Consider the following 115,343-nt stretch of genomic DNA (forward strand, 5'->3'; position numbering starts at 1 on the left):
TGCGTGCGATTTCTCGTAAAGTGGATGGGAAAATAGGATTAATATTTTGTTTTTTGACATAAAATGGTTTGATGCTTTTTTTAAATAAAAACAGTTCATATTATTGATATACACTATTGTACGTGCTTTTGTAAGTCAATTTAAAGGTATGAAATATTGGTTAATTCTAATGCTGTAAATCAATTCAAAACGATTTATTGTTTTGACAAATAGTAAATTCAGTCCAAATAAAAGGTTAGGTTTATTTCTATTGGGTTTAATTAAAATGTATTTTGAGTTGTAATAATTCAGTCAAAACGGGGATGAAATTACAATTACTGATACATTATAAGAGTTCTAATTTTTGAATAAAGTGATTAGTAATTTTTTATTTCCCACTAACCATAGGATATCATTTTTTTTTAAAATCATACTCGACTCAGGGTTTAGTATTCTTTTTCCATTTCTTTCAATTCCTACAATCAACCCATGTGTTTTTTCACGTAATTGGGAATCTCGGATATTTTTACCAATAAACTCTTCATCTTTAAGTTCTAATTGTTTTAAAATAATATCGGTATCAGTAACTTTTTCTGGAATTTCAATTTCATTTTGATGCAAATAGGATTTAAAATCCTTGACTTGGTTGTCTGTTCCTATGACACAAATTTCATCTCCTGGAAATAAACGTTCGTTTTTATTGGGGATGTTAATCATTATTTCACCGCGTCTGATGAAGGCAATATTAATGCCTAAAAGTTCTCGAATGCGTAATTCCTCTAATGTTTTTCCTGCAATATTTGAAGTTTTGGCAATATCAAAATTAGTCATGTGTCCGTCCCAAGGGGTTAAATCACTTCGGCTTCTAATTGCCTTTTTGATTTCTCGTGCATTTAAATTTTTCAGAAAGTGATCTTCTATTTTATGATATTGTGCATTTAATTTTTTTGGAAAAACAAAATAGATAACAACAGCTGCTATTAAAGCTATAAAGGCGATTACTGGAGAGAAAAAGATATTTAATAAAAAGCCAATATAAAATAGGGTTAAAACCATTCGTAATAAAATCATCATAATGATGGGCCCACGATATTTACGTTCCTCTCTTAAAAGGGCTACTTCTTTTACAGCAACACGCCGTATGGATAGAGCCCATAAAAAAGGGGATAGTATTACTAAAGTAATTAATGCCCCAAATATGTTTGTAAATTGGGATCCTTCCACTAAAGGTAAAATATATTTAGAGGAAAGTAAAATGACAGCCACTATAATTACAGAATGGATAATTACTTGTGTTAGAAAAGCGCGTACGACTATTTGCCAGTTGCTTACCAGTTTTATAGATTGTGCATTGGCACTGTAGCGCTCAATTTTTTTAATCCATTTTCGGGGTAATTTTTTTTCTAGATATACTGAAAAAGGAGTAGAAAATTTCACCATAAAAGGTGTGGTAAAAGTTGTCACTGCTGAAACGGCCACTACTATAGGATATAGAAAATCACTGGTTACATTTAATGTCATCCCTAATGTAGCAATGATAAAGGAGAATTCCCCAATTTGCGATAAACTCATTCCGGTTTGTACCGATTGCTTCAATGGTTGTCCTGAAAGTAAAGCCCCAATGGTTGAACTTATAGATTGTCCTATAATTACGACGAATGTTAAAATGGCAACAGGAAACGCATATTCATATAACGTATCTAGATTAATTAGCATGCCAACGGATACAAAAAAAACGGCTCCAAAAAGGTCTTTTACAGGTTTAACTAAATGTTCGATATGTTCTGCCTGGGTAGTTTCTGCAATGATGGAACCCATGATAAAAGCACCTAAAGCAGGAGAAAAACCAACATTGGCAGCAAGTATGACCATCATTAAGCATAATGCGAGTGAAATGATCAACAGCATTTCGTCTGTTAAGATACTTTTTGCTTTTTTAAGTAAAGTAGGAATGAAAAAGATGCCTCCAACAAACCAAATAGTCAAGAAAAAAATGAGTTTAAAAACGGATAATAACAATTCACTTCCTGAAAACTGTTGGCTCACTGCTATTGTAGAAAGCAAAACCATCATTAAAATGGCTATGATATCTTGAACGATAAGAGAACCGATAACTATTCCAGCAAATTTTTGAGTTTTAACTCCCAGTTCATCAAACGTTTTTAGTATTATAGTAGTGGAGGAAATAGAAAGGATCACTCCTAAAAAAATAGAGTCCATAGGTTTCCAACCAATCCAATTGCCTACTAAATACCCTATAGAAACCATCGTAATAATTTGTGTTACAGCAGTTATCGATGCGGTTCCGCCTACTTTCATCAGTTTTTTAAAGCTGAATTCCAGTCCCAAACTAAACAATAAAAATATTACTCCAATTTCTGCCCAAACTTCTACACTTTTTAGATCTGTTACAGAGGGGAAAAAATCAAAATGGTTTCCAGCTAAAAATCCTGCGATCAGATAACCTAAAACAAGTGGCTGTTTTATTTTTTTAAATAATAAAACGGCAACTGCAGCTGTCATCAGAATTAATCCTAAATCACTAATTAAAGGTTGTAAGTGGTGTGATGCATTTGCTACTGTTTCTACTGTATCCATGGGAGTTTACTTATACTATACTATTTTTAGGTATCTCGGTAAGATATAAAAAAACTTTAATTTACAATGTGTAATTTTTGTAAAACACTATTTTTATGATTTTTTTAGCAATAAAAAACCCGTTGAAAAGAATTTTTATCTCCTTTACAACGGGATCTTATACTTTTTAATAATTTCTTAAAATTTATATTCCCAAAAAATTACTAGGAGTTATTTGCATTAATTCAGCTTTAATGGCATCCGAAACTTCAAGTGTTGCTATAAAACCGTGAATCGCTTTTTTATCAATAGCTTCATTGGTTCTGGTCAATCCTTTTAATGCTTCATACGGATTAGGATATCCTTCACGACGCAAAATTGTTTGAATTGCCTCGGCAACTACAGCCCAGTTTTTTTCTAAATCTTCGTGGAATTTTGGCTCATTCAATAACAATTTGTTCAAGCCTTTCAAAGTAGCTTCAAAAGCGATTAACGTATGTCCTATTGGTACACCAATATTTCTCAAAACGGTACTGTCCGTTAAATCACGTTGCAATCTAGACAAAGGTAATTTAGCTGATAAATGTTCGAAAATCGCATTGGCCATTCCTAAATTTCCTTCTGAATTTTCAAAATCAATAGGATTAACTTTGTGTGGCATAGCTGAAGAACCTATTTCTCCCGCTTTGATTTTTTGCTTAAAATATTCCATCGAAACATACGTCCAAATGTCTCGGTCCAAATCAATGATGATTGTATTTATTCTTTTCAACGCATCAAAAAATGCAGCAAAATGATCGTAATGTTCAATTTGAGTAGTAGGGAAGGAGTGGTGTAAACCAAGGTTGTCCTCCACAAATTTCCCTCCAAATTTTCTCCAGTCAATTTGAGGATACGCCACATGATGCGCATTGTAATTTCCAGTTGCTCCGCCAAATTTAGCTGCAAAAGGAATATTAAACAACAAACGCATTTGTTCTTCCAGACGTTCTACAAAAACACCAATTTCTTTACCCAAACGAGTAGGTGAAGCCGGTTGTCCGTGGGTACGGGCAAGCATTGGAATATCGCGCCATTCGACACTTAAATCTTTTAATTTTGATGTCAAAGTGATCAAGGAAGGCATGTATACTTTCTCGAAAGCTTCTTTTGTCGAAAGCGGAATCGCCGTGTTATTAATATCTTGAGATGTTAATCCAAAGTGAATAAACTCTTTATATTGGGATAAGCCTAGTTTTTCAAAAGCATCTTTGATGAAATATTCTACCGCTTTTACGTCGTGGTTGGTTACTTTCTCCGTCTCTTTGATCCAAAGGGCATCTTCAGTAGAGAAGTTTTTATAAATATTACGTAAACTGTCGAATACATCTGGGTTTACGGTTGCAAGTTGAGGCAAAGGTACTTCGCACAAAGCAATGAAATATTCAATTTCAACCAATACACGGTATTTGATTAAGGCTTCTTCAGAGAAAAATGGAGCCAGCGAAATAGTCTTGTTTCTATATCTTCCATCAATAGGAGAAATAGCATTCAATTCGTTTAAAGTAGTCATTGTTTTGTTGTTTGTTCGAAAGGCGCAAATATAACCCTTTCGTGACAAAATAGAAAACGAATGGTTTTTAAATAAAGCCGATTAGCTTCTTTTTTAGTATTTTCATTCCTTCTGATGCCACTTCAGGAATCACATCTAATGGATTTCGGAGATTTGGAATTTTTATGGGTTTTGGATCAATATAAAAAATAGGTGTTTCGCGGGCTGTAAAATCGATTAATCCGGCTGCAGGATACACTTGCAAAGATGTCCCAATCACCGCAAAATAATCTGCACCTTCACTAATTCTAATGGCTTGATCAAGTGCTGGAACTTCCTCGCCAAACCAAACAATATGTGGACGCAATTGATTTTTATTTTCATCGCAATCGCCAAAATTCAAATCGTCCTGCCAATCCAGAATGTAATTTGGGTTTTTGGTACTTCTTACTTTCAACAATTCGCCGTGCAAATGCAACACATTCGTGCTTCCGGCGCGTTCGTGTAAATCATCTACATTTTGTGTGATGATGAAAACATCAAATTCATTTTCTAATTCAGCCAGAATTTGGTGGCCTAAATTAGGGTGTACTTCCTTGAGTTGTTTTCGTCTTTGATTATAAAAATCCAGCACCAAAGCCGGGTTTTTATGCCAACCTTCTGGAGTGGCCACATCCAGCACATTATGCCCTTCCCAAAGTCCGTCGCTATCCCGAAAGGTTTTGATGCCACTTTCGGCACTAATCCCCGCTCCTGTCAAAACCACTAATTTCTTTTTCATTTTATATCAATTTGGGCGTGACCACAAGGGTCGGGCTTTCAGCTTTATCTTTTTGGCTAAAAAGCCCAAAAAGGATACCGCCTCTATCCCTCACGCAAATTCCGCAATCATTTATAATTCAGCTTTTATGGAACAATCCCAAAAGCAGCTGTCAGAATCTACTTTTGAAGCTATAAAGCTAGTCTTTTTTACTATTTTTGCATAAATAAATATTCTAATGGTCGACATTGATTACCTTAATTTTCTTGAAAATATCCTAACGGATAACCGCAAAGAAAAATTCCTGAAAATATTAGAAAACAGAACCAATCATTTTACCATTGCTGTAGAAGATATTTTTCAAATGCACAATACCAGTGCAGTGATGCGAAGCTGCGAGATTTTTGGAATTCAGGAGTTGAACGTTATCGAGCAACGCTACGGAAAAAGTATCGACAAGGAAATTGCCATGGGCGCCCAAAAATGGGTCGATATCAATACCTTCGACAGCATTACAAACTGTGTGGACGCGTTAAAAAGTAAAGGATATCAAATAATCGCTACCACGCCACATGAGAATGATTGTTTGATGGAAGATTTTGACATTTCGAAACCCAGCGCTTTATTTTTTGGAACAGAAAGAGACGGATTATCAGAAGAAATTTTGAAGCGCTCCGATGGTTTTCTAAAAATTCCCATGGTGGGTTTTACAGAGAGTTTAAACATTTCAGTCTCAGCTGCAATTATCATTCAAAACCTGACGAATCGATTGCGCAATTCAAATATTGATTGGCATTTATCCGAAAATGAAATTTTAGAAAAGCGATTGGCTTGGGCCAAAAATTCAATAAAAGACATTAAGCGAATTGAAGAACGGTATTTTGAGGAGCATTAAAACGTTGTTTCACTTTCTAGTTGTATGTCTTTTATATTGTTCGGATTCATTTTATAGCGATAGACGCCGTTATTTCCAATGACAAATAAAGCGAATCAAGGGTTAAAATATTAAGTTTATAAAGGCAGCTGCTATCTTGCCAAGCAGCTGCACTAATAATCCTTTTGCGGATCTAACTTTGCATGCTCTTTGAATATTTGTGTTTTTAATCAACTAATTAAAAAGAGATTCTATAGACTGTCTGATTCTAGACCTTCGCTAGCGCGAGCGTCCCGCTCGTGCCCACAATCTAAATCAATTCAAATCAATTTCTAAAATCGTTTGGTCGTTATTTCCATAATTCCTAGCACTACTATATTTCCAATAGATCCCCGCTAGCGCGTGCGTCCCGCTCGTGCCCACAATCTAAATCAATTCAAATCAATTTCTAAAATCGTTTGATCGTTATTTCCATAATTTCTAGCACTACTATATTTCCAATCTATCGGATCGGTTACAAAACCAGATTCTACAGGGTTTTGATGAATATAGGTAAGCTTTTGTTCAAAAACTTTTAACGACCAAATCTCAATGGGATGATTATCCTGTTGCCAAAATTGTCTATGCTTTACATTGCTATTCTTTTTTCTTGCTCGTTCCATAATCCAAAGCATCCATTCTCTTCGACTTTCTTGAGTGTTTTCTTCAATTGTTTTGAGCAATTTTTTTGATGTAAAACCTTTGAAGTCACGCATCAATCCTGATGGGTCTCCATTTTCGGAACGAAATATTAAATGCACATGACTAGGCATAATACAATAGCCGTAAATCTCCATTCCCTTTTTCTTTCGACAAAAGTCCAATGACTCAATAATATTACAAAAATATGCGTCTCTAGTAAATACATCAATCCAATTTACAGTTGCGAAGCTCACAAAATAAGCTCCCGTTTTCTCTCCAAATTTATATTTTGTGCTCATTTAGTTTATATTGTGTTTACTTTGTGGGCACGAGCGAGACGCTCGCGCTAGCGGGGTGAGAGGCGCACTCCGTCAGTTTTTGGCGGAGCCGTCTACTCGATTATGCCTTCGCCCTTCATTTTCTGTTCTATTTAGCTGTTCTATTTAGCTGTTTTATTTCTCGATTTTTTTCTCCAATCCCAAGGTGTTATTTGGTTTGGTTCGCTCCAAATTCCGATTAAGTTATTTCTAGCGTTTATTTCTAATTCTGCATATTCTTGATTGTCAGAATATTTTTTGAAATGCCAAGCCAAACCATTATTTACTAATTCCTTATTCACGTTTACACCATTTGTTAGGATAATCTCTGCTATCAACCTTTTATATCTATCGTATTTGTTTTTATGGTTTAATTGAACGAATTGTCCAAAACATAAATCAGAAGCGAATTGTTTCGCTTTTTTACCAAAAGGCTGTTTCTTTTCGGGACAGTCAATATGTTTTAATCTAACAACTTGTTCTTTACCGTCAATTAAAACCACAAAAGTATCTCCGTCTTTTATACCAATTACTTTATAGCTATTGGATTCAATATTAGGTTCAGTATTTTTTTCTGTTTCTTTTACAATTGTTACTTCTTTGTAACGTTCATATTCTTTGCTTTCGGGATGTTTACAGCCGAAAAAACAAAACAATAATGCAATAAAAAAAACTTTAATCATTTGAAAATTATTTCAGCATTTACATTATCTATTTCAATGCTACCAAACCTCTCTAAAACGGATTGACCTAATAAAAGAGGTGCATTTACATTGTCAACAACTAAGGCTTCTACATTTTCAAGAATCAAGTCACCAATTCTTACTTCTCGTAAATTTACCTTTGTTCCCTCTGAAATTTTTCCTGTAGCATCTTGAAAATATTCAACATCTAAGATGTCCTGTTTTTGCAAAGTGCCTTGTCTGTATAAAACGGTTGCTTCTGCTGGTGAAATACAAATGCTACTTGCACCAGTGTCAAAAATAAAGCGTAATCTAATGCCATTAATTTCAATCCAAACGAACCGTACACCATTTTGAAGTTCCATTTTCAATACATTTCGATATTCTTGAGAAGTATTGTTTTGAATTTCTGATTGTATTGCATTTACATTAATTTCATCGTTTGAAGACTCATATTCTTTTTTACTTCCTTGATTTCGTTCATACTTTTCCCCTTCTGGGTGTTTGCAACTCAAAAGGATTAAGCAAAAAATAAATATGTTAAGTATATGCTTCATAATTACTTTTTGAAAGTGGGTATGTGCTTTATAGTGTCTTTTGTGAAATAATATAAACCATCTTTTTCTTCAAAACATTGTTTGTTGAGTTCTATAAGTTGTTTAGAATAGATTGCTTCTTGACCAGAATAAATACTACCTATTTCAGTTGGATTTTTATTGAAAATTACTTTTACAACTTCATCCGACTTCATATTGGGTTTTAAATTTTTTGCTACAATTCTAAAATCATTTTCATTTAGTATTGAATTTGATTTTGGGTTCAAATCTACAATTGTTACAATATCGTCAGGTTTTTGTTCTTGTGGAATAGTATCTACTTGCTCTTGACTTTGAATTATTTGAGTTTTATTTTCTGAATTGGATTTAAAAAACAAAAAGTAAACCCACGTAACTATGAGTAAACAAGCCAAAACTAATGTTGCAACCTTAAAAATGTCGATTTTATATGCTTTTTCTTCTATATCTTCTCTTTCTTCTCTTCTACTATGACCATTTTTATGTTCGTTGTTTTGCCTCTGGTTTTCTGTATGTAAATTACTTTTGGGTTTTGGTTTTGCAATTGTAGTAACATAATTAGGTATTATTAAGTCAGGTAAATTATTTTTAAAACTTTTTTTATTTTCATTATGTATGTTTTTAAATTCCTCAAGCTGAGCATTACTGTTTTTTAAATTACCAATTAAATTATTTGTTTCACTAATGAATTTATCATAACACTGATTAATTTTATTAATATCTCCTTCTGCTTCTATAATTCTTTTGTTGTTAGCTTGATGTGTAATATTAGATTGCTCAATTTGAGTTTTTAATTCTTGAATTGCTCTTTTTTTATCTTCACTAATTCTTTGAAGTTCTCCTTCAAATTCTGAAATTGATAATTCTCTTTTGCTTTTTCTTTCTTCAATTAAGTTGTTGATTTCTCTATCAAAATCTCTTTTATCGCCTACATTTTGAATTAATTTATAAATCCCTTTTTGAATTACAAACTTTGCAATTTCTTCATTATTTGTAAAGTAAATAGTATCATAAATATTTAATAAATCATAAGACTTCTTAAAATTTTGTTGTAATGTGTTTTCGTCTATATCTGAAAACACAACTAGTTCTTTATTTGTATTTTTACTAAAAGTTATATTCTCTATATCCTTTAAGTGATAATTAATTTTATTAAAATCTTTCGGTTTACAGTCCTTTACATCAAAATCATCAGAGTGTTTAACTTTTATCGTTTCATCATTTACATTTTTATCAACTAAGTTTTGATGAAATTCTATAAGATTTTTTATAGTTATATTTTCATCTGAAATTTTATCAACATACAAAATACTTGAACCAATAAATGAACCACCCCTCGATGAAGTTGGCTCTTGGGCAAAAGTATATATTGAATATGATAAAATGTCAAATCCATTAACACTCTCCTTTCTTATTGAATATACTTTACTATTCGGTAATATTTTTAATCCCCCTCTTATATCAAATGCTTTTATTCCTTTAATTGGTTTACCTAAGAAAAAAGTTTGTGTAAATCCATTTGGACTTCCAAAAGTACCAAATGCAATTAAATTTATATTTTCCATTAATTTTAAAAACTAAATTTTATTCGTTCCCAAAAAGTACCTTCATAATCCAATGGGTAACGTACTATACTTTCATACAACCATTCTGAAAGTTTTTGTGCTCTATCTAAATTAAGCAATGTAACCCTATTTGTGTCTTCGTTCAACTCTCCTATGGTGTAGAATGTTTTCGTTAAACCATAAGTGTCCATAGCTGTAGATGCCATAGGAAGTCTTTCGCTTATAAAATTTTCTAATTCTGTTGTATCCTCAATATTTGTACTTCCTGATTTATCCCATTTTGATATTACTAGAATTATATTAACTGATTTTAATCTTTTTTCATATCTCTCAAGTTTATTAAGGAAGGTATTAATCAAAATATCGTCTTTATGTGCATTCTCATAGCTTGTAACTATGATAAAAGTTAGCGGTAAGTTAGAGGTTAAATAGGTTTCTATACTGCTATGATAATTACCACCTCGCTTTATTTCATTATGGTTCTCTCCTGATGTTTCTAAAAATGTAAGATTTATAGGGTTTATTTTTTTTGACTTATTGTTAGGTTCAAATACTAAATCCAATCGAGTAACTTTATCTTTTACAGTACTATCTGGCAATATCCCTTTACTTATATTTTCAAAAAAATCATATAGTAATATTTCTGCATCGGCAGTATTAGGAGTGCCTATTTTAGGTCTAATTACACCAGCTTGTGAACGTAAATAATAAAGCATTGTTGCTAAAATAACTGATTTTCCAGACGATGCTGTTCCGAAAAAAAACACAAAATTACTGTCTTTGTTTTTAATTTCTCCTGAATTACCTTTTGAAATAGGAACAAAATTATCATTTATTGAATCGTTTTTTGTTTCAAAAGATAATGGTTTTAATTCGCTATTATCATCAAAAGATAATGGTTTTAATGGTTCGTTTTCTAATTCCATAATTAAATTATTGTTTTACCAGTACGTTTATTTGTAATTACACTTCCATTGTTCATATTTCTTGGGTCAGCAGGCATCAATAAAATGATAATTAATATACCAAAATCAAGCAAAATACAACCCGCCAAAACTACAAAAGCAAACATTCCAAAGTGTTTTATTGCGTGGTCAAAAGCATATCCAATTTTTCCAACTTCTTGAGTATTTGAAAGAGAAGGAGTGAACTGAAATTTGTCATCTCCTAAAATTGTGTGTGCTTTGTTGCCTAATTTATTGTATTCTGTTAATGCTTTATCAATTTGACCTTGCGCCATTTCATCAATTTCATTTTGCGGTAATAACAATAGGCTTTGAATGTCTTTATTCCATTTTAACACAGCATTATTTATGTCCTCTTTTAACTTTTTTTCGTCAGGAGAAAGGTTTTCTATCTTTTGAATAATTTGTTGTTCGTATCTATCAGCCAAATCTGAATAACCTTGAGGTGTGTTGCTAATTGGAGTTAAAGGAGTTAATTTACTTCCTAGTTTTTGTTCAATTCTGCCAAGTATAATATTGGATTGCTGTCCCTTTCCTTGATTTTTTGGGTCAGTAATTTGCATTCTCAAACCATTAATTTCTCCTACAATTTGCTGTCTTGTTTTTTGGTCTGTTATTGAGTAGTTTAATTTTGATTCAACATTTGTTTCAAGTTGACTAAACTTTTCATTAATATCTCTCAATTCAGTTGTATAAATGTCAGTTCTCATAAACCTTGTGTACAAGGCGTTGAAATTTGCAATAAAACAAAAAGCGGCAAAAAAGAAATATATCCAACTCAAACCAGTTGAATAGCCACCTCTTAATTTGACAAGGCGAATTTGCCAAAGTAAAAAGAGCAGAATTAAAGACAGCACTAAAGCTATGACGACTGAACTTCCTCCAAAAATTTGGTCTAAACCTAACCAAGTTTGGTAAAAGCTGACACTAATAAGTAGCACAGCAAGGAATGCCAAAAATAGGTCTGTTGCTGTAAATAATTGTTTCTTCATTTTTCTGTATTTATTTAATAGTTAATTGTTTTGTGGTTTCAAATATCTGAAATTATGTGTCAATATTAACACAAACTCTCTTTTCGTTGCTTGTTGTTTTAAATTCTTGTTTCTCATTAGTCTTTCTTTTTTAGCACGGTCGTCTTTTAGGGTGAGGCATAACTTGTAATAGGTCTGATGAAATGCGACTGATCACCCTAAATTGGATTAATAACCCTCCTAAACGTCAGATTTTATTTATTCTCAAATATATAAAATAATCACTGAAAATACTTATAAAAAGGAATCACTAATTAATTTATTTTCAAAGATATATTCTTTGATTATAGGATCATTACGGGAAACCGTAAACGGAGTTATGTATCGCAAATCCCTAGCCCCGACTGCAGCGGAAAGCCTATGCCGGTTGAAAACCACTTTTTTCTGGTGGTGGCAGAGCGACCAGAGGAAGCTCCTGACAGCACCTAGAAAAAGGGTTTGAAACCAAATAGCTTGCAGCGTAGGGCGGGAATGGCTCCTGAAATTAGATCCTGAAATAAATTCAGGATAAAAAAAATTCCCCAACTACTTTCGTAATTGAGGAATTTAATTTAAGGTATCGAAACGGTTATTAGTTAACGATAACCCATTGTCCTGAAGCGATTAAGCTCTCGGCTTTTTTGTATTTCATTTCCTGCGTTTGTCCGTTGGCCACGTTCTGAATCGTAACAGTATCATTGCGATTAATTTTTGGCATATCTCTCACGATAGTTTCGGTAACTTGACGTTGTTGCGTTTGTCCCGCTTCACGATTTTGTGTTGCTAATTCATCAGAATTCAGCACCTCGTCTTTGCTCAATTGAAAGTCTTCTTTCTGACGTACTTCTTTTGCCTCTTGAATTTGTTGGTTTTCTTGAGCCGGTAAATCACCTTTGAACAAGAACGAAATTACTTCTTTATTTACATTGTCAATCATAGCTCTAAACAAATTGAAAGCCTCGAGTTTGTAAATTAGCAATGGATCTTTTTGTTCGTGAACCGCAAGTTGTACCGATTGTTTCAACTCATCCATTTTGCGCAAGTGTTTCTTCCAAGCTTCATCAACAATAGATAATGTAATATTTTTTTCAAAATCAGCAACAAGTTGAGCTCCCTCAGTTTCGTAGGCTTTTTTCAAATCAGTAACTACATTCAACGATTTGATTCCATCTGTAAATGGAACAACAATACGTTCAAATTGGTTGTTTTTGTCTTCGTAAACATTTTTTATAATAGGAAAAGCTTCTCTGGCGCTTCGTACTGTTTTTTCGGTGTAATATTCTAATGTAGCTTTGTACACTTTACCTGTTAATTCCATTTCGCTGAGTTTTATGAACTCACTTTCAGTAACCGGTGATGTGATAGAGAAATAACGAATTAACTCAAACTCAAAGTTTTTGAAATTGTTAGTCGCTTTGTTTTGATCAATAATTAGTTCGCAGGTGTCATACAGCATGTTGGCAATATCCAATTTCAATCGCTCTCCAAACAAGGCATGACGACGGCGTTTGTACACTACTTCACGTTGCGCATTCATGACATCATCATATTCTAGTAAACGCTTACGAACACCAAAGTTATTTTCTTCTACTTTTTTCTGGGCACGTTCGATCGATTTAGTCATCATGGAATGCTGAATCACTTCGCCTTCCTGCAATCCCATTCGGTCCATTACTTTTGCCACTCTTTCAGAACCAAACAAACGCATGAGGTTGTCTTCAAGAGAAACATAAAACTGAGAACTTCCAGGATCACCCTGACGTCCTGCACGACCACGCAACTGACGGTCTACACGACGCGAATCATGACGTTCTGTTCCTACAATTGCTAATCCACCTGCGGCTTTTACTTCGGCAGATAATTTAATATCGGTACCACGACCCGCCATGTTTGTTGCAATAGTTACCACACCCGGTTTTCCAGCTTCTTCAACAATTTGCGCTTCTTGTTTGTGCATTTTTGCATTCAAGACATTGTGTGCAACACCTCTCATTTTCAACATTCGACTTAACAATTCTGAAATCTCTACTGAAGTTGTGCCAATAAGAACCGGTCTACCTGCTTTAGATAATTCTGAAACGTCTTCGATTACGGCATTGAATTTTTCACGAGTAGTTTTATAAATAAAATCTTCTTTATCTTTTCTGGCCATTGGTCTGTTCGTAGGAATCTCTACCACGTCCAGTTTGTATATTTGCCACAACTCACCTGCTTCAGTAGAGGCTGTTCCTGTCATTCCTCCCAGTTTGTTGTACATTCTGAAGTAATTCTGTAATGTAACTGTTGCAAATGTTTGTGTTGCTGCTTCAATTTTTACATTTTCTTTGGCTTCAATGGCTTGGTGTAAACCGTCAGAATACCGACGACCGTCCATTATACGTCCCGTTTGCTCATCAACAATCATGATTTTGTTGTCCATGATTACATATTCTACATCTTTTTCGAATAAAGCGTAAGCTTTCAAAAGTTGTGTCAGGGTGTGGATGCGCTCACTTTTGATTCCGAAATCTTGAAATAATTTTTCCTTCTCTTCCGCTTCTGCATCTTTATCAAGTTTTCTTTTTTCGATAGCGGCAATTTCGGTTCCAATGTCCGGAAGTACAAAAAAGTCAGAATCAGTATCTCCGGAAAGGAATTGGATACCATTGTCAGACAGTTCTACCTGATTGTTTTTTTCTTCAATAACAAAATACAAAGCCTCATCAATCTTGTGCATTTCTCTTTTGTTATCCTGCATGTATTGATTTTCGGTTTTTTGAAGCAATTGTCTAATTCCTTCTTCACTCAAAAATTTAATCAATGCTTTATTTTTTGGTAATGCTCGGTAGGCTCTTAACAATTGGAATCCACCATCTTTGGTATTTCCTTCTTTTATTAATTTTTTAGCTTCAGATAGGAAGCCGTTTGCCAATTGACGTTGTAAACTAACCAAATTTTCAATTTTTGGTTTCAATTCATTAAACTCATGGCGATCTCCCTGAGGAACTGGACCTGAGATAATTAATGGTGTTCTTGCATCATCAATCAAAACAGAATCGACTTCATCGACAATCGCATAATTGTGTTTTCTTTGCACTAAATCTTCTGGAGAATGTGCCATATTATCTCTCAAGTAGTCAAAACCAAACTCATTATTGGTTCCGTACGTGATATCAGCATCGTATGCTTTTTTTCGTCCTTCTGAGCTTGGCTGATAATTGTCAATACATTCTACTGACATACCATGAAATTCAAATAAAGGTGCTTTCCATGTACTATCTCTTTTTGCCAAATAATCGTTGACAGTCACTAGATGTACTCCGTTTCCTGTCAATGCATTTAAGTAAAGCGGCAAAGTTGCCACTAATGTTTTTCCTTCACCTGTTTGCATTTCAGCTACTTTTCCTTCATGTAAAACCATTCCGCCAATTAATTGTACGTCATAGTGAATCATGTCCCAAGTAATTTCTTTACCCGCAGCACTCCAAGAATTTGCCCAGATCGCAGTGTCTCCATCTAGAGTTATATAGCTTTTTGTTGCCGAAATTTCACGGTCTTTTGCAGTGGCAGTTACAATTACTTGTGTACTGTCTTTGAAACGTCTAGCCGTTTCTTTGACTACAGCAAAAGCTTCCGGAAGAATTTCTAACAATGTTTTTTCCGAAATATCATAAGCCTCTTTTTCCAGCGCATCAATAGCGACGTAAATATCTTCTCGTTTGTCGATATCTTCAATACTTTCAACTTCTACTTTCAGAGCACTAATTTTAGCATCTTTTTCAGAACGGTCTTGTTTTATTTTTTCTTTGAAAAATGCAGTACGCGCTCTAAGCTCATCATTAGATAATGCCATTAGAGGAGTTTCAAAAGTTTTAATTTTGTTAAGATACGGCTGTAAAGCTTTCACATCTTTTTGAGATTTATCCCCAACAAAGACTTTGATAATACTATTTATAAAACTCATAATATGTTTTTATTTCTGTTTGTGTAATTCTGTAAATTTAAACAAAAAAAAAGCCTCTTTAGAGACTTTTTCTTGGTTTACTTTTTAATATTCATCCTCATTCCAAAGATAATCTTCGTCTGTAGGATAATCTGGCCAAATTTCTTCCATTGATTCATATATCTCGCCTTCATCTTCTATAGACTGAAGGTTTTCTACTACTTCTAATGGAGCTCCTGCTCTAATAGCGTAGTCAATAAGTTCGTCTTTGTTAGCAGGCCACGGTGCATCACTTAGATAGGATGCTAATTCTAATGTCCAATACATCTTGTTGTCTGTTTAGTTTTGTGCAAAAATAAATTTTTTACTGAAAAAGACAAGTAAAAAATCATTTATTTTAATAAAAAGTTAAGAACGTTTTTTTTGATTTAAATTTTGCGGTTAAAAAGTTTGCATTTTTTCACTATAAATACAACTGAAAAAGACCTTAAATGCTGCAAATTATTTTCTAGGAATCCATTGAACTTCCGTAGCTTTCAGATCATGAGACAACTTTCGTGCCAACACAAAAAGGTAGTCAGAAAGTCGGTTCAGGTACTTTATTGCGATTTCTGCAACCGGTTCGTTGTGGCTTAAATGAACTGCTAAACGCTCCGCTCTACGGCATACGCAACGTGCTATATGACAATATGACACGGTTGTATGTCCTCCAGGAAGTACGAAATGAGTCATGGGTGGTAATGCTTCTTCCATGCTGTCAATTTCATTTTCCAACAGTTCAATATCTGATTCAATTATTCCGAGTTTTTTCAAACGAAGTTCGCCGTTTTTCAGTACTTCTTTTTCCGGTGGCGTTGCTAATATAGCGCCTACTGTAAACAAACGATCCTGAATCTCGATTAGAATTTCTTTGTAATGGGAATTCATCTCCTGATCTCGGATTAGTCCAATGTGAGAATTCAATTCGTCTACCGTACCATAACTTTCTATTCGTGCATGATCCTTTGGGACTCTGGTTCCGCCAAAAAGTGCCGTGGTTCCTTTATCACCAGTCTTTGTATATACTTTCATCCAAGGTTTGTGTTAATTTGTAATTTGTTTGATGGAAACAAATTTACTGTATTAATTCCACTATTGCCGTAACAAATCGTTCCAGTGAACCTTCACTTAAATTGAAATATAAATCAGGTTCAATGCATTCAATTTCCATTAAATAAAGTTCATTATCAATCAGTATCCCATCTACCCTGGCGTACAGTAAGTTCTCTTGAAAAGTATCAACAACTTTTTGTGCTTTTTCAATCAATTCTGAACTGGGATGTACCAAATTATAGATACCACCAAATAGGGATTGTACTCTAAAATCTCCATCTACCGGCTTTTTGTTAACCGCATGAGAGAATTTTTTATTGAAAAAGATAAATGAAGTTTCACCTAGAGTTTGAATCTCCGGCATAAATTCCTGTAACAGCAAGTCTTTCTCTGCAGCTATGGTCGCATATTTCTGGTTTATTTCTTCACTATCTGATGTTTCAAAAACTTCAGTGAGATACGATCCTGCCGAAAATGCAGGTTTTATGACTGCTTTTTTCCAATGGGAAGGTAGGTGTTCAGCTAGATTCAGAGTGTCTGTTTTGTCAATAAATACGGTTGGTAATATTGTGATTCCTTGCTTTTGCATTTCACGCAAATAAAACTTGTGTATGTTTTGTTTGATTATTTCAATCGGGTTAAGTGTTTTGATACCCAGTTTTTCTATTTGGTGGAGCCAAATATTAAATTCGGTTTCTTTTTCGAAATAATCCCAAGTATTGCGAAAAATTAGGTAATCAAAATCAGCCCAGTTAATGGTTTTGTCACTCCAAATCACCGCTTTGGCGTTAATATTATGTTTGGCTAGTGCAGGAATTATTTTTTGATCTTCAGGATTTAAATCGGGAAGTTTTTGGCAGGTTAGTATGGCGATATTCATTTTAGGTACTAGTTTTTATTTGGGGTTTAAAAGATATTTGTGAGTGGGATTTTTTAGCCCGGATAGAAGCGGTATCCTGTTTCTTTTTTCTTTTTAAAAAAGAAAGAGATACAAGCGTATAGCCGGAAAAAGCTCCTAAAAAAAATTATTTGGTCGTATCGCTTTCAATAATTCCGTCACGCAAACGTATAATTCGATGCGCATACGCGGCAATTTCTTCTTCGTGCGTTACTAAAATAACGGTGTTCCCATTGGTATGGATGTCTCCAAAAAGTTTCATGATTTCAAGAGAGGTTTTGCTGTCTAAATTTCCTGTAGGTTCATCCGCTAAAATGATGGACGGCTTATTGACCAAGGCACGTGCAATTGCCACCCGCTGGCGTTGACCTCCTGAAAGTTGGTTGGGTTGGTGATCCATTCTGTCAGCAAGATTTACTTGTTCTAAAACTTCCGTGGCGCGTTTATTTCTATCAGATTTAGAGAAACCGGCATAAATCATGGGTAAAGCTACATTGTCTAGTGCGGTTGTTCTGGGTAAAAGATTGAAAGTTTGGAAAACAAATCCTATTTCTTTATTGCGAATTTCGGCTAATTCATCATCTTTCATCTGGCTGACATCCTTCCCATTCAGGATGTAACTGCCAGAAGTTGGCGTGTCTAAGCAACCTAATAAATTCATTAAGGTAGATTTTCCGGATCCTGAAGGTCCCATTAATGCTACGTATTCGCCTTTATTTATTTCTAAATCAATGCCTTTGAGAACATATACAATTTCATTTCCAAGCACAAAATCTCGTTTGATATTGGTTATTTTGATTAGCGGGTTTGCCATTAGAATGTATGATTTTTTGACCTTCGACGGTGCGTAGGGTGCTATTAAATTAGATTTTAAAAGTACAAAAGACTTTTGAATTATTAATAAGTAGATGTTTTTTAAATTTGTTACATTTTGAGCTTAGATTTATGCGGTCAGATAATTTTTTATTAATGAAGTACTTGCGTTTATTTCTATTTTCTTGGTAAATGTATTTTTTAATACGTTAAATCATTCTATTAAATTTTATGTTATTATAGTATAAATTTGTATAATTTACACTTTATTGGTATTTATTTCATAATTATTTTAATTATTTATAACATTTTTTGGTTATAATTGATAATATAATAATATTACTTATTTTTGTTAAAAGTATTAATCAAATCAAGAAGTTATGAAAAGTACAAAAATGGTGTTAGGAATAGCGGTAGTCGCTTTAGGATTTGCCTCCTGTAAAGATGAAAAAACAGAGCAAGCGGAGAAAATAGTGGATTCTTATGTGATGTATGTGGATTCATTAGGGAATGTTTCTTCCGAGAATGCTAAAGCAAACTGGCAAGGAATTGAAGCTACGTATCAATTAAAAAGTGGTAATGCAAAGGCAGCATTGGCAAATATGAAAGACAATGCGGAGGCGCAGAAATACCTTGATGAAGCAAATGCTAAATACGAGGCTTTGAAAGCAAAATACGAAGCCGAAATAGAGGCTCAAGATAAAGCCGCCGCTGCTGCAAACCCAAAACAACAAATGAGGAATGCTTTATTTGGTGAAGGGAAAGTGGGTGAGGATATGAGTTTTGTCTGGGTGGATAAAGACAATGTTCTTAGCGTGTACCAGCAATTTGTAGATGCAGTTGAAACGAACAAAGATAAGTATTCTCGTGAAGACTGGGACGAAATCAAATTGATGTATGAAGCATTGGACAGTAGAAAAAATACAGTTGAAAAAGAAGGACTTTCAGTGGATGATAACAGAAAAATTTCGGGTTTAAAATTAAAATTTGCACCAATTTATACGCTAAACAGAATGGGAGCAAAATCTGGAGAAATGAAAAAAGCTAAAGAATAAAAAGTAGTTATTCTATATTGAAAATGGCAGTCAGCAATGGCTGTCACTTTTTTTAGGTTCGAATCACAAAATGTTCTTTTGGTTGTTCTCTCCTAAAAAATACCAATCCCCACTGAAATGTGTCAATTGTTACCGTTACTTTGGGATGGTTTTTTATAATTTCCCAAGCTTGTTCCATTTCTGGCGACCAGTGGATGTCATCGAATATCCAAAGGGTTTCGTTCGTAATGGTAGGAAGTAATACTTCAAAATAGTCTAATGTTGCTTTCTTGGAGTGATTGCCGTCGAAGTAAATTAGGTTATGGGTTTTAGGCTTTAGGCTTTCGGTTTGTAAATAAGTACTGAACTCTGTTATTTCGGAACATATAGTATTGAAATTGAATTTTTTAAATTGCAATTGAGCTTGTCTAGCGGTTTCAGGACAACCTTCTAAAGTGATTATTTGGGCTTTTAAATTCCCTAAAGCTAGGGCAGAAGTCGCCAATCCCAATGAAGTTCCAATTTCTAAAATAGAGTCCGGTTGAAAATAATTGGTGATTCTAAAAAGTAATTCAGCTCGCTTGGGAGAAATCCCTGCTGTTTTGGCAATCTTGGCAATAACTCTGGAATTCGATTTAAACACTTTGGAACCCGCACCAAAATCAGTGACTTCAATGGTATTATTGTTTGCTAAAAGCGAGTTTCTATATTCTCTTAAAATCGTATATTCCGGTTTTGATTTTTTATCATAAAAGCATCTCGTCAATAAAGTAAACACAAATGGCGAATGCACCGCATGCTCATTTTTTGAGTGCCAAAGGAATTGTAAATACGATTTGATTTGAAACAGCATGGAACTTTTTTGTTACACAGAGATTCTCAAAGAGAAAACACGAAGATACACTGAGTTTTTCAATTTTGTGAATCTTTGCGGTTGCTTCGTGCATCTTGGTGAAAGAACATTGTGGGTGCGAAGATAGTAAGATAATAGTCGAAAGTCAAAATACAATTCTATCATCTTTGCGCTTCGACTTCCGACTGTATTGCTTCGAAACATTACGACTTTAAAAAGGCTATATTTGCAGCCTTGGAATTTACACAAGAATAATATCCATTTTTTTTACGATGATGATTGAACAAATAGAACATAAAACTACGATAAGCTCTGAAGAAATTGACCGCTGCATCGCTATTTTAGCACAATTGAATACGGATACGGATCAAATATTTGATATTCCAAAAGAGCAACGCACCGCTTTAATCAAAGCGGCAGGTATGTTTTCCAGACCCGATCGTGACGAGCTTTCCCGGAGAAAAAAAGACGGTAAAGTGGCTGCTAAACGCAAAATGGAAAAACGAGACCGAACCGCCCGTAAGGTAACCGGAATCCGCCATGCGCGTGAAGCAAGTGTTTTTATGGCGCCAAAACTTTTGGCTTACAATGATCTTGTGAACAAAGAACAATTGGAACTGGAAACTCCACGAAACTGTTACGTGTGTAAAACGGAGTTTACTAAAATGCACCATTTTTACGATACAATGTGTACCGATTGTGGCGATTTTAATTATGCCAAACGTTTTCAAACCGCAGATGTAAATGGGCAAGTTGCCGTTATCACTGGTTCTCGTCTAAAAATTGGATATCACATTACATTGATGTTGTTGCGTGGTGGAGCGACCGTTATTGCAACAACTCGCTTTCCGGTGGATTCCGCATTGCGTTTTTCTAAGGAAGACGATTTCATGGATTGGGGACATCGTTTGAAAATTCACGGATTGGATTTGCGACACATTCCAAGTGTAGAGATTTTCTGCAATTTTATAGAGCAAAAATACGATCGTTTGGATATTCTGATTAATAATGCAGCGCAAACGGTGAGGCGTCCTGCGGGATTTTATACGCATCTAATGGAAAATGAGGAGCGTTCTATCGCTTCTTTGCCGCAACAGGCACAAGAATTATTGCTGGATCATACCAATTGTTTGGATGAATTAAAAGTGTTGACAGCAGGGGCTTCCTCCAATCAGAATATGCCGGTGACTTGGCACGGACCAGAACCTGGAATTGGGTTGCGGGCTTCCGCTAAATTGTCTCAAATTCCGTATTCGTTTGATAATGCTTTGGTGGCAAATGAAGTTTTCCCGGAAGGGGAACTTGATGCCGATTTACAGCAAGTCGATTTGAGAAAGACCAACAGCTGGAGATTGCGTTTGGGACAAATAGAAACCACAGAAATGATCGAAGTGCAACTGGTAAATTCCGTGGCGCCTTTTGTATTATGTAACCGCCTTTCGGAAGTGATGAAGAAAGAGAACACCGGAAAAAAGCACATCATTAATGTGTCGGCGATGGAAGGGAAGTTTCATCGCTTTTTCAAAGAAGACCGTCATCCGCATACTAATATGGCCAAAGCCGCTTTGAATATGTTGACACATACTTCCTCTGGAACTTTAGCAAAAGACGGCATTTTTATGAATGCGGTTGATACCGGCTGGGTAACCGACGAAGATCCTGCAGAATTAGCCAAAAGAAAACAGGAAGAAGAGGATTTTCAACCGCCATTAGATATTGTGGATGGAGCAGCACGAGTGATGGATCCGTTGTTTGACGGTATTAATACAGGAAAACATTGGTGCGGGAAGTTTTTGAAAGATTACAATCCGATTCCTTGGTAGAAGCGATAAGTTTATAAAATACAAAACCACAACAGAATTAAATTTGTTGTGGTTTTCTTTATGTGTTAATTTCAGCATTGTTTACTATTCTCGAAGCATTTTTTCGACCTCTTTTTGTAGAATGGGTAAATGGAGGATTACAATTCCCCAAATCACGTCATCCGAAACCGAATCATAACCGTGAATTATTCTATTTCTAACATCTACTATTTTTCGGGAGTTCGAAATAATTATTTCACTATCTTCTTTTAAAATTCGGTTCATTGCTTCACCAATGATTTCAATATTCCTTTCGACAGCTCTTTTTGTTCTTATGTCATTTTCATAGACTTTAAATTCTTTAGATCTGTCAATAAAATAACTTTCAATTTCATTAATGGAACTTAAAATATCATAAAGCCAAGTTTTAATATTATTGTCCATAAATCAGTTGTTTATTTTGATTTATAGTTTTTCTAAAATAAGGATTTTTAATTGCTTTTTCTTCAAGCAAATCAATTTCTCTTTTTAATATCGTTTCTAGTGAAAATTTTAAATCATAATAATTATCTGCATAATCTAAGACATCTAACGGTTGAAATTCAACGATTAAGTCAATGTCACTTTCCGTATTGAATTTTTCAGTTAAAACAGAACCAAATGCATACAATGACTTAACATTATGCGTTTTGCATAATTTTGTTATATCAGCGTTATGGCTTTCTATTGGATTCATGGTGTAAATAGTTTAATTCAAAAATACGTAAAATAATTCATTTACGGGAATTTTGACTATTCGAATTCCTATTTGATTTATTAAATGGTTCAGTGTTGTGGGCGCAAAGTCACAGACATTTGAGTAGCTTAACCAAGAACTATTGTATACTTCGAAGAGCTGAAGACAATATTCCCATCTTTATATAATTCTTAATTTATATTTGGAATCCAAATAAGCGAGACTAAGCATTAATATAATAGAGATTGTAAATGTCAAAAGGTTTAATGAAAATGAAAATTTATTTTGCTTTGAAATTCGGAATATTAAGAATAAAAGAAAAGCAACTACGATTGCTGAAAGCGTGTATAAATTAAAGTTTAGAGCCAGACTAATTCTTCCTTCGTCATTCGGTTGGAACTGATTTGCCCAACCTGCTCCTAATCTCATAACAAAAGGTAAAAATAGAAATGGATAAAGCATTACATTATTATACTTTCTTAAAATAAAGAAAAACGTTATTCCTTGAATGATTGTGAATAGAGGTCCTGATGCACTTGTGATTATTCGTTGAATTTTAGATAACTCAATTGTAGAATCTTTTAAAGAAGCCCCATTAAGAGTAAATCCAGCGTTATATCCCAATAATTTATAGGATATCCAATGAGACATTTCATGGAAAAAGAATGTAATTAAAGTTGCCAAAATTAAAATTCCAATATATTTAGTTGTTTCAATAAAATTTAATTTCATCTTGGCTGTTTTTTTACCAAATGTATTAAATATTCTTACAAAAGATCAATTTTTTGTATTAACATTAATTTTGCTTACTAATTTAAGATCATTTTTTTTACCAAAAAAAAACAAACCCACAACAAAATCAAAATTCTGTTGTGGGTGTAGTCCTAAATAGCACTAATGTTCAGTACTGCAAACCGCGACTGAACACTGAATCCTAATTTTATCCTTCTATCTTCGCACTCAGCTCAAACCAGCGTTCTTCTTTTTCTTCAATTTTATTGATGATGTTTCTCAATTCGTTCGCCTTCTTTTCAATGTCGGTGTCGGCAATTTTCCCGTCTGAGAATAATTGCTCAATAGCTATTTTCTGAAACTCTAAGTCCTTGATTTCTTTCTCGGTTTTCTGGAATTCTTTTTGCTCGTTGAAAGTTAGGTTACCGGTTGGATTGTTTTGTTTCCAGTCTTTCTTATCCGCTTTGTTTTCCTCTTTTTGAGCAACATCAGCACTGTCTTCATAAGCTCTAAAATCAGAATAGTTTCCAGGAAAATCTTCCACTACACCTTGTCCTCTAAAAATGAATAAGTGATCCACAATTTTATCCATAAAATACCTATCATGAGAAACCACTAAAAGACAACCCGGATAATCTAAAAGGAAACTTTCCAAAACATTCAGTGTCACAATATCCAAATCATTCGTAGGCTCATCCAGAATCAAGAAATTTGGATTCTGAATCAAAACCGTACACAAGTACAAACGTTTCAATTCTCCACCACTCAATCTATCCACGAAATCGTATTGTTTTTTAGCATCAAACAAGAAACGCTCTAACAATTGTGAAGCCGAAATCAATTTTCCTTTCATCAACGGAATGAATTCTCCGTATTCTTTAATCACATCAATCACGCGCTGACCCGGTTTTGGGTTGATTCCGCTTTGTGTGTAGTAACCCACTTTTATCGTTTCACCAATCACCACTTTACCGCTATCAAGCGAAACGTTTCCGGTCAATAAATTCAAGAAAGTAGATTTACCAGTTCCGTTTTTCCCAATGATTCCAATGCGTTCGCCACGTTGAAAATCAAAACTGAAATTATCCATAATGACATGATCCTTGAATTTTTTGGAGATTTTGTGAAGCTCGATAATCTTGCTTCCCATACGTTCCATGTTAATTTCAAGCTCTACTTTGTTTTCACGGCGGCGGCTTTGTGCTTTCTCCTTTATGTCATAAAAATCATCTTGACGCGATTTCGATTTGGTTGTTCTCGCTTTTGGCTGACGACGCATCCATTCCAGTTCTTTTACAAAAAGGTTTTGCGCTTTATCCACACTCGAATTTTCTGATGCAATGCGTTCCTCTTTTTTCTCTAAATAATACGAGTAATTTCCTTTGTATTGGTATAATTTTCCGTTATCCAGTTCGATGATTTCGTTACAAACACGCTCCAAGAAGAAACGGTCGTGCGTCACCATAAACAACGTAATATTTTCTTTAGTAAAATAGCTTTCCAGCCATTCAATCATCTCTAAATCCAAGTGGTTGGTAGGCTCATCCAGAATTAATAAATCGGGACGATTGATCAAAATAATAGCTAATGAAAGTCTTTTTTTCTGTCCACCAGAAAGATTTTTTACTTTCAGTTTGAAATCTTCCAACTTCAGTTTGAACAGAATTTGCTTGTATTGTGTTTCAAAGTCCCACGCATTGTGCTGATCCATTCCGTCAAAAGCTTTTTGGTAGGCTTCTTCGTCTTCCGGATTTTCTAATGCTTTTTCATACGCTTCAATCACTTTCAAAGTCTCATTATCCGATGCGAAAATGCTTTCTTCAATCGTCAATTCTTCCTGCAAATTGTTATTTTGCGAAAGGAAGGCCATTTTGATACCTTTTCTGAGTACAACTTGTCCGGTATCTGATTCTTCCAAACCGTTAATGATGCTCATGATAGTCGTTTTTCCAGAGCCATTTTTGGCAATGAAGGCGATTTTTTGGTCTTTACTAATTCCAAAAGAAATGTTTTCAAAAAGTGTTCTTTCTCCAAAAGATTTAGAGATATTTTCGACAGATAAGTAATTCACTTTGTAGGGTATGAGTTATAAATTATAAGAGATGCATGCATTACTAAACATAACTTTTTTGCAAAAGTAATTCATTTATATTAGGTTTCAAGTTTTATCGTTTAAGTAATGTTAAAACTAAACATGATAACCTGTTTTTTAGGAGCGAATGACTTGGTTTTATTTGGAACTAAAGGTCCAGCTTTCATTCTAAATGAAATTCACTGAACACCGATGAAAATATTAACTTGGTGAAGTACTCTTTTAGTCCTTAAAGAAAGAACAAAAAAAAATTTTCCCTTCCTTCGGGGCTAGTGGAGAAACATGTTTTTTTTTAATTTTCAATAAAATGACGTAAATTTGAGTGGTTAAAAATTTGTATCATGAAAACGGAGACTTTAAAAATCAGCATCACGCAAAGAATCTTAAGTATTAACGACAATAAGATTCTTAGTAAAATAGCAAAACTTCTTGATGAAGAAAATATAGTTGGTTATGACGCAGATGGAAACCCAATTTCTGAAAAAGAATATACTAAAGACATTCATGAGGCTTTACATCAATTGAATGAAGGAAAGTTAGAAACCTATTCTAGTGAAGATGTCAGAAAAAAAATTCTAGGTTAATGAGGGTGCTTTGGAGTAAAAAAGCATCAAATGAACTAGAAGCTATTTATAAGTACATAAAAAAAGAAAGTCCTCAAAATGCTATTTTAGTATTTAATGAAATTTATGATTTGGCAAATTCTCTGCCGAATTTTCCTTATAAATTTCCGGTTGAGCCAATAATTAATATCCAAAAAGTTAGATTTGTGGCCATTTGGAGTTTTAAAATTATCTATTCCGTAGAGAAAGAAAGTGTTGTAGTTTTGAGAATTTTCAACACGAAACAAAATCCCAAAAAACTAAAACAATAAGCTTTGCAACTATCTGTCATCATTCTCAATTACAACGTTCGCTATTTTCTGGAGCTCTGTGTTTTAAGCGTTCAAAACGCATTAGAAACCATTGACGGCGAAATTATTGTAATTGATAACAATTCTTCGGATGACAGTTGTGCAATGATGCAAAAGCTTTTTCCTAACGTAAAACTCATTCAAAACAAAGAAAATCTTGGCTTTCCCAAAGGCAATAACATTGGGGTAGCCCAAGCGCAAGGCGAATACATTTGCGTTCTGAATCCCGATACTGTTGTTGCCGAAGATACGTTTATGAAAGTATTGGCTTTCGCCCAAAAACAATCGGATTTAGGAATCGTGGGCTGTAAGCTCATCGATGGAACCGGAAGATTTCTGCCCGAAAGCAAACGTGGCGTTCCGACACCTTGGGTCGCTTTTACCAAAATTACAGGTTTATACAAATTATTTTCTGGAACATTCGGGAAGTATTATGCGCAACATTTAAGTGAAAACCAAACCGGGAAAGTAGCCATTCTTGTGGGTGCTTTTATGGTTATGAAAAGAGATTTGTATCTTGAAGTAGCCGGATTTGATGAAGATTGTTTTATGTATTCTGACGATATTGATTTGTCGTATCGAGTCCTGAAAGAAGGAAAATTCAATTATTATTTCCATGAAACGACCGTAATTCATTACAAAGGAGAAAGCACGGTTAAGGATGAAACGTATATGAAACGGTTTCAGGAAGCGATGAATTTCTTCTACAAAAAGCATTTTAAAAGTGTTTTATTTTTCTCCCTTTTTATGAAAATTGGGATTGTCTTTTTTTCTTTGGCGAAAATGTTTCAAGGGAAACCAGGAATAAAAATCATTCCAAAATCGTATCTTTTGTATTCAGCTAACCAAAAATTAGCAGATAAGCTCCATTTGGTTTTGCAAAAAAAAGTCCTGTTTCACGATTTGAAAACAGAAAAAACAGTAATTTCGTCTTCTGTTAAAAGTAAAATAGGTGCAGAAATTATTTTAGATAACGAATTCATTTCTTTCAAAAAATGTATCGCAATTCTCGAATCTTCAAGGAATAAAGGATTTACCTTTAAAATTATACCAAAAAACGCTAATTTTTTAATAGGAAGTAATAATAGTAATGAGAGAGGTGAGATTATAGAAATAGAGTAAAAAATTACATTTAATGTAATTTATGTTTGAAATATTTAGTAATTTCGCAAACTGAAAATCAATATCACCTTTTAGGTTAACAATATGGCAAGATTTGAATTAAAACTTCCAAAAATGGGAGAAAGCGTTGCAGAAGCAACCATTACAAACTGGTTAAAAGAAGTTGGCGACAAAATTGAAGCGGATGAAGCAGTACTTGAAATTGCTACTGATAAAGTAGACAGTGAAGTACCAAGCGAAGTTTCGGGAATTTTAGTAGAACAACTGTTTGGTAAAGATGATTTAGTTCAGGTAGGGCAAACTATTGCTATTATTGAGACTGAAGATGGAGCGCTTGTGCCAATTGTTAAAGAAGCTGTAGCTCCTGAGGGTATTGCTGAAGTAACAAAAATGGTTAATCCCGAAGCTTCAGGATCCAACGAAAGTGTTGCGACTCCGGTAGATTTGTCTTCCGATTACTCGGAATCTGAAAAATTCTTATCGCCTTTGGTAAAAAATATTGCTAAAGAAGAAGGAGTTTCTGTGGCTGAATTAGCAGCAATTTCGGGAACAGGAAAAGAGGGAAGAGTGACTAAAAATGATATTTTAGAGTATGTAAAAAACAGAACTAGTCAGCCTGCTATTGCAGTTCCGGTGGCAGCAGTTCAAAAATCGGTTGCAGTGCCAGCAGCTCAAAAAGCAGCTCCGTTATCCGTAAGCGGTGGTGATGAAATTATAGAAATGGACAGAATGCGCAAGCTAATTGCGGGATACATGGTCGCTTCGGTACAAACTTCGGCTCACGTACAATCGTTTATCGAAGTCGATGTGACGAATATTGTGAAATGGAGAGAGAAAAATAAAGTTGCTTTCGAAAAAAGAGAAGGGGAGAAGTTGACGTATACGCCAATTTTCATGGAAGCGGTTGCTAAAGCGATAAAAGATTTTCCAGGAATGAATATTTCTGTGGATGGCGATTATATTATCAAGAAGAAAAACATCAACTTAGGAATGGCTGCTTCGTTACCAAACGGAAATTTAATTGTTCCCGTTATTAAAAATGCGGATCAGTTGAATTTAGTAGGAATGGCTAAAGCGGTCAATGATTTAGGAGGTCGTGCAAAAGCTGGAAAACTAAAACCGGACGATACTCAAGGCGGAACCTATACAGTTACTAATGTGGGAACTTTTGGAAGTGTTTTTGGTACGCCAATTTTAAATCAGCCTCAAGTGGGTATTTTAGCCCTTGGAGCAATCCGTAAAATGCCCGCTGTAATTGAAACCCCTGAAGGAGATTTTATCGGGATTCGTCAAAAAATGTTCTTATCACACAGCTATGATCATAGAGTGGTAGATGGAGCTTTAGGCGGTAGTTTTGTAAAAAGAGTCGCTGAATACTTAGAAGCATTTGATGTAAACAGAGATGTTTAAAAGCTAATATTTAGAATAAAAACCCGATTGATTTTTAAAAATCAATCGGGTTTTCTTTTTTTAAGATTTTATGAAACTTTAAACGGTGAACTTTAAATGAAATTAAACCCAAATTTCTATATTTGTAACCACACAAAAATTAAAAATGGAACTCAAACTCAATAAACCAATTTGTTTTTTCGATCTAGAAACCACAGGGATTGATATCGGAAAAGATAGAATTGTAGAAATCTCAGTTTTAAAAGTTTTTCCGAACGGAAATAAAGAAAGTAAAACGTGGTTGGTCAATCCAACAATCCCAATTCCACCTCAAACAACCGCTGTTCATGGCATTACTGATGAAAAAGTGGCCAATGAACCTACTTTTAATGAACTGGCCGCGCAAGTGTATAATATGATTAAAGACAGTGATTTAGCTGGATTTAATTCGGATCGTTTTGATATTCCGTTATTGGCTGAAGAAATGCTACGTGCCGGAGTAGATTTTGATATGAAAGGAAGGGTTTCTGTTGATGTGCAAACCGTTTTTCATAAAATGGAAGAGCGTACATTGAGCGCAGCTCACAAATTTTATTGTGGAAAAACGCTTGAAAATGCACACTCTGCAGCAGCAGATACCATGGCAACTTACGAGATTCTGAAAGCGCAACTGGATCGCTATCCGGAACTTGAAAACGATATGAAATTATTGTCCGAGTTTACAACAAGAAAGAAAATTGCTGATTTCGCAGGAATGATTGCTTTTGATAAGGATGAGGAGGAGATTTTTACTTTTGGAAAACACAAAGGAGTAAAAGTGGGTAAAATTCTGGAAACAGAGCCCGGTTATTTCAGTTGGATTCAAAATGCCGATTTTCCGTTGTACACCAAGAAAGTTTTAACGGCAATTAAACTACGAAAACTGAATAATAAATTAAGTTAATTTTTGAATCTTTCAATCATTAAATTTTTTAATTAATAAAATATGAAAATAATCTGTATCGGTAGGAATTATACCAATCACATAGAGGAATTACAAAACGAGCGGCCCACGGAACCTGTGGTTTTCATGAAACCGGATTCAGCCGTTTTATTAAAACAACATCCGTTTGTAATCCCGGAATTTTCGGAAGAGGTGCACCACGAAATCGAAATTATAGTCAAGATAAGTAAAGTAGGGAAATACATCGAGCCTAAGTTTGCTCATAAATATTATGACGAAATTAGTGTGGGAATCGATTTTACCGCTCGGGATTTACAAGACAAATTAAAAGCAAAAGGGCTGCCTTGGGAAAAAGCCAAAGCATTTGATGGCTCGGCAGTTATAGGTGAATTTGTATCAAAAAATGAATTTAGTTCCGTAGAAAATATTACTTTTGAATTAAAGAAAAATAATGAAACGGTTCAAATGAGTAATTCGAGTTTGATGCTCTGGAAAATTGATGAGCTGATTTCATACGTTTCTCAGTTTTTCACATTAAAAATTGGCGATATCATTTTTACAGGAACCCCGGAAGGAGTGGCAGCGGTAAAGCCGGAGGACGTTTTAGAAGGATTTTTAGAAGGGCAACAACTATTTAGAATACAAGTAAAATAATGGCAATAAACTACAACCTGTCAAAAGTGTACGCACTGTCGGACAACGACCCTGAATTTGTAAATGAAATTCTGACTTTGTTTGTGACTGAAGTTCCGGCAGATCTAGAGCAAATTAAAGAAGGAATAAAAAAGAAAGACCACAAGCATGCCTATGCTTATGCACACAAAATAAAGCCAACCCTGGATTTGATGGGACTTAATGTTGCTTTTGAAGAAATTCTTCAAGTTGAAGCCTGGACAAAGACTGAAGGTAAAAAGAAAGAAATCAAAGAAACGTTTAAGAGTGTAAAAAATCAGGTGAAAGAAGCCATTAAAGAAATTAAAAAAGACTTTGATTTGTAAAATTTGGGCGTGACCACGCTTTCACTTACGTTAAAGCGTGGTCGGGCTATCCGTTGCAAACGAAGTTCACTGAACCCCTATTAAAATAATTGTTTAGGTGAAGTAATCTTCCGAAAAAACGGAAGGATTTTCACTGTTATCCCTCACGCAAAAAAAGGAATCTGCCAATTTACACTTTCCTTTTTTAAATACAGTTTTACAAAATAAGCAGCACCAAAAAAAATGAAAGCAACCATAGTTACCATAGGTGACGAAATTTTAATAGGCCAAATTGTCGATACAAATTCTGGTTTTATAGCCAAATCGTTAGATAAAATTGGTGTTGAAATCAACGAAATGATTTCGATTAGTGATGATAAAAAACACATTTTTGATACGTTTACAGCACTTCAAAACAAAGTCGATTTGGTTATTATAACTGGAGGTCTAGGGCCAACAAAAGATGATATTACCAAGAAAACATTTTGTGATTACTTTGAAGATGAATTAGTTGTTGATCAAAAAGTGTTAGCTCATGTCACGCAACTTATAGAAGGTTTTTATAAGCGAACCATTACGCAAATCAATAAAGATCAGGCGCTGGTTCCTTCGAAATGTACGGTACTTCACAATCAGGTAGGTACGGCACCAGGAATGTGGATGAAAAAGGAAAACACTGTTTTTATTTCGCTTCCTGGAGTTCCTTATGAAATGAAGTATTTAATGGAGCATGAAATCATCCCGAAAGTAGTTCGGGAATATGAGCGCCCTTATATAATTCATAAAACAATTCTGACCTATGGTCAGGGCGAGAGTCTGGTGGCGGAACGAATAGAGGATTGGGAAAATAACCTTCCTGTATTTATTAAGCTGGCTTATTTGCCTGCTCCGGGACGCGTACGATTGCGTCTTTCGGCACGTGGTACAGATAAAAATAAATTAGAGACTGCGCTACTTGAAAATGTAAACTTGCTGGACGCAATTATTCATGATATCATCGTTGGTTATGATGAAGACGAAACGATTGAAGTTGCAGTAGGGAAACTTTTGACCCAACAAAACAAAACCATAGCCACAGCCGAGAGTTGTACAGGGGGTAAAATAGCAACGCTTTTAAGTGCTGTTGCCGGTGCTTCCAATTATTTTGCAGGAAGTGTAGTTTCGTACTCAACCCAAGCTAAAATAGATGTTTTGGGTATTCCGGAAAGTCTGATAAAGGAATATTCCGCAGTCAGTAAGGAGGTAGCTTCTGCAATGGCTTTGAGCATAAAAAAGAGAATGAATACGGATTATGCAATTGCGACAACAGGAAATGCCGGACCAACAAAAGGCGACTCAGATGCAGAAATTGGCACTGTTTTTATTGCAATAGCAACACCAAAGGAAGTAATTGTTGAAGAATTCAATTTTGGTCAACCCCGTGAAAAAGTGATAGATAGAGCGGTAATAAAAAGTTTAGAACTAGTACAGAAAGAAATTTTAAAAAATGTGCAGTAAATATGTTGCTTAATAGGTTTATTTTTCTTTTCTTTGCACCCTGATTTTGAATAACGATAAAAGATAAGTATAATGTCAAGAGTTTGTGACCTTACAGGTAAAAGAGCGATGGTAGGAAATAACGTTTCTCACGCTATGAACAAAACTAAGAGAAAATTTTCTGTAAACTTAGTTAAAAAGCGTTTTTATCTTCCAGAAGAAGATAGATGGATTACTCTACGAGTAGCTGCATCTACGGTAAAAACAATTAATAAAAATGGAATCGCTGCAGTTTTGAAAAAAGCAAAAGCAGAAGGATTTATTAAATAATCCCTTCCAAAATAAAAAAATAGCAAGATGGCAAAGAAAGGTAATAGAATCCAGGTAATTTTAGAATGTACTGAACACAAAACATCAGGTGTTGCAGGGACTTCAAGATACATAACAACAAAGAACAAAAAAAATACTCCAGACAGATTAGAGATTAAAAAATTTAATCCAATCTTGAAAAGAGTAACTGTTCACAAAGAAATTAAATAATAATTAGAGATTTTAATAGAAATCTAGAAATGGTCACATTTAGAGATTTTATTTAAATTTAAATAACATTTGAATCATGGCAAAGAAAACCGTAGCATCGTTACAGACATCTTCTAAGAGATTATCAAAAGCCATCAAAATGGTGAAATCTCCAAAAACAGGTGCATATACATTCGTAGAATCTATTATGACTCCAGAATCAGTTGATGAATTCTTGAAAAAGAAATAATTTACAACAGCAGTATATAGAAAAGCTACTTTCATTCGGAAGTAGCTTTTTTATTTTCTATATTTACCATTAGAAATTGTATTTGTTCTTTGGACTTAAATACTTCATTCTTAATACTATTTACACAATGAGTTTTTTCAAAAGAATATTTTCAGCAGACAAAAAAGACCCGAGCCTAACCGAACAGGCGAAGCAAACATTAGATAAAGGTCTTGAAAAATCAAAAACAAATTTCTTTTCTAAGTTAACCAAAGCGGTTGCCGGAAAGTCAAAAGTGGATGAGGAAGTCCTGGATAATTTAGAAGAAATTCTGGTTGCTTCCGATGTTGGTGTCAATACGACTTTGAAAATCATTGAAAGAATAGAAAGTCGGGTAGCAGCAGATAAATATCTGGGAATTGAAGAACTCAATCTGATCCTCAGAGAAGAAATTGCGGCTTTATTATCAGAGACTAACTCCGGTGAAGCCACTGAGTTTGTAATTCCAACTCAGACTAAGCCGTATGTTTTGATGGTAGTGGGTGTAAATGGAGTTGGTAAAACTACTACTATTGGTAAATTAGCCTTTCAGTTTAAAAAACAAGGATACAACGTTGTGCTGGGCGCAGCTGATACTTTTCGGGCCGCTGCCATTGACCAGTTGCAAATTTGGGCGGATCGAGTAGGGGTTCCTATTGTTCGTCAGGATATGGGAAGTGATCCGGCTTCGGTGGCTTTTGATACCTTGCAATCCGCGGTGGCGCAAAATGCGGATATCGTTATCATTGATACCGCAGGTCGTTTGCATAATAAAATTAATTTAATGAACGAATTGACCAAAGTAAAACGAGTGATGCAAAAAATTGTTGGAGATGCACCACATGATGTACTGTTAGTTTTGGATGGTTCAACGGGTCAGAATGCTTTTGAACAAGCCAAACAATTCACTGCCGCTACTGAGGTTACTTGTTTAGCGGTTACAAAACTTGACGGCACTGCCAAAGGCGGTGTGGTGATAGGAATTTCAGATCAGTTTAAAATTCCTGTAAAATATATTGGTGTTGGAGAAGGAATTGAGGATCTTCAGGTTTTTAATAAATATGAATTTGTAGATTCATTCTTTAAATAAAAGACAATTATGGATTTTTCTTCTTTAAAAAATGTACCACCACTAAACCTTTATTTTGGGAGTATAGTTTCTTTTATAACGGCTAATCTTATTCGAGATATAAGTATCAGTCTGTATTATTTTTTGATACTTATGGGATTGGTTTTCTTTGTTTTAGGGTTTCTTAAACGTTTGAAAACCAAATAGATTTACTGATATAAAACACTAGTTTTCTGCTGTAATATTTCATCAAAATCAGATAAAGCTAAAGTTGGATTGTCAAGGTTTACCACCTCTCCCATTCTGATAACGACCATTTTCTTGCTCGGAATGACATAAATTTTTTGATCGTTTTTGCCTAAGGCCATAAACATGTCGGCAGGAGCTGTTGGTATTAAACTACCGTTGAATTCCAATTGGCGTGATGACCATTGAAATGATTTTCCATAACAATTCGGCCGTTGACAAGAATGATACTAGATTTTGTTACCCAAGTGGCGCCGGTTAGTGGAAGGAAATAGAGTGTATCTGTTGGAGTAGGCGTTGGTTCTGAAGTTTCAGAACTGTAGCTTATGCAAAATATTGTGAGGACGATACGGTAGATTATTTTTTACATTTCGCTCTAATTTAGTTCTAATTACCTTATGGTTAGTAATATATAAAATAGTTTAATGTGTTCTACTTTTTTTGTTTTCTGTGAATTTAATAAGAGTAACTTTGTTGTATGCAATTTAAGTATGGTTACTTCAAAATACCTAGCCCTGATTGAAGCGGAAATCCTTTTTTAGCCGTTTTTTCGGCGGATAAAAAGATTGAAGTGAAAAGCAGGAAATAGCTCCTAAAAATATTAATTATATGAAAAATACATTTAGCTTTCTTTTTATTGCATTCCTTTTTGTGGGATGCCAGCAAGAAATTATACCTGCTGATATTGCCAACATAAACGGCTATTGGGAAATTAAAAAGGTTGTTTTTGATAAGGGGGAAAACAAGGAGTATAAGATGAATGAAGTGTATGATTATTTTGAAGTTGACAAAAAGAATAAAGGGTTTCGAAAGAAAGTCATGCCACAACTAGACGGTACTTTTATGGTGAATGATGCGTATGAAAAGGTTTCAATTCGATTTGCAGATGACAAGGCGTTTGTGGATTATTCAACACCTTATATGAAATGGAGTGAGGAAATAATTGCAGTGTCAGCGGAAGAATTAGTATTACTGAACAAAGAAAAAACAGCATATCATTACAAGAAAGCAACACCAATAAATTTACTGGGCGATGGCAAAGAGACTAAATAATCAAAGTACGATAGGGGATGTTTTGAAACAAATTATCCAAGTAAATAAGCTGCAGCCCGGAATGGATCAAATGGACGTAAAATACGCTTGGAAAAACTTGATGGGTAACGGTGTGAACAGTTATACCAATAATGTAGTTTTGAAAGGAAGTACGTTGTATGTAGAGTTGACCTCGTCCGTTTTACGAGAGGAATTAAGTCGTGGTAAATCAAAAATTGTGGCTATGATTAATGAGGAACTAAGACGAGATGTGGTGAAGGATGTGGTTTTAAGGTAATGATTTTAGATTGTTGATTAACGAATTTAGATTTCAGATTTTTGATATAAAAAAATCCCGTTTCAATTTTGAAACGGGATTTCTATTTTATTATAATTCGTAACTGTCAATTGCGAATGAAAACCGATACTAGAACTGCTCTCTTCCGGCAAAATGGAACGCACCTTCGATAGCTGCATTTTCATCGCTATCAGAACCGTGAACTGCATTTTCTCCAATAGAGGTTGCGTATGCTTTACGGATAGTTCCTTCAGCAGCGTCAGCTGGGTTTGTAGCTCCAATTAGAGTTCTGAAATCTTCAACAGCGTTGTCTTTTTCTAAAATAGCAGCAACAATTGGTCCTCTTGACATAAACTCTACTAATTCAGCATAGAAAGGTCTTGCAGCGTGCACTTCGTAAAAAGCTTGTGCATCAGCAACAGTTAATTGTGTCAATTTTAAAGAAACGATTTTGAAACCTGCCGTAGTAATCATTGCAAGTATGTTTCCGATGTGTCCGTTAGCAACAGCATCCGGCTTGATCATTGTAAAAGTTCTATTAGTAGCCATTTTTATTTTTTTTAATTTTATGCAAAATTAGCATTTTTTTATTGAATATTTTTACAAATATTGCACTCAAATAATCATAATTTGATTAAAGTACAATAATTTCAAATTTGTTGTCCAGCGGTTGGAGTTGGTTGATTAATGTAGGAATCAGTTTATCTCCGTATTCCAAATAAAATTCGGAAAAATTAGTTTGTCGTTCCTGTAAACTTTGGTTGGGAAACAGCTCATTTTGCAAGTAGGTGATGCGTTGTAAAACGTCACTTAGTTTTCTTTTTTGTGCTTTTAGCAATCGTTTTTCCAGATTTTCTAATCCTTTGTTTTGTTTTATTTCCTGGGCTTTTACCGCTCCAATAAAAGATTTATCGGTTTTGGTCGCAACATCATAAAGCTCCTGAAATTGTTTTTCCAATTGGATTTTGAGATGCGTTAAATCGACTGGGAAATCTGATAATTCTTTGGTTTTAGTAGGTACTAAATTTGCCTGTTTCGAAAATAAATTTTCCCAATTCAATTCTAATTTGTCTGCTTTTTTAGCTTGCTTTTCGGTTGCTAATAGTACGGAATTTCTAAGCAAAAGTATTGGAAAAGTTACTTTTGCAGCGGCAAAAAACGATTGTAGTTCTAGCCAATAGGCAATCTCTCCTCCTCCGCCAATGTAGCATAAGTTGGGGAGAATCACTTCTTGATATAACGGACGCATAATCACGTTAGGACTGAATTTCTCTGGATGATTTTCTAAAAGGGATAGAATTTCTGTTTCAGAAAACTCAATTTTAGTATGGTTTACTTTGTATCGATCATTTTCAAAGATGATGCGTTCTCTGATACTATCTTCAATATAAAACAAATTGATTTCACGAGGATTCACTTGAATCGTATACTCTTTTAATTTTTCGGCAGTTTCTAGTACTAATTTATGCGAGGATTGGTGTAGTAATTCTTCTTTTGCAAAAGGAATAAAAGCTCTTTTTAAGTCTGAATTATCCGCATCTAAAATGACTAAACCATTTGCACCAAATAATGCATTTGCTAAAAATCGTGTGGCATCGGCTAAATTATCGTGATTCAGATAAGAGTCTTTGAATAATTTTTTTAGAGTATCTGCATTCGTACCGGAACCTAATTCCAGCGCATATACTTCTAGAAAATCGGATAAACCTTTAGTAGACAATCGTCCAACAGGACCTGTACTTTCTTTGTTCCAACGGAATTTTTTGCCTTTAAAATTAAAATAATTGATTTCTTCAAAATCATGGTCTTCGGTAGCCATCCAGTAAATTGGGACAAAATTATAGGTGGGATATTTCGCTTTTAATTCGGTTGTCAAATTAATTGTCGAAATAATCTTGTATAAAAAATATAAAGGTCCACTGAATAAATTTAGCTGATGGCCAGTGGTTACAGTAAATGTATTTGGAAGTGCCAAAGTTTCAATATTTTGTTTTGTTAAAACAGAAGTTGAAATAGCCGAATATTGTTTTTTTAAGACTGAAACTAAAATATTTCTTTTATTGTCATTGACAATTTTTTTATCCATTTCGACTCCCTCTCCTTCGGGGAGGGCTGGGGAGGGGAAGTTATTTTGCTTTTCAAGGATTTGCTTTTCAAAGTTTTCCAGCGTTGGAAATCTATTGTATAGAGAATGTAAATTATTTTTTTGATCTAAATAATCGTTCATCAAAGAAGAGAAATATCCTGAATTTTGATAGCTGATACAGTCGGTTGGCATATGGAATTTTATTTGAGGCTAAATTACCGAAAAATATTGGAACTATAATATTTGTTACTTTCGAAAAATAGTATCAATTTTATCAAAAAAAATTAACAATTTTATGAAAGATAATTTAAAGCTTACGAATAAAAATTCTTTAAAACATGTTCTTTTTGGCAGTTTAATTGGTACAACTATAGAGTTTTTTGATTTTTATATATATGCTAATGCAGCAGTTTTAGTTTTTCCTCAATTGTTTTTTCCTTCAACAGATAATACTAATTCTGTTTTATTATCTCTTGCAACTTTTTCGATTGCTTTTCTTTCTCGACCTTTAGGTTCCGCAGTCTTTGGCCATTATGGTGATAAAATTGGACGTAAAACCACCTTAGTAATTGCATTATTAACAATGGGGATTTCAACTGTTTGTATTGGTTTTTTACCAAGTTATGCCAGTATTGGAATTACAGCTCCTTTATTACTTATGTTGTGTCGCTTTGGTCAAGGAGTTGGTTTAGGTGGCGAATGGGGTGGAGCGGTTTTATTGGCAATCGAAAATGCTCCGCCTAATAAGCGTGCTTGGTATGGTATGTTCCCGCAATTGGGAGCTCCAATAGGCTTGTTGCTTTCAGGTGGTACTTTCTTGATTTTGACAGACACAATGAGTGCCGAAGCTTTTCTGGACTACGGGTGGAGAATTCCGTTTATAGGGAGTTCGTTATTGGTTGTTGTAGGTTTCTATATCCGATTAAAAATTGATGAAACTCCTGCTTTCAAAAACTCTAAAAAAGAACAACAAGAGGTTAAAATTCCCTTTTTTACTTTATTAAAATTTTATAAAAACCAATTGATTTTTGGCACATTTGCGTCGATTACAACTTTCTTGGTTTTTTATCTCATGACGGTGTTCACGCTTAGCTGGGCAACGTCAGATTTGGGTTATTCCAAAAGGGATTTTCTATTGATGCAATTGTTTTCGGTATTGTTTTTTGCGCTTTTTATTCCTGTTTCTGCTTTAATTGCGGATTGTATTGGGCGTAGAAAAATGCTTATTTATGCAACGATAGCAATAGCTGTTTTTGGTTTTGCATTTTCATTTTTTTTAAATTCTGCCAGTTCGGTTCTTGTGACTTTGTTTTTATGTGTTGGAATGGCGCTGATGGGATTCACATATGGCCCATTGGGGACTTTTTTATCGGAACTGTTTCCTACAACGGTGCGTTATTCAGGGACCTCTTTGGCATTTAACATGGCAGGAATTATCGGAGCCGCTTTTGCCCCTATGATTGCGATTTGGTTAGCTACACAGTATAGCCTGACCTACGTTGGGTTTTACTTAAGTACGGCAGCCTGTGTCTCTTTATTTTCATTGTTGATGGTCAGCAAAAAAGAGCATAAGTTTTGATAATTTGCTATCGCTTCAAACTAAAATGACCTTTGTATTCATTTTCATCAGTTCTGGTTGCTGTATACCAATAATCACCTGATGGAAGTTGATGACCATTAAGACTTCCGTCACATGAACTATTTTGAGTTAATTGTTTAATTCTTTGCTAGGTATATACCATCGCTTGCTTTCTTTAAATCGGCAGCATCATCATTGCAACCACGTAGGTTTTTGGCACAATCAAAACATTGACTTTGTATTGTAAATGAAAAAGGAAAAATTCGCTTCAGAAGTAAGATTTACAGCAAGATAAATATAATTAAATACCTATATATTACGTTGAAACTAAAAATAGCTTTGTTTTATATTTGAATCCAAAGAATAAATAATAATATGGACTTTTACTTTGGTGATAAGAACAGAATTATCCCTTATTTTTGCACAAAACTTATTTCTTTTGAAAACCAAATTATTCATCATCACGCCTCCGTTTACCCAACTCAACACACCGTATCCGGCGACCGCTTATATTAAAGGGTTTCTGAATACCAAAAACATTGAGTCTGTTCAGGCGGATTTGGGTATTGAGGTGATTTTGGAATTGTTTTCTAAAGAAGGTTTGCAAAATGTGTTTGCTATTGCCACAGCTAGGACCCAAAAGCTAACACCCAACTCCCAAAGAATTCAAGCTTTGCAAGATGAATATCTAAAAACGATTGATCCCGTGATTGCTTTTCTGCAAGGAAAAAATCCAACATTGGCGCTTCAAATTTGTCAGGAAGATTTCTTGCCGGAAGCGTCCCGTTTTGCACAATTGGAAGAACTTGATTGGGCTTTCGGAACGATGGGAACACAGGACAAAGCCAAGCATTTAGCGACTTTGTATCTCGAAGATATTTCAGATTTTATTGTCGAATGTGTAGATGCTAATTTTGGTTTCAGCCGCTATGCAGAACGTTTGGGACGAAGTGCGAATTCTTTTGACGAATTGTATGAAGCCTTGCAACAGGAACCAACTTATATTGATACCGTTCTTCTTTCTATTTTAAAAGAAAAAATAGAAACTATAAAACCTACATTATTCTTGATTTCAGTTCCGTTTCCAGGAAATTTGTACGCGGCTTTTCGTTCGGCACAATGGGTTAAAAAGCATTATCCCAATATCAAGATTTCGATGGGTGGTGGTTTTCCAAATACAGAATTGCGTTCGCTTTCAGATGCTCGTGTGTTTGAGTTTTTCGATTTTATTACTTTGGACGATGGGGAAATGCCAATAGAAGAATTAATCTCTAATATTGAATCCCGAAATTTCGGGACAGATTACAATTCTTATAAACGAACCTTTCTGTTGGAAGACGGAAAGGTAGTTTATAAAAATAATTCCCTGAAACACGATTACAAACAATCACAAGTAGGAACTCCGGATTATTCGGATTTATTTTTGGATAAATACATTTCGGTTATCGAAATTGTGAATCCCATGCACCGCATGTGGAGTGATGGGAGATGGAATAAACTTACCATGGCACATGGTTGTTATTGGGGGAAATGTACGTTTTGCGATATTTCTTTGGATTACATCAAAATTTACGAACCCGTGGCGGCCAATTTATTGTGCGACCGAATGGAGGAAATGATTGCCCAAACAGGTGAGAACGGATTTCATTTTGTAGATGAAGCGGCGCCACCGGCTTTGATGCGGGCTCTAGCTCTCGAAATTCTTCGTAGGAAAATAGCCGTGACGTGGTGGACGAACATTCGATTCGAAAAAAGTTTTACCAAAGACTTGTGTTTGCTACTTAAAGCTTCCGGTTGCATTGCGGTTTCTGGTGGTCTCGAAGTAGCTTCTGATCGATTATTAAAATTGATTGACAAAGGCGTTACGGTGGAGCAAGTGGCTAAAGTCACCAGAAATTTTACCGAAGCAGGAGTCATGGTTCATTCCTATTTGATGTACGGCTATCCTACACAAACCATTCAGGAAACGATAGATAGTCTCGAAATGGTGCGTCAGTTATTTGAAGTTGGGGTATTACAATCGGGATTTTGGCATCAATTTGCTATGACGGCGCACAGTCCAGTAGGCTTGTATCCAGAGAAATTTGGTGTGACAAAAGAAACCGAAATCATTGGAACTTTTGCCAATAACGATATTAATTATACCGATGCAACAGGAATCGACCATGATAAATTCAGTTTTGGACTTAAGAAATCGTTGTTCAATTTCATGCACGGAATCTGTTTTGATTACGAATTGCAGGATTGGTTTGAATTTAAAATTCCAAAAACTAAAATTTCACCTGATTTTATTTTTGATGCTCTACAAGAAGACAATGATTTTAGCGTCAAACCCACTGCTAAAATCGTTTGGTTAGGCGGCAAACCATTTGTGGAACATTTTACCAAATCTAAAAAAGGAAATTCTTGGGAACTAATGACTTTGCTATTTCATGATAAAAAAGAAAGTTTCAGTATTCAAACGAATAAAAGGGAGGGAGAATGGCTGGTAGAAATGCTACAGAAAATCGCTGTTTCGAATTCTAAAACTCACAGCTTTCAAGAAATAAAAATAGATTTCGAATCATATCTGGAGGACTTTGAATTGTTTTGGTACTCCAAACCAATTAAAACGCTGCGGGAATATGGGTTATTAGTATTATAATTTTATTTTTGACACCTATACTAAATTAGCATAAAACTTTCTTCATTGGTTTACGAAAACGTTTTCTTTTGCCTATTTTTACGACCATAAAATAAAAGCAAATGAGTATTGGTTATAAAGTTAATGTAAATGACACTTTTCATTTTGATTTAGAAAAGAAAAGTATTTCACAACTGGATGCAGTAAGTGTGGAAACGAATAAGTTTCATGTTTTGCACTCAAACACTCCTTATCAAGCGGAAATCATCACTTCTGATTTTCTTCAAAAAAGCTACACCGTAAAGGTAAACAATAACACCTACACCGTTGCCATTTCAAATCCTTTGGATGTTTTGATTAAGGAAATGGGATTCGAAGTAGGGCTTACCAAACAAGTCAATTTTATCAAAGCACCCATGCCAGGTTTAATTCTCGAAATCAGTGTGGTAGTAGGACAAACCGTCAAAGAGAATGACAACCTTATTATTTTAGGGGCCATGAAAATGGAAAATAGCTTTCTTTCTCCGCGTGATGGCGTTATCAAAACCATATCAGTAATGATGGGCGATGCCGTAGATAAAGGACAGTTGTTAATTGAATTCGAATAAAACACCACTAATTTAAAAGAAAATTTTAAATTATATAACGCAATTGATTGTGAGAGAATTAAAATTAGCGAATCTGCGGTTAAAAAATATAAAATGAAAAAATTATTAGTTGCCAATAGAGGTGAAATCGCCATAAGAGTGATGAAAACCGCACAAAAAATGGGCATTAAAACTGTAGCAGTATATTCTACTGCCGACAGAAATGCACCGCACGTAAAATTTGCTGATGAAGCCGTTTGGATTGGCGAAGCTCCTTCTAATCAATCCTATTTATTGGGAAGTAAAATCATAGAGGTTGCGAAATCATTAAACGTAGATGCAATTCATCCCGGGTACGGATTCCTGAGTGAAAATGCTGATTTTGCCGAAGAAGCAGAGAAAAATAACATCATTTTTATTGGTCCAAAGTCGAAAGCGATCAAAATCATGGGAAGTAAATTAGCGGCGAAAGAGGCTGTTAAGCAATACAACATTCCAATGGTTCCGGGCTTTGACGAAGCCATTACGGATGTCGAAAAAGCGAAAGTGGTTGCCAAAAAAATTGGTTTTCCAATTCTGATTAAAGCCTCTGCAGGTGGTGGCGGAAAAGGAATGCGTGTGGTAGAGAGTGAAGCTGATTTCGAATCTCAAATGGATCGCGCCATCAGTGAAGCGATTTCCGCTTTTGGTGATGGTTCTGTTTTTATCGAAAAATATGTGGGTTCGCCAAGGCATATCGAAATTCAAGTTATGGCAGACAGCCACGGGAATGTGTTGTATTTATTCGAAAGAGAGTGCAGTATCCAGCGTCGTCACCAAAAAGTAATAGAAGAAGCGCCTTCTTCGGTTTTAACACCTGAATTGCGTAAAAAAATGGGAGAAGCTGCTGTTTTGGTAGCTAAATCATGTGATTATTTAGGAGCAGGAACTGTCGAATTTTTATTGGAAGAAAATAATAATTTCTACTTTCTTGAAATGAATACTCGTTTGCAGGTAGAACATCCTGTTACGGAATGGATTACAGGAACTGATTTGGTTGAACTTCAAATCAGAGTGGCCAGGGGAGAAGCATTAGCAATAAAACAAGAAGATTTGAAAATAAAAGGGCATGCAATGGAATTACGTGTATATGCCGAAGATCCGATGAATGATTTCTTGCCAAGTGTGGGAAATTTGGAGGTGTATCAATTGCCAGTTGGCCAGGGTATTCGTGTGGACAATGGTTTTGAACAAGGCATGGACATTCCTATTTATTACGATCCTATGTTAGCCAAATTAATTACGTACGGCGAAACCCGTGAAGAGGCCATTCAAATTATGCTCAAAGCCATTGAAGATTATCATGTGGAAGGCGTACAAACAACGTTGCCTTTTGGGAAATTTGTTTTTGAACACGAGGCATTTCGTTCCGGGAAATTTGACACGCATTTTGTAAAGAACTATTACAATATGGATGTATTGAAAAATCAAATGGAGCAAGAAGCCGAAATCGCTGCTTTGGTAGCGTTGAAACAGTATTTTGAAGATCAAAAAATCGTACGCTTACTAAACTCTTAAAACGTCAGTTCGAGTTGAGCAAAGGTTTTAAACAAAAAACCTTTGGGAAGTATCGAGAACTTTACATTTAACAAGGCTTCTCGATACAATTTTAAACATTAAAGCTATCGCATTACTGTTCAAAACCACTCGAAGTGACGAAATTTTAAAAAACAATAGTATCCAATTAAATAAAGTATGGAATCTAAAATAAAAACATTAAACGATAAAATTGCTGAAGCTCATTTGGGCGGCGGTAAAAAACGTATCGAAAAACAACATTCCAATAAAAAACTATCGGCAAGAGAGCGCGTCAATTATTTGATGGATGAAGGCTCTTTTGAAGAAATCGGGATGTTAGTTACCCATCGAACGTCTGATTTTGGAATGCAAAAAGAACTGTTTTTTGGAGATGGTGTCATTACCGGATACGGAACTATAAACGGTCGATTGGTCTATATTTTTGCGCAGGATTTTACCGTTTTTGGGGGATCATTATCTGAAACTCATGCCGAAAAAATTTGTAAAATTATGGATATGGCAGTCAAAATGGGCGCACCCATGATTGGCCTGAATGATTCTGGTGGGGCACGTATTCAGGAAGGTGTTCGTTCGTTGGGTGGTTATGCTGATATTTTTTATAGAAACGTACAAGCCAGTGGCGTAATTCCGCAAATCTCTGCAATTATGGGTCCCTGCGCTGGTGGAGCGGTATATTCACCAGCCATGACTGATTTTACGATGATGGTTGAAGATACCAGTTATATGTTTGTAACAGGCCCGAATGTCGTGAAAACAGTAACCAATGAAACGGTGACTTCAGAGGAATTGGGAGGGGCAAGCACGCATTCTACGAAATCCGGTGTGGCGCACATTACTTCTGCTAATGATGTGGAATGTCTGGAAGATTTGAAACGCTTGTTGAGTTATTTACCACAAAGCAACAAAGAAAAAGCACACAATTTACGGTATGAACTCAATGATGAGGTTCGTCCCAAATTAGCGACTATTATTCCGGATAATCCCAATAAACCGTACGATATGCACGAGGTAATTAGCGGCATTATTGACGAAGATTCGTTTTATGAAATTCATAAAAACTATGCCGAAAATATCTTGGTGGGTTTTGCTCGATTGGGAGGAAAAAGCATTGGGATTATAGCCAACCAACCGATGATTTTAGCGGGTTGTCTGGATGTGAACAGCTCGAAAAAAGCAGCTCGATTTACTCGTTTTTGTGATTGTTTTAATATTCCGTTATTGGTTGTAGTGGATGTGCCGGGGTTTTTGCCGGGAACGGACCAAGAATGGAATGGAATTATCGTTCACGGAGCGAAATTATTGTACGCTTTAAGCGAAGCGACCGTGCCACGAGTTACGGTAATTACACGTAAAGCCTACGGTGGTGCGTATGATGTGATGAACTCGAAACACATTGGTGCCGACATGAATTTTGCTTGGCCCAGTGCCGAGATAGCCGTGATGGGAGCCAAAGGAGCCTCTGAAATTATTTTCAAGAAAGAAATCAATGAGGCCGAAGATCCTGCCGCTAAACTTTTGGAAAAAGAAGCTGAATATGCGAATTTGTTTGCGAATCCGTATACCGCAGCACAACGTGGTTTTGTGGATGAGGTAATCTTACCGGAAGACACCAGACGCAAACTGATAAAAGCCTTTAGCATGCTAGAAAATAAAGTTAGTGTTACTCCAGATAGAAAACACGGGAATATTCCGTTGTAGTATTTTTTTAAGAAATGAAAAAACCACCTGATTATTTTAGGTGGTTTTTTAGTTTTACATTTAATATCAAAAACTAGTTGGTGTTTTGGGGGATCATTTGACGTTTTAGTATCTTTCAATCGGACTATAAAAATTAAATTAGAATTTGGCTAAAAAAACAACTAGATGAAATAGGACAGATGTGGAAAAAGTGATTTGTTACTGCCACAAATTTCTTTTTTATTCGAATCGTTTTGATCCGGAAACGCTATTGGAGGAAACCATGATGGCGCTGGATTACGCCGTACGAAGCGGAAAAGCATTGTATGTGGAAATTTCTAATTATACAGCAGCGCAAACTAAGGAAACTACTGAAATACTGAAACAATTGGAGACACCCTGCTTTATTCATCAAGTGAAATATTCCATGTTTGCGTGGCAACCAGAAGCGGGATTATTAGATGTTCTCGAAGACAAAGGAGTGGGTTGTGTTGCTTTTTCTCCTTTGGCACAAATGGCATTGGCTTGGTTGCTAAAAGAGAACCGAATCAATTCTGTTTTGACAAGGAAAAAAAATAATCTTTTTTTAATTCTGAAAAAAAATGAAAAGTTGCCATTTAAAAGGGATTTAAGAAAGATTAGAATGCTTTTTTAAAAGTATACCGCTGATAAATAAGGTTTTATTATAAAAAAAATACTTAGTTTGAAGTGGCTTATTTTTTTTACTGATAAAAATGGTTAACTTGCGGCATAGAAAAAAACTGATATGTCTTACAAAAGTAGGCTGTGTTTTAGTTTTATTCGAGTGATTCCATGAAAAGATTGATTAGATTAAATACGTACTATAAACTACTGATGTTGATACTTTCGGCAAGTATTTTCTTTTTTGTAATTTACATCACCTTATATCTTTATACTATTCAGGAAGAACGGAATTTTTACAAAATCACTTACAATCAATACGATAAAGAAGTGAGATCTTTGTTTAGACTCAATTCTAAAACCACTACCGCCACCATTATTGATGTTACCCATTGGGATAATTTGGTTAGTTATACTATAACAAAAGATAAAAAATGGTATGATAAATATATTCTAAGCGAATTTGAAACCTATTCTGCTGATTACATTGGTGTTTATGGTTTAGATCAAAAAATAATAAATAAAACAGCTTCCCCTAAGATTAAAAGCCTTGACTTTATCCCAAAAGAGATGATGACAGTGCTTTATAAATCGAAACTAAAAAAATTCTATATTAAAATTCCAGAAGGAATTGTCGAGGTTTTTGGTGCAACGATTCATCCTTCAATAGATCCCAAAAAGAATAAAACAGCGCCGTCCGGTTACTTTTTTATAGCTAGACTTTTAGATAAGCCTTTTTTGAATTCTTTAGGAAATATAAGCAGTTCAAAAGTTAATTTAGTTCCGGCGCATCGTACGGTTCTTGAAGAAAGTGATTTTGTAATTGTAAGTTTAGATCTGAAAGACTGGAAAGATGACGTTGTGGCTACATTGCTTTTCAAAAGGCCGTTCAATTTGAATTATAAAAATTCAAAAGAAATTCTTTTTATTGTGGTGCTGGTTTCTTTATTGAACATTTTTATTTTTGTGTATTATACAAAACGATGGGTTTATAACCCACTAAAATTAGTCAAAAGTATTCTAGAAACAGGTAATATTAAAGCGATAGCTTCTTTAAGAAAATTCAAAGGAGAGTTTGGGTATATAGGGAATCTTTTTGAAGAGAACAGCAATCAAAGGAGACAATTAGAGATATCCAAACAAAAGGCGGAGGAAAGCGATACCTTAAAATCTTCTTTTTTGGCTAATTTATCGCATGAAATCAGAACTCCTATGAATGCCATAATGGGATTTAGTGATTTGCTAACGGATGCAAATTTGACAGAAAGTGAGAAATTGGAATATTTAAAAATAATAAAAAACAGTGGGAACAACCTGGTTTCAATAATTGAAGATCTTATTGAAATGTCTAAAATTGACGCCAAGCAAATTACACCTAATTATAAAGGATTAGACATTGAAAAATGTATGACAGAGTTGTATGATTCCATCAAAGTTACGATTCCTAAAGATAAAAATATTCAATTTTATATTCTTGAAAATTCAGCTAAAATTACAGAAAATATTCTTACTGATGAAACGAAACTGAAACAGATTATTGTGAATTTAATTACAAATGCGGTAAAATTTACCGATAATGGATTTGTTGCTTTTGGATACACAGTCCACAAAGAAAAAGGAATTTTAGCGTTTACTATTGAAGATTCAGGGATCGGTATGAGTACAAATCATCTGAAAGTAATATTTGATCGTTTCCGAAGAATTGAAGGGGACGGCACTACTGAATTAACGGGATTAGGTCTTGGTTTGTCCATCTCGAAGGCGTATGTAGAGATGCTGGGTGGGGAAATAACAGTGACATCTACAATTGGAGTAGGATCTGTTTTTACATTTTCGTTTCCATTAAAATTTGATCAGACTGAAAAAGACATTGTGTCAAGTAAGACGATATCTTTTTCAGGAAACCAGGAGAATGAAATAATTTTAATTGCTGAAGATGATACTATCAATTTCTTGTTGTTAAAGAAAATTATTGAGTCAAAAAACCATACAGTTTTGCGTGCTTTTAATGGTCAGGAAGCAGTTACTATTTGTACCGAAAATCCGGATATCAGTTTGGTTTTTATGGATATAAAAATGCCTATTTTGAGTGGTTATGAGGCTTTTGAAAAAATAAAGTTAATTAAACCGGGACTTCCAGTCATAGCCCAGACAGCGTATTCATCCGCAGAAGAGAGAGAAAAAATAGTTCAGTGCGGCTTTAATGACTACATTACAAAACCTTTGGACAAGGAAAAAGTCTTTGCGCTATTGGATGTTATTTTTATGGAAATTAATTCCTAGAATTATCTGAGGAGTTCCTCTTGTAACACTTTTTGGTTTTTTATTCTCAACCTCTAATGAAAGGCATAAGCCAAATTCTTTTGTCGGCTTTTTTTGGTCATATACTAAATTTTCTTGTGGAAAAAATGTATTAATTCATGTGCTCGTCTGCTATTTTTAAAGCTTCAGAAATAATTGATAAACCTTCGTCAATTTCAGTTTCGTTAATCATTAATGGTGGTGCAATAAAAATATATCCCCAGCGAACAAAGGTATATAATCCTTGCTCTCTTAACTTGGCACTCACTTTGTTCATAACTTCCATTTCGTCAGCATTAGCATTGAAAGGAGCCATTAGTTGATATGGTTTTTTACTTTTCACAATATCCAAACAACCCAATAATCCTTTGTTTCTAAAATCACCCATTGAAGGATGTTGGGCACGCATTTTGTTAATTTGTTTTTCCATGTAAGTACCCATTTTGACTGCGTTTTCTATCAAATGATCACTTTCGTAAATATTGATAACGGCAAGTGATGCTGCCAGAGCCACTGGATGTGAATTATAAGTCAATCCCAACCACAAAGGGGAATCGTCATATTTTGCTGCAATTTTATCCGATACCATCAAACAACCTAAGGGTAAATAAGAAGAAGTCAGACCTTTGGCCATACAAATCATATCTGGAATGATGTCGCTATGTTGAAAACCAAACCATTTTCCGGTTCGACCGAAACCACTCATTACCTCATCGGCAATAAATAGAATTTCATATTTTTCGCACAAGGCTTTAATCCCTTTTAGATAGCCTTTTGGATAATGCAAGCAACCTGATGACCCACTTTCGCCTTCAAAGACAAAGGCTGCAATAGTGTGCCCGCCTTCATACCGAATGATTCTTTCTACTGAATCAAGGCTCCATTTTAATTTCGTTTCTTCGTCTTGATCACTCAAACCATAAAAATCGTAGGGATCATCTAGGTGAAAAATATTAGTGGCTTGTTGGGCATCACTAAAAAGTTTTCTAGGATCTCCGCCTAAAGTCATACTGGCAGAAGAGTTTCCGTGGAATCCTCTATATCTTCCAAAAATTTTGTGCTTTCCAGTGTATAAACGAGCCAGTTTTATTGCATTTTCGATTGATGAAGCGCCACAAAGTGTAAAAAAAGCTTTGTTTAAATCACCGGGACAAATTTCGGCTAGTTTTTTTGCTAAACGCGCCCGGATTTCTGTAGTGCAAGATGGGGTCACATAACTCACTTTTTGCATTTGTTCGACAATTGCATCTGTGACCCGCTGGTCGCCGTGACCAATATTTACTGACATTAATCCGCTGGAGAAATCAATTATTTTTTTTCCTCCAACTTCATATAAATAAACGCCTTCGGCTCTTTCGATAGGGATTGGATTTACATTTTTTTGAGCAACCCAAGTAAACAAACTGAATTGTTTACTATCACTTATTATTTGTTCTTTACTTAACATTATATTTAAAATTTTAGTTTCAATTGGTTAGACAACAAAACCATAAAGTAGGACAGAATTTGCATCTTATAAATTTTGTTTGTCGATGTAAGCTTTGTGCAATTGTATTGTTTTGATATTAAATTGGACATGATTTGTTCATCTATGAATTTGTTCTTGCTTTTTAAAAAAGTATAGTTTTTCAAAATTCCTTCTTTTGTGAAACCTACACTTATATATAGTTTTATGGCTTTCAAATTATGAGTGTCGACACTCAATTCAACTCTGGAAACAGATTTTATTTTACATATATTAATGATTTCTAACATCATTTTTTTTCCAAATCCTTTTCCAAAATAATCAGGATGAATAGCTACTCCACCCAGATACATAATGTGGCTATTTCTATGCTTTTGTCGGATGAGTTTACACATTCCGACAGTTTTTGAATCTTATTTATATAGATATAAAATTTCTTCTTTTAGCAAGTCATTAAATATAGGTCTAAAACTTTCTGAATCCATTATTTCGTAGAGCAAAAAATGGTTTACTTCTGGATGCATGTAGCATTCATAAATGAATATAAAATTGGATGCTTTAACTTTTTCGATCATAATTATTTAACTCATCCAGTTGGTTCCAGCTTCAGGATTCCATTTGGTGGTTGTTTTCTTTTCTTTTGTAAAAAAGCCAATAGCGCTTTTCCCCGTAATATCTCCAGAACCAAATCTCGATTCATTCCATCCACCAAAACCAAAAGGTTCTCTGGGTACAGGAACTCCAATATTTACCCCGCACATTCCTGCTGAAGCATTTTCGGTTACATAATTTGCTAAACCGCCGCTTTGTGTAAATACGGAACACGCATTTCCATATGGATTGCCATTTTCAATTGCTAAAGCGTCATCAATTGTACTAACACGAACAATGGTTAGAACTGGTCCAAATATTTCCTCTTTTGCAATTTTCATATCAGCAGTTGCGTGGTCAATAATCGTTGGCCCGACATAAAAACCATTTTCTTTTCCCATAACTATCGTATTTCTGCCATCCAAAACGATTTTGGCACCTTGTTGTTCGGCTTCAGTGATATATAACTCAATCCTTTCTTTGGCTGCTTTCGAAATTACGGCACCTAATGTTGTACCACATTGAATTTTATTGGCGTCTTTAATTAATTTACCCAGTATCACATCGCAATTTCCAACAGCGATTAAAGTTGCAGCCGCCATACAACGCTGCCCGGCACAACCGCTCATAGAAGCTACAATATTAGAGGAAGCCATTTCGGGATTTGCATCCGGTAATAAAATGATGTGGTTTTTTGCTCCGCCAAGTGCTAAAACCTGTTTCAAATTTTGACTTGCTCTTTGATATACTATTTTTGCTACTTTCGTGGAGCCGACAAAAGTTATGGCTTTAATATCCGGATGATCGCAAAGATTTTCAACTGTAGATTGTGTACCATTAATGATATTGAATAAGCCATCAGGAAGTCCGGCTTCTTTCAAAAGTTTTGCTGTATATTGACTGCTGATTGGTACCGCTTCGGAGGGTTTCAAAATAAAAGCATTTCCAAGAGCCAAGGCATTTACAATAGTCCAATGCGGAACCATGCTTGGGAAATTAAAAGGAACGATAGAAGCAACGATCCCCAAAGGAACTCGGCTTGAGGAGCAATAAACACCTTTACTAACTTCCATGTTTTCTCCATTTACAAATTGAGGCAAAGCACAGGCAAATTCAGTAAGTTCGATGGCTTTATCAATTTCAGCTTTGGCTTCCCCATGAATTTTCCCGTTTTCGAGGTAAATAATTTCGGTCAGTTCCTCTATGTTTTTTTCTAATAATTGTTTGTATTTATAGAAAACCTGGACTCTTTCTTTTAAGGTAACTTTTTGCCAGGCTTTTTGAGCTTTTTGAGCAAAAGCGATAATTTCATTCAAATCATCCACGGTAGATTCTTTGAAAGTAGTTAATTCTTGACCATCTAAAGGGGAGATAATAGTATGAATTTTGCTGGAGCTTCCTGATTTAAACGCTCCATTTATAAAATTTTTTACTTCATTAAATATCATAATTAATTTATTTTAGTTTTTCAAATGTACACTTTTAAATAAAAATTTAGTAATTTTTTTGTTATTATATCTAAATTATGGTTAGATTTACAAAATAAACATATATAAATTAATTTATTTACAATATTTAGGTTTTTTATTAATGTCAAATTTGAGTTTAAATATTAACCAATTTATATTATTTTCTATTAACCAAACCATAAAATCAATGAAATCAATCTCAACCATTATTGGAGTTGCCTTATTATTCCTGTCGGCCTTGTGTTATTTTATTAATTGGGATGCTTTAGTTCCTGCATTTACTGTATTAGGGATTGCTATTATAACCAGAAAAGCATTGGAGCCATTAATTATCGGATGTGCTTTGGGTTTTATTTTGTTAGCATCAAAAGGAGGATCTGCAGAATTTTTTCCAGAGGGGAAAGGAATGATTTTTCCTTTAAATATGTTTGATGGTTTGTTCAGTTCGATATCAAGAGATGCGCATGATCAAGGTTTAATTTGGGTAATATTGGTATGTATTTTATATGGTGCTTTTGTGCAATTATTAGTTGCATCTGGAGGAATAAGAGCAGTTGCAACCTATTCTGAAAATCACGTAAAAACGAAACAGCAATCACTAATCATGACTTATTTTTTAAGTTTTTTCTTTTTCTTGGATGACTATTTAAGTGCTTTGTCTGTGGGAAATACGATGCGGCCTATAACAGATAAGTTTGGAGTTTCCAGAGCTAAATTAGCTTTGGTTCTGAGTTTTGTTTGTGTGCCCTTGACTGTAGTGTTTCCTATTTCTACCTGGACTATTTTTTACGGCACACAATTGTCGGCCCTAGGAAATATTGGGGATGTGAGTGTGAGTCCAAGTGCAATTCAAGCATTTTTAGGAACAATTCCTTATAATTTTTCGGCTTGGATTTCGTTAATTTTGGGAGGTTTAGTGGTATTTAAAGTTGTTCCAGATTTAAAAGGGATAAGAGATGCCGAGGCTGAAGTAGTCATTCCAGAACCTAAAGAGGAAAAAATCAGAAAGAATCCTGCTAAAAAAGCGGGAAAATTATATTATTTTATCATGCCGTTACTTGTTTTGGTATGGTGTACTATTTTCCCTTATCCTTATGATATGGATTATTGGGGAAGTTTAACTTTTTCGTCTGATATGATTTTTGGAAGTATTGATGCTTTACGCGGAATTGCTACTGCGGTTGTCTTTACGTATCTCTATTTTCTTATTTTTAGAGTTATTAAATTTGATAAAATTTCCAGACATTTTGTAATGGGACTGGAAACCATAACTTTTGTATTAGCCGTTTTAGCTTTTACTTATTTGTTAAAAGATGTTCAAAATGCTTTAGGGTTTAATGAATTTGTAACGTCTCACTTGCAAGGAATTAGCTGGTTAAATAGATCGACCTTACCCTTTATTGTTTTTGCTTTGGTTTCATGGATCTGTTGGGCAACGGGGTCTAATTGGGGAATATATGCCATTTTAGTGCCAACGACAGCCTTATTGTCACATTCATTAGGCGCTAATTTCTGGCTTTCTCAGGGTGCTTTAGTATCTGGAACAGTTTGGGGAGCAGCGGCCTGTTTCTTCTCGGATAATAGAGTTCTTACCGCACAATCCTGTAAAGTAGATATGATGAAACATGGTATTTCACAATTTCCATATCAATTAATAATATTTGGAGTTTCGGCTGTGATGTATTTTATCTGTGGATTTATTATGTAAACTTTTTGCCTATGATTTATAAAAACATATTACACAATCAGTTTTTCATCAGGAATGCTGTTCCGTCTGATGCGGATCATATGGAATATGTGCAGTTGCAGTGTTATCCCTCACTACATGAATCAGAGATTATGAATAGAAATCATTTTGCAAATCATATTAAGGTTTTCCCGGAAGGGCAATTAGTAGTTGAAAAAGAAGGGAAGTTAGTAGGTTCTGCAAGTGCCTTCAGATGTGATTTTCCGGAACATGACAGTACTTTTCTGGAGGAAACCGATAATTTATGGATTACCAATGTTCAAATTGCTCGTGGCGATTGGTTGTACGGAATCGATATGGGGATTTTGCCAGAATATCGAGGTTTGGGTCTTTCGACAGAAATGTACAAAGCCCGAACCGAAATCTGTAAAACCCTTGGGTTAAAAGGGCAAATTATTGCCGGAATGACCATTGGTTACGGAAGATTTAAAGATAAAATGACTATTGAAGACTATTGTTTGGCTTTGCAAATTAATAAATATACAGATCCTACAATCACCCCTCAAAGGAAAGCGGGATTTAGATGGATACGACCTTTGTATAACTATATTAATGATCCGGATTGTGGATATGCAAGCATGTTAATGTACCTTCCGGTAGACGAAAATTATAGTATTTAGGCCTGCGCCAAAAAACAAAAATAAACTAATCAATAAGAATGAATGGCTATCGGCGAATGCCTTTTGCCTTTAAAAATTAAAAAAAATGGGAACTCAAATTAAAAAAGTATCAGAAATACCTGGACCAAAAAGTAGAGAAATGTTAGCAAGAAGAGCTGCTGCTTTGCCTGCTGGTTTGGGAAAATCTACTGAGGTCGTTGTTGAAAAAGCGGAAGGTGCTTTGGTGTGGGATGTAGATGGAAATCAATTAATAGATTTTGCAGGAGGAATTGGGATGGTAAATTTGGGACACCGACCAAAAGCAGTTGTTGATGCCATAAAAGATCAAATGGATAAATACCTTCATACCGGAGCGCTAGTCACTACATTCGAACCGTATTTAGAATTTGCAGAATTACTTAATAAAATTACACCAGGAAATTTTCCTAAAAAAACCTTATTAGCTTGTTCAGGATCTGAAGCAGTAGAAAATGCAGTCCAAATTGCACGATATTATACGAAGCGACCAGCTGTTATTTGCTTTGAAGGGGCATATCATGGGAGAACTTTACTTACCTTAAGTTTGACCAGTAAATATGCTTTGTTCAAAAGAGGATTTGGTAGTTATTCACAAGATATCTATCGGTTTCATTCTCCAAATGTGTACCGTAAACCGGATAACTTCACTGAAGAAGAATACATCGATTTTTGCATCGAGCGTTTCGACCAGAATTTAATTTCACACGTAGATCCCTCTTCGGTTGCAGCTATTATTATCGAACCGGTTCAAGGCGAAGGGGGTTTTATTCCTGTGCCAAAACGTTTCTTAGAAAAGATCAGAAAAGTTTGTGATGAACATGGCATTGTTTTTATTGCTGATGAGGTTCAGTCCGGAGCTGGAAGAACAGGGAAATTCCTTTCTATCGAGCACAGCGAAGTAGTTCCTGATATGGTGACAATGGCAAAATCTATAGGTTCCGGATTGCCAATCAGTGCAGTAACGGGAAAAGCAGAAATGATGGATGCTCCTCATTTAGGTGGTGTGGGAGGAACGTATTCCGGAAGTCCAATTGCTGTGGTTGCTGCTCTTGAAACGGTAAAACAAATAAACACACCAGAATTTTTGGCAAAATCAGTTCATGTGGGAGAGATCATCAGAACGCGATTAGAAGTCATGAAAGAAAAATTTCCTTGTATCGGAGATGTTCGTGGTTTGGGCGCCATGCTCGTAGTTGAATTTGTAAAAGATAGAAAAACCAAAGAACCAGATATGGATATGGCCATGGCCGTCATTAAAAAATCAGTAGCTAACGGATTAATATTAATTCGAGCAGGATTGTACACGAACTGTATTCGTTTCTTGCCACCAATTGTAATCACTGATGAGCAATTGAACGAAGGATTGGATGTAATTGAAAATGCTATCCAAGAAGTGTTGAACGAAAGAAAATAATTTAGACGCAAGTCTCAAAGTCGAAAGTCATAAGACTAGTTCGATATTAGACTTTATAATAATAGACTTTATGACTTTTAAACTGATATATAATGCCAATATTATTACAATGGATGCTGCTTTTCCAAAAGCAGATTCCATGGTAATTAATAATTTTGGCCATATTGAAGCCACTGGAAGTGTAACTGAATTGCGAAATCAATTTGGTTCTTTTTCCAATGAATTTGATTTTAGCGGACAAACGATTGTTCCGGGATTGAATGATGCGCATATTCATGTTTGGAAAATTGGGCATCTTAGAACGTATATGTTGGATGTTCGGGCTGTGAAATCTATAGTGGAATTCAAAAGATTGTTAAAAGAATTTGCTGAGAAAAACCCAAGTTCCGAATGGATTATGGCTCGTGGAATCAATGAAATGATTCTCGAAGAAAAACGATTGCCGACCAAAGAAGATTTGGACGAAATTATTTCTGACCGACCTGTTTTTATAATTAGAACTTGTGCTCACATTGGAATTGCCAATTCAATAGCCATGGCAATTTCAGAAGTTGATGAAGCTACGGAAATTCCTTTTGGAGGAGAAATTCGCAAAAATAAAGATGGAAGTCTGCAAGGTATTTTTACTGAAAGAGCTTTGGGATTAATCATGAATAACATTCCAGCCTTTACTTTCGACGAATATAAAAACATGATTCTGGAAGGGCATAAGTATTTGTTGAGTTTAGGAATTACTAGTGCGACGGATCCGGCTGCAAATGAAGAATTATTGGCGGCTTACATTAAATTGGACCAAGAAGGATTGTTGAAAGTGAGAATGAATGTTTTTCCGCTTAGAATTCCGGATGGTAGTGACGAAATTCAGGTTTTACCGGAATTATATGAATCGGAATTCTTGCAAATAAAAACGGTAAAGTTTTTCTCTGATGGAGGTTTGAGTTCTGCTACAGCTGCCTTGAATGTTCCTTACAAAAATACCGAAGGATATAAAGGCGTTTTGAGATTGGATTATGACAAGTTTTTCGAAACGGCCAAAGAAGCTGTTGATAAAGGATTTTCTGTTGCAACTCATGCCATTGGTCATCAGGCGGTTGATTTGACTTTGAAAGTGTATCGAGATTTATTCAAAATCAACCCTAGTTTACGTCACCGAATTGAGCATGTTGGATTTTTATCGAATGAAAATATAAAAGATTTTAAAAATATGAAAATGACTGCAGCGATGCAGCCCATCTTCATTTACGAATTGGCAAATAATTTTAAAAGTACTTTGCCGGATGCATTATTGGATGTAGTTTATCCGTGTAAAACGGTTTTAGATAATGGAATTAACTTGGCCTTATCGACCGATGGTCCTGTGGTGAAAGAAATAAATCCTTGGCTCAATATGGAAACGGCGGTTACCCGAAAAGCGATGGATGGCTTTGTCATTGGCGAAAGCCAGAAAATAACTTTTGAGCAAGCATTGCATGCCTATACTGTAGGAAGTGCGATTGCGGATCATTTAGAAAATATAAAAGGAAGTCTTTCTGTAGGGAAATATGCTGATTTTATTATACTGAGTAAAAACCCGTTTAAATTAGACGATGTTTCTACCGTTGAAGTCAATGAAACATGGGTAAATGGAGAATTAAAATATAAAAAAATATAAAACAACTTTCTCAGACTCGGTTCCCTCTACTTTGGAGAGAGTTGGGGTGAGGAAAAACTACAAACGATGAGTGTATTAGATGATGAATTAGATTACCAAATATTGAAGCTGCTTCAAAAAGACGGGAGAATGTCGTTTACTGAAATTTCTAAAGAAATTAATGTGGCAGTGAGTACCATTAGACACCGTTATATTAACTTGATTGAAGATGGGACTTTGCAAATTATAGGAAGGGTTGATCCTAACAAAATTGGTTTTAATGCTTATGCAAGTGTTTTGATTTCCGTTAAACCAAAATCATATATGAAAACCATTTTTGAGGAATTAGGAAAGTTGCCTGAGATTAGTTTTTTGGCTTCTGTTTCAGGGGACTATGATATTGAAGCTAATATTATGTGTCGGGATATGGAGCATTTGAATGAATTATTAGGCGATAAAATTCATTCGATGGAAGGTGTTTTTGACACCAAAACAAATATGTATATGAAAATTTACAAATTCGCGCAACCCGATTTAGAATTAGCAAAATTATCAAGCAAGCAAGTAAAATGAATAATACAGACAAATTATACGAAAGAAGAAAGAAAAGTGTTCCAAACGCTTTAGGAATTTTTAATCCATCGAGCATTCAATCGGCTAAAGGTGCCATAATCATTGATGCCGATGGTAGAGAATTAATTGATTTCGCAGGAGGAATTGGTGTGAATAATGTCGGTCACGGTGTTCCTGAAATTATTGATGCGATTCAAAAACAAGCCGAAAAATTCATTCATGCCTCATTTAATGTTTCTGTTTATGAGCAATATTTAGACTTAACTGAGAAGTTATGTGAGATATTGCCACACGGGGAAGCTACAAAAGCAATGTTGACTTTATCCGGTGCAGAATCAGTAGAAAATGCGATCAAAATTGCTCGTGCAGTAACCGGAAAAGCGGGGATTATATGTTATGATGGTTCTTTTCATGGACGTACAATGATGGCGATGACTTTAACTTCAAATGTAAAATATAAAGAAGGTGCGGGACCTTATGCTCCTGAAGTATATCGTTTGGAATATCCGTATAACAAACCTTCGATGAATAAAAGAATGTCGAAAGCTGAATTCGATGATTTGATGATTATGAAGTTGCATAAAACTTTTTCAACAACCGTTTCAGTGAGTCAAACCGCTGCAATCATTTTGGAATTAGTACAAGGTGAGGGTGGTTTTACTGTTGCATCTAAAAAATACGTGCAGTATTTGCGTAAATTCTGCACTGAGAACAACATTTTATTGATTTTTGATGAGGTGCAATCTGGTTTTGGTCGTACCGGAAAATGGGCATCTTATGAGCATTATGGTGTAATTCCAGATTTGTCAACTTGGGCTAAATCTATGGGTGGCGGAATGCCAATTGGTGCTGTTATAGGTAAACAAGAAATTATGGATGCCGTTAAACCGGGACTTATCGGAGGAACGTATTTGGGAAATCCATTGAGTTGTGTGGCGTCATTGGCGAGCATCAATTACATGCAAAAAAACAATATCAATGCCGCTGGTGAAAAAGTAGGTAAGCTAGTGCTAGAAAAATTCATTCAATGGCAGACTTTGTATCCAAAAAATATTACTGATGTTCGTGGCTTAGGAGCAATGTTAGCCATCGAATTTTCGAATCCAACAACTGGAATGTCTGATGGTGTTTCTACGAAAGCAATTGTGGATAAATGTTTAGAGAAAGGATTGATTATAATCACTTCTGGAGCTTACGGAAACTGTATCAGAATATTAAGTCCTTTATTTATAGAAGATGAAATTTTAGAAAAAGGCTTGTCAATTTTAGAAGAAACAATAAAAGAAATACTGTCATGAGAAAACAATATATAAACGGAGAATGGTGCGACGCCATAGATGGCAAAACCTGGGATGTACAAAGTCCTTCAACCGAAGAAATTTTAGATAAAGTTCCTTTTGGAAATGCTGCTGATTGCAAAAAAGCAATTGTTGCAGCTGATGCATCTTTTAAAGAATGGAAAAATACGACACCTTATTTTAGAGCTGAATTTTTAAAAAAAGCAGCTAATTACATGCGGGAAAATGTAGAGATTTTCGCCAAGGAAACAGCAATGGAAACAGGAAAACCTATGCTCGAATCTCGTGGTGAATGGCTGGTTTCTGCTAATCTTTTTGAGTGGTTTGCTGAAGAGGGAAAACGCAGTTATGGTCGAGTAATTCCTTCCAGCAGAATAGACAAACGTTCCATGGTCATTTATCAATCCTTAGGAGTGGTTGGTGTGATTACTGCTTGGAATTTTCCAGCGTACAATCCAGCTCGTGCTGTTGCAGCTGCTTTAGCTGCTGGCTGTAGCGTAGTAATGAGAGGGTCAGAGTTTACGCCTTTGTCTAGTTTTAATATGGCAAAAGCTTTACACGAAGCAGGAATTCCTAAAGGTGTTTTCAACTTAATCAATACCGAACCGGTTTCGACAGGAACAGAGATGATTGAAAATCCTTTATTGAAAAAAATAAGTTTTACTGGAAGCACTAGAGTAGGAAAAATTTTAATGGATGGCGCTTCTAAAACAGCAACTAAATTATCGCTTGAATTAGGCGGAAACGCACCAGTAATTATAGAAAAAGATGTAGATGTGGAAGCAATTGCACATCAATCCTTGGTTGCGAAACTAAGAAATTGCGGACAGGTTTGTGTGGCTCCCCAACGTTTTTATGTGCATTCGAATATTTTTAGCCAATTTGTTTCGATTGTCAAAGACGATATTTCGAAATTAAAAACAGGAATTAATGGTGGCGCTATTGATTTTGTGGGACCATTAATAAATAAAACACAGCAAAAGCATATTGTGACAATGATTGAAAAAGCCAAAGCCGATGGAGCAACCATTCATATTGGTGGTGAAATTTCGGAAAAAGGATTTTTTGTACATCCGGCTTTGATTGAAGCCAGACAAACTCAAGAATTCATCAAAACTGAGGTTTTTGGACCATTGATGATTGTGATTCCTTTCGATACTAAAGAACAAGTGTTGGAATGGGCGAATGATACCGAATACGGTTTGGCTTCTTATGTGTTTACGAATCATATTAAGACTGCTAATTTCTATGCGGAAAACCTAGAATTTGGAATGGTAGGAATCAATGAATGGGCGGCGCATGGAACGGAATTGCCTTTCATAGGAATAAAAAGTAGCGGAATCGGTCACGAATCAGGTTCTGAAGGGTTGAAAGAATACATGGAATTGAAATTGATCAGTTATGGAAATATGTCATAGATGTTTTTAAAGTCGAAAGTCATAAATATTATTACTCTTTCAAATTTTAAATCTTTCAATCATTTAATTATAAATATATGAAAAAAGAAATTTTAGGTAAATACATTTTGCGAACAGCTACTCCTGAATATGCCAAACAAGAAGCTGAACTTCAAAAAATTGTTTTTCCAACTTTGTCTGAAGAAGAGTTGATGACTGAAGCACAATACATACGTCACATGGAGATTTTTCCTGAAGGACAAATGGTTGTTTTAGATGGCGATAGAGTTATTGCCGCAACAACAACTTTGCTGCAAAATTACCACGAAGGAAATCATACTTTCTTGGAAATTTCGGATAATTTATGGTTGGGAACACACGATCCAAAAGCGGAATGGCTTTACGGATTAGACGTTTCAGTTCATCCGGATTATCAAGGGAAAGGTATTGGTAAAGAAATTTACAATGCACGTCAGGAGGTAGCTAGAGCATTGGGAACCAAAGGGCAAATGACCGCAGGAATGCCTATTGGGTTTGATAATGTTAAAGATCAAATGACTATTGCTGAATATTGTGATAAATTAATTAAAGGAGAAATTATTGACCCCACTGTTACCGCTCAAACTAAATGTGGTTTTATTTTAGTGGAACCTTTATTCGATTATTTAGATGATCCCAGAAGCGGTAATTGTTCGGTTTTGATGTATTGGCCTTTGGATCCAAATACGAAATTAAGTGAAAACCATTAAAAAAGTGGTCAGTTCGAAGTATTCAGTGTTCAGTCACAATGGAGTTCTGTCAAGGAACTTTAAGCGTACAACATTAAATTTTAAACCAAAAAAATTATGATATTCAAATCAATAAATCCATTTTCAAGAGAAATCATCACGGAGCATGAAGTGTTGACGAACGCACAATTGAATCAGAAATTGGAAATGTCAGAAAGAGTTTTTAAAAATTGGCGAAATACGTCTTTTCAGGAAAGAGGAGATAAAATGAAAAAACTGGCTAACATTTTGAGAGCTAAGAAGGATGAGTTAGGTTTATTAATTACTAATGAAATGGGTAAAATTTTATCCGAAGGAATTTCTGAAGTTGAAAAATCAGCAGGAAATTGCGATTTTTATGCCGAGAATGCTGAGAGAATGCTGAAAGACGAAAAGTACGACACCCCTTTTACAAGCATGTCGGTTTACGACCCAATGGGAGCCGTTTTTGCAATTATGCCTTGGAATTATCCCTTTTGGCAGGTGTTGCGTTATGCTGCTCCTACAATTATGGCGGGAAATGTAACTCTTTTAAAACATGCACCAAATGTTATAGGCTGTGCCAAAGCTATAGAAAATGCCTTTTTGGAAGCCGGTTTTCCAGAAGGAGTTTTCCAACAAATAACAATTGATATACCGCAGGTAGAAGCAGTAATTGCTTCGGATATTGTTCATGGAGTTACCTTGACAGGAAGTGAAATGGCCGGTTCTTCGGTAGCATCATTAGCCGGGAAATACATCAAAAAATCGGTTATGGAATTGGGAGGTTCGGATGCATTCATAGTTTTGAATGATGCCGATATTGAAAAAGCGGCGACTGTTGCCACTCAATCCAGAATGCTCAATGCAGGCCAGGCGTGTATTTGTGCCAAACGATTTATCGTTACCGAAAAAGTAGCGGATGAATTTGCGGCTCTTTTTGCCCAAAAAGTATGCGTTTTAAGTCAAGGAAATCCTGTACAAGATGGAATTAATATGGGACCATTAGCTCGTTTGGATTTGGCCGAAAAACTAAGCCATCAATTAGAAAAAGCATTGCAACAAGGTGCGAAATTAATAGTAGGAGGAGATCGTGAAAATTGTAATTTTCAGCCTACATTAATAGATTTTGTAGATTCTAATAATATTGCTTTCCAAGAAGAAACTTTTGGGCCATTAGCCACCATTGTGCGTGCTAAAGATGAAAATGATGCTATTGCTATCGCTAATAATCATCGTTATGGCTTGGCTTCTGCAATTTGGACAGAAGATCGAGAAAAGGCATATAAACTAGCCAGAAAAATTGAAGCAGGAAATGTTTTTGTAAATTCTTTAGTGCGTTCTGATTCTCGTGTTCCTTTTGGAGGAATCAAAAAGTCGGGTTATGGGCGAGAATTATCTCAAGTTGGAATCAAAGAATTTATGAATATGAAATCCTTAGTTATTGAATAAAAACATGCTAGCTGTTTTTATGTGTGAAATTAATTAGAATATTGAATTCATGAAGATAACAGATGCTAATTTACATCTTTATTAAAGAAGTTTGAACTTAGGCTAAGAACCTAAAAAATAGATTAACCTAACCATCCAAATTAATAATGAAAACCAATTTAAACATGAAAAATCTAATCGTTTTTTTAGCATTAATGCTAAGCAGTTCCTTAATTTTTGCTCAAGAAAAAGTTTCAGACACAACCAAAACCGAAAAGAAATGGGATATAAATCTCGATATCGCCAGTAGATACATTTGGAGAGGACAATCTTGGGGAGGAAATTATCCTGTAGTTCAGTTGTATGGAAATTATAATGTAACTGATAAACTTTCTCTGGGTTTGTGGGCAACTCATAATTTCAAAAAACAATATTATGATGCAAATGGCGCTTCAAAAGGGTATCGAGAGTTAGATTTTGTTATTAATTACGCAGTTACTGATTATTTAACCGTTTCATTACAAGATTATTATTGGCCTTCCACAGACAAACAAGAAGGGGTTTCTAATGATTTTTTTAATTTTGGAAATGATGGTTCACAATCTATTGATTTACAGTTTTTATTTGATTTTTCTGAAAAAGGAGTGCCTATTTGGTTTACTCTGAGTACTTTGGTTGCTGGGAATGATTTTAGATATAAAGATGAGAATGATTTAAAAGGCAAACAAAATTTTACTACTTACATGGAAGTGGGCTATAGTTTTGAAGTTCCTTTGGGCATAAGTTTGTCTCCTGTTGTAGGAGCAGTTCTTAATAACAAAGCGGGCTATTATACCTTTGGTGATTATGATAAACTTTCGTTCGTAAACTTGGGGTGCAAAGCATCAAAAGATATTAAATTAAGTGAAAGCGTAACAATGCCTATTTGGTTAAATTATACCTATAATGCTGCATCAAACAAAGCTAATTTAGAACCATTTGGAAAGCAATTTTTAGTAGCAGGAGTTACTTTTTCATATTAAAAAATGAATTGAGTGTATTTAAAAAAAGCTGTTGTCTAAAATTTGGACTACAGCTTTTTTGCATGGTATAAATTTTCTTTTTAAAAACGATTCCTTAATACGTATAAGTAATTGCTTTTATATCGTTAGGTGTATTGGATAGAATAACAATAAATGGATATCCTTTGCGAGCAGCATTCTCTTTTAATCGCTTTTCTCCTCCATGTATAAAGGAGGTATTAGTTTCTCCTTTTGCTTTTCCATAAAAACTAGTGATGACCCCGGATTTTTTTAGACCAATTGTCTGAAAGTCTTTTAAGACGATTACTTTTTTATAATCTGATTTTGCAAGGACATTGATTTTTTCCGAAACTAGTTTTGAATCGGCAGCTGATTTTTCATTTAATTGAGCAACGGCATATTGGCTGATTTTTTTTTCTTCACTACTGCCTGGTACTGCAAAATAAACCAGATTATTCTCCATTTTGATGAAGTTTACATCCATTTTTTTATCGTCATGCGTAATGATTTCGTGAGTTTGTGCAACTAATGCAACATTGAATAAAATTGTGAATAATATAAATAAATTTTTCATGTGTTCAGATATTAAGGGATTGTTTGCTTTTGCTGTTTTGCCAACTTCTTTAATTTAATTACAGCGCTTTACTTTCAGCTAATAAAAAAAATACTTGCGTATGGCTGTGATTACTATTGATAGTAAATCATATCTCAAGTACGTTGTGGCTATAAATAGGTTTTGCCCCAATTGGTGTATTAGGAAACATATAATAAAATCAAGCGATGCCCTCCGGAGGTGGAGTTGAATTTTTTAAATGCGACTCTTTTGCTTTGAATAAATCCAAAGCGTTTATTCTGTTTGGAACAATGGAATCGTATGCTAATGCATTTGGGAGGGCTACGGTACCTATGAAAAGCGTTTTTAGTTTATTCTCGAAATTGTTTTCTTCCGTATTATTTTCAAACACTTCGTACACTTCGTATTTCCTGTCAATGACAAAAACAGCAACTGCCTCACTAATCCATGTAACGGAAAAAGCAATAAAAAGGACTATAAGATTTAATTTAATTAGGGTACGAAGCATGGTATAAATTTAATACAATTGAATGGGAGTTACCATTAAAATTTTCATAAAATAAAAAATAGAAAAAACGTTTTTTGTTACTGTTTAATTTTCATTGAAACTCGTTTCTTAGACTTAAAAAAAAAGAATATTTTTTTTGTGTTACAAAACGTAGAACTATAAAAAAACAAAATTATTTAAATTTAGTAAAAAATATTTAATTTTTTTTAACTGTATTTTTTATGGGGGTTGTTGTTATTAAGTATATTTATTTATTAATAATATTCTATTTTTTATATTTTAAATTTATTTTAATCAAAAAAATAGGGGGTGTAATGTAAAATTTAATTATTGAATTTTTAAAATACTTTCGTAAAAATATGGAATAATGATTTTTTTTTATTGATTTTTCGTTATTGATAATTCTTTTCTAAACAAGATAAAAAAGTGGGAAATAGTAATTTAAGTGGAGTAAAAGTTAATAAATTCGCTTTAGGATTAGGGAAAAATTCACACCAAAAGCAGCATAAAATAATGTTTTTAGCAATTATTTTAGTTCTGATTTTTTTAAATAGTAACCAAAACCAAATAATTACCAAGCTGTATTATTAATTAAAACACCTTAAAGATGAAAAAAACAGTAACTATCTTAGCAGTATTGCTAACCACAACTTTTATATTTGCACAAGAAAGCTCTGCGGTTCCAGCAACAACTTTTGCAGGATCTGCAGATGCATATTACAAATATGATTTTTCCGGAATAGACAACAGTTTGACAAGTTTTACTAATTCTCATAACTCGTTTGAACTAGGAATGGTTTCTATCGAAGCGTCACATAAAAGGGGTAAAGGTTCTGTTTTTGTAGATTTAGGTTTTGGTAACAGAGCCGCTCAGTTTACTTATAATGATACCAATGCAACTTTTATGATTAAGCAATTAAATTTCACATATGAATTTTCAGATAAGTTCAAAGTTACTGCTGGTAGTTTTGGAACTCATCTGGGATATGAATTATTGGATGCTGTCGATAATAAAAACTACAGTATGTCCTATGCCTTTACTTACGGACCCTTTTTTAATACAGGGGTAAAAGCACAATATACTACTGGAAAATTCAGTTTTATGGCGGGAGTTACTAATCCTACAGATTTTAAATCTACTATTGATGCAGGCTCAACTCAAAAAACGTTTATAGGGCAACTTGCGTTTCTGGGCGATACAGGTAGCGCCTTTTTTAATGTAACATCTGGTAGTAGTAATCCAGCTTCTGATGAAAATAAGACGCAGTTTGATTTCGTTGGAACAAAGAAACTTAGTGACGCATTTTCCTTAGGGTTTAATGGTACGTATGCAATGACTGATAACGACTTTGACAGTTCATTGGATGGAGAGTGGTTTGCATTAGTAGGCTATGCAAATGTTGCTATAAAAGAATCCCTAAGTCTGACATACAGATTGGAATATTTAGATGCAAAAGAGGCAACTCCTGCGCTGGGATTGCTTGCTGGAACTAGTGTTATAGGGAATACATTGTCATTAAACTACAAGGTTGGTAACTTGACTATCATTCCGGAATTCAGACTTGACTCCGCCTCTGAAGCTATTTTTTCAAATAATGATGCTGCTCCAAAAGTCTTGACCGCATTTGCACTGCTCGCTACAACCTATTCATTCTAGTATTTAAAACAATATTTTTTTTGCTGCCAGGATACTCTTTTGTATTTTGGCAGTTTTTTTGTTTAAAATTTCCTAAAGTACCCGTTGGGTGTAATTAGTTTTTGATGGAAATTTTCGTCAGTTCGAATGATCCCGCTTTTGGGCGGGATTATATCAAGAACTAGAAAATTAGTATTAAAAACAGTTCTCGATACACGTCACTTCAAGTGCGAAGCGTATCGAGAAGCTTTGTTCCGTTTTACTCCACAAAAAACACTCGGATTGACGTTTTGAACAATTGCATCCAACGAGTGCCAATGTATGACTAAAAACTAATGCCGATTTTGGTTTTACTTCAGTACTCATTAATAATTTCGGCAGTGGTTTGGAGAAATATTAATTATTCAATTTTGGACACAAAAAACGGCTCTTTGAAAATTCAAAAAACCGTTTAGGATTGTTTTAGGGGCTTTTGCTATTGTTGTTTGTAAATAGAATAAATGGTATTTCTTGTTTTCTCATCTAAAACATCAGTAACTTCATCTTGAATATAATGAAGTTTAAAAGCAATAATAGCAGCAGATATGTTTTTAGTGTCATACCCAATAATTCGTAATCCCTGATCGACATTAAAATCAAAAGGAGCTGTTTGTAGAAATTCATCAGGCCAAATTCCAAAACCTTTTTCGGCTAAAATTTTCCAGGGAAATAAGGCGCTGGGATCTTTTTTTCTGGTTGGGGCAATATCCGCATGACCTAAAATGTTTTGAGCAGGAATGTTATAATCTTTTTTTAACTTAGTTAGAAGGGCTAATAAGCTATTGATTTGTGATTCTGAAAACACTTCGGATCCGTTATTGTCGAGTTCAATTCCTATAGAAGCTGAATTAATATCCGTATTTTTTCCCCAAGAGCCATTTCCGGCATGCCAGGCTCTTAGGTAGTCATTCAGCATTTGCACGACTTTACCATCATCTGAAATTACATAATGGGAACTTACCTGAGTTTCTGTTTTTGTAAATGTATTTATGGTTTGTTGCAATGAATCTTGCGCTGTATGATGAATAATGATAAAATTAGGCTTGCGTAAATTAAAATTGACGGTACCAATCCATTTTGTATTGATTCCATTCTCCAAAAACGTAGATCCCATTTTGAAAATAGTATCCTTATAGGTATGTAATTGCTGCGTGTATAATGTATCTCTGTTTAATTCAACCGGAGGAACAACCGGAAGGGGTTTAGGATCCTTATTAGAAATCGTTTTTTTTAATGTTTTGAGTTTGGTGTCATATACCTTTTCAGTTTTCTTGTATGGATTTGTGGAGCAAGCAGCAATAGCAAGGGCGAAAAATAGGGTATAAAAAATATTTCTCATTAGGATTTGAGTTTTATAATGAAATAAAAAAACGATTATTTCGATTTCTTTTTAGACTTTGATTTTTTTGGATTTTTCTGCTCTTTTTTTAAAATAATGAATTTTTCCTTCTGATCTTCATTTAATAATGCCATTAATTTTCTATCGGTAACTTCAGATAGTGCCTCGATGTTTTTAATTTTATCTTCCTGACTGGTTTCTGCCTTTAGAAGCATTCCTTGAGTTCTGAAGCTTTCAATGAAGATATTAGACATTGCTACCACTTGGAGTTCATCCAGATTAAGTTCCGGTTTTATAGTTTCCATTATTTTAGCAACTGAAACTTCAACAGGAATTTCTTTAGGTTTTTCAGGAGTTCTGGTTTGATCCATTCCGCTATTCATCCTACGATTTCCTCCGTAACCGTTCCCGTTTCCATATCCATTATTATAACCGCCGTTTCCGTATTGTGCTGAAATGGTGTGGACTGATAATAATACAAATGTGATCACTAGTACTGATTGAATTGTTTTCATGTGTAGCATTTTAAAATATTAAAAAATCGTTTAAAAAATTATACCGGTTCTCCGTACAAATCAAATTCCGTTGCTTCGATAATTTTGATCATCACAAACTCTCCTGTTTTTACATAATGTTTTGATGCATCTATTAAAACCTCATTGTCTACGTCTGGACTGTCAAACTCAGTTCGGCCTACAAAATGGCCACCTTCTTTTCTGTCGATGATGCATCGGAACGTTTGACCTACTTTTTCCTGATTTAAATCCCATGAAATTTGTGATTGTAACTCCATAATCTCATTGGCGCGCTCTTGTTTTACAGTATCTGGAACATCATCTTCCAGTAAATAGGCATGTGTGTTTTCTTCATGAGAATAAGCAAAACAGCCCATTCTATCAAATTTCATTTCCTGAACCCAGTCTTTCAATATATTGAAATCTTCTTGTGTTTCTCCGGGATATCCTACGATCAAAGTGGTGCGTATTGCAATTCCAGGTACTGCTTCGCGAAACTCTTTTAATAATTTTGTTGTTTTTGCTTGCGTTGTTCCGCGACGCATGGATTTCAAAATTGAATCTGAAATGTGTTGCAACGGAATATCAATGTAATTACAAATCTTAGGTTCGCGTTTCATGATTTCCAGTACATCCATAGGAAAACCGGTTGGAAAAGCATAATGCAAACGAATCCACTCAATTCCTTCTACTTTAACTAAAGCTTCCAGTAGTTCTCCAAGCGCTCTTTTTTTGTAGATATCTAATCCGTAATACGTCAAATCCTGAGCAATCAAGATCAATTCTTTAACGCCATTTTTTGCTAGACCTTCGGATTCTTTTACCAGTTTTTCAATTGTTTGTGAAACGTTTTTTCCTCGCATTAAGGGTATTGCACAAAAACTGCATGGTCTGTCACAACCTTCGGAAATTTTTAGATAGGCATAATTTTTTGGAGTTGTAGTCAGTCGTTCTCCAAGCAACTCGTGCTTGTAGTCCGCTCCCAAGGCTTTTAATAATTGTGGTAGCTCTGTAGTTCCAAAAAATTGATCCACATTTGGAATCTCTTTTTCTAAATCAGGTCGGTAACGCTCGGACAGACATCCAGTAACAAATACTTTATCAACTAATCCTCTTTCTTTTTTGTCCGCATATTCCAGAATCATGTTGACAGATTCGGCCTTGGCATTATCAATAAATCCGCAGGTATTTATTACAATGATATTTCCTTCCTCGGCTTCCGGAGCTTCATGCGTAACGTCTTTGCCGCTTGCGCGTAGCTGACCCATAAGCACTTCACTATCATATACATTTTTTGAACACCCAAGAGTGATCACGTTTATTTTATTCTTTTTTAAAGACTTCGTTCTCATAACATTAGAATCCCGATAATTTGGGAATTTTGCAAAATTACACTTTTTTATTCAAACGGAACTTGTTTCTGTTTCTTTTACACTTTTTAAGGAGCTATTCCTGCTGTACGCTACAAACAAAGTTCACTGAACTCCTATAAAAATGACTACTAGAGGAAGTAATCTCCCGAAAATAATCGGGAGGATTTTTACTGCCATCAGGGCTAAAAAAAATCCGTTTCACAATCACGAAACGGATTTTTCTAATTCATTTTTCAGGACGTTACAACTCAAACAATAGTGTCAAAGAAACATTGTTGTTAATAGCATCTATACTTGCTCCATCAGTGAATCCTTGGTTAAAAAAACCTTGTTGGGAATTTCTTTTGGCATAGGAATAGGCTAAATCCAGTTTGGTAGATCCAAAATTATATCCTAAACCTGCGGAATACCCAGTTAAATCACCCACGGTTACGGCATTTTTATACGGACTTTGTTCGTACCGGTATCCTGCTCTTAGACTTAATGCCTTAATTTTATATTCGGCACCTATTCTTAATTCTCCGGTATTGTCGAGCAATTCATTCATGTCATTGTTTAGAGTGTTGAAAAAGGCATCGCTTTCAGGTTTAAATTTGGTGTTGCTGTAGTCTTTCATGGCATAATCAATACTAATCAAACCGGTCTTTCCAAATACGTAAGCCAAACTACCAGTTAACTTGCTTGGTGTTTGCAATTTATAGGGCTCATAAACATTGACCACTTCCGGGTCTACCACTTCCTGCGGTAATTCGCCGCTAGAGTTACCTCTTACCGTAATTAACCTTTGAGAAAGCTCATCGTTCAAAGTGTACCATGTAGAAGATTCAAAGGCCAAACCTACTCGAATTTCGTTGGTAACTTTTGCGATAGCACCCACTTGAAATGAAAATCCTGACCCGTAAGTATAGAGGTCATTGTTAAATTGTAGCCTAGTGATTTGATCATTAGCTCCCAATGGGTTGCTGTTGTCTTCATAGAAAGTAGATGATTTACGAAAGTCAGTAAAGTGAGAATTTAGATTTAATCCAAAATAGAATTGGTCATTATAGGAAGTTGCTGCATTAAAGGATAATTTGCCGTTGTATCCCGTGCTGTAAACGGAGTTTTCTTGATAATAATTTCCTCCAGCTGGCACATTAGAAGTGTAGACTGTATTGTTTTCTGTATCTTCTACTGGGTTAATTAGGTATCCTTCATAGCCTAAGAAAGCTTGTTGGTCTGCAAAGTTTAATTCAAAATAGTTACTGTTTTTAATAAATCCGAGTGGAATACCAAGTTGGTTTTTGTTTGGGTTGGCATTAGCATAACTCAAAAAATAATTAGCTATAGAATTGTTTGGATTGGTTCCTGCGGAAAACAGCCCATTATCAAAATTATTGGCGTTTTCATAATTTATGGCTAAGGAAATTTTTCTCCACTTGCTGTTTGGGTTTCTGGTATTAAAAACAAATACAATTCCTGCTTGATTCAAATCAAAAGAGTTTTCTTTCTCTGTTGCTGTCCCGCCAAAGTAATTTGAATTGTTTTTAGTATCGAAGTTAGTCAATGTAACAGCCATTTGATTATTGGTAAACACCGCTGAACCAGCAGGGTTTACATTGATAGATGACAGGTCGCCCCCAAGTGCTCCAAAAGCACCGCTCATGGCTCTAAAACGGGCTGTTCCATTTAAATTGTTTTGTGAATACCGAAGTGCATCAGAGATTTCTTGTGATTGGGCTACGGTAAATGATAAGCCAGCGAGTAATAAATATAGATGTTTTTTCATTTTTTGTTGGGGTATTTAATTTTTATCAAAAAGGATGGTTCCGCACTATTTTTTTATCCTCTTCCGCCTCTTCCGCCACCGCCAGATGATCTACCACCACCACTAGATCTTCCGCCACCTGAATTATTAGATCTAGACATGTTTGAACTTGGGCTATAAGAACGGCTGTTGTTGTCATTTCTTGTTGGTGTGAAAGATCGTGAAGGCGCATTGTTTTGGTTGCGCGCATTGTTTGTGTTGGATCTTCTTCTGGGCGTATTGTACGAACTGTTTTGCGGTTGACCTTGATTCCTAGAGAATGTAGGACTTGTTCGGTTGATGCTATTCGTTGCGTTTCGTCGCAAATCAGAAGTGTTGTTTCTAAAGTTGGCGTTATTAGTTCGTCTGCCAATAGTGGTATTGGTTTGGTTTCGGGAATATTCTCTGCTTGTTTGATTGGTGTTGTTTATCGCATTTGAATTGGAATACGAAGACCCTCTTCGGCCTGCACTAGAAGAATAATTGACATTGTTTTGATCATAGCCATAGTTTCCCCAGCCGTTACCGTACCAGTTGTTCCATCCCCAATTGTTTCCATACCAGTTGTTCCATCCCCAATTGTTGCCATACCAGTTATTCCACCCAAACCCCATGTTCATTCCCCATCCAAAACCACCGTTAAATCCCCAGTTGTTTCCGTACCAGTTATTCATGCCCCAATTGTTTCCGTACCAGTTATTCATACCCCATCCGTTGTCATAGACATTTACGGATTGCGCATTACCTCCCCATCCAGCATAAGTAGTGTAGTTTTCTTGAAGAGTATCGTTTTCTAAATCATAATCACTGTAAGTATCTACATCTGTGAAGATTTCATTGGATCGGTAGTTGTTTTGAAGTGAATTGAAATACGCAGTATATTGGTTATTTGGATCATTTTGTGGTTCTCGTTCCGCAATTTGATAGGAAGTATTGCCATAGATTCCGTCAGAATCGTAGTAGGAGCTATTTTGGTAAGAACCACAGGAACTTAAAAGAATGCTCAAAAACCCTATTAAAGAAAAAAGGAAGGTATTTCGGTTGGAGATAATATTAGTTTTCATATGAATAGGGTTTTTTATTGTTGGACATTACAAAAATAGTTAGTTTTGCGTAATTATTAGTTAAATAAATATTAAACAAAATTTGTGCCAAAATATAAAACATGGGTAAGAACTTAACTACAAGAGCGGAAGATTATTCAAAATGGTATAACGAGTTGGTTGTCAAAGCTGACTTAGCCGAAAATTCAGGGGTGAGGGGGTGTATGGTTATCAAGCCTTACGGATATGCAATTTGGGAAAAAATGCAAGCAGAGTTGGATCGAATGTTTAAAGAAACCGGACATCAGAATGCATATTTTCCTCTATTTGTTCCTAAAAGCATGTTTGAAGCCGAAGAAAAAAATGCAGAGGGTTTTGCTAAGGAATGTGCTATTGTTACCCATTATCGATTAAAAAATGATCCCGACAGACCTGGTAAACTAATGGTGGATCCCAATGCAAAATTAGAAGAAGAATTAATTGTACGTCCTACAAGTGAAGCTATTATTTGGTCTACTTATAAAGGATGGGTACAATCGTATAGAGATTTGCCATTACTGATTAACCAATGGGCAAATGTGGTGCGCTGGGAAATGAGAACGAGATTGTTTTTGCGTACCGCAGAATTTTTATGGCAAGAAGGGCATACAGCGCACGCTACTAAAGCAGAAGCGGTAGAAGAATCAGAAAAAATGATGCACGTGTATGCTGATTTTGCTGAGAATTTTATGGCAATTCCAGTTATAAAAGGAATAAAAACGGAAACCGAGCGTTTTGCTGGAGCAGAAGAAACCTATTGTATCGAGGCGTTGATGCAGGATGGTAAAGCATTACAAGCGGGGACGTCACACTTTTTAGGGCAAAACTTTGCTAAAGCGTTTGATGTGAAATTTGCAAATGCCGAAGGAAAACAAGAATATGTTTGGGGAACTTCGTGGGGTGTTTCTACTCGTTTGATGGGGGCATTAGTGATGACGCATTCAGACGACCAAGGCCTGGTATTGCCTCCTAGTTTAGCGCCTATTCAGGTCGTGATTGTTCCTATTTATAAAACAGAGGAACAATTAGCGGCAATAACTGAAGCAGTAACTGTTTTGACTGTGGCTTTGCGAAAATTACAAATCGCTGTCAAATATGATAACAGAACGACTCAAAAGCCAGGTTTTAAATTTGCAGAATGGGAATTAAAAGGCGTGCCGGTTAGGATTGCTGTAGGTCCAAAAGATTTAGAAAATGGAACTTTTGAGGTTGCAAGAAGAGATACATTGACCAAAGAAGTCGTTTCTAAAGATGGAATTGAAACGTATATCAACGATTTACTAGCGCAAATTCAAAAAGAATTATTTGAAAAAGCATTACAGTACAGAAATACACATGTTACTGAAGTAAATAGTTTTGAAGAGTTCAAAGCGGTTTTAGATGCCAAAGGAGGTTTTGTATCAGCACATTGGGACGGAACTGCAGCGACTGAGGAAAAGATTAAGGACTTGACTAAAGCAACTATTAGATGCATACCCCTGGACAGGGTTTTAGCAGCGGGAAACTGCGTCTTTACTGGGAAAAGCTCGATAGGAAGAGTGTTATTTGCGAAGGCATATTAAAAAAAATATTTTTTTTTAGCACCAGCTATTGTGCGTTTCAAAAATAGTTGTATTTTTGCATCCGCATTAGAGAAGCAGGGCCCGTTCGTCTATCGGTTAGGACGCATGGTTTTCATCCATGTAAGAGCGGTTCGATTCCGCTACGGGCTACTATTTTTTTTGCAGGTTAAAGTGATCCCGAACTCAGAGGGAAAATGGCCCGTTCGTCTATCGGTTAGGACGCATGGTTTTCATCCATGTAAGAGCGGTTCGATTCCGCTACGGGCTACAAATTCAATTTTGATTAATTGATAAAACTTAGGGGATAATGGTCCGTTCGTCTAGGGGTTAGGACGCCAAGATTTCGTCTTGGTAACAGGGGTTCGATTCCCTTACGGACTACAAAAATATAGTAAAAGATAAAAACATAATAAAATGGCAAATCATAAATCAGCTCTAAAAAGAATTAGAAGTAACGAAAAGAGAAGAGTATTAAATAGATACCAACATAAAACTACTCGTAATGCTATAAAAGCATTAAGAATAGCGACTGATAAAGTAGATGCTACTTCTAAATTATCAAACGTGATTTCTATGATTGATAAATTAGCTAAAAAGAATATCATTCATGATAACAAAGCGTCTAATTTAAAATCTAAATTAACGAAGCTTGTTGCTAAATTGTAATTAAAACAATTTATTTTATATAAATAAAAAGCTCTCATTCTTAGGATGGGAGTTTTTTTTATGGGTAATATTAGCTAATCTTATTCTTTAAATATTCAAGCATAGATAGGGTTATTGGTTTTGATAAAAAGTCAATTACCATGGGGTATTTTTTTGCTTTTTCTAAGTCTTCCGGATCAATTGTAGAAGAAAGTACAATTACCTTAATAGCACTAAAATCTGAAAACTCCGGGCTGTTAAAATAATCCAGAAATTCCCATCCTCCCATTACGGGCATATTTAGATCCAAAAAAATTAATTGCGGATGGTGGTGTTTGTCATCATTATTTTGTCTGATAGTATTGAAGTATTTCAGCGCTTCTTCGCCATTTTGAGAAGTAATTATTTCGTTAGAAAAGGATGATTTGTTGATTACTTTTTTGCATAGCATAAGTGTTATTGGGTCATCATCAACACATAAAATTGTATCTAACATATTATTTATTTTTAAAAGTTAATGTAAATATAGTTCCTTTATTGACTTCACTTTCAATATTAATTGTTCCTCCCATAGTTTCAACTTGAGATTTTACTAAATAGAGCCCTAATCCTTTGCTGTCCGGATAATTATGAAATCTCTGGTAAAGGCCAAAAACTTTATCTCTGTTTCTTTCCAGATCGATGCCTATTCCGTTGTCTTTGAAAATTAATACAATTGTGTCGTCAATTTCGCTGGTTGTGATTGTTATTTTTAGTTTTCTATTTTCGGATTTGTATTTTATAGCGTTGGTTAATAGGTTTAGTAAAATGCTTTCTATATACGCTTTATTGATGTTGATAATTGAAACTTTTTCAAAATTAATTTTTATAATGGGTTTGTATAATTCAATTTGAAAGTTGAGTTGATTGAACACATTTTCAAAAATATCTTGAAGAAGTACTGCTTCTTTTTTGATTGATGGATTGTCTTTGATGATGATTACTTTGACTAAGTCATTAATGGTTTCGTTTAATAAATGCGTAGATTTATTGAAGCCATATAAAATTTCTTTTAACTCTGGATTGTCAATAGGAATGTCTTCGATTAAGTTCAAAAGTCCTGTCAAATTTGATAATGGAGCCCTAAGGTTGTGTGAAGTAATGTACGAAAACTGTTTTAGATCTTTGTTGTTTTGTGTTAGCTCTCGAATAAGCTGTTCTTTTTCCTTTTCTTGTTTTTTTTCATCAGTGATGTCTCTCTGGATGGAGATCCAATGTGAAAGTTCGTTATCAGTATTGTATATTGGTATCATGGAGAAGCGTACCCAGTATTCTTTTTTGTTTTTTGTATAGCTGATGGTTTCAATAATGCACTCTTCTTTATTTTGTATAGCGGCTATCAGTTTTTTTAATTCCTCGTAATCTGAATTGGGACTATTAAAAAGTTCTGGAGATTTTCCTATACTTTCTTCGGAATTGTATCCTGACATGATTGAAAAAGCCGGGTTTACGTAGGTGATATTTGGGATATTTCCGTCGATCGAATTGGCTTCGGTGATGATGATGGAATCTTTTGATTGAATAATAACAGTCTCTAGCAATTTTAGTCTTTGTTCTTCTTCTTTTTGTTTTGTGATGTCTTGAATGGCTCCAATCATTCTAACGGCTTTCCCATTTTCATCTTTCAAGAGAAAACCTCTGTCAAGAACATACTTATAGGAATCGTTAGCGCATTTAAAACGGTATTGATCTTGCCAGTTTTCGGTTTTTTGTTCGATAAAAGAGTAGAGTTTGACAGACATTTTAATACTGTCCTCGGGGTGAATTTTATCAAACCACCATTTTGAACTATTACCAACTTCGTATTCTTTATAGCCAAAAACAGTTTCAATACCTTTGTTCCAAGAAAAGCTGTCTTCTTGTATTTTCCAATCCCAAATAGTATCACTTGTCGCTTTTGCTACAATATGGTATTGTTCATTCGATTCCTTTATTTCATCATTTGTGTTTTTCAGCTTTTCAAAAATGGATATGTTTCGAGTGTCATTTTTTGATAAAATGAGTTTGAAAATTATTCCGGTTAAAAATATGTATAAGATGTCTTTTGTGAAAGTGTAAAATTGGTGGTTTGAATCAGAAATAAAAGGTTGTAATAATTTATGACTAATGGTTGCTACAAACATTGAAATTACAATGTAAATGATAATTATTTGATTGGTTTTACTTTTCATTACTCAAATATAAATAATTATTTGTGAATTATTAAACAACATAATAACTTATTTTTCGTGATTTTTTTAAAGACCTATTTCTGTGTCTAATGCGTTAAGAATATGTAAACTATTACATAAATATTTTTTATATCAAAATAAAGTGTACCTTTGCACCCATTAAAAATCACAGATGGAATCTATTAGAAACATTGCAATTATTGCCCACGTCGATCACGGTAAAACAACTTTGGTTGATAAAATTATGTATCACTGTCAGTTATTTCGCGATAACGAAAATACAGGTGACTTAATCCTTGACAACAACGACTTAGAGCGTGAAAGAGGTATTACCATTACTTCAAAGAATGTTTCTGTAGTATACAAAGGAACAAAAATCAACATTATTGATACTCCTGGTCACGCCGATTTTGGTGGAGAGGTAGAGCGTGTATTGAATATGGCTGATGGTGTTTGTCTACTAGTAGATGCATTTGAAGGGCCTATGCCACAAACTCGTTTTGTATTACAGAAAGCACTAGACCTTGGTTTGAAACCATGCGTTGTTATTAATAAAGTAGATAAAGAAAACTGTACTCCTGAAGAAGTGCATGAAAAAGTTTTTGACTTAATGTTCGAATTAGGAGCAGAAGAGTGGCAGTTGGATTTTCCAACAGTTTACGGATCAGCTAAGAACAATTGGATGTCTGATCATTGGGAAAACGTAACTGATAATGTGGAAGCATTATTAGATATGGTTATTGCTAATGTACCGGCTCCTAAAGTATCAGAAGGAACTCCTCAAATGTTGATTACTTCATTAGACTTCTCTGCTTTTACAGGTCGTATCGCTATTGGTCGTTTAGAAAGAGGTGTTTTGAAAGAAGGAATGCAGATTTCTTTGTGCAAAAGAGATGGTGTAATCATGAAATCACGTATTAAAGAATTACATACTTTTGAAGGATTAGGTCGTAAAAAAGTGCAAGAAGTAATTGCTGGAGATATTTGTGCAATTATTGGAGTTGAAGGTTTTGAAATTGGGGATACTATCGCTGATTTTGAAAATCCGGAAGCCTTACAAACAATTACTATTGATGAGCCAACGATGAGTATGTTATTTACCATCAATGACTCTCCTTTCTTTGGGAAAGAAGGTAAGTTTGTAACTTCTCGTCATATCAGAGACAGGTTGAATAAAGAATTGGAAAAAAACTTAGCGATGAAATTGGGTGAAACTGATTCAGCGGATAAGTTCATGGTTTTTGGTCGTGGAGTACTTCACTTGTCTGTTCTTATTGAAACAATGAGAAGAGAAGGGTATGAGTTACAAATTGGGCAACCACAAGTTATCATCAAAGAAATTGACGGTAAAAAATGTGAGCCAATTGAGGAATTGACAATCGACTTACCAGAGAATTTGTCTGGAAGAGCGGTAGAGTTTGTTTCTTTCCGTAAAGGAGAAATGTTGAGTATGGAAACTAAAGGGGAGCGTATGATCATAAAATTCAATATCCCGTCTCGTGGAATCATTGGATTGCGTAACCTATTGCTTACTGCTACAGCTGGTGAGGCTATTATGGCACACCGTTTTATAGGATATGAGCCTTACAAAGGAGAAATTTCTGGACGTAACAAAGGGTCATTGATTTCTATGGAAAAAGGAAAAGCGATTCCTTACTCTATCGATAAATTGCAAGATCGTGGTAGATTCTTCGTTAATCCTAATGATGAAATTTACGAAGGTCAAGTAATTGGAGAAAACTCCCGTAGCGATGATATGTGTGTCAACGTAACTAAAGAGAAAAAACAATCTAACGTTCGTTCATCAGGAAATGATGATAAGGCTAGAATTATTCCTCCAGTTATTTTCTCTCTTGAAGAAGCTTTAGAGTACATTCAAAAAGATGAATATGTTGAGGTAACTCCAAAATCGATTCGTTTGAGAAAAATATATTTGACAGAAACGGATAGAAAAAGATTTAAAATCTAATTTTATTTTTATAAAACTGAAAAGCCATTCGTTGATTCGAATGGCTTTTTTTTTGGTGTTTAGATCCCTTTTATTGGTTTTAATTCGCTGTTTGCTACACAATTTTAATGGTCTCTTGTGAGGTATAAATGTCAGTTGTTTTTTTTGCGACACATTTTAACTATGACGGTATTGTACCATAAAATTTAGATTAATTGATATTCATAAATAATATTATCCGGGATTTGCATGAGGGATAGCAGCAAGCTACCGAAGTAGCGCGGATAGCCCGACAGCATAAATAGAAAGGGCTAATTCCGCATAATGATAAGTAGGCCTTTTCTATTTATGGTGGCATGCCCTATTAATTGTTTTATCGTTTCAAACTAAAATGACCTTTAGCTTCTCTTCCATCAGCTAATTTTATGGTATACCAATAATCATCAGAGGGTAATGGCTGCCCTGTAAAAGTACCGTCCCAGCCTTGACTGGAAGCTGTAATTTGTTTTAGTAATTTGCCGTATCTATCATAAATATAGATGGTAGAATTTGCATTAAAATCAGCATTTACTCCTTTTACATTCCAATAATCATTTTGGCCGTCTCCATTTGGAGTGAAAAATTTAGGTACGCCAATTAAGGCTATTTTTTGGCTCACTGTTCCACAACCATTTTTGTCATTGATGTATACTTCATGAATTCCAGCTGGTACATAATCAAAGAAATTTGAATCTTGAAAAGGTCCAAATGGTTCGTCAAGACTGTATTCATAAATTCCTTTTCCGGATACATTAACGGTTACCGTATTTGTATTTGCTAAATCAATTACATCAATGCTGGTAATACTAGCAATATCAGAAGCTGTAACTTTTATAGTTCGAATTCTAGAACATCCTGAAACTGTTCTTACTTCTACAGTGTAGTTTCCTTCTTGATTTACATCTAGCGTGTAGTTGTTCTCATTTGGTAGAAGAACGTTATCTTTAAACCATTTATAGGTGTAGTCAGTAGTTGGGGATCCATCTTGAATCCCTGCATTTAGTGTTACAAAAAAAGTAGGAAGGTTCGAACAGACCAATTCGTTTGCTGATCCATCAGAATTTAAGTTTATAGGTGGTAAACTATTTACTATGAAAGGTAAAATAATTGAAGCTTTACAGGTTGAGTTAGCAGTATTCTCCACAACGGCTGTAATGTTTTGGGTGCTGCTAATGAAAGGATTTGGCAACGGACTAGATAAAGAAGCTCCATTTGCATCAAAATATTTGACAACCATTCCTGTTTGATTTCCTAAAATCGTATTCTGAAAAGTACTCGTATTAAAACCAAACTTACCATCTTGTAACAAAGGCTCTATTTCATCATCACATACGGTTGTTAAATTTACAGTTACTTGGAAAGCTTCTGGAAGATCATCCACTGTGAATGTTATCAAAGTTTCGTCAAAACATTTTAAAGTTGAATTATTAGTAACAATTGCTTTTATCGTTTGTGTGCCTGTAGTATAGGTTGAAGGAAATGGGCTTGATATCGAATTGTTGTTTTGATCAAAATAAGTAACAGTAACATTAGTTTGTCCTTGTTTTAAATCAGATTCTAATGTAGCTGTATTAAAAGTATATTTTCCATCTTGGTTGTCATCACATTGTCTTGGGATAGACACAGCGTAAGCAAACGGAAGTTTTTCAACTGTAAGTGTTACGTAATGTCCCAAGCCATAACAAGCATTATCTGTATCACTGTCTACGCGGCCCCAAATTTCTTGAGTGTTTACGTAACCAATATTTCTGTAATTAGATATATTGGTGATTGCATTTATTTCTGCTAACGCATCGGCTTGATTGCGATAAAATGTTATTGTGTAATTTTCCGCGGGTAATAAACTCTTTATATCTGTTTCTGCACTGCTAAAGTCAAAAGTACTTACACCATCTCTTTTATCATTGTTTGCATTGTTATTGCCATTGATGTCTAATAAATCATCACATTCTATGAACTTTCTATTAAATGTACTTGGAATTTGTGTTGCTAAAACTTTTAGGGTCAATTCAGCTACGCTAAAACAACCATTAGAATTAAGTACTCTTGCATATACTTTCATCATTACGGGTGTTGTATTCGTAAAAGCCTTAGGCGTACTAATTAACTCTGAAGCGTTTGCCGTTGTAGCACCTGAAAATGAAGTGTAGTAAGAAAAGGTTTCATTTGCAAAATTGCTTGAAATCTCATCATTTTTTACCGTTAGATTAAATGTGGTTACCGCATCTAAATCATCGTCACATTGAATAATCGTTGCATTATTTACTGTTGGTAACGTATATACAATTAAAGTAGTGTCATTTGAAAGTAAGCCACAACTGTTTCCAATTTTATCTAATTTTACACGATATTTATATCCATTCATTGTGGTTTTTACATTGGTAACAGTCAAGGAATTTGTAGTTACTCCAGAATATGTTGCGTCATTAGTAATGTTAGTCCAAATGGTTCCATTAGTGGATACTTGCCATTGATAGGTGTTTCCACCATTATCAGCTAGAGTAATTACTGCATTTTGTAGTTCACAAGTTGGCGAAACTGTTGGTTGTGTTGTTATAGTTATAGGAGCAGCGGTCGTATAATTACTATTTGGTGTAGTATATCCAACTCCACTGGTAACCTTGCCATTTGCACTGAACGTTAAGGGTGAATTCCCTAAATAACTATCGTTGTTAGGGTCCAAGAACCCAGCTTCAATGACATCAAAACAAAGATCATTATCACTATCCGAATCAATGTAATCAAAGGTACCATCAGCATCTGTATCTAGGATTGATTTTTTTAAAATTCCATTATCTGCACTTGTTTCCTGACTATCCAATAGACCATTTTTGCCAAACGAAGTTGATAGGCCATCTAATTTTCCATCAAAATTACTATCTAGTGTGGCATTTCCAGTTTCTACAACATCATAAATACCGTCATTATCACTATCTACATCCCAAATATCTTGAACCGAATTAGTATCAGAATTTATTGGTGTAAGCCCTGGTTCAAAAATATTGTCAAGACCATCTTTGTTAGAATCAGTTCCAGAAAATACTTTATATCCTTTTCCTTGTGCCTCAATTGTATCGGGTATTCCATCATTATCACTATCTACATCTACTAAGTCTGGAATTGTATCTAAATCAGTATCAAAAGTTTCGACACGATCAATCATAAAAGTAGCTTTATTAACTGCTACTTCAGACAAATTAGTGTGTGTAAATTCTATTGAATTAGTCAAATAAGTAGAGAATTTAAAAGTTCCTGAACCAGGCATCAGTGGAGTGGTACTTTTTAGCCTGAAACGAATTTCAAAAGAGGAAAATTCAGTTACGCCACTTTCATAAATTCCGTCATAGTTAGTATCGACCAGTAACTGATTTTGCGGGTCTGTCAATGTAATTGTCTTATTCGTTGGAACTTTTATTACAAAATCACCTTCAGCATTTAAATAGTCAGAAACAGCAGTAGTTTGGTTTGGGTTGTCCTGCGCGATGTAATTAATACTTATGCTTTCTACTTTGGTTAGATTTAAGGAATAGGTAACAGAACTGGTTTGTCCAGCCGGAACAGCAGATACGAATCCATATACTGGTTTTCCGGTAATTGTTCCATTTCCCGTAATTGTAGCACTATAATCCGGGCTTGAGGTAGTATTTGACTGATTGAATGACGAAATAGTGGCTTCAAGAGTATTCGTTATGCCATCATTATCCAGGTCAATATCAATGTTGTTATTGGTACCGTCATTATCTGTATCCAGTGGGCAATCACTGACTGGAATTTTGTCTGAAAAAATAGGAACAGTGTTTGGACATCCCAAAATACTTCCTTTTACTTGGTAATATCCTGCTCGAGTTGGTTTGTATGAATTTAAATTGGCACCAATTATTGGAGTGTCGTCGAAATACCACTGAAAAGAATCATAAGAGGATAAAGTATTAATTTTCAAAATAACGTAAGGAATACAGGCTGAGTTGGTTACCGAAATTTTATCGGTAACAATTTCTGGTTTAGTGTCAAATCCGGAATAATAACCGCCATAAGTAGCAGCTCCATTTGTTCCAAAGTAAGAAACATACACTTGTCGGGTAGATTTTACTGATATATTGCCGAATAAACCATTAATTGTATATCTCACAAAACCTGAATTTCCTGTTACAGGAATAGCAGTGTTATTATTGAGCGTATTGTTGTTTACAGTCACGGTAGCTCCTGTTTCAGTAACGATGTTTACACCTCCGTTAAATGTTACGTTTCCTATCGATTCAATGTGAGGGATATTATCAACACTATTTGGTGTAGCGCAATTTAATGGTGGAACAAAAAACAAGTTTTGATTTGCAGGAGGATTATTAGGTGTGCCATTTGTGAGAAAACCGGGAGCCAGGCCACCGATACTTTGATAAGCTGATACGTTTTCAGAGGTTGAAACATATAAGTTTCCATCAATAAATTGGCTTCCATTGATTACAGTATATTGTCCGCTATTAATAGTAGCAAGAGGAGTTGTTGATCCGTTGATGAAAATTTTGGTGTTATCAAGATTTGCAATCAATAAAACCCTTTCTAATTCATCTGTGCCAAGTCCCTTAACAAAAACGTATTCTTTGCCTGTTTTTTCAAAAGGGACAATTTGGTCAAAACCTACATCTCTGCCTGCGGGAGAGCCTTGAGTATTAAATAATGTACTGTTACTGCCTCCAAAAGATCCTGAATTAACTACTACTGGTTTGTCTGATTCAACTAAAGCGCCAATCATTTTAGAGCTGTTAGACACGGAATTGTTGTAGTTTTCTAAAGCTATAACATAACTTTCATTTTTGTTTAAAGGAATTTCTATAGGCCCAGAAATAATTTCTCCATTGGATAATCTTGTTCCATTTTCTATATTTGAAATAGTGATTTTCGTACCGTTTTCTGTAGCTAAAACTGAAGCAAAGTTCAGTACAGTACTGTCATAAAGCGGATTTAACATGGCGCCTAACCTGAAATTTTTACCCAATGCACTGTTTCCTTTAGATACAAGTCCGCCAGCATGAACATAACTACCATTATTGACATTCAACCCTGCATTAACTCTAACACTTACATAAATTAAATCTTCGGCTTCTACTATAAATCCTTTGTTTGTAAGGATGCCAATACTGGTTTTTGGAGTAAATAATTGTGTGTCCTGACCTTGACCAATACGATAAATATAGGGAGCATTATTTCTTAAAACGTCTGTAACAATAGGGATTCCGTTTGCAATGATTTTAAAATTGACATCGGTACTACTAGGTGTAGAAAGATATAAATACTGATCGCCTGCTAAATTTGTAGAACAGGTCAATGGCGGAATATAATGTGTTTTGCTAAATTGAGCAAAGCAACTTATTGATAAAAAAGTGAAGAAAATAAGTAAAGTTTTTTTCATGTGTTAAAAATAACAAAATTTATATTATCTTCTTACTGAAAAATCGCCTTTTATTACTTTGCCAGTATCAAATTCCAGCTTTTCACTGACTTTTGCAGATTGGATTCCTTTGATTTTGCAAACCAACTTTAAGTTTTCCTTAGCCGTCATGTAGGGATAAAAGTTAGGTCTTTCAATAATGGTACCCACTTTTTTCAAGGCTTCATGAGTTTTCATTGTCCCGCCAAACCAGCGGTATACATCGGAGGTTTTATTGACCACATTCAGCGCAATTCCTAAAGTAGTTGATTTCCCGCTGCCGTTAGGACCTAGAATCCCGTATACAGTACCTTTTTGTATTTCGAAAGAAACGTTTTTTAAAGCTTGAAGTGTGCCATAACGTTTGTGGAGATTTTTAATAAAGAGTATCGTTTCCAAAGGGGTCATCTTTATAATTTTATATAGGACGAATAAGGTATGATTTTGGTACTCTAAAATTCATATTAGTTTATTTCTTCGATTAATTTACGTAATAAATCTAATTTTTGTGCCGTAATAGGTTTGTCGATATAGTCTTTTACTACACGGTATTTTTTTGTCTTTTCAATATCATTAGGGTCAATTGAGGATGTCATGATGAAAATTGTAATTTTTTTTTCTAAGGCTATCAGCAAAAATTCATCTAAAAATTGCCAACCATCCATGACCGGCATATTTAAATCTAATAAAATAGTGTCCGGCAGGTTTTCATTAGTATCAAAACAATGTTTTAATTTATCTAAGGCTAATTGGGGATTATGAAAAGATTCAATTTCGTCACAAAACTTATTTTTAGAAATGAGAATGCTCATCAATTTTACATTTAATTTATCATCGTCAATGATGTATGTTAATTTATTCTTCATATAAATAAATTTTAAAATTAGAACCTTGCCCCACTTCACTTTCTACTTCAATTTTTCCACCCATGGCTTCCAGCTGGTTTTTGGTTAAGAATAATCCAATTCCTTTCGCGTCTTCATTGCCGTGAAACGTTTTGTACATACCAAAAAGCTTGTGACCATTTTTTTCTAAATCTAATCCCAAACCATTATCTTTGAAATTGATAATGCTGTAATTGTCTTTAGCTTCGTAGCTAATTTCTAAAGTTGCAGTTCTATGGGGGGATTTATATTTAATTGCATTGGTAAATAAGTTAAGTAATATGCTGTCTAAATAAGCGGGGATAGCATTTACAATCAAATGGTCAGGAATGGTGTGAGTAATTACTATTTGACTCTCTTTGATGGCCTGACTCAAAGCCATTCTTGTTTTTTCAATTTCTTGCCTTAAGCGAATTCCTTTCTTTTCAATATTTATTTTTTGCTGAATGGTTATAATCTCATTCAAATATTCAATTGTTTCAGAGAGTTTCTGGGTGCCTTCTTTGAATAAATCAAAATAAGATAGTTTTTCAGTAATATCATCGGTATGATCTATCACATCAATTACCATAGATAGATTGCTGGTGTGGGAGCGGATGTTGTGGGAAACAATATGCGTGAAATTGTATAATTTATTATTTTGACTGTTGGTAATATCCAATAATTTTTTTAACTCTAATTCTTTTTCAATTCTTGAGGTTACATTTCGACCTACGCCTATGAAATGAATAAAGGTATTATGGCTGTCAAATACCGTTGTTATATTAAGTTCAAACCAATATTTTTCTTTGTTTTTAGTGTAATTAAGAATGGTGATTTTTATACTTTCCTGATTCTGAATTGCCTTTCGCAGGAATTCGCAGGCTTGTTCATCCGTTTCTGGACCTTTAGAGGCATAGCCGGGTTTTTGGCCTATTACTTCTTCCATTTTCAACCCTGTAAGGTCTAAATAAGCCTGATTTGCCCATACTGCTTCACCGTTAGGATTTGCAATTACAATGGTGTCTGTAGTTTCGGAGGCTGCTAGGGAAAGCAAACTCATTTTTGCTTCAACATTTTTTCTTTCGCTGATATCTCTGACAAAACAGACTAAATAGGTAATGTTGTCCACCATGAATTTTTTGCCTGAAGCAATTTCAACAGCAATTGATTTTCCAGATTTGGTCCTTAAGGATGTTTCGTTGACAGTATATTCATTCTTTGTTAAATTGTATTTCAAGAAAAAACGAAGCTCTTTTCTAAATGTCATAGGAAACAGTTTCGAATGGTGTATTCCTTTGATTTCCGAATCATAATATCCGGTAAGTTCGGTGGATCTGGAATTACAGTCTGTAATAATACCATTAGAGGTATCTATAATTAGGATGGCATCATTGGCACTGGAAAAAACAGAAGAGAATTTTTCAACACTGAGCTGAAGTTCATTGATTAGATTTTGCTCCTTTGTAATGTCTTGAAAAGTACCTAGTAGAGATACTGCTTTTCCATCAATCACATCGACTTGACAAATGCATTCTACATATTTGATATTGTTTTTTGCGGTCGTAATCTCAAATTTATCACTAAATGGAATCCCGTGGTTTATTGCACTATTAATAAGAACTTTGATTCGGTCTCTATTCTCACCCATGGTGTAAAAATTAATTCCATTCCCAATTATGGGTTCATAATTTTCAGGAACTTCTAGAATACATTTCGTAACCGCATCCCAAAAAATGTGATTCGTTTGCAGGTCCATTTTCCATATTCCAATCTTAGCTGATTGAGCCGCCCTGAAATAAAGTTCTAGTTTGTTCTTCATCAGTAGGTTTTAAATAGTTAAAGAGTCTTGGAGACTACCAAATATAAAGGTTATTTTTTTTTGTATCAAATATTTTTAACATAAAATGATGGTTTTGCTATTTATATCTTATTTTATTGTCTAGTCAGTATTTATTTTATGAAAAAAAATGAGAATTTATTAAAATATCTTTTAGAAACTAATCGCAAGCAACGCCTTAATTTATCGTAAATTTGTATTAAATTTTTTTTTCAATGAGTGAGCCAGTAATGCTTTTTAAAAAACCATCCTATCCTGTAAATAAATCACTTTTAGAATACTTGGGACGGTTTGATCGCTTGTCAAAAGTTTCTATTTTTTACGATGACTTATTGCGTTTTTCCGGATCAATAACGGTCTATGATAAAAATGACCAGGATACGTTATGGATACGGGTATACTACAATGATTTTGAGCGAGAAGAAATTGATTTGAATCTAAAAAAAATCTATTCACTACTCCACTCTGACGGTAATCTGGGGATTATCAAATTCTTGAATGTGGATTCCATTGATTACTGCACTTTTGGAAATTCAAAACCTTTTCGAATAAAAGTCAGGAACATACTAAATGATAATTACACCCATTTTTATATTAAAAAAGCAGATGCTTCTCGTATTTACGGACTGGAGTTAGAGCATATTCTTTCTCCGGACAAAATAAATTTTTTAGTATATGAAGACACTTTAATAGAAGAACATATTATGGGGATTCCTGGTGATGTGTTTATGAAAACACTGCTCATTGATTGCACCGAAACCGAAAAAGCGCAAATAGCCAAAGAATTTGTCAAGTTCAATGAACGCTGTATGATTCGATTATTAGGGGATATGCGTTCCTATAATTATGTAATTGTGCCCACCCATGATTTTGATCAAGTGGTCTATAAAATACGTGCTATTGATTTTGATCAGCAATGCTACGAAGGAAATTTCAAAGTGTACCGCCCTCAGTTTTTTAAAGAAAATTACCCCATGGTAAAATTAGTTAAAGAAAAGCTTCAAAACAGTTCCATAGAGCAATATAAGGATGAAGAAAGAGCCGTTTTAGCCAAAAGAATCCTTTCTGCCGAAAACAGGATCAAGCGGTTGTTGAAAATTATGCGCGAGGACGTAATTGCTCCCGAGGCACATATTGAACAATTGCGATTAGAGCTTTATCGGTACACCAATGATTTGAATTTTAAAAGTGCAAAATCAATGGGCGGTATCATGAGTGCAGCTTTTCATTTTATTACCAGAAATTTCAAAACCAGTACTTTATTCAAAACAAAAGTATAAATTTCCTTGTTTTTCAGTTGAATCACGGTATTGCTGTGTTTTAAAAAAATTACCTAGTTTAAACTGGAAAACGCTCGATTTTTAGGAGTAATGCTTTGGCATAATTTACGTGACAATCTACATTGGCACCCGCAATTTCTTCCAAGGCTTCGATAAGCTTATGAAATGAAATCACGGTTTTGAACGGACTTTCTTTGAAAAATGGATGCGCCATTTTTGGTAGTTTTTAAGAACCGTAAATTTACAAGGTTGGTTTTTGCATTTATTTCTAAAAAAAATCTCCAATTACACTTTCGTAATTGGAGATTGATATCATTATTGGTGCTTTAAACGGCAATAGAACACTGTAAACTTAAACTAGCTCTTCTCTTCTTTGTTGAAATAAACGAGATAGTAGTACATTTGTTTTTCCTCGTCCCATCCTTTTTCAACATATTTTTCAGCACTTTCAGGATTGATAAAATCCATTTTAATTTGGATATGTGTGTCTAAATTAATGATGTTTTTGATTGATTTTCTAGCATCAGAAACTGCTGCATTTGCAATAGGAAAAGAAGTAACATCTTCAATACTGTATTTTTCTCCTTTGTCCATTTTGTAGTTCTTGAATTCAGGAATAAGGTCTGGATTGTCTAAAACTTCGTTCAGGAAATTAGTTTCTTCAAACTGATCATTTTTGGCAAAATAGTTCACGGAACGGTTCATGAACATTACTTCTTCTTTCTTGTCCTCGGCTGGGAAAACAACATCCTTAGCAAAGTTCTGACAAAATTTTAAATACTTTTTAGTGATAAAGTTTTCATCCTCAAAAGCATCTACTGATAAGAAATGCTCTAGCCAGTATCTGGCATCGTAGCGGTTGCTGTCAACAGTCAGGATTTTGTACCCTTCCTCTTTTTTATAATTAAAAATGATGCAGCCTTTATCTAACTTGTTTAAACTCACACCTTGTTGCAAAATCATCTCTAAATGGGTTGCTTTTTCTTCAAACTGCAAGAAATCTGCTTGTATTTCACTTTTGAAAATCCCTATCGCATCCACGACATTATTATCAATACTTACGTTAGATAAATATGTAACGTACACTTCGCCATTCTTGATATGCGGATGATTGGATTGCTCAAATAAGTGGGTTGTGATTTTTTTAGAAATCTCATGAACGCTACTTGGATTGTCAAAAACTTCTGTTGCAAACTTGAACATATCATTGTAATCCAAATCAATTTCATGGGCAAACTGAAAATAGTTTTCTTCTTTTTCTCTAAAGGGTTTAAAGAAAAATTCTTTCATCAAGGGAACAATTTCATCATTTAAATTAAAAGGCTGCTCTGATAAAAAAATGGCTTCGTTTCTGCTTTTATTACCCACTCTATGAATGGATAAGTTCTCGATGTGTGTGTTATATAAGTTGATCATGTTTTTTATAAGATTTCCTCCCCTCAGTCCCTTCCTAAGGAGGGGTAGATGAGACGTAATTTTGTATTTGTTGATTTTTTTTATAATTGTCTGGAATCATACCTAACAAAGAAAGCCACGTAAAAAAATGTTCATTGGGTATCAATACGGACATTCATTTTATTTTATATGGTTAGTCGCCCTCACCTTTGGAGCAGGTTGGGGAGAGGGCTAATTCCAATTTTCCTCAAATCCATAGTCTTCAAAACTATCATCGCCTTCAAACATGTCCAGATCATCTTCGTCCAAGCCATCTTCAAATTCATCATTATAGTTATCGGCATTGTCAGATTCAAAGTTTTTCTCCATCGCTTCATCCGGCATTTCCCCGTGAGAAAAAATAGTTTCCGGATATAAATTACCCAGCACTTGGTCTTCTACAGCAGCAAGTTCTACAAGGAATGTCCACATATTGATAAAGTCATAGACATAAAGAATTTTGGTATTTTGTTTGTCTAAAATATCAGATAATTGATAGTCGCTCATGATTTTTTGCTCACCGGGAACATCACCGGTATCAAAAAGTGAAATTTCCTCTTCTTGGTTCCAAGTCTCATCACAAGTATAAAAAGAAGCTACTTCCATCCCGTCAAAACCAAAAGAATTGAAAATAGCATTGTGTAAATCTTCTAAAGTATCGTCTTCAAGTATTGCAATGTCTCTAAAAACATCTTCTTCCGCGTCTAGAATCACTCTAAATTTATAAACCATAATCTTTATTTATATTAAAAGTCCAAAGGTAAAATATAATTTTAGATTTAGATTTCAGATTTCAGATTTGTTAATAAGATTTTTGCGTATGCACGAGAAAGGAATACATCAATGTCAAAGTCTTTTTGAAGAAAAGAAGGAAAGTGTATTTTGTTTTCAAATCACTTATTTGAATAAAAAGTTACAGTTTTTTTATTTTAAATACACGGGCTACTCTTTTTCGGTACTGGTGGTATTTTTTATGATTTGGGTATTGTCTTTTTGATGTCATGTTATTTACAATCAATGCAATAACAAGAAGTATGAGTGAGCCAGTTAGCACAGGATACAGCACATACCAGTATCCCAGTTCTTTAATTTTTGGGGAGCCAATTATGGCTATCAATGCTGTGGCACCTCCCGGCGGGTGAAGCGTCTTTGTCATTTGCATCAAAACTATAGACAAGGAAACTGCAAGCGGTGCGGATAACCATAGAATATCAGGGACAAATTTAGCAATTGTTACACCTATAATTGCTGAAACCAGGTGGCCTCCAATAAGGTTTCTAGGCTGTGCTAATGGACTTTGAATCACACCATATACCAATACACTCGATGCGCCAAAGGATCCAATTAAATATATAACATCAGATTCTGGTAAAGCTTTTGATTGCAAATAGGCTATTATTCCAATGCCAATAAAAGAACCCAAAAAAGCCCAGGAATGTTCTTTGAAATCAACCAAAGTCTCCTTGTACAGAATGTATTTGGTTTTGCGATAACTCCTTTTTATTTTTTGAACGTGCATAGGAGATTATTTTATTAAACTTGGCGAATAGGAATAAACGGTAAAAGGGTAAATCATTTTTGCCGTATATTTTGATATTAAGCAAACCAACAAAATAGGAATAAACAAAGTGTAATCATTCGTTAGCCCACAAACTAAGAAAATAGAAGTAAAAGGGGCATGAATACTGGCGCTTAAAACGGCAGCCATCCCCATGATAATAAAGTTTATCGGAATTACATGAGCATTAAAATAAGTGTTTGTAACTAAAGCAAGAAGCAATCCTAAAAAAGCACCCATGAAAAGACTGGGTGCAAAAACGCCTCCATCTCCTCCTGAAGCAAGTGTGGCTGATGTTACAATGGGTTTCAGGATGATGATGCCAATGATTGTTAGTGCCAGAGGGAAAGTCAATGACATTTCATTCGAACTAACAAAAATAGTTTTAATAGCATGATAGCCTTCGCCATAAAGCTGTGGAAACAGGAATAAAGAGGAACTTAAAATCAGCGATCCTATTATAATTTTGAAATATGGAATTTTTATTCTCGTAAATTGGGCTTTGAAAAACAATACACTGCGCGTTAGATACACAGAATTCAATCCTGACAAAATGCCTAAAAGAATAAAATAGGGAATGGCTTTAAGATGCCAAGTTGTAATATTTACTGCAAACAGTGGTTTTTCGTCCAATAAAAATACCAGCCCAAAAGCAATGGCTACCGCAATCAAGTTACTAAGTAAGAATGCTCGAGTGACTTTTCTAGAAATAACCTCTATCGCAAAAAGAATTCCAGCGATCGGGCTGCTGAATATAGCTGTAATTCCAGCGGCAATTCCGGCACATATCAATTCAGTTTTGTATTGTCTAAACACATTTTGCTTTCTTTGAGCAACGGAGCCAATGGTTGCCGAAGCCACAACAGTTGAGACTTCTATCCCGGTGGAACCGCCAAAAACGACGGTCAATAATCCGTTAATGAAATGAGAAGGGATTTTATAACTGGGTAAATTTTTAGATTTAGAATTGGTGCTTTCAAAGATTTCTTTTATGCCTTTGTTTTCCTTTTTCTTAAATAAATATTCCCTAAGAAAATAAATAATCGACAATCCAAATACGGGAAAAATAACTAAGAATAGTGGATTGATAGTCGCTTGATGAAAAAATATTTCCTCATAATATTCTGTAGCATTTTTTAAAATAACACCTAAAAAAGCAGAAAGAAAACCAATCAAAACAGAGACAATAACTAATTTTCGGAATTTAATGAAGCGATAATTTTTTTTTATTCTTGCAGTAGTGTTCATTTAAAAGGGGGATGGAATCTTTATTAGTGTAATAAAAAGAATTTAACTCAATGTTGCAAAGATAAAGAAACAAAGCCAGATTAGAATTAAAAAAAGAAAGGCATGGTTTTCTTTTGCGATTCTGGTATTATTTTATTCTTTTAAATTTAGGAAGCATCTTATTTTTCATAAAATTCTAAAGGTAATTCATCCGGATCGGCAATAAAGAAGAACTTTTTTTGGGTAAATTCATCGATGCGTATTTCTTCGGAAGGGATGTTTTGATTCAAAAAATACTCGCGTGTTTTCTGAATATCATCTACTTCAAAAGCTAAATGACGCATTCCTGCCGCTTCAGGAGCGGAAGAACGTTTTGGCGGATTTGGAAAAGAAAATAATTCTATTACATATTCTCCGTTAAGTGCCAAATCAAGTTTATACGATCGTCTTTCCTCACGGTAAATTTCCTGAATAATGGTAAGTCCTAAAACAGTTGTATAGAACGTTTTAGATTTTTGATAATTGGCACAAATAATGGCAATATGATGAATTTTGTTAAGTTGGATCATATTATTGTTGATTTAATTGCCGGATCACTTTTGCCGGATTTCCAACGGCTAACGAATTATCAGGAATGTCTTTTGTAACCACTGAACCTGCACCAATAACGCAGCCATTTCCTATAGTGATTCCCGGACAAATAACGGAATTTCCTCCAATCCAGCAATCATCACCAATGGTGATTGGTAAGGCATTTTCCAGCGTTTTTCTCAGTTCAGCATCCAGCGGATGTGTGGCGGTGTACAATTGAACTCCTGGTGCAAAAAACACATTGGAACCAATAGTGACCTTGGCACAATCTAAAACAACACAGTTTACATTAAAATACACGTTTTCCCCACAACTGATATTGTAGCCGTAATCGCAAAAGAATGGAGGTTCAATGTAAAGATTTGCTCCTGCATTAGGAATTAGTTCTTTTAGAATTTCCCGTGCTTTTTTAGTTATTCTGTATTCCACAACATTTAATCGGTGGAGCAAATTTTTAGATTTTCGCCTGTCTTTTACTAAAACAGGATCGCCTGCTAAATAATATTCTCCGGCAATCATTTTCTCTTTTTCGGTTTTTATTTCCATACTTAGTTTTTTTGTTTTTGGGCATGCCCTGCGCAAAAGCTCCGGTCGGGCTATTCGTTACAATCTTTCTTGTCTCGCTTTGACATCGAGCCAAGAAAGGATTTTCACTACTATCCCTCATGCTGATCCTGCTTTTGAAGCGCAATAGTACGTTGTAAATATAATCTAAAATTAAAATTATTACAACTCATCCTCGTATTTCAACAGTTCAGTATTGTATTGTTTTGCCACCTTCTTTTCTAAAATACATTTGCTTTATAAAAAAATTAAATACGATGAAACTAACATGTACTAAGCAGCCAAATCATTTCAAGAAAAGTCTTAATTCGATTTTTTTATTTGCCTTTTTATTATTTAGCTTGACTATTTTTTTACAAAATACAGTTTCCGGGAAAGTGGTGGATGAGAAAGGAAAACCGGTTTCTGGAGCTAATATTTTTATCGAAGGAACGTATGATGGTACTTCCAGTACTGAAATGGGGGAATTTTAGTTTTACGACTCAACAATTGGGAATCAAAGTTTGTTGATGATTTTTCTGATTTATCTAGTGCGTTTGCCGCAGCCGTAGCCAGTAGAATTGGATTTTGAACAAATCAAAAAAATGCTGTCTAATCCATTTGAAAAAAATTACAAAAAAAGATTTTCTGTAAAAATAGGCCAACATTTAAAGGTGATTTCTGCCGATGAAATTGAGTGTTTTTTTAGTGAAAATAAAGGAACCTATTTGCATACTTTTGACAATAGGAATTATTTAATAGAAACAACTTTAGAACTTTTGGAACAGGAATTAGATCCAAAGGATTTTTATCGGGTAAGCCGAAAATTCATAGTTCCTCTTAAAGCAATTAAAGAAATTGTAGTCTACAGCAACTCCCGTTTGAAAGTTATTTTACCTTCTTACAAAGACGAAGAAGTAATTGTGAGTAGAGAAAAGGTTTCTGATTTCAAGAGTTGGATAGGCTGATAATAGTATTAAACAGATAAAGTATATAATAGGTGTTAAATAGCTCTTTTTTAGTGAATTAGGTATTTAGTATAGAATATGTCTATAGTGCTTTTATACCTTTAAAAATGTTTTTCGGATTCCAATTAGAACAAAAATGAGTGCCGTGTAAAGTATAAAAAACGGAATGATATATTCAATTAAATTCATAGGTAACATTACCGCAATTATCAATAGTTGGAAGCCCAAACCGTAGATAGAAAGTATCGTCATAAACCAATTAGGAAACGTTTTTACTTTGTAAGCTTCTTTATCAAGAGAGTGAATGATTTTGTCGAATGTTCCATAAACGAGGGTGTAAACACGGAACAGAATATCGACAGATTTTTGGGTTTCTCCGGGTAAAGCTCTGGGTGATTTGTACTCGAAAATTTTACTGGTAGTGTCTCCGCCAACGGATTTATTTCTTAAAATCACATAGTAGTAATTGTATAAAGTGCCCTGCAATTGGATGCCGATAAAAGCCAAAATAGTAACCCAAAATGATGTTTTTGAAACATAACAAATAGTCATTAAAAGCAGAAAATTTAAGATGATATCAAATACACTGTCCAAGTATCTTCCAGTATAAGAAGGCGTGTTTTTTAAGCGTGCTAGTTCACCATCTGCTGCATCAATCATTGATTTCAAAATGATAAAAAAACTTGCGAAATAGTAACTTCCTTGCAGAATACAGTAAATAGCAATCAAGCCCGAAACACCAAAAAGTAAGGTGACATGAATAGGAGTAAACCGAGTGTTTTTTAATTGATTGGCAAGAAATTTTCCAAATGGTCTTCCATAATCTGATAAATCTAAAAATTTATCTTGAGCGGCAAGTTTAGACATTTATGTTGGTAAACAAAGAAATGCGACAATATAGTCAGGTATTATTTTGAATTGAACACGGTTTAAACCGTGGGTTATGTTTATTTCTTATTTTGATAATCGGTGTAAAGTGAATGTCATTGCCGTTAATAAAAAGAAAGCCATCACTTGATGTAGTAATCCCAACCAAAGTGGGACACTGTAAAGCAGAGTAAGGATACCTAATGCAAATTGCAAGAAGACAATCAACACCAATATATTGATTCCTTTTTTCTGAAGTGAGGAAAGAGTGTGTTTTCTGCTTGTAAAATAAAGAGCAAGAATTAATCCTACCACGACATACGCCATAGTTCGATGTACGAACTGAACGCCGCTTTTTCCTTCGATAAGATTTAAAAACAAGGTGCTTTTTTCTATAAAGACACTCTCGTGAATGAATTGACTATCACTCATCAGCGGCCAATGATTGTGAATCAAACCCGCATTTAAACCCGCAACAAACCCGCCATAAATGATTTGGATAACTAGAAAAATTAATGTGACACGCGCGAGATTTCGTAATGGAGGTATAGCTGTCGCTTTGTTTGGGTAGATTAAATCCAAAGCTACCCAGAGTGTGTAAGCAAACGTTATAAAGGCAAATGTAAGGTGTAATGCCAATCTAAAATGACTTACATCCGGATTGTCGATTAATCCGCTACGTACCATAAACCAGCCCAGAAATCCTTGAAAACCACCCATGAATAGTAGAACAACACATTTTTTTATAGTCTCTGTCGAAAGACGTTTCTTGAACAAGAAGTATATAAAAGGAAGGATAAACGCTAAACCTATTATTCTCCCTATAAAACGGTGAAACCATTCCCAGAAATAAATGAATTTGTAATCACTTAACGTAAAATCATTGTGGATGTTTATTTTTTGGTACTCCGGAAATTTTTTATATTCTTCAAAAGCGTATGACCATTTTTCTGCTGTTAAAGGAGGAAAAGTATCAGTTACTAAATGCCAGTCGGTCATTGATAAACCGGAATTGGTCAATCGGGTAATTCCTCCCACTACAACCATCATAAACAATAATAAGCATCCTGATAACAACCAAATGATAACGTAATTATTCTCTTTTTTCATTGTTTGAAATTAATTTTTGCAAAGATATTTGAAATGTAATTAATTGTTAACTCAACAAGCGTTAATCTTTAATCCGATTTTTGCGGCTCTTTTTAGCATAAATTGAAAAGCAGCTTCATATTCATTTGGAATTTCTCCTTCTAAAATGGCTTCTTTTATGGCTTCTTTCAGCATTCCGATTTCTTTTGAAGGCTTTAAGTTAAATTTTTCCATAATTTCTTCACCTGATATTGGTGGCTGGAAATTACGTACCTGATCCCGTTCTTCGACTTCTACAATTTTCTGGCGGACGATTTCAAAATTATTGTGGTATTTCTTGAATTTATTTGGATTCTTCGTTGTGATATCCGCTTCGCATAGTGTCATTAAATTCTCAACGTCTTCGCCAGCGTCAAAAACCAAACGGCGCACTGCAGAATCCGTTACCGTATCTTGGGATAAAACAATCGGTCGTGAACTCATCATGACCATTTTTTGCACAAATTTCATTTTTTGATTCAGCGGCATGTGCAAACGTTCAAATATTTTTTTTGCCATTTTGCCACCAAGAAATTCATGTCCGTGAAAGGTCCAGCCTTGTTTTTTAGTAAAACGTTTCGTTGGTGCTTTACCTATGTCGTGCAATAATGCTGACCAGCGCAACCAAACATCATCAGTATGCGGACAAATATTATCGACAACTTCCAGCGTGTGATAAAAGTTATTTTTATGGGTATGGCCTTCAATTTCTTCCACTTGATTCAGAGCAGTCAATTCTGGAAGAATAATATCTAAAAGTCCAGTTTTGAACAATAGCAAGAATCCTACGGAGGGTTTGTCTGTCGAAAGTATTTTATTCAATTCATCGACAATGCGTTCTCCGGAAATAATTTTGATTCGTTCCGCATTTTTGGTTATCGAATTCAGCGAATCTTCTTCGATTTCAAATCCCAATTGGTTTGCAAAACGAATCCCTCTCAACATGCGCAAAGGATCGTCAGAAAAAGTAATATCCGGATCCAAAGGGGTTCTGATTATTTTGTTTTTTAAATCTTCCAATCCGTTAAAAGGATCGGAGAGTTCTCCAAAATTAGCGGTGTTCAAAGATAAAGCCAGTGCATTTATGGTGAAATCACGACGGTTTTGGTCGTCTTCTAAGGTGCCGTTTTCTACAACTGGATTCCTGCTTTCAAAATTATAGGATTCTTTTCTGGCTCCAACAAATTCAATTTCGGTGTCTTCAAAACGCAGCATCGCTGTTCCGTAAGTTTTGAAAATCTGAACTTTTGGTTTGTTAGGAAGTAGTTGTGACACTTTTAAAGCCAATTCAATTCCGCTGCCCACGGCAACAATATCAATGTCTTTTTTAAAGTCTCTCTTCAAAAGTAAATCTCTTACGAAACCACCAATCACATAACTGTCAACGCTAAGTTCTTGAGAAGCTTGAGAAATTACTTCGAATATTTTGTTATGTAAGGCTGTTTTGTAGTTCATTTTTTATTACCGCAAATTCGCTAATTATTTTTTGGTATCAACGATACGTTTGTATTCTAAAGAGGTCAAGTTAAAATTAACCAATATTGCAAGTTTGTTTCCAGAAATTTTTAAATAATTTAAACATTGATTGTAATGACTATTGTTAAAACATTCGACAGTTTTTATTTCAAGAATTATTTTGTCATGGATAATAAAATCTGCATAAAATTTATGTTTTAAAATTGAATTTTTATAACTAACAGAATATTCTTTTTCCCTCTCATAGTGAATATTATTTTCGTTAAATTCAAATTCTAAGGCATCTTTATAAACTATTTCAGAGAAACCTTTACCAAGATTTTTGTGTACTTCATACAGGAGTCCAACAATTTTATAACATTCATCTTTATAAATTAAATCATCCATTTTTAAAATTGAATTAGTGAATTAGCGGTAAAAAAACAATTATTTCCGAATCACTTTTACCTGAGAATCACTTGTCAATTTTATAATTGTAGATGGTTTTCCGGCAATTTTTTCGCGATGCAAATTTACAACATAGTCCACGCCTTTTATAATTTCAGGACTGATTTCTTTGAAACTTTTTGGAGTAGGTTGTCCGGAGATATTTGCTGATGTGGAAACCAACGGTTTTTTCATTTTTTCCATCAATTTAAAACAAAAAGGTTCCTTTACAAGTCTAATTCCTAGTGAGTTGTCAGCTGCGATTAAATTGGGTGCTACGTTTCGTGGTTTGTCCAGAATTAAAGTGGTTGGGTTTTGATTTGCCAGTTCACTATCGGTCAGGTCAGAGAAATCCATAATTTGCCAGGCTACTTCCGGAATGTCTTTGAATACATTGTAAATCATTTTATCGCCATTCATCAAAACAATCATGCTTTGGGTTTCGGCTCTTTTCTTGAGTTTGTAAATTTTAGCGACAGCCTCTGGATTTGTGGCGTCACAACCAATTCCCCATACGGTATCAGTGGGGTAGAGGATGATTCCTCCATTTTTTATGACTTCGTAAGCATTGTGTATTTCTTGGTTGATATCCATGATTATAGATCGATTATTTTATAAGTGGGAATTGCTTTGATTTTTAATTTATTATGATAAACATAAAGATTAATTAATCTTTCAGATATAAACCCGAAAATTCGTGCTTGATAGTCATCCTTGGGAATACTGACTTTAGATTCCAATTCAAATAGAATAGAAAAAAGCCAGGTGTAATAATCATCCCAAATTTTCTTGGAACAAATCATCATATTTGCTACATGAAACAGTCGACCTTCGTCTAAATGGGTTACAATACTTTCTTTGTATTGCGGGTACTTCTCACTAATTATTTTTTTTGTTAAATCCCAATCTTCTTTTCGGTGATCTTCACAGTAGTTTTGAGTCAGTGTAGTATTTTTAAATTTATATGGTTTACAAAGAATTACATCGTACTCCGAGAGTATTTTAATGATTTTTTTTTCTAAAATTTCTCCATCAGTTTTAACTAATTTTGTTTTTTTAAAATCATCAATCTTAATTTTTTTTTGAGCGGAAGGTTGGAAATTATAAAAGGGATTGAAAAAATTAAAATACCTCCTGTAATGACAGATTCCAACGTATTCAACATCCGTAATATTTTTCCAAATCCAATAAGAAGCAGTTAATTCACAGTAGTTTTTGTTTTTATTAGCAATGTTATCGAGCGCGTTGTCTCGCAAAATATTTGTTGCAATGTCTACATTTTCGCCGACTTGTATCGGGATATGCAATTCGTTAAATAAAATAGGGGTCTCTTTATGTGTAACTGTAAAAATTTTAACCATTTTCTAGTTCTTTTTTAGATTTAATTAATGCGGATGCAATTATTTGGTGCATGTCGTAATATTTGTATTCTGCCAATCTGCCTCCGAAAATTACATTATTAAGGGTTTCGGAAAGCTTTTTATAATTGAGATATATCGCTTGATTTTTTTCGTCATTAATAGGATAATAAGCCTCTTTTTCGGACGTCCAATTTTCAGGATATTCTTTTGTCACTACAGTTTTCTTTTGGTTGCCAAATTCAAAATGTTTATGCTCTACGATCCTAGTATGTTGATATTCAATGTCATTATAGTTAATGCCTGCATTTCCTTGAAAATTCTCGGTATCCAGAATTTGTGTTTCAAATCGCAACGAGCGATATTCTAGTTTTCCAAACCGGTAATCAAAATATTCGTCAATTTTCCCCGTGAAAACAATTTTTGTTGCGATATTTTCAAAGTACTCTTTGTTTTCGAAATAATCTGTATCAAGTTTCACTTCAATGTTTTCCAATAAATTTTCTATAATTTTATTGTAACCTCCAATGGGGATTCCTTGGTAGCGATCGTTAAAATAATTATTGTCAAAAGTAAATCTAACGGGAAGTCTTTTAATGATGAAAGCAGGCAGTTCGGTGGCCTTTCTACCCCATTGCTTTTCAGTATACCCTTTGATCAAGGTTTCGTATATGTCTTTTCCCACCAATGAAAGTGCTTGTTCTTCGAGGTTTTTAGGGTTGTCGCTTCCAAATTCCTTAATTTGATGCTCAATTTTATTTTTTGCTTCAGACGGCGTTTTGGTTCCCCATAGCTGATAAAAGGTATTCATGTTAAAAGGTAGATTATAAAGTTTACCCTTTGAAAGCGATAGAGGCGAATATACGAAATGATTAAAATTCACGAATTGATTTACATAATCCCATATTTTCTTGTCATTGGTATGAAAAATATGCGGGCCATATTTGTGGACATTTATTCCTTCAATATTTTCACAATAAATATTTCCTCCGGTGTGTTTTCTTTTATCTAAAATTAAACACTTTTTACCCGCTTTTGTTGCCTCATGCGCAAAAACACTACCGAAAAGACCTGATCCTACTATTAAATAATCATATTCTTTTTTCATTCAACAAAAATAGATATTTAATACTAAATTGCAACAAATTTCAAATTGATGTTTATGTTAGGAAAAATACAAGTAGGTTATTTAGTCTCGTACGATTATGAACTATTAAAAAATTCGATACCAACAATATACAAAGAATCTAACACTATTTTTTTAGCTATTGATAAGGAACGAAAAACATGGAACGGTGAATTTTTTACTATTGATGATACTTTTTTTGAATGGATTGATGCATTTGATGTTGAAAATAAAATTGTTATATATGAAGATGATTTTTACGTGTCAAGTTTAACTACAATGGAATGCGAGGTTAGAGAAAGAAAAATGCTTTCCGATAAAATGGGAATAGGAAATTGGTTAATTCAAATTGATGCAGATGAATACTTTTTAGATTTTTCAGGTTTTATAAATGATCTTAGGAAGTATGATTCTTTTTTGAAAAACCCAAAAGAAAATCCTGTTCAAATAGGTTGTTTTTTAACTCACTTGTACAAATACACTAATGAAGGAATATTGTATGTTGAAAATCTTACAAGAGTTTTACTTGCTACAAACTATCCAAATTACAAAGTAGGTAGAAAGACAAAAGCAAGGGTAATTTACACGGATAAAATTCTTTTGCATGAATGTTTATCAAGAACCGAAGACCAATTAGCTTTCAAATTAAAAAATTGGGGACATAATGTACAAATTAATAACTCTTTCTTTGAAAAATGGAAATTAGTAAATCAAGAAAATTATAAAACATTTAAAGATTTTTATTACATAGAAGCTGATACATGGAAAACTTTAGGTTATTTTCCTACAAAAAATATAGATGAAATTAAAAACTATGTTAGTAATAATAAAGTACTTAGAATTTCATCACTTTATCTTTTTTTTAAAAATTTCGGACAATGGTTTAAGTATTTAGCTAAATAATATTTTTGCTTTTATTAAAACAATCGACTAATCTTATAATAAAACAATTGAAAAGAACTATAATTTTTAATACGTCATTGATAACCAATCAAAAGGAGTTAATTGATATCATTGAAAGCTTCAATTCAAAAGGAATTCTTTTTGGTGACGGAGTGCGAAACAAAATAAAACTTTTTGAATTAGAAGGGGAAACGATAAATATCAAATCTTTCAAAACCCCAAATCTGATCAATAGAATTGCCTACAAATATTTCAGAAAATCTAAAGCCAGACGTTCTTTCGAATATGCAGCTATTTTATTAGAAAAGGGAATTGGTACGCCACAACCTATAGCTTGTGCTGAAAATTTCACTTTGTTGGGATTACAAGAAAGTTTTTATATCAGTGAGCATCTTCAGGCAGAGTTAACTTTCAGAGAATTAGTGCTACAACCTGATTATCCGGATCATGAGAATATCTTGCGGCAGTTTACCCGATTTACATTTGATTTACATCAAAAAGGAATTGAGTTTTTAGATCATTCTCCAGGAAATACTTTGATTAAAAAAGCAGATGATGGAAGCTATAGTTTCTACCTAGTTGATTTAAATAGAATGAATTTCCATCAGTTTATGGACTTCGAGCTACGCATGAAAAATTTCAACAGGCTTACGCCAAAAAAAGAAATGCTGGCAATAATGAGTGATGAATATGCCAAACTTTACAATAAGAAATACGATGAAGTTTTTGTAAAAATGTGCTTTTATACCAATGATTTTCAAATGAAATTTCATAGAAAAATTGCTCGTAAAAAGAAATTATTGTTTTGGAGATAACTGTTGTTGTCTTTTCCAAAGTTGTTCTAATTCTTGATATCGGATGTGAATTGAATTGGCGTTTAAATAGCAAATAATCAAGCCTTTTTTTCCGTCAAGAAATCCTAATCGGAGAATGTAATTGAACAAAAAATTATAAGCAGGATGTAAAAAATGTAATAAAACCGAAGGCTTTTGCTTTTTTAAAAACTTCTCCTGAGCTTTGAATTCCCCATACCGAATCGTTTTCGATTTATACGCTTGAAAATTAGCATAGGAATAATGAATCAGTTTGTTTTTTAGAACACCTATTTTTCCATTCACTTTTAATTTTTCATGAACAAGCCGGTCTGTGGTATATTCAGCTTGATTTTTATTAAAAAGCCTAAATATTTTATCATTCTGATTCCCGCTGAAATGCAATACTTTGCCTTCAAACATAAAAGTTCTGTAGAAAAGAAAAGCCGAAAAGGTTTCATTGGTTTTTATTGTGGCTATAATTTCATTCTTTAATGCAGGAGTCAGTCTTTCATCTGCATCCAAAAATAAAATCCAGTCATTTTTTGCATGTAAAATAGCAAAGTTCCTTTGAGAAGAATAGTTTTTAAATTTATTTTGAATGAAAGTGACTTTTTCAAATGATTTACAAATAGCTTCTGTTTTATCGGTACTGAATGAATCGACAACAATAATTTCATCAGCAAAATCTAAATCAACCAAAAGTGGCTTAATTTGATTTTCCTCGTTTAATGTAATTATTAAAACTGAAATGTTCGTGTTGTGATTGTATTTCATTAATTTTTGAATGTTTTACAAAAATAGAATATTATTCTAAATGTGTTTCCAAGAAAGTATGTAAAGCAGGAATAATCAACTCGGGAGTAAACTCTTTGTAAAACGCAATGGTTTCTTTTTTTATGATTTTAGCCGTTTTGCCTTCAAATAAATCAGGTTTAAACTCTTGTAAATGCAGAGAAACATGATTAATTCCATCTTCAAATGTGGCCCATCCTTTTTTGTCAATCCAAGGCGAAAAAATAATAAAAGAGGGTTTTTCTAATGCTTTTGCCATATTTATTGCCCCGCCATCGTTGCCAATTATCATATCACAATGATTCATGATGGCGATAAACTCTCGAATGTTTTTTCCTAAGAGGGAGAAATAAATTTTTTGTCTAGTACTTTCTTTACACCCATTGTAAATTGTTTTTGCATCTTCAATTTGCTTTGGAAAATAATTAAAAAGAATATTCACATCTTCCTTATCTGCAATAAAATCGACTAATTGAGACATATATTCCAACGAATAGGTTTTGTCTGGACTGCTTCCAATTATGCTGACCATAACTGTTTTTTTAGATTGGTCTATACCGTGAGATTCAAAAAGTGAACTAGCAAAATCATTCTCTACTTTTGTGACATAAATTCTGGGAAATGTTTCTAATTCAATATCCAGATGCAAAGGATTTAGCAATGCTAATCGCTGTTCAATTATTAAACCTAAATTGGTATTGGTCGTTTTTTTTCTAATCACCGTATCCGTATAAAGAAAGTCTCTTCCTTTTTTCCAATACGATATTTTTTGTTTTGCACCCGATAACAATACGACAAGCCAGCTTTCTAATTTGGAATACGCATCTATAATAATATCATATTTTTCAGTTCGAATGGATTTCAATAATTTAAAATATTCCCATTTGCTTTTTTGATGTTTTTCCTGGAAAAGGATGAGATTATCGAAACTTGTATTTCCTTGTAAAACAGCAATGGTAGATTCGTAAACCATATAATCAATTTGCGCTTTTGGGTAGGCTTTGCGCAAATTATTGCATAATATGGAGCTTACTAAAACATCTCCAATCATTTTTTGTTGAATTACAAGTATTTTCATTTGAAGTAAATTTGAAAAGTTATGCTTTTGTTTTCAAGTAATTCATTGCACGAGGACTAATCCAGGTTTGTTTTCGTAGGACATTTAAATAATAAATGGATAAATTTTTAAGCATCAATCGATTCACTTTCAATTTTGGAATAAAAAATAAAAACACGCTTAAAAGCGACAAAAATAGTTTCTCACTAAGAACTCCTAAAATTAATAATGTATGTAAATAGAGTTGTATTCCTGTTGAAAATTGATTGCTGATGTACACGTGTTTTGAGATGATCACTTCTGTTTTCGTGAGTGCTTTTGTCTTTACATTTAATCGGGATGCACCACCATGTTGATGGAAAATAGTAGCTTTTCGGGTAACGGCAACTTTTCCATCCGTATCAGAAATTTTTTTACAAAGTGCAACATCTTCAAAATAAAGCCAAAAATCTTCATTCCAGCCTTGAATTTTGTTAAACCATTCTCGGCTTATGAAAATGACCGCTCCGGTAACCCAATCTGGGTAAAACAACTCATTGTTGTTATTAAAACGTTTTTCTAATTTTGCCTTATTCAGTTTTCTAAAAATAGATCTTGACACTCCGAAAAATCGTCCTAAAGCCGGAAATAAATTGTTTTGTTTGTAAAAAACTTCGTTTTCGTTTATTTGTAAACAGGATAAAATTCCAATTTCTGGATGGGAAACAGCCGTTTCTAAAAGAATTTCAAGGGCTTCAAGAGTAAGTTTTGTATCTGGATTTAAAAAAAGGAAATGGTTTCCCGTAGCAATGCTTGCACCAAAGTTGCAACCATTTGAGAAACCATTATTACCAGTGTTTTCTATAAATGTAAACTTGGAATATTTTTGTTTAAAAATGTTGAATTGTCCGTCATTCGAAAAATTATCAACAATGATGACTTCGAATGAGAATGTTTTCGAAATAATTGTATCAATGGATTCTAAACATTCGTCTAAGGCTTTCCAACCACGGTAATTGACAATAATTATTGAAATATCCAATAGGTCTTTTTATAAAGATTTTTAAACGAATACGGATTAAACCGCTACGTCATATTCACGTAAAGCATTGTTCAATGATGTTTTCAAATCAGTTGAAGGTTTACGAGTTCCAATGATTAAAGCACAAGGAACCTGGAAGTCTCCTGCTGGAAATTTCTTAGTGTAACTTCCTGGAATCACAACGGAACGGGCAGGAACATATCCCTTCATTTCAACGGGAGTTTCTCCGGTTACATCAATAATTTTTGTGGAGGCAGTCAGGCAAACATTGGCACCAAGTACAGCTTCTTTCCCAACATGTACCCCTTCAACTACGATACATCGGGAACCAATGAAAGCGCCGTCTTCAATAATTACAGGAGCCGCTTGCAAAGGTTCAAGTACGCCACCAATACCAACGCCACCGCTTAAGTGTACGTTTTTACCTATTTGAGCACAACTACCTACGGTTGCCCATGTGTCTACCATAGTTCCTTCGTCTACATAAGCACCAATGTTTACATAACTTGGCATCAAGATAACACCACTGGAAATATAAGCACCGTAACGCGCTACTGCGTTAGGAACAACACGAATTCCTTTCTCGGCATAGCCTCTTTTCAATAACATTTTGTCATGGTATTCGAAAATTCCAGACTCTAATGTTTCCATTTTTTGAATAGGGAAATACATTACTACTGCTTTTTTTACCCATTCGTTTACTTGCCATCCCTCTCCAACTGGTTCAGCAACACGTAATTTTCCGGTATCTAATAATTCAATAACTGCTCTGATAGCATCAGTTGTTGTAGTTTCTTGTAACAAAGCACGGTTTTCCCAAGCTTGTTCTATAATCGGCTGTAATGGATTCATTTTTGATAGATTTTTGACAAAGATAGGGTTTTTAACTAAAAGCAAAAAGTCAAATTAATTTGAAAATGTTATATATTTGTACTTTAAATTGTAGGTACTATGGAAACCATTAGATTAGAATTTCAACCCGAAATCAAAGCCAAAATTCTGGAGTTATTGAGTTCCTTTTCATCAGATGAACTTACAATAGTTCAGGAAAGGTCAATTTTTGAAGAAGAAAAAAGAATGCTTCAGTCCAGGATTGATAAGATTGATAATGGTACTGCTGTATATTCTACTTTTGAGGAATTGGATATTTTGCTGGAAAAAACGATATCAAAATATGAGGATTAAATTAACTATCGAATTTAATCATGATTTAGATGTTATAATTGATTTCATTTCAAAAGACAAACCGCTTACTGCAAGAAAATTTAAAATTGCATTGATAAAAAACATAAAAAAAGATATGCAGCAGCCTTTTCTTTTCAAAAAATCAATTTATTTTGATAATGAAAACACAAGAGATTATGTTTTTAAAGGTTATACAATCGTTTTTAAAGTTGATGTTGCACACGAAACTGTTTTAGTTGTGGCAATTTTGAAACATAGGAATTCGTTTTAAGTAAAAATAGTATGGAAACCATTAGATTAGAATTTCAACCCGAAATCAAAGCCAAAATTCTGGAGTTATTGAGTTTCTTTTCATCAGATGAACTTACAATAGTAAATAGTACAGGAAGATGAGGCGTTTACTAGAAATAAAAAAAAGTAGACGCTTCACTAGAAAAAAATCATAATGGTACTGCAAAACTTCATACAATATACTAAGTTGATGCATCTCTTGATAAAGTGATTTCAAAACATGAAAATTAATTATTCTGATTTTTTTTATGGATTTAGCCGATTAAGCTCAATATGTTTGTAAAACTTCTTATAAATGCCTAGAATTCTCTCCATAGACTACGGTCAAAAACGAACCGGAATAGCGGTAACTGATGAAATGCAAATTATAGCTTCGGGTTTAACCACAATCCCATCGGCAACTGCAATTGCTTTTTTGAAGGATTATTTTTCCAAAGAAAAAGTAGAAGCCGTTCTTATTGGTGAACCCAAACAAATGAATGGCGAACCCTCAGAAAGTGCTTCGATTATTAAAGGATTTGTCACGCACTTTACCAATCATTTTCCGGAGATGAAAGTCATTCGGGTTGATGAACGGTTTACTTCAAAAATGGCTTTTCAATCCATGATAGATAGCGGCCTGAGTAAGAAACAGCGTCAAAACAAAGCACTTATTGACGAAATATCGGCCACGATTATGCTTCAGGACTATTTGACCAGGAAAAAATTTTAAAATCAGTGTAAAAAAGCTATTTTTTTGCTAAAACGGTTTGATAAATGTAACTTTTGAGGTAAAATTTATGCTTTTTTTTGTGAATATATCATTTACCTTTGCACTTTAAAATCTAGTTATGCCTGACACAACCATACGTACAAATAGTGAAGTAGTTCTTATTGGAGCTGGAATTATGAGCGCCACGCTGGGCTTAATCCTAAAAGAACTGCAACCGGATATAAAAATTGAAATTTACGAACGATTAGATAGAGCGGCGGCTGAAAGCTCTGATGCATGGAATAATGCAGGAACTGGACATGCTGCTTTTTGTGAACTCAATTACACTCCCGTAGGACCTGATGGAAGCATCAGCCCAAAAAAAGCGATCAGTATCGCGGAGTCTTTCGAAGTTTCCAGACAGTTCTGGGCATATCTCGTTCAAGAAAACAGAGTTCCTTCTCCTGAAAATTTTATTAAAAGCATTCCCCACATAAGTTTTGTATGGGGAGAAAAAAATGTAGCTTATCTTAAAAAAAGATTTGACGCGTTGCATTTGAATCCTCTTTTTAAGCAAATGGTTTTTAGTACTGATTTTGCACAATTAAAAGAATGGATGCCGCTGGTTATGGAAGGGAGATCAGAAACCGAAAAAGTGGCCGCCAGTTCAATGGCAATTGGGACAGATGTAAATTTTGGAGAATTGACACGAAGTATTTTTGGTTATTTAGCAAAACTAGATGGGGTTACCATTCATTATAACCACGAAGTTCAAAAATTAAAACAACGAGAAGATAAGTTATGGCGCATAAAAATCACTGATTTAGCTTCCGGTCAAAAGAGAAAAACATACTCTAAATTTGTTTTCATTGGTGCTGGGGGTGGTTCCTTGCCATTATTAGAAAAAGCAAATGTGCCCGAAGGAAAAGGCTATGGCGGTTTCCCGGTGAGCGGACAATGGCTAAAATGCACAAATCCGGAAGTGATTGCAAAACACCAGGCTAAAGTATATGGTAAGGCAAGCGTGGGAGCACCACCAATGTCTGTACCACATATTGATTCCCGAATGATAAATGGAGAAAAGCAATTGCTTTTTGGTCCTTTTGCGGGTTTTTCGACTAGGTTTTTAAAAAATGGCTCCTATTCAGATTTACCTTTATCGATAAAATCAGATAATATTATTCCAATGTTAGCCGCAGGTATTAAGAATATACCCCTTACCAAATATTTAATTGAGCAAGTGCGCCAATCCCCTAAAGACCGAATTAATGCGTTAAGAGAATATGTTCCCAAGGCACGATCCAAAGACTGGAAAATTGAACGTGCCGGACAACGGGTACAAGTGATAAAAAAAGACGAAAAAGAAGGAGGCATACTGGAGTTTGGTACCGAAGTAATTACCACTGCAGATGGATCTTTATCCGTTTTGCTGGGTGCTTCTCCAGGTGCTTCAACAGCAGTTTCTATTATGATAGATTTGATAGGAAGATGTTTCAAAGAGGAAATTAAAACGGCGGAGTGGCAGGAGAAATTAAAAATCATGATTCCTTCTTATGGTCAAAATCTCAATGAAGATCCAATTTTATTAGAGAAAATCAGAAAAGAAACGGCTGCCGTCCTAAAACTGAATAATTAGAAAGTCAGCACAAAAATAAAAAGCGTTTGAATTAGATAAGAATCTGGTTCAAGCGCTTTTCTTGTTAAGATTCCTTTAATGCTGTTGTGGTTTTTAAAATAGTTTCGGATAAACTGGTCAGCCAGATTAATTGTTCGATTACCAATTGTGCTTCTTGCATTTTCAATTGAAAAGCCTTTTCATCAATAGGAATTCCTGCTTTCAATTCTCGGGCACGTATATTTTTCAATTCGGTAAAACGTAGCGCTAAATCCTCTTTGGGAAGGTTTTCTTTTAGCTTGAAATCATTTTCCTTCAAAAGTGCAATAGCCTCATCCAGATTTCTAATCACAGTATCCACCACCACATTGAATGCTTCAGATGCGGAGGTTGTTTTATGGGATTGAATGTAAGTTCCTAAAGACGCTAATGAGGAGAGAAGAGAGTGATTTAATACCGTTAGTTTATAGACTTTAGGCAGCTGTTTTTGTTTTGATTTAGGCTCTTGTGCCATTCTCTGAAAAGAAGCCATTAAATTCCCAATCTCGATGAAAGCATTTTTACGAGCCAAGCGGTACGATGTAGAAACGGTTCCTTTTTTATTATAAAAAATTGAAATTTCCTTCAGGTAATTTTGATTGGCATTGATGGATTTTTCTAAATGCATGGGCATGTTTAAAAATTCCCAAGAAGGCCATAAAAAATGATTGGCCAAAAAAGCAAGACCGGCACCTACAATGGTGTCCAGTATTCTAAATTGAACAAGATCCCCTATGTTAGGAGTCACAATTCCATAAATAAAAACAACATACATGGTTACAAATGTGGCACTGACTTTGTAATTTGTTTGGGTAAAAGAGAATCCTAAAAGCAAGCAAAGAATAGAAAGAATACTGATTATAATGTTGTCTTTGACAAAGAAAAGAATTCCAAAGGCAATTAATCCACCTAAAACAGTACCTAGAATTCTATGAAAAGAACGTTGTTTAGTCAAGCCGTAACCGGGTCGCATGATAACGATAATAGTTAATAAAATCCAGTATACATTATGAAAAGGCAGTATTTTTCCAATAATAAAACCAACTAATAGCGCTATTGTTAATCGTAAGGAATGCCTGAAAATAGTGGAGGAAAAACTCAGATTCTCTGTCAAAGTACGCCACGGATAATACTGCGGCGTTAAGAATTTTTCTAAATCGGTATCGATTCCTGTAAAATCCTGTAAATTAACAATTGAGGTAAAAGCACGTTCTACAATTTTTATTTTCTCGACTTGCTTTTCCGCATATTCCAGCATAGTGGTAAGCATAAAAACGCCTTCTGAGGCAGAATTTTTCCCTAAATCTTTTTCATAATCAGTGATCGCCAGCTGTAAGGCGTTCAAATCGTTTAGCAATGTGTGTTTTGGAATATAATTCGTTCGTTTTTTTACACTTTTGGATAATTGCTTTAAACTTGTGGCCAGATTGTAGGCTAAGTTTTGATACGTCAGCAAGACCCTTGGATGATTGTCGAATTTTCGGTGCAATTTATCATGGTCAAATGACGTAGACAATGCCACTTCAAGGATTTCTACCATTGCTATAAAAACAAGCAACATTTTTCGATTTTGATTAGAAGAACCTGCGCTGATATGGCTGTTAATCAATACTTCTCTTATGTTTTGATGAATTGTGTTCAACTCGACCTGAAGGTTTAACTGCTTTTCAATAATTGCTTTTTTATCTGCATCTATGGTCCATAAATCTCCTCTTAGTTTCAAATATTTAGCCGTAAGTTTGATGCATTCAGCAATTTGTAATTCGATGTAGCGATGTGGTCTGATGTAGTGAAAAATAAGGGAAACAACGAGGTAGAATAATCCTCCTGCTAGAATCAAACCCGAATGTTGCACCATTGCCCAACCGGTATTTATATTAGAAAATGTCAAGGAGAGTGAAATCAGGGTGGAGAAAGAAACCATTGTAGCTCGTTGTCCGTAAACGGATAACATGGATGTCAGGAAAACCAACAGGGCTAAAAAAGGATAAAAAATCCAAGAATACGGATAAATTATATTTACTAGCAAATTCACACCAGCAACAAGAATGGTGGCTACAAGAATCCCGTTGACTTTATGTTTCAGACTACTTGGAATGTCACTGGGATAAGTAAAAAAGGCTCCAAGAGCTATTGTAAAACCTACTTCGAATTTGCCAAAAAAAGAAAACAGCATCACCGGAATTACAGTGGCGATAGTTACTTTTAGGGCATTAGTGAAATACGTCGTATCAGTAAATTTTTGGATTTTATGAATCATACAATTGCATTGTTTGCAAAGGTAAGGATTGTAAGAATTTTTAAAGGGAATACTATCGGTCTTTTAACCTAAATTTTAAATAGTGATGAATTATCATTAGAGCATTATTCATTGGCTATTTTTTTACTATTTTTGCAGACCGAATTAAAAGAGAACTTATTTCGATTTTAATAGCTAATATTTAATACAACACGAATGATTTTACCAATTATAGGATATGGTGATCCAGTTTTAAGAAAAATAGGGGAAGTTCTCTCACCAGAACATCCAAACTTGAAAGAAACGATTGCCAATATGTATGAAACAATGTATAATGCCTATGGTGTGGGTCTTGCTGCACCACAAGTAGGATTAGCGCTTCGTTTATTTGTAATCGACACGACTCCTTTTAGCGACGATGAGGAATTAGAAGATGCAGAACAAAAAGAATTAAAAGGATTCAAAAAAACCTTTATCAATGCAAAAATGATACAAGAAGAAGGTGAAGAATGGAGTTTCAATGAAGGCTGTCTGAGTATTCCGGATGTCAGAGAGGATGTTTATAGAAATCCAACCATAACAATTGAGTATTGCGAAGAGGATTTTGTAATGAAAACCGAAGTTTTTGACGGATTAATCGCCAGAGTAATCCAACATGAATACGATCATATTGAAGGAATTTTATTCACCGATAAAATTTCATCATTAAAAAAACGATTGATTCAAAAGAAACTGAAAAACATTTTAGAGGGAAAAACATTCCAAGACTACCGAATGAAATTCTTTGCCAAAAAAGGAAGATAAAACAGCTTTTTAACTTCGCTTGGTATGATTTTTGGTTTCAAATAAAAATAAATAAGTCAAATTCTTAATAATAATTCCACAATAACATGAATTTAGAAAAAATATTAGCCATTTCTGGGAAACCAGGTTTATATGTATTGAAAGTGCAAACAAGAACCGGATTTGTAGCAGAATCATTAGCGGATGGAAAAAAAATCACCGTAAACTTGAAAAGCAATGTAAGCTTACTATCGGAAATTTCAATTTATACCTATGAAGGCGAAAAACCTTTAGCTGAAATCATGCAAAAAATTGCTGATAAAGAAAGCAAAGGTGCGGCAATATCCCATAAAGAAGACAACACTACATTGATGGCTTATTTCAAAGAAGTTTTACCTGATTATGATGAAGAAAGAGTATATCCTTCTGATATCAAAAAAGTGCTGAACTGGTATAATATGCTTCAAGCAAAAGGACTTGTTACTGATGAAGCTCCTGCTGCTGCAGTGACAGAAGAGGTTACAGCCGAAGAAACTCCAGTAGCGGAAGTTAACGCTCCGGCTAAAAAAGCAAAAGCTAAAAAAGAATAATCATATTTTAAAATACTATTTAATCCTGTTCAGTTGTTTTTCTGAACAGGATTTTTTTATTTTTACCAAAAACTATCCCTAATGAATTCAAGACAAAACCAACTGCAAGCTTTCGAACGAGTATTAGATATTATGGATGATTTGCGTGAAAAATGTCCTTGGGACAAAAAGCAAACTATGCAAACCTTGCGCCATCTTACCATTGAAGAAACCTATGAATTAGGCGATGCTATTTTAGACAATGATTTGAACGAAGTCAAAAAAGAATTGGGTGATTTGTTGTTGCATATTGTTTTTTATGCCAAAATAGGAAGCGAGACGAACGATTTTGACATTGCTGATGTGTGTAATGAAATTTGTGAAAAGCTAATTCACCGTCATCCCCATATTTACAGTGATGTGGTGGTAAAAGACGAGGAAGAAGTGAAACAAAACTGGGAAAAACTAAAACTCAAAGAAGGCAGAAAGTCCGTTCTGGAAGGTGTTCCAAGAAGTTTACCCGCATTAGTAAAAGCAAGCCGAATCCAGGAAAAAGTAAAAGGAGTGGGTTTTGATTGGGAAGAATCGCATCAGGTTTGGGATAAGGTTCAAGAAGAATTAGACGAATTACACGTTGAGGTTGAAGCAGGAGATCAGGATAAAATTGAAGCCGAATTTGGGGATGTTTTATTTTCAATGATCAATTATGCCCGATTTTTAAATGTAAATCCAGAAGATGCTTTGGAACGAACCAATAAAAAATTTATCAAGCGCTTTCAATATTTGGAAAGTAAAGCAGGAGAATTGGGAAAACCTTTAATGGATATGACACTTGCTGAAATGGATGTTTTTTGGGAAGAAGCGAAGAAACTATAGTGTTTATTATTAAATAATTAAATTAGGATCACTTATAAAATTATCCAATGCCAGAAAATAAAACCGAGTTAAAACGTTCTTTAGGATTAATCGATGCCACGAGTTTAGTTGCCGGTTCCATGATAGGATCCGGAATTTTCATTGTAACATCAGCCATGGCAAGAGATATTGGTTCTGCTGCCTGGTTATTAGTTATTTGGTTGGTAACGGGATTAATCACGGTTGCCGCGGCATTGAGTTATGGAGAATTGGCAGGAATGATGCCTAATGCGGGCGGACAATTTGTGTATATTCAACGCGCTTATGGGCGATTGGTTTCTTTCCTGTATGGTTGGACTGTTTTTACAGTAATTCAAACGGGAGTTATTGCGGCTATAGCGGTTACTTTTGCGAATTATGCCGCTATCTTCTTTCCTGTTTTAGATCAAACTCTTTTTAGGGTTGGTACTGGTTTTATTTTTTCGTATCAAAAAGTATTGGCTATTTTTAGTATAATCCTGTTAACCTACATCAATACCAAAGGAGTAGAAAGCGGAAAAACAGTTCAGTTGCTCTTTACTTCGGCAAAATTAATAGCGCTTTTTGCCTTGATAATTTTAGGATTATACGTGGGTCTGCAAACGGATGTTTTGTCCAATAATTTCGCAACTATGTGGGAAGCCAGCAAAACGGTAGTCAATCCTGATGGAACAATTACAGTAACAAAATTAGCAGGAATGGCTATTTTGGGAGCAGCAGGAGCTACCATTATTAATTCCTTGTTTTCTAGTGATGCTTGGAATAATGTCACTTTCATTGCAGGGGAAATTAAAGAACCTAAAAAGAATATCCCCCGTAGTTTGTTTCTTGGAACCTTAATTGTTA

105 protein-coding genes, 3 tRNA genes and 5 pseudogenes (2 of these 113 cut by a window edge) are annotated in these 115,343 nt (G+C 34.6%); 54 read left to right on the top strand and 59 right to left on the bottom strand.

Features of this window, described 5'->3' with window-relative positions; genetic code table 11:
* The 4 genes from EKM01_RS11540 to EKM01_RS11555 form a co-directional block, all read right to left on the bottom strand.
* Positions 1–60, bottom strand: partial view of an NAD(P)H-dependent oxidoreductase gene (locus EKM01_RS11540; RefSeq protein ID WP_126456328.1) — the start only. 546 nt of this gene lie to the left of the window's left edge; 60 of the gene's 606 nt are visible here — the first part of the coding sequence; it begins with the start codon at positions 58–60; the stop codon falls past the left edge of the window.
* A 276-nt stretch (positions 61–336) separates the two neighbouring features.
* Positions 337–2,577 (bottom strand): cation:proton antiporter, encoded by a 2,241-nt coding sequence (locus tag EKM01_RS11545; protein ID WP_126768444.1) that lies wholly within the window; start codon positions 2,575–2,577, stop codon positions 337–339.
* A gap of 184 nt (positions 2,578–2,761) precedes the next feature.
* Positions 2,762–4,108: an adenylosuccinate lyase gene (gene purB / locus EKM01_RS11550; RefSeq protein WP_126768447.1), complete on the bottom strand. Its 1,347-nt coding sequence runs from the start codon at positions 4,106–4,108 to the stop codon at positions 2,762–2,764.
* A 67-nt stretch (positions 4,109–4,175) separates the two neighbouring features.
* Complete coding sequence (locus EKM01_RS11555; protein WP_126768454.1) at positions 4,176–4,868, bottom strand: NAD-dependent deacylase; 693 nt, start codon at positions 4,866–4,868, stop codon at positions 4,176–4,178.
* A gap of 217 nt (positions 4,869–5,085) precedes the next feature.
* Here EKM01_RS11555 and EKM01_RS11560 point away from each other — a divergent pair, with 217 nt between their 5' ends.
* Positions 5,086–5,742 carry an RNA methyltransferase gene (locus EKM01_RS11560; protein ID WP_126561937.1) on the top strand — a complete coding sequence of 219 codons (657 nt, stop codon included), beginning with the start codon at positions 5,086–5,088 and terminating at the stop codon, positions 5,740–5,742.
* A 410-nt stretch (positions 5,743–6,152) separates the two neighbouring features.
* Here the strand turns inward: EKM01_RS11560 and EKM01_RS11570 are convergent, their stop codons facing one another.
* From EKM01_RS11570 to EKM01_RS11620, 11 genes are all read right to left on the bottom strand, one after another.
* Positions 6,153–6,701, bottom strand: a complete 549-nt coding sequence (locus tag EKM01_RS11570) for a transposase (protein ID WP_126576897.1) — start codon at positions 6,699–6,701, stop codon at positions 6,153–6,155.
* Between the two features lie 140 nt (positions 6,702–6,841).
* Positions 6,842–7,402 (bottom strand): thermonuclease family protein, encoded by a 561-nt coding sequence (locus tag EKM01_RS11575; protein ID WP_126768459.1) that lies wholly within the window; start codon positions 7,400–7,402, stop codon positions 6,842–6,844.
* A complete protein-coding gene (locus EKM01_RS11580) occupies positions 7,399–7,959 on the bottom strand; it encodes a retroviral-like aspartic protease family protein (RefSeq protein ID WP_126768461.1) in 561 nt (186 codons plus the stop codon). Before EKM01_RS11580 ends, EKM01_RS11575 begins: the two co-directional genes overlap by 4 nt.
* Before the next feature lie 2 nt (positions 7,960–7,961).
* The gene (locus EKM01_RS11585; RefSeq protein ID WP_126768465.1) at positions 7,962–9,542 is read right to left on the bottom strand and encodes a hypothetical protein; all 1,581 of its coding nucleotides are present in this window, start codon (positions 9,540–9,542) and stop codon (positions 7,962–7,964) included.
* A 5-nt stretch (positions 9,543–9,547) separates the two neighbouring features.
* The gene (locus EKM01_RS11590) at positions 9,548–10,468 is read right to left on the bottom strand and encodes a hypothetical protein (protein WP_126768468.1); all 921 of its coding nucleotides are present in this window, start codon (positions 10,466–10,468) and stop codon (positions 9,548–9,550) included.
* A 2-nt stretch (positions 10,469–10,470) separates the two neighbouring features.
* Entirely contained in the window at positions 10,471–11,499 is a 1,029-nt protein-coding gene (locus EKM01_RS11595; protein WP_126768470.1) for a hypothetical protein, read from the bottom strand.
* 610 nt (positions 11,500–12,109) lie between these two features.
* Complete coding sequence (gene secA / locus EKM01_RS11600; RefSeq protein WP_126554353.1) at positions 12,110–15,460, bottom strand: preprotein translocase subunit SecA; 3,351 nt, start codon at positions 15,458–15,460, stop codon at positions 12,110–12,112.
* 84 nt (positions 15,461–15,544) lie between these two features.
* Positions 15,545–15,766, bottom strand: coding sequence for a DUF2795 domain-containing protein (locus EKM01_RS11605; protein WP_007138072.1), 222 nt, complete (start codon positions 15,764–15,766; stop codon positions 15,545–15,547).
* A gap of 174 nt (positions 15,767–15,940) precedes the next feature.
* Complete coding sequence (locus EKM01_RS11610; RefSeq protein WP_126455107.1) at positions 15,941–16,510, bottom strand: cob(I)yrinic acid a,c-diamide adenosyltransferase; 570 nt, start codon at positions 16,508–16,510, stop codon at positions 15,941–15,943.
* A 43-nt stretch (positions 16,511–16,553) separates the two neighbouring features.
* On the bottom strand, positions 16,554–17,411 hold the full coding sequence (locus EKM01_RS11615; RefSeq protein WP_126768472.1) for a RimK family alpha-L-glutamate ligase: 858 nt from the start codon (positions 17,409–17,411) through the stop codon (positions 16,554–16,556).
* A 145-nt stretch (positions 17,412–17,556) separates the two neighbouring features.
* Positions 17,557–18,243: an ABC transporter ATP-binding protein gene (locus EKM01_RS11620; protein WP_126455103.1), complete on the bottom strand. Its 687-nt coding sequence runs from the start codon at positions 18,241–18,243 to the stop codon at positions 17,557–17,559.
* Between the two features lie 379 nt (positions 18,244–18,622).
* Here EKM01_RS11620 and EKM01_RS11625 point away from each other — a divergent pair, with 379 nt between their 5' ends.
* Positions 18,623–19,297: a DUF6565 domain-containing protein gene (locus tag EKM01_RS11625; protein WP_126561931.1), complete on the top strand. Its 675-nt coding sequence runs from the start codon at positions 18,623–18,625 to the stop codon at positions 19,295–19,297.
* A 52-nt stretch (positions 19,298–19,349) separates the two neighbouring features.
* Here the strand turns inward: EKM01_RS11625 and EKM01_RS11630 are convergent, their stop codons facing one another.
* Positions 19,350–20,129 (bottom strand): O-methyltransferase, encoded by a 780-nt coding sequence (locus EKM01_RS11630; protein WP_126561930.1) that lies wholly within the window; start codon positions 20,127–20,129, stop codon positions 19,350–19,352.
* Between the two features lie 272 nt (positions 20,130–20,401).
* On the opposite strand from EKM01_RS11630, the gene EKM01_RS11635 reads away from it, so the two are divergent.
* The gene (locus EKM01_RS11635) at positions 20,402–21,952 is read left to right on the top strand and encodes an SDR family NAD(P)-dependent oxidoreductase (RefSeq protein ID WP_126561929.1); all 1,551 of its coding nucleotides are present in this window, start codon (positions 20,402–20,404) and stop codon (positions 21,950–21,952) included.
* An 84-nt stretch (positions 21,953–22,036) separates the two neighbouring features.
* Here EKM01_RS11635 and EKM01_RS11640 read toward each other — a convergent pair whose 3' ends face one another.
* The 4 genes from EKM01_RS11640 to EKM01_RS11655 all read right to left on the bottom strand — a co-directional run bounded on the left by EKM01_RS11640 (position 22,037) and on the right by EKM01_RS11655 (position 25,470).
* The gene (locus EKM01_RS11640; RefSeq protein ID WP_126768475.1) at positions 22,037–22,375 is read right to left on the bottom strand and encodes a DUF86 domain-containing protein; all 339 of its coding nucleotides are present in this window, start codon (positions 22,373–22,375) and stop codon (positions 22,037–22,039) included.
* On the bottom strand, positions 22,365–22,667 hold the full coding sequence (locus EKM01_RS11645; RefSeq protein ID WP_126739910.1) for a nucleotidyltransferase family protein: 303 nt from the start codon (positions 22,665–22,667) through the stop codon (positions 22,365–22,367). The genes EKM01_RS11640 and EKM01_RS11645 overlap by 11 nt, the downstream gene beginning before the upstream one ends.
* Positions 22,668–22,847: 180 nt before the next feature.
* Entirely contained in the window at positions 22,848–23,399 is a 552-nt protein-coding gene (locus EKM01_RS11650) for a hypothetical protein (RefSeq protein WP_126768478.1), read from the bottom strand.
* A gap of 208 nt (positions 23,400–23,607) precedes the next feature.
* Positions 23,608–25,470: an ABC-F family ATP-binding cassette domain-containing protein gene (locus EKM01_RS11655; protein WP_126768481.1), complete on the bottom strand. Its 1,863-nt coding sequence runs from the start codon at positions 25,468–25,470 to the stop codon at positions 23,608–23,610.
* A gap of 362 nt (positions 25,471–25,832) precedes the next feature.
* Between EKM01_RS11655 and EKM01_RS11660 the strand changes: the two genes are divergently transcribed.
* The 12 genes from EKM01_RS11660 to ftsY all read left to right on the top strand — a co-directional run bounded on the left by EKM01_RS11660 (position 25,833) and on the right by ftsY (position 34,188).
* Positions 25,833–26,075: a hypothetical protein gene (locus tag EKM01_RS11660; protein ID WP_126455093.1), complete on the top strand. Its 243-nt coding sequence runs from the start codon at positions 25,833–25,835 to the stop codon at positions 26,073–26,075.
* The gene (locus EKM01_RS11665) at positions 26,075–26,365 is read left to right on the top strand and encodes a type II toxin-antitoxin system RelE/ParE family toxin (protein WP_126455091.1); all 291 of its coding nucleotides are present in this window, start codon (positions 26,075–26,077) and stop codon (positions 26,363–26,365) included. Before EKM01_RS11660 ends, EKM01_RS11665 begins: the two co-directional genes overlap by 1 nt.
* 3 nt (positions 26,366–26,368) lie before the next feature.
* Positions 26,369–27,526, top strand: coding sequence for a glycosyltransferase family 2 protein (locus EKM01_RS11670; RefSeq protein ID WP_126768483.1), 1,158 nt, complete (start codon positions 26,369–26,371; stop codon positions 27,524–27,526).
* A gap of 84 nt (positions 27,527–27,610) precedes the next feature.
* Complete coding sequence (locus tag EKM01_RS11675; protein WP_126768486.1) at positions 27,611–28,936, top strand: dihydrolipoamide acetyltransferase family protein; 1,326 nt, start codon at positions 27,611–27,613, stop codon at positions 28,934–28,936.
* A 145-nt stretch (positions 28,937–29,081) separates the two neighbouring features.
* Positions 29,082–29,858: a 3'-5' exonuclease gene (locus EKM01_RS11680; RefSeq protein WP_126576890.1), complete on the top strand. Its 777-nt coding sequence runs from the start codon at positions 29,082–29,084 to the stop codon at positions 29,856–29,858.
* A 42-nt stretch (positions 29,859–29,900) separates the two neighbouring features.
* Positions 29,901–30,512: a fumarylacetoacetate hydrolase family protein gene (locus EKM01_RS11685; RefSeq protein ID WP_126460317.1), complete on the top strand. Its 612-nt coding sequence runs from the start codon at positions 29,901–29,903 to the stop codon at positions 30,510–30,512.
* Positions 30,512–30,856 carry an Hpt domain-containing protein gene (locus EKM01_RS11690; RefSeq protein WP_126455081.1) on the top strand — a complete coding sequence of 115 codons (345 nt, stop codon included), beginning with the start codon at positions 30,512–30,514 and terminating at the stop codon, positions 30,854–30,856. Before EKM01_RS11685 ends, EKM01_RS11690 begins: the two co-directional genes overlap by 1 nt.
* 222 nt (positions 30,857–31,078) lie before the next feature.
* Positions 31,079–32,332: a CinA family nicotinamide mononucleotide deamidase-related protein gene (locus tag EKM01_RS11695; protein ID WP_126561921.1), complete on the top strand. Its 1,254-nt coding sequence runs from the start codon at positions 31,079–31,081 to the stop codon at positions 32,330–32,332.
* Between the two features lie 72 nt (positions 32,333–32,404).
* Complete coding sequence (gene rpmB, locus EKM01_RS11700) at positions 32,405–32,641, top strand: 50S ribosomal protein L28 (RefSeq protein WP_126455077.1); 237 nt, start codon at positions 32,405–32,407, stop codon at positions 32,639–32,641.
* A 27-nt stretch (positions 32,642–32,668) separates the two neighbouring features.
* A complete protein-coding gene (gene rpmG, locus EKM01_RS11705; RefSeq protein WP_017495179.1) occupies positions 32,669–32,851 on the top strand; it encodes a 50S ribosomal protein L33 in 183 nt (60 codons plus the stop codon).
* A gap of 76 nt (positions 32,852–32,927) precedes the next feature.
* Positions 32,928–33,080: a DUF4295 domain-containing protein gene (locus tag EKM01_RS11710; RefSeq protein WP_091205215.1), complete on the top strand. Its 153-nt coding sequence runs from the start codon at positions 32,928–32,930 to the stop codon at positions 33,078–33,080.
* Positions 33,081–33,207: 127 nt separating this feature from the next.
* On the top strand, positions 33,208–34,188 hold the full coding sequence (ftsY, locus tag EKM01_RS11715; RefSeq protein WP_126460322.1) for a signal recognition particle-docking protein FtsY: 981 nt from the start codon (positions 33,208–33,210) through the stop codon (positions 34,186–34,188).
* Between the two features lie 188 nt (positions 34,189–34,376).
* Here ftsY and EKM01_RS11720 read toward each other — a convergent pair.
* Positions 34,377–34,586, bottom strand: a pseudogene (locus EKM01_RS11720) (serine hydrolase); the annotation flags it as partial.
* Between the two features lie 436 nt (positions 34,587–35,022).
* On the opposite strand from EKM01_RS11720, the gene EKM01_RS11725 reads away from it, so the two are divergent.
* Together EKM01_RS11725 and EKM01_RS11730 are read left to right on the top strand one after the other, a co-directional pair.
* The gene (locus EKM01_RS11725) at positions 35,023–35,466 is read left to right on the top strand and encodes a hypothetical protein (RefSeq protein WP_126455073.1); all 444 of its coding nucleotides are present in this window, start codon (positions 35,023–35,025) and stop codon (positions 35,464–35,466) included.
* On the top strand, positions 35,447–35,743 hold the full coding sequence (locus tag EKM01_RS11730; RefSeq protein WP_126768489.1) for a DUF721 domain-containing protein: 297 nt from the start codon (positions 35,447–35,449) through the stop codon (positions 35,741–35,743). The genes EKM01_RS11725 and EKM01_RS11730 overlap by 20 nt, the downstream gene beginning before the upstream one ends.
* 129 nt (positions 35,744–35,872) lie before the next feature.
* On the opposite strand, the gene EKM01_RS11735 is transcribed toward EKM01_RS11730, so the two are convergent.
* Together EKM01_RS11735 and bshC are read right to left on the bottom strand one after the other, a co-directional pair.
* Positions 35,873–36,292 (bottom strand): nucleoside-diphosphate kinase, encoded by a 420-nt coding sequence (locus EKM01_RS11735; RefSeq protein WP_126576889.1) that lies wholly within the window; start codon positions 36,290–36,292, stop codon positions 35,873–35,875.
* Between the two features lie 85 nt (positions 36,293–36,377).
* Complete coding sequence (gene bshC, locus EKM01_RS11740) at positions 36,378–38,021, bottom strand: bacillithiol biosynthesis cysteine-adding enzyme BshC (RefSeq protein WP_126768492.1); 1,644 nt, start codon at positions 38,019–38,021, stop codon at positions 36,378–36,380.
* 103 nt (positions 38,022–38,124) lie between these two features.
* Here bshC and EKM01_RS11745 point away from each other — a divergent pair, with 103 nt between their 5' ends.
* Positions 38,125–39,408, top strand: a complete 1,284-nt coding sequence (locus EKM01_RS11745; RefSeq protein WP_126460332.1) for an MFS transporter — start codon at positions 38,125–38,127, stop codon at positions 39,406–39,408.
* A gap of 7 nt (positions 39,409–39,415) precedes the next feature.
* Here EKM01_RS11745 and EKM01_RS15010 read toward each other — a convergent pair whose 3' ends face one another.
* Complete coding sequence (locus tag EKM01_RS15010; RefSeq protein ID WP_126568430.1) at positions 39,416–39,550, bottom strand: T9SS type B sorting domain-containing protein; 135 nt, start codon at positions 39,548–39,550, stop codon at positions 39,416–39,418.
* Positions 39,551–39,847: 297 nt separating this feature from the next.
* Between EKM01_RS15010 and EKM01_RS11755 the strand changes: the two genes are divergently transcribed.
* From EKM01_RS11755 to EKM01_RS11780, 6 genes and pseudogenes are all read left to right on the top strand, one after another.
* Positions 39,848–42,052: a radical SAM protein gene (locus tag EKM01_RS11755; protein ID WP_126768495.1), complete on the top strand. Its 2,205-nt coding sequence runs from the start codon at positions 39,848–39,850 to the stop codon at positions 42,050–42,052.
* Positions 42,053–42,153: 101 nt separating this feature from the next.
* A complete protein-coding gene (locus tag EKM01_RS11760; RefSeq protein ID WP_126460338.1) occupies positions 42,154–42,639 on the top strand; it encodes an acetyl-CoA carboxylase biotin carboxyl carrier protein subunit in 486 nt (161 codons plus the stop codon).
* A gap of 93 nt (positions 42,640–42,732) precedes the next feature.
* The gene (gene accC / locus EKM01_RS11765; protein ID WP_126768498.1) at positions 42,733–44,175 is read left to right on the top strand and encodes an acetyl-CoA carboxylase biotin carboxylase subunit; all 1,443 of its coding nucleotides are present in this window, start codon (positions 42,733–42,735) and stop codon (positions 44,173–44,175) included.
* Positions 44,176–44,352: 177 nt separating this feature from the next.
* On the top strand, positions 44,353–45,894 hold the full coding sequence (locus EKM01_RS11770) for an acyl-CoA carboxylase subunit beta (RefSeq protein ID WP_126568390.1): 1,542 nt from the start codon (positions 44,353–44,355) through the stop codon (positions 45,892–45,894).
* 214 nt (positions 45,895–46,108) lie between these two features.
* Positions 46,109–46,528 (top strand): annotated as a pseudogene (locus EKM01_RS11775) (aldo/keto reductase); the annotation flags it as partial.
* Between the two features lie 158 nt (positions 46,529–46,686).
* Positions 46,687–48,798: an ATP-binding protein gene (locus EKM01_RS11780; protein ID WP_126768504.1), complete on the top strand. Its 2,112-nt coding sequence runs from the start codon at positions 46,687–46,689 to the stop codon at positions 48,796–48,798.
* Between the two features lie 130 nt (positions 48,799–48,928).
* Here EKM01_RS11780 and EKM01_RS11785 read toward each other — a convergent pair whose 3' ends face one another.
* The 3 genes and pseudogenes from EKM01_RS11785 to mmsA all read right to left on the bottom strand — a co-directional run bounded on the left by EKM01_RS11785 (position 48,929) and on the right by mmsA (position 52,320).
* Positions 48,929–50,263 (bottom strand): aspartate aminotransferase family protein, encoded by a 1,335-nt coding sequence (locus tag EKM01_RS11785; RefSeq protein WP_126768506.1) that lies wholly within the window; start codon positions 50,261–50,263, stop codon positions 48,929–48,931.
* A 5-nt stretch (positions 50,264–50,268) separates the two neighbouring features.
* A pseudogene (locus EKM01_RS11790) lies at positions 50,269–50,679 on the bottom strand (GNAT family N-acetyltransferase); the annotation flags it as partial.
* Between the two features lie 183 nt (positions 50,680–50,862).
* A complete protein-coding gene (gene mmsA, locus EKM01_RS11795) occupies positions 50,863–52,320 on the bottom strand; it encodes a CoA-acylating methylmalonate-semialdehyde dehydrogenase (protein ID WP_126768512.1) in 1,458 nt (485 codons plus the stop codon).
* Positions 52,321–52,528: 208 nt separating this feature from the next.
* Between mmsA and EKM01_RS11800 the strand changes: the two genes are divergently transcribed.
* The 10 genes from EKM01_RS11800 (at position 52,529) to EKM01_RS11845 (ending at position 64,237) form a co-directional block, all read left to right on the top strand.
* A complete protein-coding gene (locus EKM01_RS11800; RefSeq protein WP_158616100.1) occupies positions 52,529–54,049 on the top strand; it encodes a Na+/H+ antiporter NhaC family protein in 1,521 nt (506 codons plus the stop codon).
* Between the two features lie 11 nt (positions 54,050–54,060).
* Positions 54,061–54,708 carry a GNAT family N-acetyltransferase gene (locus EKM01_RS11805; protein ID WP_126515555.1) on the top strand — a complete coding sequence of 216 codons (648 nt, stop codon included), beginning with the start codon at positions 54,061–54,063 and terminating at the stop codon, positions 54,706–54,708.
* Positions 54,709–54,793: 85 nt separating this feature from the next.
* On the top strand, positions 54,794–56,140 hold the full coding sequence (locus EKM01_RS11810) for an aspartate aminotransferase family protein (protein WP_126768517.1): 1,347 nt from the start codon (positions 54,794–54,796) through the stop codon (positions 56,138–56,140).
* A gap of 70 nt (positions 56,141–56,210) precedes the next feature.
* A complete protein-coding gene (locus tag EKM01_RS11815) occupies positions 56,211–57,791 on the top strand; it encodes an amidohydrolase (protein ID WP_126576884.1) in 1,581 nt (526 codons plus the stop codon).
* 66 nt (positions 57,792–57,857) lie between these two features.
* On the top strand, positions 57,858–58,343 hold the full coding sequence (locus tag EKM01_RS11820; protein WP_126768520.1) for an Lrp/AsnC family transcriptional regulator: 486 nt from the start codon (positions 57,858–57,860) through the stop codon (positions 58,341–58,343).
* Positions 58,340–59,641 carry an aspartate aminotransferase family protein gene (locus EKM01_RS11825; RefSeq protein ID WP_126768523.1) on the top strand — a complete coding sequence of 434 codons (1,302 nt, stop codon included), beginning with the start codon at positions 58,340–58,342 and terminating at the stop codon, positions 59,639–59,641. The genes EKM01_RS11820 and EKM01_RS11825 overlap by 4 nt, the downstream gene beginning before the upstream one ends.
* The gene (locus EKM01_RS11830) at positions 59,638–61,059 is read left to right on the top strand and encodes an aldehyde dehydrogenase family protein (RefSeq protein ID WP_126768526.1); all 1,422 of its coding nucleotides are present in this window, start codon (positions 59,638–59,640) and stop codon (positions 61,057–61,059) included. Before EKM01_RS11825 ends, EKM01_RS11830 begins: the two co-directional genes overlap by 4 nt.
* Positions 61,060–61,136: 77 nt before the next feature.
* Positions 61,137–61,787 (top strand): GNAT family N-acetyltransferase, encoded by a 651-nt coding sequence (locus EKM01_RS11835; protein WP_126563911.1) that lies wholly within the window; start codon positions 61,137–61,139, stop codon positions 61,785–61,787.
* Positions 61,788–61,883: 96 nt separating this feature from the next.
* Positions 61,884–63,236 carry an NAD-dependent succinate-semialdehyde dehydrogenase gene (locus tag EKM01_RS11840; RefSeq protein ID WP_126576882.1) on the top strand — a complete coding sequence of 451 codons (1,353 nt, stop codon included), beginning with the start codon at positions 61,884–61,886 and terminating at the stop codon, positions 63,234–63,236.
* Positions 63,237–63,400: 164 nt separating this feature from the next.
* Positions 63,401–64,237, top strand: a complete 837-nt coding sequence (locus EKM01_RS11845) for a hypothetical protein (protein ID WP_126515547.1) — start codon at positions 63,401–63,403, stop codon at positions 64,235–64,237.
* Between the two features lie 94 nt (positions 64,238–64,331).
* Here the strand turns inward: EKM01_RS11845 and EKM01_RS11850 are convergent, their stop codons facing one another.
* The gene (locus EKM01_RS11850) at positions 64,332–64,811 is read right to left on the bottom strand and encodes a hypothetical protein (protein ID WP_126768529.1); all 480 of its coding nucleotides are present in this window, start codon (positions 64,809–64,811) and stop codon (positions 64,332–64,334) included.
* 199 nt (positions 64,812–65,010) lie between these two features.
* Complete coding sequence (locus EKM01_RS11855) at positions 65,011–65,319, bottom strand: hypothetical protein (RefSeq protein ID WP_126460363.1); 309 nt, start codon at positions 65,317–65,319, stop codon at positions 65,011–65,013.
* 607 nt (positions 65,320–65,926) lie between these two features.
* Here EKM01_RS11855 and EKM01_RS11860 point away from each other — a divergent pair.
* Positions 65,927–66,976, top strand: coding sequence for a porin (locus EKM01_RS11860; protein ID WP_126561913.1), 1,050 nt, complete (start codon positions 65,927–65,929; stop codon positions 66,974–66,976).
* Positions 66,977–67,430: 454 nt separating this feature from the next.
* On the opposite strand, the gene EKM01_RS11865 is transcribed toward EKM01_RS11860, so the two are convergent.
* From EKM01_RS11865 to EKM01_RS11885, 5 genes are all read right to left on the bottom strand, one after another.
* Positions 67,431–68,333, bottom strand: coding sequence for an N-acetylmuramoyl-L-alanine amidase (locus tag EKM01_RS11865; RefSeq protein WP_126554391.1), 903 nt, complete (start codon positions 68,331–68,333; stop codon positions 67,431–67,433).
* A 35-nt stretch (positions 68,334–68,368) separates the two neighbouring features.
* A complete protein-coding gene (locus tag EKM01_RS11870; RefSeq protein ID WP_126460371.1) occupies positions 68,369–68,848 on the bottom strand; it encodes a hypothetical protein in 480 nt (159 codons plus the stop codon).
* Positions 68,849–68,886: 38 nt separating this feature from the next.
* On the bottom strand, positions 68,887–70,200 hold the full coding sequence (rimO, locus tag EKM01_RS11875) for a 30S ribosomal protein S12 methylthiotransferase RimO (protein WP_126460374.1): 1,314 nt from the start codon (positions 70,198–70,200) through the stop codon (positions 68,887–68,889).
* A gap of 262 nt (positions 70,201–70,462) precedes the next feature.
* Positions 70,463–71,989, bottom strand: coding sequence for an OmpP1/FadL family transporter (locus tag EKM01_RS11880; protein WP_126768531.1), 1,527 nt, complete (start codon positions 71,987–71,989; stop codon positions 70,463–70,465).
* Positions 71,990–72,042: 53 nt separating this feature from the next.
* A complete protein-coding gene (locus EKM01_RS11885; RefSeq protein ID WP_126768534.1) occupies positions 72,043–73,071 on the bottom strand; it encodes a hypothetical protein in 1,029 nt (342 codons plus the stop codon).
* Positions 73,072–73,172: 101 nt separating this feature from the next.
* Here EKM01_RS11885 and proS point away from each other — a divergent pair, with 101 nt between their 5' ends.
* From proS to rpsT, 5 genes are all read left to right on the top strand, one after another.
* Positions 73,173–74,651 carry a proline--tRNA ligase gene (gene proS / locus EKM01_RS11890; RefSeq protein WP_126455034.1) on the top strand — a complete coding sequence of 493 codons (1,479 nt, stop codon included), beginning with the start codon at positions 73,173–73,175 and terminating at the stop codon, positions 74,649–74,651.
* Positions 74,652–74,729: 78 nt separating this feature from the next.
* Positions 74,730–74,801, top strand: a tRNA-Glu gene (locus EKM01_RS11895).
* A 46-nt stretch (positions 74,802–74,847) separates the two neighbouring features.
* Positions 74,848–74,919: transfer RNA gene (locus tag EKM01_RS11900), tRNA-Glu, on the top strand.
* A 41-nt stretch (positions 74,920–74,960) separates the two neighbouring features.
* Positions 74,961–75,032, top strand: a tRNA-Glu gene (locus EKM01_RS11905).
* A gap of 33 nt (positions 75,033–75,065) precedes the next feature.
* A complete protein-coding gene (gene rpsT, locus EKM01_RS11910; protein WP_091166799.1) occupies positions 75,066–75,317 on the top strand; it encodes a 30S ribosomal protein S20 in 252 nt (83 codons plus the stop codon).
* A gap of 70 nt (positions 75,318–75,387) precedes the next feature.
* Here the strand turns inward: rpsT and EKM01_RS11915 are convergent, their stop codons facing one another.
* Positions 75,388–75,792, bottom strand: coding sequence for a response regulator (locus EKM01_RS11915; RefSeq protein WP_126460385.1), 405 nt, complete (start codon positions 75,790–75,792; stop codon positions 75,388–75,390).
* 1 nt (position 75,793) lies between these two features.
* Positions 75,794–77,506 (bottom strand): PAS domain S-box protein, encoded by a 1,713-nt coding sequence (locus tag EKM01_RS11920; protein WP_126460388.1) that lies wholly within the window; start codon positions 77,504–77,506, stop codon positions 75,794–75,796.
* A gap of 172 nt (positions 77,507–77,678) precedes the next feature.
* Between EKM01_RS11920 and typA the strand changes: the two genes are divergently transcribed.
* Positions 77,679–79,475: a translational GTPase TypA gene (gene typA / locus EKM01_RS11925; protein WP_126456299.1), complete on the top strand. Its 1,797-nt coding sequence runs from the start codon at positions 77,679–77,681 to the stop codon at positions 79,473–79,475.
* 352 nt (positions 79,476–79,827) lie between these two features.
* Here the strand turns inward: typA and EKM01_RS11930 are convergent, their stop codons facing one another.
* From EKM01_RS11930 to EKM01_RS11945, 4 genes and pseudogenes are all read right to left on the bottom strand, one after another.
* On the bottom strand, positions 79,828–84,900 hold the full coding sequence (locus EKM01_RS11930) for a T9SS type B sorting domain-containing protein (protein WP_126768535.1): 5,073 nt from the start codon (positions 84,898–84,900) through the stop codon (positions 79,828–79,830).
* Positions 84,901–84,972: 72 nt separating this feature from the next.
* Positions 84,973–85,317 (bottom strand): annotated as a pseudogene (locus EKM01_RS11935) (ATP-binding cassette domain-containing protein); the annotation flags it as partial.
* 65 nt (positions 85,318–85,382) lie between these two features.
* The gene (locus EKM01_RS11940) at positions 85,383–85,784 is read right to left on the bottom strand and encodes a response regulator (RefSeq protein WP_126739920.1); all 402 of its coding nucleotides are present in this window, start codon (positions 85,782–85,784) and stop codon (positions 85,383–85,385) included.
* A complete protein-coding gene (locus EKM01_RS11945) occupies positions 85,774–87,603 on the bottom strand; it encodes a PAS domain-containing sensor histidine kinase (RefSeq protein ID WP_126563919.1) in 1,830 nt (609 codons plus the stop codon). Before EKM01_RS11945 ends, EKM01_RS11940 begins: the two co-directional genes overlap by 11 nt.
* Positions 87,604–87,836: 233 nt before the next feature.
* On the opposite strand from EKM01_RS11945, the gene EKM01_RS11950 reads away from it, so the two are divergent.
* The gene (locus EKM01_RS11950; protein ID WP_126460400.1) at positions 87,837–88,901 is read left to right on the top strand and encodes a hypothetical protein; all 1,065 of its coding nucleotides are present in this window, start codon (positions 87,837–87,839) and stop codon (positions 88,899–88,901) included.
* 58 nt (positions 88,902–88,959) lie between these two features.
* On the opposite strand, the gene EKM01_RS14595 is transcribed toward EKM01_RS11950, so the two are convergent.
* From EKM01_RS14595 to EKM01_RS11980, 7 genes are all read right to left on the bottom strand, one after another.
* Entirely contained in the window at positions 88,960–89,115 is a 156-nt protein-coding gene (locus EKM01_RS14595) for a hypothetical protein (protein WP_158616101.1), read from the bottom strand.
* A gap of 143 nt (positions 89,116–89,258) precedes the next feature.
* Entirely contained in the window at positions 89,259–90,317 is a 1,059-nt protein-coding gene (locus EKM01_RS11955) for a nucleoid-associated protein (RefSeq protein WP_126460403.1), read from the bottom strand.
* Between the two features lie 210 nt (positions 90,318–90,527).
* A complete protein-coding gene (locus EKM01_RS11960) occupies positions 90,528–91,067 on the bottom strand; it encodes a hypothetical protein (RefSeq protein WP_126554398.1) in 540 nt (179 codons plus the stop codon).
* A gap of 181 nt (positions 91,068–91,248) precedes the next feature.
* The gene (locus EKM01_RS11965) at positions 91,249–91,854 is read right to left on the bottom strand and encodes an HPP family protein (protein WP_126460409.1); all 606 of its coding nucleotides are present in this window, start codon (positions 91,852–91,854) and stop codon (positions 91,249–91,251) included.
* 6 nt (positions 91,855–91,860) lie between these two features.
* Positions 91,861–93,141: a chloride channel protein gene (locus EKM01_RS11970; RefSeq protein ID WP_126554399.1), complete on the bottom strand. Its 1,281-nt coding sequence runs from the start codon at positions 93,139–93,141 to the stop codon at positions 91,861–91,863.
* Positions 93,142–93,299: 158 nt separating this feature from the next.
* Positions 93,300–93,689, bottom strand: coding sequence for a VOC family protein (locus EKM01_RS11975; RefSeq protein WP_126768536.1), 390 nt, complete (start codon positions 93,687–93,689; stop codon positions 93,300–93,302).
* A 1-nt stretch (position 93,690) separates the two neighbouring features.
* Positions 93,691–94,251, bottom strand: coding sequence for a sugar O-acetyltransferase (locus tag EKM01_RS11980; protein WP_126455241.1), 561 nt, complete (start codon positions 94,249–94,251; stop codon positions 93,691–93,693).
* 281 nt (positions 94,252–94,532) lie between these two features.
* Between EKM01_RS11980 and EKM01_RS11985 the strand changes: the two genes are divergently transcribed.
* Complete coding sequence (locus tag EKM01_RS11985; protein ID WP_126768537.1) at positions 94,533–94,748, top strand: carboxypeptidase-like regulatory domain-containing protein; 216 nt, start codon at positions 94,533–94,535, stop codon at positions 94,746–94,748.
* 81 nt (positions 94,749–94,829) lie between these two features.
* Positions 94,830–95,222: pseudogene (locus EKM01_RS11990) on the top strand (LytR/AlgR family response regulator transcription factor); the annotation flags it as partial.
* A 93-nt stretch (positions 95,223–95,315) separates the two neighbouring features.
* On the opposite strand, the gene EKM01_RS11995 reads toward EKM01_RS11990, so the two are convergent.
* From EKM01_RS11995 to glf, 7 genes are all read right to left on the bottom strand, one after another.
* Positions 95,316–96,089 carry a CDP-alcohol phosphatidyltransferase family protein gene (locus tag EKM01_RS11995; protein WP_126768538.1) on the bottom strand — a complete coding sequence of 258 codons (774 nt, stop codon included), beginning with the start codon at positions 96,087–96,089 and terminating at the stop codon, positions 95,316–95,318.
* Between the two features lie 87 nt (positions 96,090–96,176).
* The gene (locus EKM01_RS12000; RefSeq protein WP_126768539.1) at positions 96,177–97,199 is read right to left on the bottom strand and encodes a COX15/CtaA family protein; all 1,023 of its coding nucleotides are present in this window, start codon (positions 97,197–97,199) and stop codon (positions 96,177–96,179) included.
* A 51-nt stretch (positions 97,200–97,250) separates the two neighbouring features.
* A complete protein-coding gene (locus tag EKM01_RS12005; RefSeq protein ID WP_126768540.1) occupies positions 97,251–98,672 on the bottom strand; it encodes a CCA tRNA nucleotidyltransferase in 1,422 nt (473 codons plus the stop codon).
* Between the two features lie 24 nt (positions 98,673–98,696).
* Positions 98,697–99,080, bottom strand: a complete 384-nt coding sequence (locus EKM01_RS12010) for a GxxExxY protein (RefSeq protein WP_126554421.1) — start codon at positions 99,078–99,080, stop codon at positions 98,697–98,699.
* 39 nt (positions 99,081–99,119) lie between these two features.
* Positions 99,120–99,713, bottom strand: coding sequence for an L-threonylcarbamoyladenylate synthase (locus tag EKM01_RS12015; RefSeq protein WP_126554423.1), 594 nt, complete (start codon positions 99,711–99,713; stop codon positions 99,120–99,122).
* Between the two features lie 2 nt (positions 99,714–99,715).
* Entirely contained in the window at positions 99,716–100,480 is a 765-nt protein-coding gene (locus EKM01_RS12020) for a DUF4422 domain-containing protein (RefSeq protein ID WP_126768541.1), read from the bottom strand.
* Complete coding sequence (gene glf, locus EKM01_RS12025) at positions 100,473–101,585, bottom strand: UDP-galactopyranose mutase (protein ID WP_126768542.1); 1,113 nt, start codon at positions 101,583–101,585, stop codon at positions 100,473–100,475. The genes EKM01_RS12020 and glf overlap by 8 nt, the downstream gene beginning before the upstream one ends.
* 54 nt (positions 101,586–101,639) lie before the next feature.
* On the opposite strand from glf, the gene EKM01_RS12030 reads away from it, so the two are divergent.
* Both EKM01_RS12030 and EKM01_RS12035 read left to right on the top strand, forming a co-directional pair.
* Complete coding sequence (locus EKM01_RS12030; RefSeq protein WP_233584054.1) at positions 101,640–102,506, top strand: hypothetical protein; 867 nt, start codon at positions 101,640–101,642, stop codon at positions 102,504–102,506.
* 47 nt (positions 102,507–102,553) lie between these two features.
* Positions 102,554–103,321 carry a lipopolysaccharide kinase InaA family protein gene (locus EKM01_RS12035; RefSeq protein WP_233589324.1) on the top strand — a complete coding sequence of 256 codons (768 nt, stop codon included), beginning with the start codon at positions 102,554–102,556 and terminating at the stop codon, positions 103,319–103,321.
* Here the strand turns inward: EKM01_RS12035 and EKM01_RS12040 are convergent.
* From EKM01_RS12040 to EKM01_RS12055, 4 genes are read right to left on the bottom strand one after another with little or no spacing between them, the layout of a single operon-like run.
* Positions 103,304–104,095 carry a glycosyltransferase family 2 protein gene (locus EKM01_RS12040; RefSeq protein WP_126768543.1) on the bottom strand — a complete coding sequence of 264 codons (792 nt, stop codon included), beginning with the start codon at positions 104,093–104,095 and terminating at the stop codon, positions 103,304–103,306. The two genes, EKM01_RS12035 and EKM01_RS12040, sit on opposite strands and share 18 nt — an antisense overlap.
* Positions 104,096–104,126: 31 nt before the next feature.
* Positions 104,127–105,191: a glycosyltransferase family 9 protein gene (locus tag EKM01_RS12045; RefSeq protein WP_233579278.1), complete on the bottom strand. Its 1,065-nt coding sequence runs from the start codon at positions 105,189–105,191 to the stop codon at positions 104,127–104,129.
* A 19-nt stretch (positions 105,192–105,210) separates the two neighbouring features.
* Positions 105,211–106,191: a glycosyltransferase family 2 protein gene (locus EKM01_RS12050; RefSeq protein ID WP_126563929.1), complete on the bottom strand. Its 981-nt coding sequence runs from the start codon at positions 106,189–106,191 to the stop codon at positions 105,211–105,213.
* A gap of 36 nt (positions 106,192–106,227) precedes the next feature.
* Positions 106,228–107,043, bottom strand: coding sequence for a 2,3,4,5-tetrahydropyridine-2,6-dicarboxylate N-succinyltransferase (locus tag EKM01_RS12055; RefSeq protein WP_126460476.1), 816 nt, complete (start codon positions 107,041–107,043; stop codon positions 106,228–106,230).
* A gap of 99 nt (positions 107,044–107,142) precedes the next feature.
* On the opposite strand from EKM01_RS12055, the gene EKM01_RS12060 reads away from it, so the two are divergent.
* The 4 genes from EKM01_RS12060 (at position 107,143) to EKM01_RS12080 (ending at position 109,994) form a co-directional block, all read left to right on the top strand.
* On the top strand, positions 107,143–107,376 hold the full coding sequence (locus EKM01_RS12060; protein WP_126460479.1) for a hypothetical protein: 234 nt from the start codon (positions 107,143–107,145) through the stop codon (positions 107,374–107,376).
* A complete protein-coding gene (locus EKM01_RS12065) occupies positions 107,366–107,647 on the top strand; it encodes a type II toxin-antitoxin system RelE/ParE family toxin (RefSeq protein ID WP_126460482.1) in 282 nt (93 codons plus the stop codon). Before EKM01_RS12060 ends, EKM01_RS12065 begins: the two co-directional genes overlap by 11 nt.
* Before the next feature lie 315 nt (positions 107,648–107,962).
* Positions 107,963–108,379, top strand: coding sequence for a Holliday junction resolvase RuvX (gene ruvX / locus EKM01_RS12075; RefSeq protein WP_126768544.1), 417 nt, complete (start codon positions 107,963–107,965; stop codon positions 108,377–108,379).
* Between the two features lie 118 nt (positions 108,380–108,497).
* Positions 108,498–109,994 (top strand): malate:quinone oxidoreductase, encoded by a 1,497-nt coding sequence (locus tag EKM01_RS12080; protein WP_126515525.1) that lies wholly within the window; start codon positions 108,498–108,500, stop codon positions 109,992–109,994.
* A gap of 64 nt (positions 109,995–110,058) precedes the next feature.
* Here the strand turns inward: EKM01_RS12080 and EKM01_RS12085 are convergent, their stop codons facing one another.
* Positions 110,059–112,272 (bottom strand): FUSC family membrane protein, encoded by a 2,214-nt coding sequence (locus EKM01_RS12085; protein ID WP_126768545.1) that lies wholly within the window; start codon positions 112,270–112,272, stop codon positions 110,059–110,061.
* Positions 112,273–112,467: 195 nt separating this feature from the next.
* On the opposite strand from EKM01_RS12085, the gene def reads away from it, so the two are divergent.
* The 4 genes from def to EKM01_RS12105 all read left to right on the top strand — a co-directional run.
* Positions 112,468–113,055: a peptide deformylase gene (gene def / locus EKM01_RS12090; RefSeq protein ID WP_126563930.1), complete on the top strand. Its 588-nt coding sequence runs from the start codon at positions 112,468–112,470 to the stop codon at positions 113,053–113,055.
* Positions 113,056–113,141: 86 nt separating this feature from the next.
* A complete protein-coding gene (locus EKM01_RS12095) occupies positions 113,142–113,624 on the top strand; it encodes a DUF5606 domain-containing protein (RefSeq protein WP_126568354.1) in 483 nt (160 codons plus the stop codon).
* A gap of 81 nt (positions 113,625–113,705) precedes the next feature.
* Entirely contained in the window at positions 113,706–114,479 is a 774-nt protein-coding gene (mazG, locus tag EKM01_RS12100; RefSeq protein WP_126561896.1) for a nucleoside triphosphate pyrophosphohydrolase, read from the top strand.
* A gap of 47 nt (positions 114,480–114,526) precedes the next feature.
* On the top strand, positions 114,527–115,343 hold the 5' portion of the coding sequence (locus EKM01_RS12105; protein ID WP_126561895.1) for an APC family permease. The gene runs 632 nt beyond the window's last position; 817 of the gene's 1,449 nt are visible here — the first part of the coding sequence; it begins with the start codon at positions 114,527–114,529; its stop codon lies off the right edge, out of view.

The sequence above is a fragment of the Flavobacterium sp. RSP46 genome, from assembly GCF_003984825.1.
GTDB lineage: Bacteria > Bacteroidota > Bacteroidia > Flavobacteriales > Flavobacteriaceae > Flavobacterium.

Excerpts from the sequence above, each read along its gene's own strand:
- EKM01_RS11845 (WP_126515547.1), top strand. The coding sequence starts at position 63,401 with ATGAAAAATCTAATCGTTTTTTTAGCATTAATGCTAAGCAGTTCCTTA.
- EKM01_RS11730 (WP_126768489.1), top strand. The coding sequence starts at position 35,447 with ATGGCAAAGAGACTAAATAATCAAAGTACGATAGGGGATGTTTTGAAA.
- EKM01_RS11610 (WP_126455107.1), bottom strand. The coding sequence starts at position 16,510 with ATGAAAGTATATACAAAGACTGGTGATAAAGGAACCACGGCACTTTTT.
- EKM01_RS11660 (WP_126455093.1), top strand. The coding sequence starts at position 25,833 with ATGAAAACGGAGACTTTAAAAATCAGCATCACGCAAAGAATCTTAAGT.
- EKM01_RS11575 (WP_126768459.1), bottom strand. The coding sequence starts at position 7,402 with ATGATTAAAGTTTTTTTTATTGCATTATTGTTTTGTTTTTTCGGCTGT.
- EKM01_RS11645 (WP_126739910.1), bottom strand. The coding sequence starts at position 22,667 with ATGAATCCAATAGAAAGCCATAACGCTGATATAACAAAATTATGCAAA.
- mmsA (WP_126768512.1), bottom strand. The coding sequence starts at position 52,320 with ATGATATTTAATGAAGTAAAAAATTTTATAAATGGAGCGTTTAAATCA.
- purB (WP_126768447.1), bottom strand. The coding sequence starts at position 4,108 with ATGACTACTTTAAACGAATTGAATGCTATTTCTCCTATTGATGGAAGA.
- EKM01_RS11545 (WP_126768444.1), bottom strand. The coding sequence starts at position 2,577 with ATGGATACAGTAGAAACAGTAGCAAATGCATCACACCACTTACAACCT.
- EKM01_RS11650 (WP_126768478.1), bottom strand. The coding sequence starts at position 23,399 with ATGAAATTAAATTTTATTGAAACAACTAAATATATTGGAATTTTAATT.
- EKM01_RS11725 (WP_126455073.1), top strand. The coding sequence starts at position 35,023 with ATGAAAAATACATTTAGCTTTCTTTTTATTGCATTCCTTTTTGTGGGA.
- EKM01_RS12005 (WP_126768540.1), bottom strand. The coding sequence starts at position 98,672 with ATGAACTACAAAACAGCCTTACATAACAAAATATTCGAAGTAATTTCT.
- EKM01_RS12030 (WP_233584054.1), top strand. The coding sequence starts at position 101,640 with ATGTTAGGAAAAATACAAGTAGGTTATTTAGTCTCGTACGATTATGAA.
- EKM01_RS11630 (WP_126561930.1), bottom strand. The coding sequence starts at position 20,129 with ATGCTGTTTCAAATCAAATCGTATTTACAATTCCTTTGGCACTCAAAA.
- EKM01_RS12015 (WP_126554423.1), bottom strand. The coding sequence starts at position 99,713 with ATGGATATCAACCAAGAAATACACAATGCTTACGAAGTCATAAAAAAT.
- secA (WP_126554353.1), bottom strand. The coding sequence starts at position 15,460 with ATGAGTTTTATAAATAGTATTATCAAAGTCTTTGTTGGGGATAAATCT.
- EKM01_RS11960 (WP_126554398.1), bottom strand. The coding sequence starts at position 91,067 with ATGGTTTATAAATTTAGAGTGATTCTAGACGCGGAAGAAGATGTTTTT.
- EKM01_RS11840 (WP_126576882.1), top strand. The coding sequence starts at position 61,884 with ATGATATTCAAATCAATAAATCCATTTTCAAGAGAAATCATCACGGAG.
- EKM01_RS14595 (WP_158616101.1), bottom strand. The coding sequence starts at position 89,115 with ATGGCGCATCCATTTTTCAAAGAAAGTCCGTTCAAAACCGTGATTTCA.
- EKM01_RS11640 (WP_126768475.1), bottom strand. The coding sequence starts at position 22,375 with ATGGACAATAATATTAAAACTTGGCTTTATGATATTTTAAGTTCCATT.
- EKM01_RS11590 (WP_126768468.1), bottom strand. The coding sequence starts at position 10,468 with ATGGAATTAGAAAACGAACCATTAAAACCATTATCTTTTGATGATAAT.
- EKM01_RS11625 (WP_126561931.1), top strand. The coding sequence starts at position 18,623 with ATGAAAAGTACAAAAATGGTGTTAGGAATAGCGGTAGTCGCTTTAGGA.
- rpsT (WP_091166799.1), top strand. The coding sequence starts at position 75,066 with ATGGCAAATCATAAATCAGCTCTAAAAAGAATTAGAAGTAACGAAAAG.
- rpmB (WP_126455077.1), top strand. The coding sequence starts at position 32,405 with ATGTCAAGAGTTTGTGACCTTACAGGTAAAAGAGCGATGGTAGGAAAT.
- EKM01_RS11945 (WP_126563919.1), bottom strand. The coding sequence starts at position 87,603 with ATGAAGAACAAACTAGAACTTTATTTCAGGGCGGCTCAATCAGCTAAG.
- EKM01_RS11970 (WP_126554399.1), bottom strand. The coding sequence starts at position 93,141 with ATGAACACTACTGCAAGAATAAAAAAAAATTATCGCTTCATTAAATTC.
- EKM01_RS11930 (WP_126768535.1), bottom strand. The coding sequence starts at position 84,900 with ATGAAAAAAACTTTACTTATTTTCTTCACTTTTTTATCAATAAGTTGC.
- EKM01_RS11665 (WP_126455091.1), top strand. The coding sequence starts at position 26,075 with ATGAGGGTGCTTTGGAGTAAAAAAGCATCAAATGAACTAGAAGCTATT.
- ruvX (WP_126768544.1), top strand. The coding sequence starts at position 107,963 with ATGCCTAGAATTCTCTCCATAGACTACGGTCAAAAACGAACCGGAATA.
- bshC (WP_126768492.1), bottom strand. The coding sequence starts at position 38,021 with ATGCCAACCGACTGTATCAGCTATCAAAATTCAGGATATTTCTCTTCT.
- EKM01_RS11955 (WP_126460403.1), bottom strand. The coding sequence starts at position 90,317 with ATGATCAACTTATATAACACACACATCGAGAACTTATCCATTCATAGA.
- EKM01_RS11835 (WP_126563911.1), top strand. The coding sequence starts at position 61,137 with ATGAAAAAAGAAATTTTAGGTAAATACATTTTGCGAACAGCTACTCCT.
- EKM01_RS11865 (WP_126554391.1), bottom strand. The coding sequence starts at position 68,333 with ATGAGAAATATTTTTTATACCCTATTTTTCGCCCTTGCTATTGCTGCT.
- EKM01_RS11830 (WP_126768526.1), top strand. The coding sequence starts at position 59,638 with ATGAGAAAACAATATATAAACGGAGAATGGTGCGACGCCATAGATGGC.
- glf (WP_126768542.1), bottom strand. The coding sequence starts at position 101,585 with ATGAAAAAAGAATATGATTATTTAATAGTAGGATCAGGTCTTTTCGGT.
- EKM01_RS12085 (WP_126768545.1), bottom strand. The coding sequence starts at position 112,272 with ATGATTCATAAAATCCAAAAATTTACTGATACGACGTATTTCACTAAT.
- EKM01_RS11680 (WP_126576890.1), top strand. The coding sequence starts at position 29,082 with ATGGAACTCAAACTCAATAAACCAATTTGTTTTTTCGATCTAGAAACC.
- EKM01_RS11595 (WP_126768470.1), bottom strand. The coding sequence starts at position 11,499 with ATGAAGAAACAATTATTTACAGCAACAGACCTATTTTTGGCATTCCTT.
- EKM01_RS11920 (WP_126460388.1), bottom strand. The coding sequence starts at position 77,506 with ATGAAAAGTAAAACCAATCAAATAATTATCATTTACATTGTAATTTCA.
- rpmG (WP_017495179.1), top strand. The coding sequence starts at position 32,669 with ATGGCAAAGAAAGGTAATAGAATCCAGGTAATTTTAGAATGTACTGAA.
- EKM01_RS11975 (WP_126768536.1), bottom strand. The coding sequence starts at position 93,689 with ATGATCCAACTTAACAAAATTCATCATATTGCCATTATTTGTGCCAAT.
- EKM01_RS11580 (WP_126768461.1), bottom strand. The coding sequence starts at position 7,959 with ATGAAGCATATACTTAACATATTTATTTTTTGCTTAATCCTTTTGAGT.
- EKM01_RS11560 (WP_126561937.1), top strand. The coding sequence starts at position 5,086 with ATGGTCGACATTGATTACCTTAATTTTCTTGAAAATATCCTAACGGAT.
- EKM01_RS11915 (WP_126460385.1), bottom strand. The coding sequence starts at position 75,792 with ATGTTAGATACAATTTTATGTGTTGATGATGACCCAATAACACTTATG.
- EKM01_RS11810 (WP_126768517.1), top strand. The coding sequence starts at position 54,794 with ATGGGAACTCAAATTAAAAAAGTATCAGAAATACCTGGACCAAAAAGT.
- EKM01_RS12065 (WP_126460482.1), top strand. The coding sequence starts at position 107,366 with ATGAGGATTAAATTAACTATCGAATTTAATCATGATTTAGATGTTATA.
- EKM01_RS11685 (WP_126460317.1), top strand. The coding sequence starts at position 29,901 with ATGAAAATAATCTGTATCGGTAGGAATTATACCAATCACATAGAGGAA.
- EKM01_RS11815 (WP_126576884.1), top strand. The coding sequence starts at position 56,211 with ATGACTTTTAAACTGATATATAATGCCAATATTATTACAATGGATGCT.
- EKM01_RS11770 (WP_126568390.1), top strand. The coding sequence starts at position 44,353 with ATGGAATCTAAAATAAAAACATTAAACGATAAAATTGCTGAAGCTCAT.
- EKM01_RS12020 (WP_126768541.1), bottom strand. The coding sequence starts at position 100,480 with ATGGTTAAAATTTTTACAGTTACACATAAAGAGACCCCTATTTTATTT.
- EKM01_RS11885 (WP_126768534.1), bottom strand. The coding sequence starts at position 73,071 with ATGAAAACTAATATTATCTCCAACCGAAATACCTTCCTTTTTTCTTTA.
- EKM01_RS11745 (WP_126460332.1), top strand. The coding sequence starts at position 38,125 with ATGAAAGATAATTTAAAGCTTACGAATAAAAATTCTTTAAAACATGTT.
- EKM01_RS12040 (WP_126768543.1), bottom strand. The coding sequence starts at position 104,095 with ATGAAATACAATCACAACACGAACATTTCAGTTTTAATAATTACATTA.
- EKM01_RS11820 (WP_126768520.1), top strand. The coding sequence starts at position 57,858 with ATGAGTGTATTAGATGATGAATTAGATTACCAAATATTGAAGCTGCTT.
- EKM01_RS11950 (WP_126460400.1), top strand. The coding sequence starts at position 87,837 with ATGAGTGAGCCAGTAATGCTTTTTAAAAAACCATCCTATCCTGTAAAT.
- EKM01_RS11940 (WP_126739920.1), bottom strand. The coding sequence starts at position 85,784 with ATGAAGAATAAATTAACATACATCATTGACGATGATAAATTAAATGTA.
- EKM01_RS11855 (WP_126460363.1), bottom strand. The coding sequence starts at position 65,319 with ATGCTTCGTACCCTAATTAAATTAAATCTTATAGTCCTTTTTATTGCT.
- EKM01_RS11760 (WP_126460338.1), top strand. The coding sequence starts at position 42,154 with ATGAGTATTGGTTATAAAGTTAATGTAAATGACACTTTTCATTTTGAT.
- EKM01_RS12080 (WP_126515525.1), top strand. The coding sequence starts at position 108,498 with ATGCCTGACACAACCATACGTACAAATAGTGAAGTAGTTCTTATTGGA.
- EKM01_RS11620 (WP_126455103.1), bottom strand. The coding sequence starts at position 18,243 with ATGGCAAACCCGCTAATCAAAATAACCAATATCAAACGAGATTTTGTG.
- EKM01_RS11800 (WP_158616100.1), top strand. The coding sequence starts at position 52,529 with ATGAAATCAATCTCAACCATTATTGGAGTTGCCTTATTATTCCTGTCG.
- EKM01_RS11785 (WP_126768506.1), bottom strand. The coding sequence starts at position 50,263 with ATGTTAAGTAAAGAACAAATAATAAGTGATAGTAAACAATTCAGTTTG.
- EKM01_RS12055 (WP_126460476.1), bottom strand. The coding sequence starts at position 107,043 with ATGAATCCATTACAGCCGATTATAGAACAAGCTTGGGAAAACCGTGCT.
- EKM01_RS11695 (WP_126561921.1), top strand. The coding sequence starts at position 31,079 with ATGAAAGCAACCATAGTTACCATAGGTGACGAAATTTTAATAGGCCAA.
- EKM01_RS12045 (WP_233579278.1), bottom strand. The coding sequence starts at position 105,191 with ATGAAAATACTTGTAATTCAACAAAAAATGATTGGAGATGTTTTAGTA.
- EKM01_RS11780 (WP_126768504.1), top strand. The coding sequence starts at position 46,687 with ATGAAAAGATTGATTAGATTAAATACGTACTATAAACTACTGATGTTG.
- ftsY (WP_126460322.1), top strand. The coding sequence starts at position 33,208 with ATGAGTTTTTTCAAAAGAATATTTTCAGCAGACAAAAAAGACCCGAGC.
- EKM01_RS11805 (WP_126515555.1), top strand. The coding sequence starts at position 54,061 with ATGATTTATAAAAACATATTACACAATCAGTTTTTCATCAGGAATGCT.
- mazG (WP_126561896.1), top strand. The coding sequence starts at position 113,706 with ATGAATTCAAGACAAAACCAACTGCAAGCTTTCGAACGAGTATTAGAT.
- EKM01_RS11850 (WP_126768529.1), bottom strand. The coding sequence starts at position 64,811 with ATGAAAAATTTATTTATATTATTCACAATTTTATTCAATGTTGCATTA.
- EKM01_RS11825 (WP_126768523.1), top strand. The coding sequence starts at position 58,340 with ATGAATAATACAGACAAATTATACGAAAGAAGAAAGAAAAGTGTTCCA.
- EKM01_RS12010 (WP_126554421.1), bottom strand. The coding sequence starts at position 99,080 with ATGGATGATTTAATTTATAAAGATGAATGTTATAAAATTGTTGGACTC.
- EKM01_RS11585 (WP_126768465.1), bottom strand. The coding sequence starts at position 9,542 with ATGGAAAATATAAATTTAATTGCATTTGGTACTTTTGGAAGTCCAAAT.
- def (WP_126563930.1), top strand. The coding sequence starts at position 112,468 with ATGATTTTACCAATTATAGGATATGGTGATCCAGTTTTAAGAAAAATA.
- EKM01_RS11965 (WP_126460409.1), bottom strand. The coding sequence starts at position 91,854 with ATGCACGTTCAAAAAATAAAAAGGAGTTATCGCAAAACCAAATACATT.
- EKM01_RS11615 (WP_126768472.1), bottom strand. The coding sequence starts at position 17,411 with ATGAATATCGCCATACTAACCTGCCAAAAACTTCCCGATTTAAATCCT.
- EKM01_RS11995 (WP_126768538.1), bottom strand. The coding sequence starts at position 96,089 with ATGTCTAAACTTGCCGCTCAAGATAAATTTTTAGATTTATCAGATTAT.
- EKM01_RS11880 (WP_126768531.1), bottom strand. The coding sequence starts at position 71,989 with ATGAAAAAACATCTATATTTATTACTCGCTGGCTTATCATTTACCGTA.
- accC (WP_126768498.1), top strand. The coding sequence starts at position 42,733 with ATGAAAAAATTATTAGTTGCCAATAGAGGTGAAATCGCCATAAGAGTG.
- EKM01_RS11675 (WP_126768486.1), top strand. The coding sequence starts at position 27,611 with ATGGCAAGATTTGAATTAAAACTTCCAAAAATGGGAGAAAGCGTTGCA.
- EKM01_RS11860 (WP_126561913.1), top strand. The coding sequence starts at position 65,927 with ATGAAAAAAACAGTAACTATCTTAGCAGTATTGCTAACCACAACTTTT.
- EKM01_RS12000 (WP_126768539.1), bottom strand. The coding sequence starts at position 97,199 with ATGAAAAAAGAGAATAATTACGTTATCATTTGGTTGTTATCAGGATGC.
- EKM01_RS12095 (WP_126568354.1), top strand. The coding sequence starts at position 113,142 with ATGAATTTAGAAAAAATATTAGCCATTTCTGGGAAACCAGGTTTATAT.
- EKM01_RS11690 (WP_126455081.1), top strand. The coding sequence starts at position 30,512 with ATGGCAATAAACTACAACCTGTCAAAAGTGTACGCACTGTCGGACAAC.
- EKM01_RS11605 (WP_007138072.1), bottom strand. The coding sequence starts at position 15,766 with ATGTATTGGACATTAGAATTAGCATCCTATCTAAGTGATGCACCGTGG.
- proS (WP_126455034.1), top strand. The coding sequence starts at position 73,173 with ATGGGTAAGAACTTAACTACAAGAGCGGAAGATTATTCAAAATGGTAT.
- EKM01_RS11735 (WP_126576889.1), bottom strand. The coding sequence starts at position 36,292 with ATGGCTACTAATAGAACTTTTACAATGATCAAGCCGGATGCTGTTGCT.
- rimO (WP_126460374.1), bottom strand. The coding sequence starts at position 70,200 with ATGAGAACGAAGTCTTTAAAAAAGAATAAAATAAACGTGATCACTCTT.
- EKM01_RS11985 (WP_126768537.1), top strand. The coding sequence starts at position 94,533 with ATGAAACTAACATGTACTAAGCAGCCAAATCATTTCAAGAAAAGTCTT.
- EKM01_RS11710 (WP_091205215.1), top strand. The coding sequence starts at position 32,928 with ATGGCAAAGAAAACCGTAGCATCGTTACAGACATCTTCTAAGAGATTA.
- EKM01_RS11555 (WP_126768454.1), bottom strand. The coding sequence starts at position 4,868 with ATGAAAAAGAAATTAGTGGTTTTGACAGGAGCGGGGATTAGTGCCGAA.
- typA (WP_126456299.1), top strand. The coding sequence starts at position 77,679 with ATGGAATCTATTAGAAACATTGCAATTATTGCCCACGTCGATCACGGT.
- EKM01_RS12060 (WP_126460479.1), top strand. The coding sequence starts at position 107,143 with ATGGAAACCATTAGATTAGAATTTCAACCCGAAATCAAAGCCAAAATT.
- EKM01_RS11570 (WP_126576897.1), bottom strand. The coding sequence starts at position 6,701 with ATGAGCACAAAATATAAATTTGGAGAGAAAACGGGAGCTTATTTTGTG.
- EKM01_RS11635 (WP_126561929.1), top strand. The coding sequence starts at position 20,402 with ATGATGATTGAACAAATAGAACATAAAACTACGATAAGCTCTGAAGAA.
- EKM01_RS11870 (WP_126460371.1), bottom strand. The coding sequence starts at position 68,848 with ATGAAAACAATTCAATCAGTACTAGTGATCACATTTGTATTATTATCA.